Source organism: Streptomyces kanamyceticus, from assembly GCF_008704495.1.
GTDB lineage: Bacteria > Actinomycetota > Actinomycetes > Streptomycetales > Streptomycetaceae > Streptomyces > Streptomyces kanamyceticus.
The window spans coordinates 4,126,792-4,238,133 of sequence record NZ_CP023699.1 but is presented as its reverse complement, the minus strand read 5'-3'; the positions used below and the strand labels follow the sequence as shown (position 1 = coordinate 4,238,133).

Genomic DNA, 111,342 nt, shown 5'->3' with positions numbered 1-111,342 from the left:
CGAGCAGCTCGGTCGCGTACTGCTCCTCGACGTACTGCGAGAGGACCAGGACACCGAGGCCGGGGTGCTGGGCGCGCAGGTACACCGCGGCGCGCACCCCCTCGTCGGTGTGCGTCGGCGGCATCCGCACGTCGGCGACGACCACGTCCGGCAGGGCGTTCTCCGCCGCCAGCTCGGTGATTGTCTTGATCAGTGCGTCGGCGTCACCCACACCAGCGACCACGTCATGCCCGCGGTCGGTCAGCAACCGGGTCAGCCCCTCCCTGAGCAGCACTGAATCCTCGGCGATGACCACCCGCACTTTGTCCTCCACGTCCACGGCCCCCCGCGTATGAAATTCCGGCCCCCAACCCCTTCAGTATCGCGCGGACGAGGGGCCTTATGGCGTTCGCGGGCAGATCGCTTTGCCGTGTTCGGTCTTGGCGGGTACGAAAGTGGCGTCTTCGAGCCGCATGCCGAGCGCCCGCTCCGCCTTCGGATCCCACAGTGAGACGCGATCGCCCTTGGGACCGAAGGTGAGCAGCGGCCGCCCTGTGGGCAGGCGGCCGCCGTAGATCGGGGGTTCCTTGCCCTTCGGGAGCACGCAGACGAACTCCGGCTCCAGGCCGTAGTAGGAGCCGGGCGTGCGGTACGCGGCCGCGGTGGCGCGGGCGTCGTCGCCGGAGTCGCCCGCGCGCTCCATCACCGTGTTGGCCAGGACCAGACCGGCGGCGAGCCCCGCGTAGACGCCGATGAACAGCGTGAGGCCGAAGGGGGTGCCCGAGCGGGCGGTGGTCCGGTACACCCAGCCGCCCGCGCCGAGCCCGATGAGCAGTCCGTACAGCGCCGCCCCCGTCAGGAGCAGCCCGGCCCTGAGCGCGTCGCTCCAGCCGCCGCCCTCGACCTCGCCCGACAGGTCGAACGCCGAGAGGTACGACGTGTGGAGCAGCTGCCCCACCTGCGGAACCGCGGCGAACGCGGCGGGCAGCGCGACCGGCAGCGCCCAGGGCAGGACGTGCCGCAGCGCGCTCGACTGGCGCAGGGCGAACCAGGCGCCCGCGCCGAAGACGGAGGTGAGCAGGCCCATCGCCGAGATGCCGACGGAGAACAGGACGGAGTAGCCGACGGGCGCGGGTTCGTCGGGGAGGTGCAGATGGCGGATGGCCAGCAGCGCGGCGGCGACGGTGACCAGGGCCAGGAACGCCTGGCCCCACCACGCGGGGGAGAGCCGGTTGATCCGCGCGGGACGCACCGCGTGCTCCGCGGCGTCGAACGGCGGCCAGGCAGGTGAGTGCGAGGCCGCCGCCGCGAGCGCGTCCGACTCAGGGGCCTGCTCCGGGATCCGGATCACCCGCAGGGGCCGCGGGGCGGCGTCGTCCGTGCCGTCGTCGGCCCAGAACCGCCGGAACCGTTCGCGCGGCCCCGGCACCCGTCTCGGATGGATCTCCCAGGTGATGTGCGGATCGGGCCGGTGCTGGATGAGCGCCGCGTCCCGTACGTGCAGGGCCAGTTCCATGGCCTTCGACAGGTCCATCACCATGTGCAGCGCCTGCTGGGCCGCGCCGTCGCGGGCGCCGAGCAGCCGGACCTCCACGATCCGGGGCACGTACCCCTCGGTCACCTCGTCCGGCGCGTACTCGCCGGGCTTCGGTGCCCGCACCGGCCAGCCGCGGCCTGCCAACACCTCTTCCGCGAGGGCCAGTTCGTCCGGATCCCGGTGGATCTCCACGAGGACCCGGACCCGGTAGTCGAACGGCTGGCCGTTCGTGGCCGCGGGCCCGCCGCCCGCGTCCTGCGGCGGCGCGGGGGCGGTGCCGCTCAGCCGCTGCGCGAGCCGCTCGCGCAGCCGTGGCCTGACCCTCTGCATGATGCCGCCTCCCCCGGGACGTCCTGCGCCGCTGGGGGCGAAGGTATCCAATCCGGGGGAGGCGGCGGGTCGGTTCGGGTGGCTCACGTACCAGTGGCTCAAGTGCTAGGCGCGCCAGGGCAGTTCCGCGGTGATCGTGGTCGGTCCGCCGTGCGGTGAGACGACCACCAGGATCCCGTCGACCGCGTCGAGCCGCTCCGCGAGCCCGGCGAGACCGGAACCCGCCGAGGTGTCGGCGCCGCCCACGCCGTTGTCGGTGATCTGGAGCATCAGCCGGTCCTCCGTACGCCAGACGTCGACCGTGCCCTGGCTCGCCCGGCTGTGCTTGCTGATGTTCTGGAGCAGCTCGGAGACCGTGAAGTACGCGATGCCCTCGATGGCGGCGACCGGGCGGCTCGACAGGTCCACCTCCACCTGGACCGGCACGGTGCAGCGGGCGGCGAGCGCGGAGAGCGCCGCGTCCAGGCCGCGGTCGGTGAGGACGGCGGGGTGGATGCCGCGGGCGAGGTCGCGGAGTTCTTGCAGGGCGACCTTCACTTCGCCGTGGGCTTCGTCGACCATGCGTGCGGCGGCTTCGGGGTCCTCGGTGAGCTTCTCCTTGGCCAGGCCCAGATCCATGGCGAGGGCGACGAGGCGGGCCTGCGCTCCGTCGTGCAGGTCGCGTTCGATGCGGCGAAGGTCGGCGGCGGCGGTGTCCACGACGACGCCGCGGTCCGACTCCAGTTCGACGACACGGGTCGCGAGCTGCGAGGGGCCGAGCAGGCCGTGGACCATCAGGCGGTCCACGGTGGTCAGGGCCCGCAGGATCCAGGGCGTCGCCAGCGTGATCAGCAGGCCGGTCGCCGCGGTGAGCGTGATCTCGAAGGGGTTGTCGAGGTAGATGCGGTGGCCGTCGTCGCCGTAGAGCTGGATGCCGTCCTGGCCGCCGTACATCGGGAAGAGCCAGAACCACAGCGGGTACGTCAGCATCAGCCAGCCGTACGACCAGAAGACGATCGCCACGATGAACGAGAACAGCGACCACGGCATGAGCAGCAGCGAGTAGAGCAGGTTCCGCCAGGAAGTGCCGCTCTTGAGGACGGCCCCGATGTGCGCCATCAGGCCGCCTGAGCGCGGCCGCAGCGGCTCGGGCGAGGCGATGTCCATGCCGAGCAGCGCCCGGGCCCTGGTCCGCTCCAGGGCGCCGATGCCGCGGCAGGCGGCCAGCGCACCCGCGAGCACCGGGACGCCGATGAAGGTGATCAGGAGCCCGGCGCCGAGCGAGACCATCGTGACGGCGAAGACGAACGCGGTGATGCCGATCGGCAGGCTCAGCACGGTGTAGAGAAGCTCCCGCCAGGTGCGGGCCTCGATCGGGGCGCGCAGCCCGGCGGGGATGCGGTGGCGCCGCCGTTCCTCGACGTCGGCTGCCCGGAAGTCCGGCCGGTCCATCTGTGCGTACCCCTGTCCGTATTCCGTGGCCATCGGTGTCGTCCGTTTCTGCTCGGTTGTCGTACCTCCAGAATCGCCGCCCGCGCCGCTGCGGACCATGGAGTGCGTCGGCGTCTTCGACCGGGGGTTTTCCCTACCTCCGGCCGGCGCCGGGCTGCGGTGCGGGGTCACTGGCACGGTCGCGCCAGGGCAGTTCCGCCGTGATCGTGGTCGGTCCGCCCTCCGGGGAGTCGATCACGAAGAGCCCGTCGACGGCGCCGAGCCGGTCCGCGAGGCCCGCCATGCCCGTGCCCCCGTCGAGCCGCGCGCCGCCGCGCCCGTCGTCCGACACCTGGATCAGGAGCCGGTCCTCCGAGCGCCACACCTCGACGCTCGCGGACCGCGCGCCGCTGTGCTTGCTGACGTTCTGGAGCAGCTCGGAGACCGTGAAGTACGCGCTGCCCTCGATGGCGGCGGCGGGGCGCGCGGGGAGGTCGGCGGTCACCTTCACCGGCACGGTGCAGCGGGCGGCGAGGGAGGAGAGCGCGGCGTTCAGGCCGCGGTCGGTGAGGACGGCGGGGTGGATGCCGCGGGCGAGGTCGCGGAGTTCTTGCAGGGCGACCTTCACTTCGCCGTGGGCTTCGTCGACCATGCGGGCGGCGGCTTCGGGGTCCTCGGTGAGCTTCTCCTTGGCCAGGCCCAGGCCCATGGCGAGGGCGACGAGGCGGGCCTGCGCTCCGTCGTGCAGGTCGCGTTCGATGCGGCGCAGGTCGGCGGCGGCGGTGTCCACGACGACGCCGCGGTCCGACTCCAGTTCGGCGATGCGCCGCTCCAGCTCGTCGGAGGGGGAGAGCAGCCCGCGCACCATCGCCCGGTCCGCGTTGGCCAGGCCGCGCGCGATGAACGGCAGCACCGGCCAGGCCACGAAGAGCCCGGTCGCCATGACGCCGAAGGTGAGCACGCCCCAGGGCAGCCGGATGAACGAGTACAGCATGGTGCGCCAGCCCACCGGGTCCTTCAGGCTCGACCACAGCCGCCCGAAGAAGCCGGACGTACCGATCATCGGCATCGGGCTCGGCTCGTCGATCCGTACGCCGAGCAGCTTCCTGGCGCGCGCCCGTTCCGCCCTGCCGATCAGGCGGGCGCCGAGCAGCCCCACCGCGAGCAGCGGAAGGCCGACGACCGTCACCGTCAGGGGGACGCCGATGGCCAGCACGGACACCGCGTAGAGGAAACCGAGCATGCCCACGGGCAGATTCACCAGGAGGTGCGCGATCTCCTTCCAGGTGTGCGTGTCGTACGCGAAGCGCGCGGGCGGCGGCCGGTCGTCGTGAAGTGGCGTGGAGCTAGCGGTCATACGCGCCAGAGTGCCCGGTCGGCCGCCGCAAAGCCATGAGGGCCGCCGCCCGGAAGCGCGGGGGATAACCCCACCTCGCCCTGACCGAAGCGTGACGCTCTGCTTACCGAGGCTTTAGCAGGCCCTAGACTCCCGTGCGTACAGATCGTCGAACAGGGTCAGGGTCAAGGGCGGTCAGGGAGTGAGGGACTGACGTGCACGTGACGAACGTCGCGGCGAGCTACTACCAGTCGTACTCCGTCGTCGGGCTGCTCGCCGTCGTGGGCGTGCTGTTCGTCGCCGTCGCCTTCGGCGCGGGACGACTGCTCCGCCCGGTGGTGCCGACGCCCGAGAAACTCCTGACGTACGAGTGCGGCGTCGACCCGGTCGGCGAGGGCTGGGCCCACACCCAGGTCCGCTACTACGTCTACGCGTTCCTCTACGTGATCTTCGCCGTCGACTCGATCTTCCTCTTCCCCTGGGCGACGGTCTTCGCCGCGCCCGGCTACGGCGCGACGACCCTCGTGGAGATGTTCATCTTCCTCGGCTTCCTCGCCGTCGGCCTGCTGTACGCATACAAGAAGGGCGTCCTGACGTGGACGTGACTCCCTCGGAGCCGGTGCTCCTGCCGGAGCCCAAGCGCCTCGGCGCGCTCGCGCGCCTCGCCCCCGAGCCGATGAAGGTGGTCCTCAACTGGGGCCGCCGGTACTCGCTCTGGGTCTTCAACTTCGGCCTCGCCTGCTGCGCCATCGAATTCATCGCCGCGTCCATGGCGCGGCACGACTTCATCAGGCTCGGCGTCATCCCCTTCGCGCCGGGCCCGCGCCAGGCCGACCTGATGGTCGTCTCCGGCACGGTCACGGACAAGATGGCGCCCGCGGTGAAACGTCTCTACGAGCAGATGCCCGAACCGAAGTACGTCATCTCGTTCGGTGCCTGCTCGAACTGCGGCGGCCCGTACTGGGATTCGTACTCGGTCACGAAGGGCGTCGACCAGATCATCCCCGTCGACGTGTACGTCCCCGGGTGCCCGCCCCGCCCCGAAGCCCTCCTCCAGGGGATCCTCAAGCTCCAGGAGAAGATCGCGCGCGAGTCGCTCGGCGAGCGGTACGGCAACGGTTCCGGCGCCCGCCCCTCGACGGCCGCCCTGCGGAGCGGCCTCGTGAAACCGCCCGCCCCGGGGGAGGCCACGACATGACCGGCTGGCTGCCGAGCCCCGTCGAGGAGCTCTTCGGCCCGGAGGCGACGGCCGAGGAGTCGTACGACGTCCTGACCGTCGACGTGCCCGCGGCCTCCTGGACCACCGCCCTCGAGACCGCCCGCACCACCCTCACCTGCACCTACTTCGACTGGCTGAGCGCGGTCGACGAACCGGGCACCGGCTTCCTGGTCTCGGCGCACGTCGTGGCCCTCGCGCCGGTCCGCCGACTCCTCGTCCGTACGACGGTGCCGCACGACGCCCCCGTCCTGGCCTCCGCGGTCGACGTCTACGCGGGCGCCGCGTGGCACGAGCGCGAGACGCACGAAATGTTCGGCGTGACCTTCGAAGGACACCCCGGCCTCGTCCCGCTGCTGCTGCCCGAGAACTTCGAGGGCCATCCGCTTCGCAAGGACTTCGTCCTCGCCGCCCGCGTCGCGAAGGCGTGGCCGGGCGCCAAGGAACCGGGCGAGTCCGAGCACGGCGGCCCCAAGCGCCGCCAGATGCTGCCGCCCGGCGTACCCGACCCGAACGAGTGGGGCCCGCTGAAGGGCCAGCTCCCACCGGCCCCGGCCCGCCCGGCGCGCGGCGCGGGCCGCGCGGCAGCGGGCGGCGCGGCGGGCGGCGAACGCCCGGCGCGCAGGACGCGTACGGCGGGGGAGGGGTCGGCGAGCCAGGCCGCGGACGCCGCGGGGGCGGCGGAAGCGGGAGCCGGGGCTTCGGCTGGTCCGGGGGCTCCTGCCGCGTCGACCGAGACCACGGCGCCCGCTCGTCCCGCGAGGCGCTCGCGCAGCGTCAGCCAGGGCTCGGCGTCCCAGCGGGCGGCAGCGGCTCCGGAGCCGACTCCCGCCCCGGAGGGCGCGGCCGAGCCCGAGGAGGCGCAGTCACCGGCCGCGAGCGGTTCGGATGCCCCGAGCGGTTCGGATGATGCCCCGTGGCACCACGCCCGCCCGGCGTTCGACGACGCGAAGCGAACGCGGCCGGAGCCCGAGCCCGAGCAGCCTGAGCCCGGACCGAAGCCCGAGCCGGAGCAGCCTGAGCCCGGACCGAAGCCCGAGCCGGAGCAGCCTGAGCCCGGACCGGAGCCGAAGCCCGAACAGCCCACCCAGCCCCCCGAAAACGGCGAACGCCCCGGAGGCACCGAGTGAACGACGCCCTCGACGTCGCCCTGCGCCTCGTCATCGTCTTCGCGGTGTTCCTGGTGTTCCCCCTCGTCATCGGCCAGACCGAGCACAAGGTGATGGCCCACATGCAGGGCCGCCTCGGCCCCATGCACGCGGGCGGCTTCCACGGCTGGGCCCAACTCGTCGCCGACGGCGTGAAGTTCGCCCAGAAGGAAGACGTCGTCCCGGCCGAGGCCGACCGCCGCATCTTCCAACTGGCGCCCGCCATCGCCCTCCTGCCCTACCTCCTCGTCCTGATCGCCATCCCGATCGGCCCCGGCGAGGGCGCGGTCGGCCAGGTCGTCGACGCGGGCATCTTCTTCGTGCTCGCGGTGATGGGCGTCGGCGTGCTCGGCTCGCTCATGGCGGGCTGGGCGAGCGCCAACAAGTTCTCCCTCCTCGGCGGCCTGCGCACCGCCGCCCAGCTCCTCGCCTACGAACTCCCGATGCTGCTCGCCGCCGCCTCGGTCGCGATGGCGGCGGGCACGGTCTCGCTGCCCGGCATCGTCGACGCCTTCGCGTGGTGGTGGCTGCCCTGGCAGATCGTCGGCGCCCTGGTCTTCTTCGTCGCGGGCCTCGCCGAGCTGCAGCGCCCGCCGTTCGACATGCCGGTCGCCGACTCGGAGATCATCTTCGGCGCGTACACCGAGTACACCGGCCTGCGCTTCGCCCTCTTCCTCCTCGCCGAGTACGCCGGAATCGTCGTCCTGTGCGGCCTGACCACCGTCCTGTTTTTGGGCGGCTGGCACGGCCCGTGGGGCGCCGAAGGGCTCGGCTGGGTCTGGACCCTGCTCAAGACGGCCGTCCTCGCCTTCGTGGTCATCTGGCTGCGCGTGTCCTACCCCCGTCTCCGCGAGGACCAGCTCCAGAAGCTCTCCTGGACCTTCCTCGTCCCGCTCGCCCTCGCGCAGATCGCGCTCACCGGAATCGTGAAGGTGGCGATCAACTAAATGCCTCCGCTCCCCGGGTCCGGCCTGGCCAAGGGCCTCGCCGTCACCCTCCGCACGATGACGAAGAAGACCGTCACCGAGCAGTACCCCGAGGCCCAGCCCGAGCTTCCGCCGCGCACCCGCGGCGTCATCGGCCTGTTCGAGGAGAACTGCACGGTCTGCATGCTGTGCGCCCGCGAGTGCCCCGACTGGTGCATCTACATCGACTCCCACAAGGAGACGGTCCCGGCCGCCGCCCCCGGCGGCCGCGAGCGCAGCCGCAACGTCCTCGACCGCTTCGCCATCGACTTCTCCCTCTGCATGTACTGCGGCATCTGCATCGAGGTCTGCCCCTTCGACGCGCTGTTCTGGTCCCCGGAGTTCGAGTACGCCGAGACCGACATCCACGAACTCACCCACGAGCGCGACAAGCTCCGCGAGTGGATGTGGACGGTTCCCGCGCCGCCCGCCCTCGACCCCGCGGCCGAGGACCCGAAGGAACTCGTCACGGCCCGCAAGGCCGCCGAGAAACTGGCCGCGGCCGAGGCGAAGGGCGAGGAGTCGTGAACATCGCCGCCGAAACCCAGAGCTTCCTGTCCCCGACCGGCGTCGAGATCGCCTTCCTCCTCGTCGGCCTCGTCACCCTCGGCGCGGCCGTCATCACGGTCACGACCAAGCAGCTGGTGCACGCCGCGCTGTGGCTGGTGGTCGCGCTCGGCGGACTCGCCGTCGAGTACCTCCTGCTCACCGCGGAGTTCATCGCCTGGGTGCAGGTCCTCATCTACGTCGGATCCGTCGTGGTCCTCCTCCTCTTCGGTCTGATGCTGACCAGGGCCCCCATCGGCCGCTCGCCGGACGCCGATTCGGGCAACCGCCCGGTCGCGCTCGCGGTGGCGCTCGCCGCCGCTGCCGCCCTGGTCTGGGTCGTCGTGGACGCGTTCCGCACCACGGTGATCGACCTGGACGGCGCCGCCCAGGGCTCCACCGACGTGACCGGATCGATCCTCTTCCGGCACTGGGTACTGCCTTTCGAGGCGCTCTCCGTCCTCCTCCTCGCCGCCCTCGTCGGCGCGATCGTCCTGTCCCGCAAGAAGGCCGCCGAAGACGGAAGCGCCGCCGAGTACCGAAGCGCCGCCAAGGACCGAAGCGCCGCCAAGGACCAGACTCGGGAGGAGAACAGCTGATGCACCTCCACCTCGCCTATCCCGCCGTCCTCGCCGTCCTCCTCTTCTGCGTCGGCCTGTACGGCGTACTGGCCCGCCGCAACGCGATCCTGGTCCTGATGTCCGTCGAGCTGATGCTCAACGCCGTCAACCTCAACCTCGTCGCCTTCGACGTCTGGCTCCGCGACGCCCTGCACGCTGGCCAGGCCCTGACGCTGTTCACCATCGCCATCGCCGCCGCCGAGATCGGCATCGGCCTCGCGATCGTCCTCGCCGTCTACCGCAACCGCGGCAGCTCCGCCGTCGACGACCTCCGCGACACCGCCGAGGGCCCGGACGGCGACCCCGACGACCCCGGCGAAGCCGACGCCCTCGACGACACCGACGACACCGGCGAAGAGGCCGCACCGGCGCAGAAGGCTGAGGCCACCGCGTGACCACGACCACCCTCGCCGTCCTCGTCCCCCTCCTTCCGTTCCTGGGCGCGGCCGCGGGCCTGCTGCTCGGCCGCAAGGTCCCCGGTCTCGTACGTCCCCTCGCCGTCCTGCCCACGCTGACGGCCCTGCTCCTCGCCGTGCTCGTGGCCGTCCGGCAGGGCGGCGGCACCGGTGGCGGCACGGCCGCCCTGGACGCCGCCACCGAGCTCACCCCGACCGGCTCGGTCCCCATCGAACTCGCCCTGCACGTCGACGGCTTCGCCGCCCTCGTCGCCGTCCTGGTCGGCGTCGTCGCCTCCTGCGTGCAGATCTACTCGACGGGCTACCTCCGCGACGACCCGCGCTACCCCTCGTACGCCGCTCTCGTCTCCCTCTTCACCTCCGCGATGCTGCTCGTCGTCTACTCCGGCGACCTGATGGTGCTCCTGGTCGGCTGGGAGATCATGGGCATCTGCTCGTACTTCCTGGTCGGCCACTACTGGGAGACCCCCGAGGCGCGCGCCGCCTCCCTGAAGGCCTTCCTGGTCACCAAGCTCGGCGACGTCCCCTTCCTGATCGGCCTGTTCGCGCTCGCCGCGGACACCGGCTCCTTCCGCGTCACGACGATCCTCGCGAAGGTCGCGGACGGCGGCCTGGACCACCCGACGCTGATCGCCCTGCTGCTGCTCGCGGGCGTGGCGGGCAAGTCCGCGCAGTTCCCGCTGCACACCTGGCTGCCCGACGCGATGGCGGGCCCCACGCCCGTCTCCGCGCTGATCCACGCCGCGACGATGGTCGCCGCCGGTGTCTACTTCGTGGCCCGGCTCCTCCCCGTCTTCGCCGCCTCCGCGGCGGCCCTGGTCGTCCTCGCCGTCATGGCCGCCGTGACGATGGCCGGATCGGCTCTCGCCGCGCTCGCCCAGGACGACATCAAGCGCGTCCTCGCGTACTCGACGATCGGCCAGCTCGGCTACATGACCGGCGCCCTCGCCGTCGGCGACCGCGGTGCCGCCGTCTTCCACCTCCTGTCGCACGGCGCCTTCAAGGCGCTCCTGTTCCTCGGGGCGGGCGTGATCATCCACGCCGCCGGTACCAACTCGCTCGCCGCCATGTCCCGCATGAACGGCCTGCGCGACCGCATTCCCGACGCCTACTGGACGATGACCGTGGCGCTCCTCGCGCTCGCCGCGATCCCGCCGTTCAGCGGCTTCTTCTCCAAGGAGGCGGTGCTCGGCGCCGCCGAGCACACGGCCACGGGCCACGCCGATTCCGTGCCCGCCGCGGCGGGCTGGATCGTCCTCCTCGCCGGTCTGCTCACCGCCCTCCTCACCGCCGCCTACGCGACGCGTCTGTGGCTCCTGGCCTTCCACGGGAAGGGCGCCGAGGCCCCCGACCACGGAAAGCAGCCCGTCACCATGACGGCCGTGCTCTGGGTGCTCGCCGTCCCCTCCCTCGCCTTCGGTCTCGCCGTCGGTGTCCTGCCGGACTGGTTCGACGGCCACTCACTCGCCCCGACACTCACGACCTCCGTTCTTGGCACGGGTGTCGCGCTGGTCGGCGCCCTGGTCACCTACGGCGCGTGGCGGCACACCACGACGCTCGCCGCCCATGTCCCCATGGGCGCGGTCGCCGCGAACCCGGACGGTGACGGGGGCTTGGTCGAGGCGGAGGCCATCGCCACCCACGCCCCCGCGTACGGAGACGTGGCATCGGCACCCGACCCGGCTGACCCCGGCCGTCTGCTGCTCGGCCCCCTGCACCGCCACGCGGCCGTCGGCTTCCACCTCGACGCCGTCTACGCCGCCCTGTTCGTACGCCCCGTCCAGGCCGCCGCGCGGCTCGTCCGCTTCCTCGACCGCGAGGTCGTCGAGACGTACGTGCGCGGCGCGGGCGCGGCACCCCGCTGGCTGGGCGCGGCCGTCCGCCGGGCGCAGACCGGCAACGTGCAGACCTATCTGAGCGCGCTGCTCGCAGGCGCGGTCGTCCTGGCCGTCGCCGCCGTCCTCGTCGCCACCGCCGGAGCGTGAGCAGCCGTGATCGGTATCAGTGAGTCCGTGATGCAGTTTCTTCTGGCGTTGATCGTCGTCGGCCCGCTCATCGGCGCCGTGGCCGCTCTCCTGCCCGCCCCGCCCGGACTGAAGGGGAAGTCGCCCGACCAGGCCGTGCTCCGCCACGGCGTGGTCGTGACCGGCGCGATCCTCATCGCCGCGATCGTCCTCGCGCTCGGCTTCGACCACGACCAGCCGTCGAAGATGCAGGCCACGACCGATATCAGCTGGATCCCCGCACTCGACGTGCGCATCCATCTCGGCATCGACGGCATCTCGCTCCCCCTTCTGGTCCTGACCGCGCTGCTGACCTTCCTCTGCGCGCTCTACAGCTACTTCAAAATGCCGTCGGGCCCGTCTCCCAAGGCATTCGTCGCACTGATCCTCGTGCTCGAGTCCGGCACCCTCGCGACCTTCGCCGTCCTCGATCTGCTGCTGTTCTTCCTGGCGTTCGAGATGGTGCTCATCCCGATGTACTTCCTCATCGCCCGCTGGGGCGGTGAGCAACGGACCCGGGCCGCTTGGAAGTTCATCCTCTTCACGCTGCTCGGCTCCGTCGTGATGCTGCTGGGCCTGCTCCTCATCGGGCTCAAGTCCGGCACATTCGACATGGTGGCACTCGCCACTGACAACGGCCGGGGCCTGAGTACATCCGTGCAGGTCATCGCCGTTCTGGCGATCGGGATCGGGCTCGCGGTCAAGACGCCGATGTGGCCGCTGCACAGCTGGCTGCCGGACGCCCACACCGCCGCGCCGACCGTCGGCTCGGTCCTGCTGGCCGGTGTGATGCTGAAGATGGGTACGTACGGGTTCGTCCGCATCCTGCTGCCCGTCGCGCCGGACGGGATGCGGGAGTTCGCGCCGTACCTCGCCGCCTTCGCGGTCGTCGGGATCATCTACGGATCCCTGGCCTGCCTCGCGCTCGCCAGGCAGGGCGCGAAGGGCGACCTCAAGCGCCTCATCGCGTACTCGTCCGTCGGCCACATGGGCTTCGTGCTGCTCGGCATCGCGACGATGAGCCCGACCGGCGTGAACGGCGCGCTGTTCGCCAACATCGCCCACGGCCTCATCACCGGCCTGCTGTTCTTCCTCGTCGGCGCGCTCAAGGACCGCACCGGCACGACCGACCTCGACTCCCTCGCGCAGGAGTCCGGCGCCGCGCTCTACGGCAAGGCACCCCGCCTCGGCGGCCTGCTCGCCTTCGGCGCCGTCGCCTCGCTCGGGCTGCCCGGGCTCGCCGGGTTCTGGGGCGAAATGCTCGCGCTGTTCGGCGCGTTCAAGCCCGCCGACGACCTGAGCCGTCCCGCCTTCCTCACCTTCATGGCCATCGCGGCCTTCGGCACCCTGCTCACCGCCGCGTACATGCTCATCGTCGTACGCCGCGTCTGCATGGGCCCCATGCCGAAGCCCGCGGCCGAGCCCGCGCCGAAGGCACTGGCCGACGTCCACGGCTACGAGTTCGCCGCCTGGACCCCCCTCGTCGCCCTCACCGTCCTCGCCGGACTCTGGCCCGCGGCTCTCCTCGGCCTGACCGACCCGGCCGTGCAGAAGCTCCTCACAGGAGGCAAGTCGTGACCGTGGCCGCCGAAAGCGCCGCAAGCCTCGTCCAGTCCGTCGACTGGGTCGCGATCGCACCGCCGACCATCACGGCGCTCGTCGGCCTCGTCGTGCTCGTCGCCGACCTCTTCGTCGGCCCCGGCAAGAAGGCGGTCCTCGGCTGGATCTCCGTGGCGGGCCTGGCCGCGGCCGCGCTCTCGCTGCTGCCCCTCCTGGACGACGACCGCTCGACCTTCTGCCTGGCCGGCGGCGGCACGCACGCGTGCAGCTACACCGCCGACCGCTTCACCCTCGTCATCCAGCTCCTGGTCCTAGGCGGCGCCCTGCTCGCCGCCCTGCTCTCCATGAGCACCCTCAAGGACTCCCAGGACGAACTGCCCGCGGGGGAGTACTGGTTCCTGCTGCTGTCCTCCGCCGCGGGCGCCGCCCTGCTGCCCGCATCGCGCGACCTCGCGACGCTCGTCGTCGCCCTCGAAGTCGCCTCCCTGCCCGCCTTCGCGCTCGTCGGCCTCAAGCGCGGCGACAAGCGCTCCTCCGAAGCGGCCCTGAAGTTCTTCCTCTCCTCGGTCACCGCGACCGCGGTGACCCTCCTCGGCGTCAGCTTCGTGTACGCCGCGACCGGCACCCTGCACCTCACGGAGATCGCCACCGAGCTCCAGGACGTCGACGGGCAGCTGCACACGCTCGCCCAGACCGGCGTCGCCCTCACCCTCGTCGGCTTCGCCTTCAAGGTGGCGGCCGTGCCCTTCCACTTCTGGGTGCCCGACACCTACGTAGGCGCGCCCCTGCCCGTCGCCGCGTACCTCTCCGTCGTAGGAAAGGCGGTCGGCTTCACCGGGCTCATCCTCGTCACCGTCGTCGCCTTCCCCTCGTACGCGGACGTCTGGGGCCCGGCGATCGCGGTCCTCGCCGCCCTCACCATGACCGCGGGCAACGTCGCGGCGCTGCGACAGCGGGCCACGCGCGCGTACAGCGCGGTCCGCCTGCTCGCCTGGTCCTCGGTCGGCCAGGCCGGCTACCTCCTGGTGCCGATCGCCGCCGCCGGATACGCCGACGACGACGCGGGCGCGCAGAAGGCCATCGGCTCCACCGTCGCGTACGCCCTGATGTACGCGGCCGTGAACCTCGGAGCCTTCGCCGTGGCGGCCCTCGTCGGCCGCACACAGCGCCTGAACCGCGTCAGCGACTACCGCGGCCTGTACGCGCGAAGCCCGCTCGCCGCCCTCGTCCTCGGCTTCTTCCTGCTCTGCCTCGCGGGCCTGCCGCCCGGCATCATCGGCCTCTTCGCTAAGGTCACGGTCTTCTCCGCGGTGGTCGACGCGGGCCTCGGCTGGCTCGCCGTGGTGATGGCCGTGAACGTCGTGATCGCGCTCTTCTACTACCTCCAGTGGACCGCGCTGCTCTTCCGCGCCCCCCAGGGAGAGCCCGTCAAGCACCGCGCCCCCGCCCCGCTCACCGTGGCCATCGCCCTGACCGCGATCCTCGGCGTCGCGCTCTCCGGAGCGCCCCAGCTCGTGCTGCGGTTCGCCGACACGGGACTCTTCTGAGGGCCCGCCCCCGACGACCGCGCGGGCCATCACCCGCGCGGCCTACACCGCTCCTGCGCGCACAAGGGAACTAGTGCCCTCCGCCTGGCGTTGACCAGTACGGGAGGGTCCACTGAACAGTGGAAGCACCAGTCAGCAGAGGGTTCCCCCACGCACCACCAGGAGGGCGTACCGTGCACCGCCGGCACAACGGATTGAAGACCGCCGTACTCCTCGGGGGACTGTCCGCGCTCATCCTCGTCATCGGCAGTTTCTTCGGGCGTACGGGCCTGGTCGTCGCGCTCTTCGTGGCGCTCGGTACCAACGCGTACGCGTACTGGAACAGCGACAAGCTCGCCCTGCGCGCCATGCGCGCCCGCCCGGTGAGCGAGTTCGAGGCCCCCGAGCTGTACCGCATGGTCCGCGAGCTCTCCACCCAGGCCCGTCAGCCCATGCCGCGTCTCTACATCTCACCGACCGAGGCGCCCAACGCGTTCGCCACGGGCCGCAACCCGCGCAACGCGGCGGTGTGCTGCACGGACGGCATCCTGCGGATCCTGGACGAGCGCGAACTGCGCGGCGTCATCGGCCACGAGCTCAGTCACGTCTACAACCGCGACATCCTGATCTCGTCGGTCGCGGGCGCGCTGGCCTCCGTGATCATGTTTCTGGTCAACTTCGCCTGGCTGATCCCGATCGGCCGGTCGAACGACAACGACGGACCCGGCATCTTCGGCATGCTCCTGATCATGCTGCTCGGCCCGCTCGCGGCCTCCATCATCCAGCTGGCCATCAGCCGCTCCAGAGAGTACGAGGCGGACGCGTCCGGCGCCCAACTCACCGGAGACCCGCTCGCCCTGGCGAGTGCACTGCGTAAACTCGACGCCGGGACGAAGCAGTTGCCGCTGCCGCCCGAGCCCCGTCTCGAGACGGCGAGTCACATGATGATTGCGAACCCTTTCCGCCCGGGGCAGGGCATGTCCAAGATGTTCTCCACGCATCCGCCGATGGCGGAGCGCATTGCCCGACTCGAGCAGATGGCAGGTCGCCACCAGTGAAGACAATCCTGAACGTCATATGGCTCGTCCTCTGCGGCTTCTGGATGTTCCTGGCCTACTTGGTCGCAGGTGCGCTGCTCTGCATCACGATCATCGGTATCCCCTTCGGCCTGGCCAGCTTCCGCATCGGCCGCTATGCCCTGTGGCCCTTCGGCTACACGACGGTCGAGCGCCGCGACGCGGGCGCCCCGTCCTGCATCGGCAACGTCCTGTGGCTGGTCCTCGCGGGCTGGTGGCTCACCATCGGCCACATCGTCACCGGCTTCCTGCTGTGCGTCACGATCATCGGCATCCCCCTGGGCATCGCCAACTTCAAGCTGATCCCGGTCTCGCTGCTGCCGCTGGGCCGCGAGATCGTCCGTACCGACCAGCCGTTCGCCGCGCGCTACTAGAGCGGGCGCACTCCGGTGCAACTGCCGAGGTACGCACTGGCGGCGTACGACCCCGACCGGTCCCCGTACGACGAGATCTGGGCGCTCTGCGCCGACGCGGAGCAGCTCTTCGCCGACCAACTGCCGGACGAACCGGCCACGTCGGACGAGCTCGTGGAGCCGCCCGTACGACTCATCGGCTGCTCCCCGCGCGGCGCCCTGCGGGACGCCCTGGAGGCGGGCGGCAGCGACCTCGGGCACGGCAGGGTGCTGCGCCTCGGCAGCATGGGGCAGACCCTGCAGCACGCCGTGGAGGGCGAGGTCGTCGCCTGGATCCCGTCCGCGCGCGGACAGGGCCTCGTCGACCTCGCCCTCGACCCGTGGACCGTACGCCCGCCGCGCGCCGCCCGAGAGGTCTGGGACACCTGGTGGTGCGGCCGCCCCGAGGAGCGCAACGGCTGGGCGCGGCACGGGACGGACGGCCGCGCGCACTGGCTCGGCGTCGCCCGGGTCAACGGCAGGCGGCGCAGCCCTGACGCGGGAGCCGGCGTCTCGTACCACCTGGACGGCCGCCACATCACCGACGAGCCCGCCTTCTACTGCGCGCTCGGCGAGGCGCTGAACGGCCCCGCGGGCTACTTCGGACGCGACCTGGACACCCTGTCCGAGTGCCTGCGCGGCGGCTTCGGCGCGCTGGCGCCCTTCACGCTCGTCTGGCACGACGCGCACATCGCGAGGACCTGCCTGGGCGTGACACCCCGCACGGACGACCGCCCGCCGTCCTTCGAGGAGTTGCTCGCCTTCGTCGTACACGAGGGCATCGGGGTCGTCCTGGCCTGAGGCCGAACGGGCGGGCCGCCGGTCGCTGTGGTGTGCGCCGCACCTTGCGGATCACCGCAACCGCGCCACTCCGTAGAGACGTCCTTCAGGACAGAACGCACAAAAGCTCACCGCGCGAGAAGGGTTCGCGAGAGAGGTCAGGTCGCCGCATGGGCGTCATCAGCTGGATCATCCTGGGACTGCTCGCCGGAGCCGCCGCCAAACTGCTGCTGCCCGGCCGCGACCCGGGCGGATTCATCGGCACGACCGTCATCGGCATCGCGGGCGCCTTCATCGGCGGCTGGCTCTCCGCCCGCTACCTCGACCGCCCCATCGTCAACGACTTCTACGACGGGGCCACCTGGGCGGCGGCCATCGGCGGCTCACTCGTCCTGCTGATCGCCTACCGCATCCTCTTCGGCCACTCGCGCCGCTGAGCACCGTTCCCCCGAACTGCGGCCAGCAGCAAGGGCGGGCACCCGGCCTGGGCGCCCGCCCTTCGGCGTCGTACGACCGCGGGAACTACGGGAACTACCGGCAGTTCACGAACTTCCCGGGTGATCGTCTGACCTGCACGGACTTCATAGAATCTTCCCTGACCTGCGGAAACCACTGCCGGTGGTTGTCGCGGTTTTCCATGATCTTCTGGGGGCGTGTGCCCTCGTTGTGCCCTGGGAGGCGCGACCCGTGGCCGTGCAAGTCACGGGCGATGGTGAGCGGACCTTGCCACGTGCGCTCTGAGTTCGTCGATGCCCGGATAGGGTGCCCCGGATGCCAACTGTTTACTTTCATACGTCGGGCTGAAGTGCTCAAATCGGAGCTGCTCGTTTGGGCCGCGAGTGATTACAACTTTTCCGGCGTCGAATCGGTAATTTGCGTCGAGTTCCTCCCGAACCCTGGAACACAGGAGATTCGCTGAAGCCGTCAGGTGGAAGATGAGTTCGTGAATCAGGTCGCAGTTGAAGTCGTACTCGTCTCCGTATCTCTTGTACAGGTCCTCGTCCCACTCAATTTCTTTATGCTTCTCGCGCAGGCAAAAACGCTCTCGCAGGATTCTGTGATCCGAAAATTCGCGATCAATCACCCCTACGAGGTCTCGCCAGATCTCGGTAAAGAGTTTCCCGCTCTGGCGAATCTTTGGGAAGTGGGAGGTGGGCCATTCTCTGGAGCCGAGCCAGATAGCCGCCTGCGAGAATCGGTCGAACCGGTCCCGCTCCATGGTGGGAGAAGGGGTCAGGAGCCATGACGTCCAGGAGTCCCAGTGCTCCAGATCAATGCGCTGCTCCCAATCGGCTACGAACCTCGCGGCGCGCTCGGCTGCCTCCTCGGCATCCTTCGACGGCTTGTCCATGCTCCGGGATACGGCTGACTCGTGCTCCCGTTTCATCTCCATTAGGACTTCGACCGAAAAGAAGCGTCCGTTTGAAGTGTCGATTACCTTATGGTGCTCTTCGCAGAGGAGAATGCGATTCTCGTAGGCGTCCCTCTGCTGCTGTGGAATTTTGGGATTCGCTCGCGGCCCGTTACCTGACTCTGCAATTATGTGTGCTTCTTCGCCGAGAGTTACACCTTGGTCCGCCTCGGCATCATTGACGTACTCCTGCATATCGGATGTTAGTCGCCGGTCGCACTCGGGAAACGCGCACCTGTTCCCTGAACGCCCCCAGAGTCGCTTGCGGTCTGAGATTGACATCCCCATGCTGCTCCCCAGGTTTAGCGGCCTGTCGCTTCCATCATGCTGAACTGTCTCGGCGCCGCCGCGCAGTTGAACCCCGAAGGCGGTCAGTCTGTAGCGGCGATCGGCTCTGTGTACGTCGAGCTCGGTAGCGGCGTACCGCCTTTAGTTTGAGGTCTCCGAGAACGGCGTGCCCGGTGCGCCGGTCGGGCCTAGGGTGGTCGCCGATCCGGTCGGATGCACCTGCCTTTCGGCCCGTACAGTCCGCCCCGGAGGGCACATTGAACTACCTGCGCTTGCTGCGGCAGCGGCCCGTACTGGTGCTGTGGCTCGCGCAGAGTCTGTCCGTCCTCGGGGATCGGCTGTACGCGCTCGCGGTCATGTGGGTGGTGTTCACCTCGACCGGGTCGGCGTCGCTCATGGGGCTCGTCGCGGTCGTCGAATCGTTGCCCTACATCGTGCTCGGGACGGCGGGGCGTCACGTCGTGGCGCGGTTCTCGACGTTCGGGCGGCTGGCCCGGGTCGACGCCGCGCGGGCGCTGGTCGCGGTCTCACTGCCCTTCCTGTGGTCGCCGGACCCGTGGGGCGTGGCCCTGTTGCTCTTCGGCGTGCTGCTGCTCGGGAGCCTCGGGGCGCTGTTCGATCCGAACCTCGGCGCCCTGGTGCCCGACCTCGTCGAACCCGAGCGGGTGCAGGAAGTCACGGGCCTGTTCGACCTCACAGGTCGTATCGCCCGGATCGCGGGTCCGGCGAGTATCGGTCTACTGCTGCTCGCTGTCTCCGAGGTGCAGCTCTTCGCGCTGAACGGAGTGACCTTCGCGGTGTCGGCGGTGGCTCTCGGGTGGCTGGCCCGCCGGTACGCCATGGCGGCTGGTGGAGGAGCGTTTGAGCGCCCCGGCAAGGCGCGGTCCGCGGTTCGCGCGTGGCCGGTGGTACGGGCGCACCCTCGCGTCGGCTTGGCAGTCGGACTGCACGGCGTCGCCCTGTTCTGCTCGGCCGTGACGGCGGTCGGCATGCCCGCGCTGCTCGCCACCCGGTACGGCACCGGGGCGGCCGTCTACGGCCTCGTGACAGCGGCCGTGGGGGTTGGGGCGCTGCTCGGCAACCCGCTCGCCAGTAGCCGCTGTTCGGGCAGCTGGATGGCCGTGTACTGCGGGGCATGGGCGATGCAGGGCGTTGCGACGGCGTGCATGGGGCTCGTGCTCGACCTACCCGCTCTGCTGCTCCTCGCCCTCGTGAGCGGTCTGGTCACCCCGGCGACGAGCGTCACTCTGCGGGCGCACCTCGGCGCGTTCGCGCCCGCCGAGCGGCTGCGGCTGATGTCCGTCGACCAGACAGTGATTCGTACCGGCGGCACGGCCGGAATGCTGCTGCTGCCGTTCCTGGTCGATGCTTCGCCGCGAGGTGCGTTCGTCGTGGGCGGGGGCATGGTGGCGGGGGCGGCACTGGCCTCGCTGCTCGTCGCCTCGCGACTGCTGCGCCCCGACGCTGCTCTGCCCGCACCTGCGGCTGCCCAGGGGCACGCGGTGGCCGCGGAGTAGGGGCGGGGCGTGGCGTACCACGGCCCCCGCCACGTGGTGCAGACGCGACGGGGGCCGAGGGGCTTGCGGGGAGGCTGGCCGCATGAGTGACCGGTGCGGAGCGGTTACGCGGGCTGCGGTCCGGGCTTCCACTGCGCCGCTTCGAGGGCGAGCCAGTGCTGCACGGTGATGTTCTCGAAGGGGACTCCGATCTCGCCGTAGATGCGGTTATGCATGGCGCCGAACCAGGCTCCGCGGCGGTCGTCGAAGAACGGGCGGTCGTACCAGGCGACGCCGAGGATGATCGTCCCGCCGCCGTTCCGGTTGTCCGGGTCGGCCTCGAAGTACGTGCATTCCCAGTCCCAGAGCATCTGTTCTTCGGGGCGGGAGCGCAGGCGGTCATCGCTGTCGCGCAGGTGCGCGATGCAGCGCTCGACGGTGGCGGCGTCGGGGCAGTAGTAACGGCAGTCGCTGAACGCGATGACCGTCTTACTGCCCCGGCGGGCGGGGTCGGCGTCCTCTCCGGTGAGAACGCGGACGCGGGTGATCGGTGGGGCACTGGTGTCGAGGATGGTCACGGGTGGTGCTCCTCTCGATTTCGGATGGTGCCTTGTGGGTCACCAGTCCGACCCGGTGAGCGGGTACAGGCCGGGGCTGTGGGAGCCGCTCGGGTGGATCGCGCCGGGAGCGACGTAGCGGATGTTCAGGCCGATGCGTGCGCCGACGGTCATGTTGCTGTCCGAGCGGTGAATCAGTCGGACGTCCATCAGGCAGGCTTGTCCGGCGTCGAGCGACAGCCACACACCCCGTTCGTGCGGGGTGTTGGGCATGCCTTCTACGCCGAGCGCCTTGCCGCGCCGTGCGTCGCTCTCCTCGCGGCCGTAGTCGAGGTATCCGGCGGCGTGCGAGCCGGGGACCACTTGCAAGCAGCCGTTGACGGTGGTCGCGTCGGTCACGGCCAGCCATGCGGAGACGGAGAGTTCGGGGTCGAGCTGCATGCGCGGGTTGGTCCCGTCCTGGTGCCACGGCACCGGGAAGTCCCGACCGGGCCACTTGATCATCAGGAACGTGTTCTCGACGGCGACTGAGTCGCCGATGGTTTCCTGTACGACCCTGAGCAGGTCTGGAGAGCGCACGGCGTGTGCGGCCCAGTCGGAACGCAGGTGTGCGTCGCGTACGACCTCGGTCTGCGCTGCCCTGTGCTCGGCGATGATCTCGGCGGCACGGGCGCGGGCGAGACCGTTGATGTTCCACTCCAGACCGGTGCGGTAGCCGCTCTCTCCGAGCGGGCTCGGCCCGGCGTAGTGGACCTTGGCGGCTTGGCTCACCGTTCCGTGTCCTCTCCCGTGGCGACGGCGGCGACCAGGGCGGCGGCAAGGTCGTCCGTGCCGGTGTGAGCGGGCCCGTCCGTCGGGTCGTTCACCCACTTCAAGAGGCCATCCCAGCCGGGCGGGGCGAGCACGACCCATGAACCTGAGCCAAGGGCCTGCGTACCGTCCTGCTGCCAGTTCTGAGCGGTGCCAGGAGCGGTGAGGAAGTACGCCTGCCCGTTGCACCGGTCGTGCAGGACGGGCCCGACCGGGACGCCGCGGGCTTCCAAGTCGCGCACCGCGCGCACTCCGACGTCGGCCGAGACGCGCACCGCGTCCCAATCCTCCCCAGCCGCACATAGCTTCGGCTTGCTGAGGTAACGGATCCATGCGGGTCTGCGCTGCATCACTGCTGCTCTCTTCTCGGGTATGTACGCGAGGAGATGAGGGAACCGCGCAGGGCAGAGAGTGAACCAGCAACGATGCGCAGGGCTCATGCGCGTATGCGTCGGACGCATTTCCGCGCTCGCAAACCCGGTGCGCGGTACCTACCGTTGAGGGGCAGGCACGCATGGACTGGTCGGACACCGCCGCGAGAGAGGCGTAGCGGGCTGGCGACTACGGGCGGGTGCTCGAACTCGCCCGGCGTGCCGTGCGTATGACACAGAGGCAGCTCGGCGACGTCATCGGCTTATCGCAATCCGCGGTATCCCGGATGGAGAAGCGGGGCGTAGCCACCTACGACATGAACACCCTTGCGAGGGCCGCTCATCACCTTGGCATTGCGCCCGGACTGGTCGGCCTCGCCGACGACGGCGCGGCCCTGGTCACGCCTATGGAAGGGCTCGACCCAGTGGAACGGCGCAGATTCATGGCCGGGGCACTCGTCACGGCAGCGGCCCCCGTGCTCGGCGCAGCGGCACCCGCGCCCCTCGACTGGGGTGCGAGCCCGGCCGACGTGCTGCGCGTCGCAACCACCGCGTACCGGCGGATGGACGCGACCGTGCCCGCGCGGCAACTTGCGGACACTGTGCAAGGACACATGCGCCTCGTGCAGACCGTCGCGGCGCAGGTGGCTGACCAGGCGATGCGTGCTCACCTTGCGGCGGCGGGTAGCGAAGTCGCCAGCCTTGCCGGGTGGTTGGCCTGGGACATGGCCGACGCTGGCTCGGCGCGCACGTGGTACGGCGCATCGATCAAGGCGGCACGACGCTCGGGTGACCGGTTGCTCATCGCGTATCAGCAGGGCAGTCTCGCGCAATTCGAGGTCGAGGCGGGCAACGTCGCGCAGGGCCTGAGCTTGATCCGCACGGCGCGGCAACAGATCGGCGGCGAGCGTCCGGCCATTGCGGCAGCGTGGTTGTCATCTCTAGAGGCGATCGCGCACGCCACGGGTGGGGACGAGAGGGCCGCCGAGAGGGCGCTGCTCACCAGTGCTGCCGAGGCCGAGCAGATGCCCGGCGAGGAACCTCCGCCGTGGCCATGGGTGTTCGCGTTCGACCTGCGCAAGGTGGCAGCGGCGCGGGTGACCTGTGGCGCGCGCCTCGCACGTCCCCGATGGGTGCTCACTTCGCTCGACGATGCCACCGCCGCACTGTCCTCGAACCATGAGAAGCAGAGGGCGTTGCTGGGCCTCGATGTGGCGAGCGGACACGTGGCATCGGGGCACCTCGACGCCGCGTTCGCGCTCGCTACCCGCTCGCTCGACGTAGGGCTGCGGCTGCGGTCGGGGCGCGTCGTCGAGCGCGCCCGGACGTTCCGGCGCAGCTACTCGTCGGCGACCCCGCCCACGGTTGTCCGCGATTTCGACACGCGACTGCACGACGCCTACCTATGACCGGGAGATGAAGACATGAGAGTCGGGATCACGGGACACCGTGGGCTGTCCGCGGAGGTCGAGCGGCAGGTTCGCCAGGCGCTGGCCGATGCGGTCGAGGCTTACGACGTGGCCGAGTTGGTCGGTGTGAGCTGCATCGCGGACGGGCCTGACGCCTGGTTCGCAGAGGCCGTACTCGACCATGGTGGCCGGGTCGAGGTGGTGATTCCCGCCGAGCAGTACCGCGGTGGTCTCCCCGACTGGCATCACCCCACGTACGACACGCTGCTGAGCCGAGCATCGACCGTGCACCGAACCGGCCTCGACGGCTCCGACTCGGACGCGCACATGAGGGGTAGCGAACTGCTCGTCGACCAGGTCGACGAACTGCTCGCGGTCTGGGACGGCCGACCCGCGCGCGGCTACGGCGGCACTGCCGATGTCGTCACCTACGCAGAGGCCAAGGGTGTGCCCGTGCGGGTGCTCTGGCCCGAGGGGGCTACGCGCGACTGATGCCTGCGGCGCGCTTCTACTTGCCCGGCGCCGGCTCTTCCGGGCGAGAGAGCCCGTACTCGTCGGCGAGGGTGTTCTCACCGGGGATGGCGCGGTTGGGCTTCCAGCCGTCACGAGGAGGACACAACGGGGGTCGCCTTTGAGGCTGTCCTCGGCGATGTGCCCCCGTTGTGCCCCGCTCGCTCAGCCTGACAACGTCCGTGCAGGTCAGACCAGTTGATTACCGGTAGTTCACGAACTGCAGCGCGAATTCGAAGTCCTGGCCCTTGAGCAGCGCCTGCACGGTCTGCAGGTCGTCCCGGCTCTTCGAGCTGACGCGCAGCTCGTCGCCCTGGACCTGCGCCTTGACGCCCTTGGGGCCCTCGTCACGAATGATCTTGGCGACCTTCTTCGCGTTCTCCTGGGAGATGCCCTCCTCGATCGAGGCGAAGATCTTGTACTCCTTGCCGGACAGCTGCGGCTCGCCCGCGTCCAGCGACTTCAGCGAGATGCCGCGCTTGACCAGCTTGGACTGGAAGACATCGAGGATCGCCTTGACCCGCTCCTCGCCGCTCGCCTCCATCAGGATCTTCTCGCCGGACCACGAGATCGAGGCACCCGTGCCCTTGAAGTCGTAGCGCTGCGAGATCTCCTTGGCGGTCTGGTTGAGGGCGTTGTCGACCTCCTGCCGCTCGACCTTCGAGACGATGTCGAAACTGGAGTCGGCCATGTCCTGTGGCTCCTTGTATCGGGGTGTCGGGGTATGCGTACTCAGCGGATACGCGGCCCAATGGCGCCGGCCGCATCCGCAAAGCCTAGCCACCGACCCCGCGTGGGGTGCCGATCAATCGGGTGGCGAAGCACCCCTGTCCATCAGGTATCGTTTACGTCGTTGCCACGGAGCGCCGCGCAAGCGGAACCAGGCAGCGACCCCGGCGGTGTGCCCGAGCGGCCAAAGGGAGCAGACTGTAAATCTGCCGGCTCAGCCTTCCCAGGTTCGAATCCTGGCGCCGCCACATGAAGGTAAACCCCCTCCGATCTGCGGAAACGTAGAGCGGAGGGGGTTTCTTCGTGTGTGGGTGATCCTGGCCTCCGGCCTGGCCCTCGATCGCCGTTCCGACCGGTCGCCGTTCAGACCGATTGCCGTTCAGACCGGGCCGAGACCCCCTCGTACGATCGCCGTGGACTCCGGAAGCAGGTCCGAGCCGACGAGGGCGACCTCTTCGGGGACACGGAGAGTGAGCAGGCTGCGAACCCCCTCCAGGGTGCTGAGGTCGATGCTCGGGTGGCGCGTCTCGATGGTGAGTTCGCACAGCTTGGGGAAGAGGCGAAGCCAGTCCCACGTGGGGCCCGTGTCGGCCTCGATCCACAGGTGGGTGAGGCGCTGGCCCGGGCACGTGGCGACGAACTCGGCCACGGTGAACTCGCCCGTGATCTTGATGTGGGAGCGCCCGCCGAAGCTGCGGAGCGCGCGCAGCTCGGACAGGTTCGACACGGGGAAGTAGAGGCCGTTCTCGGCGAGGTGCGCGACCACTTCCTGGCCGTACAGGTCCGTCTCGTACCTGCCCCACGCGCGCGCGAGTTCGTTGCGGATCCGCAGGTCCGGGTGGTTGCGGTACTTGGCGAGCAGTTCGATCGCGGCGTCCGTCGCGATCGGTGTGGCCGTGAGCACGGTGAAGTACGCCTCGTCGGCCACCGCCCAGTAGGCCGCTTCCTCCGCCACGGCCTTCGCCTTCTGTTCCTCCGTGGCGAGCGGGTCCGGGGCGGTCGGGCGCTGCGGCAGCTCTCGCGGTCCTGGCAGCAGTTCGAGTACGAAGGGCCCGATCGCCGCCAGCGCGCGCGCCTGGTCCGGCGAGCGCGGGGGGATGAGGGCGGACGCCCGTTCCTGAACCTCCGCGCGCACCGAGGGGGCGAGCTCGGTCGCGTGCTCCAAGCAGGCGGCCGCGAGGAGGTGGAGCCGGTCCCTGCCCTGGCACGAGGTGTCCTCGCGCCTGATCAGGCCGGTGAGGAGGTACGTGCGTTCGGTGGGCCGGGCGTGGGCCACGGCCATCCTGATGACGTCCTCCCACTGGTCCAGGTGCGCGTTGGCGATCAGGAAGTCGAAGTCGAGCCCCTCGACGGCCGCCTTCGCCCCGAGGTAGTCCTGGAAAGTGCGGTGGACGAAATCCATGGAGTCCGCGCTCGGCTCCCTGAGCAGGCCGCTGCGGACGAGCAGATGCCGGTAGACCTCCTCCGGAGTGCCCTGCTCGGCCACCTTGGGCATGGCGGGCAGGACCTGGCCCAGCAGCTCCACCGCGTCGCTGCGGGTCATCTCGGAGCGGCCGTTGCGGATCATCCAGTAGGCCAGTTTCTGGATCAGCTGGATGTGCTCGGCCTCGCTGACGTGGATGGGCCCCGTCTTGTAGACACCACGCTCGCGGTCACGCCGGAAGAGCAGCATCGACAGGGCCGCGTCGTAGATCTCCTTGCGGCCGTCGGGGAGATAGCCGCGGCGGTCCTGGTGCAGTGCGCAGATCAGCCCGCACATCAGGGGGTTGATCGCGAGCCTGCTCAGGTCCTGCTGGGCCCGCACCGTACGCAGCAGCTCGCTGGCGTACTGGTCGCTGATGCCGGCCGCCTTGTGCCACCGGTGGATGAACTCGGCGATGTCGTCGCGCTTCATGGGCGCGAGGTCCAGCTCGGCGAAGTCGTCGTCGTTCAACCAGCGTTCCCGCACGGCCGAAGGACGTGAGGTGACGAGCCAGCGGTTGTCGGGGTAGGCGCTGAGCAGTTCCCGGAGCCAGCGGCGGGCGTCGTTGCGGTCGCCCTCGGGGATCTCGTCGATCCCGTCGATCAGGATCAGTCCGCGCCCCGCCTGCAGCACCCTGTCGATCCACCCGTGCGGCTGGCTGCCCGCGATCGGGCAGTCCACGGCCGACAGGAACCCGTCGGGGGGAGGGAGCGGGGCGCCGCTGCGCGTCAGCGTGCGCAGCGGGAGCACGAACGGCACGAGACCGTAGAGATGGAGCAGTTGATCGTCGAACGACCTCGTCGCCGTGGAGACCGCGAGCCACTGGATGAGGGTGGTCTTCCCGGAGCCCGCGAGCCCGCGGAGGAGCACGCGGTTGCGGCCCGCGAGGACGTGATCGGCCGGTACGACGGAGGGGGCGGCGCTCAACACGTCGGCGGCCGCGTTCAGTCGGAGATAGGCCACGTCGAGCCGCCAGCTCTCCGGCGCACCCGACAGGTCGAGGCCGAAGATGCTCAACTTGCCGTGCTTGGTCGCGATGTAGTGCGCGTACCGCTCCTCGAAGGGACCGTCCGCCGGGGACGGCGACCGGGTGATCAGCGAGTCGATCTTCCGGGTCAGCTCCTCGATGCCGCGGCTCTGTTCGAGCAGGGTGCGCGGTACGAACGTGGACCGCTGGCTGAAGAAGTTCAGGATGTGCAGGCAGGCGGTGTCCAGGACCCCGGCGTGCAGAGTGACCGCGTCGCGGGACAGGCCCAGCGTCGCCGTCCTGTTCTGGGCGCGCAGGTGCTGGGAGAGCGCGAGATGCCCCAGGCGCACGGCCTGCACGTCGTCCATCTCCAGTGTCCCGAGGGACCGCAGCGAGTCGGTGACGGCGTGGATGACGGCCTGCTTCTCGAAGGACGGAAGCAGTTCCTCCACTCCGGTCGAGTGAGCGGCACGCTGGACCAGCTCTTCCGAGATCTTCCGCAGGTCCTTGTCGGAGAGCGTGCGCTTCTCGCCCCGGAAGGAGACGAGACGGGACACCCGGACGGGCTTGTCGACGAGGTCCGCCCCCGCGCCTTCGGGCTGGAACAGCCTTCTGACCAGCGGGCCCACGACGCTCGACGCGAGTCGGGCTCCGATCACGGCGGGTTCCATCTGCCCTCCGGGGCATCCATGCGGCGTGACCTGCCAGCCGTCCTGGGGGCCAGGATAGGGCCGCGCCCACGGTGCCAAAGCCCAACTGCGCTATTCCGTCGCGCAGTTGGGGCGCACGTCGTTTACCTGGGGGAACGCGGGCCGGAGCCTTTTCGTACGTGCATCCGGGGCGTTCCGCAGGGGCAACGAGCCTCGCGCGCTCCGGGTGGGCACACTGATCACATGTCATCCCGCCGCAGGAACTGCCCCGAGTGCCGCCGCGAGATCGCCGTCGTCGGTGGCCGGTTCGCTCGCCACGACCCGCCGGGGCCGCGCGCCGGCGAAGAGCTGGTCTCCTGTCCAGGATCGCGCAGCCATGCCCAGCTCGGCGCCGTACAGGCCGCCCTGGACGGCTATGTGGTCCCGACGGTCCCGGGGCAGCTCCCGCTGTTCTGAGCCCTCAGCGCCGCCGTGAGGGGCCGCGGTGCCGTCACGAGGGGCGAGGTGCCTCCGCGAGGGCCCGCGCTCCGGTTCCGCTCCGGTTCCGCTCCGGTTCGCCTTCGCCGGGACTCAGTTCCCCGCGACGGACTTGACCGCGACAGGCACCGGCACGGAGCCGCTGATCAGCTCCAGCGTCAGCCCGGCCGTCGCCGACGTCTCCACGAGCTCGGCGAGCACCGCGGCCACGTCGTCGCGCGGAACCGGCCCGCGGCCGGTCGCCGCCTCCAGGCGTACGAGACCGGTGCCCGCGTCGTTCGTGAGCATCCCGGGCCGCAGGATCGTCCAGTCCAGGGCGTCACGCGAACGCACGTACGCGTCGGCCTCGCCCTTGGCCCGCAGATAGGCGTCGAAGATCTCGTCGCCCTGGTGCGCCGGATCGGCGCCCATCGAGGACACGACGACATAGCGCCGCACCCCGGCCCGCTCCGCCGCGTCCGCGAACAGCACGGCGGCGCCGCGGTCCACGCTGCTCTTGCGGTCGGCGCCGCTGCCGGGACCCGCGCCCGCCGCGAACACGGCGGCGTCGGCGCCCCGCAGATGCCCTGCGACCTCGTCGACGGACGCCGACTCCAGGTCGCACAGCAGCGGTTCGGCACCGGCCGCGCGCAGCTCGGCTTCCTGCCCGGCGGCGCGGATCAGCCCGGCGACCTCGTCACCGCGCGCGGCGAGCAGACGCTCGAGCCGCAGCGCGATCTGACCATGACCCCCAGCGATGACAATGCGCATGTTTCCGACCGTACGGCAGGGCGGGCAGGTTCGCCCCACGCGGATGAGACGCCTTCAGGGGCCGTGTGCCCGGTTCAGGGGCCGTGTGCCCGGTTCAGGGGCCGTGTGCCCGGAACTTCAAGGGCCGTGTGCCCCAAACGGCCCCCGCACTCCCCGAACAGGCCCCGACACGCCCGCGTCCGGCCCCTCAGGAGGCCCATCAGGAGGCCCCTCAGGAAGCCGTCCCGCCGCCCTTGGGCCGTCCCGGCTCGTTCCCCTTGGCGCGTCCCTGCCGCGGCAGGTCGAGGGCCACCGCGGCGGCCGAGTCGCAGTACTCGCGCACCGCGCTGGTGCGTGCCACCACGCGCCCCCGGTGCACCACGACGCGGCTGTAGGCGAGCGACAGCGCCCCCGCGAGCCGGTCGCCGCGCACGGCGAGCAGTTCCGCGGGGAAGCCCGCCTCGACGCGCACCTCGGGCAGCCCCATGGCCGCCCGCGCGGACCCGCTGACCGCTCCGTAGGCGTCGTCGGGCCGCAGCCCGCACTGCGAAGCCAGCAGGTAGGCGGCCTCCAGGGGGTCCCCGCGCCCGACCGGGTTCGACGCGTCCCGCATCGCGCCGCTGCCCGCGGCGACCCGCACCCCGGCCGCCCGCAGCAGCCGCACGGGAGCCGCACCGCGCCGCTCGGCACCGCCGCAGCCGCCCTGCGGCAGACAGACGACCGTCACGCCCGCCGCCGCGAGCTGGTCGGCCGTGCGCGAAATCACTTCCACGGGCAGCCGCCCGAGCCCGCCGCACGGACCGATCGCCACCCCGGGACGCAGACCGCCCGCCATCGCCGCGAGCCGCCCGAGCCTGGCCGGGTCGGCGCCGTCCGTGTGCAGGTCGACGGGGCAGCCGTGCTCGGCGGCGAGTTCGAGCACGGCCTCCGCGTACCCCGTCGGATCGGGGTCGAGATCTGGACAACCGCCCACTACGGAGGCGCCCATCTTCATCGCGTCCCGCAGCATCGCGAGCCCGTCGGCCCCGGCGATACCCGTCAGCAGCCGGGGCACGGCGACCACCGTCAGATCGACCAGACCCCGCAGCGAACGCCGCGCCTGAAGCACCGCCTCCATCGGGCCGAGCCCCTGGACGTCGCCGATCCGCACATGGGACCGCACCGCGGTGGCCCCGTGCCCGAGTTGCAGCAGAGCCGACTCCGTGGCCCTGCGCTGCACGTCCGGGACGTCGTACGAGACGGGGCCCTCGACCTCGGCCGAGAGCGCCGTGTCACCGTGCGCGTGCGGTTCGGCGGCGGCCGGAAGCAGGAGGTGGCCGCCGAGGTCCACGCGCGTGGCGTGCGCGGTCAGGCTGCCGGCCGTGCCGACCGCCTCGATGCGCCCGCCACCGAGCCGGACGTCCACGGTCCTGCCGTCGGTGAGCCGCGCCCCGCAGAGCAGCAGCGCGCCGGACTCGGCCGGGTCGGGGCCCGAGGAGCCCGAGGAGTGGGGCTGCTGCGGCTGGCTGTCGGGCATCGCGCTCCTGGGGCTCGGGGGCGGCTGCAGTCGGTCGAGGCGTCGAGATCGCGCGAGGCGTCAAGATCACGCAGCGTGAGTCGAGCCTAGGGCGGCGAAAGGCCCGCTTCGAGGAGGAGCGCAATAGTCGTACCGGTGTGGTGCGACGGCACTGATGAGGCGCTCAGAGACGGTTGAGGCGGCCTTCGCGATGCCCCCGGAGAGCCCTGACGAAACGGATTTGGGCGATCGGCGGCCGACCGTGTAATGTCTTCATCGCTCGCCCCAATAGCTCAGTCGGTAGAGCGTCTCCATGGTAAGGAGAAGGTCTGCGGTTCGATTCCGCATTGGGGCTCTGATGTCAGGTGATCCTCGCCTTCGGGCGAGGGGATCCGGCATCGCAGCGGTGTAGCTCAGTCGGTAGAGCAAGCGGCTCATAATCGCTGTGTCACCGGTTCAAGTCCGGTCACCGCTACTAACAGTAGCCGATTGTGGGGTCGGTCCTTCGATCGGCTACTCTTTTATGCGTTCATCCGTCCATCCGTCCGTCAAGGAGCACTCACGTGGCTGCCACAGACGTCCGCCCGAAGATCACGCTGGCCTGCGTGGAGTGCAAGGAGCGGAACTACATCACCAAGAAGAACCGGCGTAACGACCCGGACCGTCTTGAGATGAAGAAGCACTGCCCGCGCTGCAACGCGCACACTGCGCACCGCGAAACGCGCTAAACACAGGCTCGTACACGAGGCCGTCCCCAGATTTTTGGGGGCGGCCTCGCGTCGTTGATGAAACCAATCGCAGGAGGTGCCGAGTCCATGGCGCTCGACCAGTCCTTCGTGGGGCGGTCCTATCCGCCCACCGATCCCTATGAGGTCGGCCGGGAGAAGATCCGCGAGTTCGCCGAGGCCGTGGGCGACGCCAATCCCGTGTACACCGACACGGAGGCTGCCAAGGCTCTCGGTCATTCCAATGTGATCGCCCCGCCGACTTTCGTGTTCGCGATCACGTTCAAGGCGTCGGGCCAGGTCATCGAGGACCCGCAGCTGGGGCTCGACTACAGCCGGGTCGTCCATGGGGACCAGCGGTTCGTCTACACGCGCCCGGTGCGTGCGGGGGACCGGCTGACGGTCACCTCGTCCATCGAGACCATCAAGTCGCTCGCGGGCAACGACATCCTGGACATCCGCGGCGAGGTCCACGACGAGGCCGGTGAGCACGTCGTGACCGCCTGGACCAAGCTCGTGGCGCGTGCGGCGGAAGGGGCCTGAGGCGATGACGGCGAAGATTTCCTACGACGACGTCGAGGTCGGCACCGAGCTGCCGGCCCAGAGCTTCCCGGTGACGCGCGCCACTCTCGTGCGGTACGCGGGCGCGTCCGGTGACTTCAACCCGATCCACTGGAACGAGAAGTTCGCGGTCGAGGTCGGCCTTCCCGACGTCATCGCGCACGGCATGTTCACCATGGCCGAGGCGATCCGCGTGGTGACCGACTGGGCGGGCGACCCGGGAGCCGTCGTCGAGTACGGCGTGCGCTTCACCCGGCCCGTCGTCGTCCCGAACGACGACAAGGGCGCGGTCATCGAGGTCGCGGCCAAGGTCGGGGCCAAGCTCGACGACGGCCGTGTCCGGGTGGACCTCGTCGCGACGAGCGAGGGGCAGAAGGTCCTGGGCATGTCCCGGGCCGTCGTCCAGCTCGCCTGACCGAGGCAGTACGAAGCAGTAGCAGTAGAAGCAGTAGCAGTAAGGGGCGCCCGCAATTGCGGGCGCCCCTTACTGCTTGACGTAGGTAGTGATTGACCACTAACTTAGCCGCATGGTCAGGATGAGCGCAGAGGAGCGGCGCGAGAGCGTCATCCGCGCGGCGATGAAGGAGTTCGCCCAGGGCGGGTACTACGGGACCTCCACCGAGGCGATCGCCAAGCGCGTGGGTGTCTCGCAGCCGTATCTCTTCCGGCTCTTCCCCGGCAAGAAGGCGATGTTCCTCGCGGCGTCGGCCCGTTGCATGGAGGACGTCCGCAAGGTCTTCGAAGCCGCGGCCGAGGGGCTGCACGGCGAAGAGGCGCTGCACGCCATGGCGGAGGCGTACACCGAGCTGATCGCCAAGGAGCCGGACAAGCTACAGATGCAGCTGCAGACGTACGTCACCGTGGCCGCGGCGGAGGCCTCCGGTGACCACGAGTTCGGCGAGATGGTCCGCACGGCCTGGATGGATCTGTGGGACACGGTGCACGTGCCGCTCGGTGCGGACGTGGACGAGACCACGACCTTCCTGGCCTACGGAATGCTCGTCAACACCCTTGCCGCGATGGGCTTTCCGGCTGAGCACAGGGTCTGGGAAGGGCTCTATCTCTCGGCCCGGGTCAAGGATCACCCCGCGAAGAAGTAGTTCCGCGCCACCGTTCTCGCCATTGCTCCGCGTCGCCGTTCCGCGCATCACCGTCCCGCAGGGCGGGCTCCTCGTCGTCCGTCGGCGTGGTTCCGTCTGCCCAGCAAAGTTAGTCATCAATAACTAACCAAAACCCGCAAGCTTCGCTATCCAGGGGGAGTCATGGAACAGCACACACCGAGTCGGGGGACCGCCGTCTGGGCCCTCGTCGTCACCAGCGTCGCCGGGTTCATGGCGGCTCTCGACAACCTCGTCGTCACCACCGCCCTGCCCTCCATCCGCGAGGACTTCGGAGGAGCGCTGCACGACCTCGAATGGACCGTGAGCGCCTACACCCTCACCTTCGCCGTCCTGCTGATGTTCGGCGCCGCCCTGGGGGACAGGTTCGGGCGGCGCAAGCTCTTCATGGTGGGTCTCACGGTCTTCACCGGAGCCTCGGCCGCCGCGGCCCTCGCGCCAGGGCTCGAGGCCCTGGTCGCCGCCCGTGCGGTGCAGGGAGCCGGTGCCGCGATCATGATGCCGCTGACGCTGACCCTGCTGACGGCGGCCGTGCCGGTGGCCAAGCGCGGTATGGCGTACGGGATCTGGGGCGCCGTCAACGGTCTCGCGGTCGCCAGTGGGCCGCTCATCGGCGGCAGCCTCACCGAACACGTGTCCTGGCAGTGGATCTTCTGGCTGAACGTCCCGCTCGGCCTGGCCCTGCTGCCGCTCGCCCGCCTCCGTCTCGCCGAGTCGTACGCCTCCGGAGCGCGCCTCGACATCGCGGGCACCCTGCTGGCCAGCGGCGGACTCTTCGGAATCGTCTACGCCCTGGTGCGCGGTCCTCTCGACGGCTGGGCCAGTGCCACCGTCCTCACCAGCCTGATCGCGGGCGCCGCGCTGCTCGGCGGCTTCGTCCACCACGGCATCCGCAACAAGGCGCCGATGCTGCCGATGCGCCTCTTCCGTAGTCGTGCGTTTTCCGGGATCAACGCCGCGAGCCTGCTGATGTTCCTCGGCATGTTCGGCTCGATCTTCCTGCTCAGCCAGTACATGCAGATCGTCCTCGGCTACTCGCCCACCGAGGCCGGACTGCGGATGCTGCCCTGGACCGGCATGCCGATGCTCGTCTCGCCCCTCGCCGGGTACCTCTCCGACCGGATCGGCGGCCGCCCGGTCGTCGCCGCGGGCCTCTTCCTGCAAGCTCTGGGCCTGGCCTGGTACGCCGTCGTGGTGGCCCCCGACGCGGCGTACGGCGTGCAGCTCCCCGCCCTGATCATCAGCGGCATCGGGATGGCCCTCTACTTCGCCCCGGCCGCCAACCTGGTCATGTCCAGCGTGCGGCCGCAGGAGCAGGGCATCGCGTCCGGCGCCAACAACGCGCTGCGCGAGGTCGGCGGCGCACTCGGCATCGCCGTGATGTCCTCGATCTTCTCGGCGCAGGGCGGCTACGCGTCCGGGCGGGACTTCGTGAACGGGCTGGAGCCCGCACTGTGGGTGGGCGCCGCGGTGGTGGCGCTCGGGGCCGTGGCGGCGCTGTTCATCCCCTCCCGCGGGGCGACGCCCACGGGGCCCTCGGAGGCCACGTCGAAGCAGCGGGACGAACTGGTCGCCGCCTGAGCGGCCGGACGAGAACGGCCCCGCCCCGACCGGCGGGGCCGTTCTCGTACTCTTGAGCACGTGCAGGAACTCCACGATGCCCCCCTCGCCCCGCTGACCACCTTCCGCCTCGGGGGCCCCGCGACCCGACTGATCACCGCGGCCACCGATGCCGAGGTGGTTGCCGCCGTCCGCGAGGCCGATGACACCGGGACTCCGCTGCTGCTCATCGGCGGTGGATCGAACCTGGTCATCGGCGACAAGGGCTTCGAAGGCACCGCCCTGCGCATCGCCACGCGGGGCTTCGAACTCGACGGCACCGAGCTGGAGCTCGCGGCCGGAGAGGTCTGGACCGACGCGGTCGCCCGCACCGTCGAGGCCGGTCTCGCGGGCATCGAGTGCCTCGCCGGAATCCCCGGCTCCGCGGGTGCGACGCCGATCCAGAACGTGGGGGCGTACGGCCAGGAGGTCTCGTCCACGATCACCGAAGTGGTCGCTTACGACAGGAAGACCCACGAGACGGTCACCATCGCGAACGCCGAGTGCGACTTCTCGTACCGGCACAGCCGCTTCAAGGCCGATCCCGATCGCTTCGTGGTCCTGCGCGTGCGCTTCGAGCTGGAGGACGCGCAGGGGATGAGCGCCCCGCTCAAGTACCCGGAGACGGCGCGCGCGCTCGGCGTGGAGGCGGGGGACCGGGTCCCGGCGGCGATCGCCAGGGAGACCGTCCTGAAGCTCCGCGCCGGTAAGGGCATGGTGCTCGACCCCGAGGACCACGACAGCTGGTCGGCGGGGTCCTTCTTCACCAACCCGATCCTCACCGACGAGGAGTTCGCGGCCTTCCACGCGCGCGTGGCGGACCGTCTCGGCCCGGACGTCACCCCGCCCGGCTTCCCCGCGGGCGACGGCCGGGTGAAGACCTCGGCGGCCTGGCTCATCGACAAGGCGGGCTTCACCAAGGGCTACGGAGAGGGCAGGGCCCGCATCTCCACCAAGCACACCCTCGCGCTCACCAACCGCGGCGGCGCGACCACCGAGGACCTCCTCGACCTCGCCCGCGAGGTCGTCGCCGGTGTGCGCGAGGCCTTCGGGATCACCCTCGTCAACGAGCCGGTGACGGTGGGCGTCAGCCTGTAGGGGCCGGTCAGTAGGCCACGCCCACGCCCTGTTTCACGCTGGCGCGGTCGTCGGCCATGGCCAGCATCGCGTGCGCCACGTCCGCGCGCGCGATCGTGCGCCCCGCGCGCGGGAAGCCGCCCACGACCGTGCGGTAGGTGCCGGTCAAGGGCTTGTCCAGCAGCCTCGGGGGACGGACCGACGTCCAGTCCGTCGCGCTTGCCGCGAGCTCGGCCTCCATGGCCGTCAGGTCGACGTACACGTCCTTCAGGACCCGGTTGATCACCGCCAGCACGGCCCGGTCGACGAGCGGGCTGTCCGCGGGCTCGGGGCCCACCGGGCCCGCGCTCACCACCAGCAGGCGCCGCACCCCCTCCGCGTCCATCGCCCGCAGCACCGAACGCGTCAGCTCCGTCGTGATGCCCGCGTCGGCGCGCTTGCGGGGGCCGAGCCCGGAGAGGACCGCGTCCCGGCCCGCGACCGCGGGCCGCAGCGCCTCCGGGTCGCGCACGTCGGCCCGGAAGACCTCCAGGCGCTCGCCGGTCACCTCCAGGCGCGCGGGGTCGCGTACGACGGCCGTCACCTCGTGTCCCGCCGTCAGCGCCTGCCGGACGATCTCCTTGCCGATGCCGCCCGTCGCACCGAACACCGTGAGCTTCATCGTGCGCCTCCCAAGGTGGGTAAGTGTTCACTCTCCTCTAGGGTGAGTAAGTACTCACCCATTCGTCAAGCCTGGTTGGACGACACATGCAGCAGAAGCCCACCCGGGCCCGCATCCTCGACGCGGCCCATGAACTCATGCTCACCCTCGGCCTCTCCCGCGCCACCACCAAGGAGATCGCCAAGACGGCGGGCTGCTCCGAAGCCGCGCTCTACAAGCACTTCGCGAGCAAAGAGGAGCTGTTCGTGAGCGTCCTCCAGGAGCGATTGCCGCGGCTCAACCCCCGCCTGCGCCAGCTCATCGAGGAGCCGGGGGAGCGCTCCGTGGAGGAGAACCTCGTCGAGATCGCCCGCCTGGCCACCCACTTCTACGCGGAGAGCTTCCCGATCGGCGCCTCCTTGTACGCGGACCCCAAACTCAAGCGCCGCCACGAGGACTCCATGCGGGCGCTGGGCACCGGCCCCCACATGCCCATCGAGGCCCTGGACGCCTATCTGCGGACCGAGCGCGACGCGGGACGCATCGCCCCCGACGCCGACACCTTCGCCGCCGCCTCGCTGCTCATGGGCGCCTGCGCGCAGCGTTCCTTCGCCTACGACGCCACGGTCGCCGAGCAGCCCCCGCAGCCCGTCGAGGAGTTCGCCGCGGCCCTCGCCCGCACCCTCCTGAAGGGCATCAGCTCCTGACGGACGTCAGCTCCTGAAGGGCGTCAACTGACCAGCCACTCGTCCACTCCGGACAGGAGCTTGTCCTGTACGGCGACGGGGGCGGCCGAGCCGCGCACCGACTGCCGTGCCAGTTCGGCCAGTTCGGCATCCGTGAAACCGTGGTGCACGCGCGCGATGTCGTACTGCGCGGCAAGGCGGGAGCCGAAGAGCAGCGGGTCGTCGGCGCCGAGCGCCATGGGCACCCCGGCGTCGAAGAGCGTCCGCAGGGGCACGTCCTCCGGCTTCTCGTAGACGCCGAGGGCGACGTTGGACGCAGGGCACACCTCGCACGTCACGCCCCGGTCCGCGAGTCGCTTCAGGAGCCGGGGATCCTCGGCCGCCCGCACGCCGTGCCCGATCCGGGAGGCGTCCAGGTCGTCCAGGCAGTCCCGCACCGAGGCGGGCCCGGTCAGCTCGCCGCCGTGCGGCGCCGCGAGCAGCCCGCCCTCGCGCGCGATCGCGAAGGCGCGGTCGAAGTCCCGCGCCATGCCGCGCCGTTCGTCGTTGGAGAGCCCGAAGCCGACGATGCCCCGGTCCGCGTAGCGCACCGCGAGCCGGGCCAGCGTGCGAGCGTCCAGCGGGTGCTTCATGCGGTTCGCGGCGACGAGCACGCGCATTCCGAGGCCGGTCTCCCGCGAGGCGCTCTCGACGGCGTCCAGGATGACTTCCAGGGCCGGGATGAGCCCGCCGAGGCGCGGCGCGTACGACGTCGGGTCGACCTGGATCTCCAGCCACCCCGACCCGTCCCGCAGATCCTCCTCGGCGGCCTCGCGCACCAGGCGCTGGATGTCCTCGGGTTCGCGCAGACAGGAGCGCGCCGCGTCGTAGAGACGCTGGAAGCGGAACCAGCCGCGCTCGTCGGTCGCACGCAGCTTCGGCGGCTCGGCGCCGGTCAGTGCCTCGGGGAGCCGTACGCCGTACTTGTCGGCGAGCTCGAGCAGGGTGGCGGGCCGCATCGACCCGGTGAAGTGCAGGTGCAGATGGGCCTTGGGCAGCTCTCTTACGTCTCGTACACGCTCCATTGGAGGATCTTGCCGTACGCACCCGGCGTCCCGGTAGCGGCTTTCCCCCTTCGTGGCCTCCTCCGAACGAAGAAACGGGCCGCCCTCCCCAAGGGGAGGACGGCCCGCACGCACGCGTGGAGTGCTGTTTTCCGCCGGGAACGGCAGCCGGGAACGTCAGTCGCGGGCCTCGGCGAGCAGCTTCTGGAGCCGCGAGATGCCCTCGACGAGATCCTCGTCACCGAGCGCGTAGGACAGGCGCAGGTAGCCGGCCGTCCCGAAGGCCTCGCCGGGCACCACCGCGACCTCGGCCTCCTCCAGGATCAGCGCGGCGAGCTCGACGCTGTTCCGCGGGCGCTTGCCGCGGATCTCCTTGCCGATGAGGGCCTTCACCGAGGGGTACACGTAGAAGGCGCCCTCGGGCTCGGGGCAGAGCACGCCGTCGATCTCGTTGAGCATCCGCACGATGGTCTTGCGGCGCCGGTCGAAGGCCTCGCGCATCTTGGCGACGGCGACCAGGTCACCGGAGACGGCCGCGAGCGCGGCGGCCTGCGCGACGTTGGAGACGTTGGACGTGGCGTGCGACTGCAGGTTCGTCGCGGCCTTCACGACGTCCTTCGGGCCGACGATCCAGCCGACCCGCCAGCCGGTCATCGCGTACGTCTTGGCGACGCCGTTGACCACGATGCACTTGTCGCGCAGCTCGGGCAGGATCGCGGGGAGCGAGGTGAACTTCGCGTCTCCGTAGACGAGGTGCTCGTAGATCTCGTCCGTGAGGACCCACAGGCCGTGCTCCAGGGCCCAGCGGCCGATGGCCTCCGCGTCGGCCTCGCTGTAGACGGCGCCCGTGGGGTTGGACGGGGAGACGAAGAGCACGACCTTCGTACGCTCCGTGCGCGCGGCCTCGAGCTGCTCCACGGAGACGCGGTAGCCGGTGGTCTCGTCGGCGACGACCTCGACCGGGACGCCGCCCGCGAGGCGGATCGACTCCGGGTAGGTCGTCCAGTACGGAGCGGGGACGATGACCTCGTCACCCGGGTCGAGGATCGCGGCGAACGCCTCGTAGATGGCCTGCTTGCCGCCGTTGGTCACCAGGACCTGCGAGGCGTCGACCTCGTAGCCCGAGTCGCGCAGCGTCTTCGCGGCGATCGCGGCCTTGAGCTCGGGGAGCCCGCCGGCCGGGGTGTAGCGGTGGAACTTCGGGTTCTTGCAGGCCTCGACGGCCGCTTCGACGATGTAGTCCGGGGTCGGGAAGTCGGGCTCACCCGCGCCGAACCCGATCACCGGACGACCGGCGGCCTTGAGTGCCTTGGCCTTGGCGTCGACGGCGAGGGTCGCGGACTCGGAGATCGCACCGATGCGGGCGGAAACCCGGCGCTCGGTCGGAGAAGTTGCAGCGCTCATCACCCCATCGTTCCAGACCCCGAAGACCCCCGGCACACGGGTTTCCCGGAGCATCGGATCCGAAGCTGTTCGACGGAGGGCCGCGGACCACGTACACTCACTGCTCGTTGGCCCTCACCGGCCGCTCCTCTCAACGCACTCCGTGCACATGGGCGGATGCGGTAGGTTGGGGAAAACAAAGGGTCGTAGCTCAATTGGTAGAGCACTGGTCTCCAAAACCAGCGGTTGGGGGTTCAAGTCCCTCCGGCCCTGCTACACACTCCTTCGCCAGGATGTGTGCGCATGTACGTACTGCATTGCACCGCCGTGCGGCTCATACCGGGCGCGGCACGGCCACGACCCGGAATCAGGTGAGGACGAGTGACGGACGCCGTGGGCTCCATCGACATGCCTGATGCCCAGGACGAGGCGCAGGAGTCGAAGAAGAAGGCCCGCAAGGGCGGCAAGCGCGGCAAGAAGGGCCCCTTCGGTCGTCTCGCGCTCTTCTACCGCCAGATCATCGCGGAACTCCGTAAGGTTGTCTGGCCGACTCGCAGTCAGCTGACGACCTACACCACAGTGGTGATCGTCTTCGTCGTCATCATGATCGGTCTTGTGACCGTGATTGACTATGGCTTCAGCCACGCTGTCAAGTACATCTTCGGCTGAGCCGAGAGCGAAGGGCGCCGTTCCCGGCGCCCATTTCGCGCGTTCCACCCCTCTGTATCCAGGAAGAAGCAGCCACCGTGTCTGACCCGAACCTGAACGACGCCATCGAGTCGGCGGAGTCCGTGGAGGACCAGCTCGACATCGTCGAGGCGGCGGACGCCGCGGCGCCGGATCAGGCCGAGGCCGCCGACGCTGCCGCGGGCGAGCCCGCCGAAGAGGCTGCCATGCACCTGGAGGGCGACGCCGAGGCCGTCGCCGAGTCCGAAGAGGACGAGGCCGCTGCCGCCGAGGTCGCCGACGAGGAGTCCGCCGAGGACGAGCCCGTCGAGGAGGCCGAGCCGGTCGACCCGATCGTCGCCCTGCGCGAAGAGCTCCGCACCCTCCCCGGTGAGTGGTACGTCATCCACACGTACGCGGGTTACGAGAACCGCGTGAAGACCAACCTCGAGCAGCGCGCCGTCTCGCTCAACGTCGAGGACTTCATCTTCCAGGCCGAGGTGCCGCAGGAAGAGGTCGCCCAGATCAAGAACGGCGAGCGCAAGACGATCCGTCAGAACAAGCTCCCCGGCTACGTGCTGGTGCGCATGGACCTGACGAACGAGTCCTGGGGCGTCGTCCGCAACACCCCCGGCGTCACCGGCTTCGTGGGCAACGCCTACGACCCGTACCCGCTGACCCTGGACGAGATCGTCAAGATGCTCGCCCCTGAGGCCGAGGAGAAGGCCGCCCGCGAGGCCGCGGAGGCCGAGGGCAAGCCCGCTCCGCAGCGCAAGGTCGAGGTCCAGGTCCTGGACTTCGAGGTCGGCGACTCGGTCACCGTCACCGACGGCCCGTTCGCGACGCTGCAGGCGACGATCAACGAGATCAACGCCGACTCGAAGAAGGTCAAGGGCCTCGTCGAGATCTTCGGCCGAGAGACCCCGGTCGAGCTCAGCTTCGACCAGATCCAGAAGAACTAGCCTTCCCGGCGTCCTCTGGAACACCCGCTTCCGACCAGGTCAGACAGGCTGCGAAAGCCGGTCTGACCTGCTCGGTTTTTAGCTGCACGACTATACCCGTTATCGTTGTGCGGTATGCCTCCATCCGGATGACCGGATGGTTGGCTGAAAACTCTCACTAGGACCCGGAGAGAGCAATGCCTCCCAAGAAGAAGAAGGTCACGGGGCTTATCAAGCTCCAGATCCAGGCTGGTGCCGCCAACCCGGCCCCGCCGGTCGGTCCCGCGCTGGGCCAGCACGGCGTCAACATCATGGAGTTCTGCAAGGCGTACAACGCCGCGACCGAGTCGCAGCGTGGCTGGGTGATCCCGGTGGAGATCACGGTCTACGAAGACCGCTCCTTCACCTTCATCACCAAGACGCCGCCGGCCGCCAAGATGATCCTGAAGGCCGCTGGTGTCGAGAAGGGCTCTGGCGAGCCCCACAAGACCAAGGTCGCCAAGGTCACCGAGGCGCAGATCCGTGAGATCGCGACGACCAAGATGGAAGACCTCAACGCCAACGACCTGGACGCCGCGTCGAAGATCATCGCCGGCACCGCCCGTTCCATGGGCATCACGGTCGAGGGCTGAGACTCCCCTCCGTCTGACCTTTCTCAGTGGTAGGGCCACGCGCTGGCCCGCACCACGACTCCATACCTGAACCCACAGGAGCAGAAGTGAAGCGCAGCAAGACTCTCCGCGCTGCGGACGCCAAGATCGACCGGGAGAAGCTGTACGCCCCGCTCGAGGCCGTCCGTCTCGCCAAGGAGACCTCCTCGACCAAGTTCGACGGCACCGTCGAGGTCGCCATGCGTCTGGGCGTCGACCCGCGCAAGGCCGACCAGATGGTCCGCGGCACCGTGAACCTCCCGCACGGCACCGGCAAGACCGCCCGGGTCCTGGTCTTCGCGACCGGTGACCGTGCTGCGGCCGCGGAAGCCGCTGGGGCCGACATCGTCGGCGCCGACGAGCTCATCGACGAGGTCGCCAAGGGTCGCCTGGACTTCGACGCCGTCGTCGCCACCCCGGACCTCATGGGCAAGGTCGGCCGCCTCGGCCGCGTGCTCGGTCCGCGTGGTCTGATGCCGAACCCGAAGACCGGCACCGTGACCCCCGATGTCGTCAAGGCTGTCAACGACATCAAGGGCGGCAAGATCGAGTTCCGCGTCGACAAGCACTCGAACCTGCACTTCATCATCGGCAAGGTGTCCTTCGACGACACCAAGCTGGTGGAGAACTACGCCGCGGCCCTGGAGGAGATCCTCCGTCTGAAGCCGTCGGCCGCCAAGGGTCGCTACATCAAGAAGGCCGCCATCGCCACCACGATGGGCCCCGGCATTCCGCTGGACTCGAACCGCACGCGCAACCTCCTCGTCGAGGAGGACCCGGCCGCCGTCTGACATTGACGGCAGCCGCGTCGCGCACGCGTTCTGTTGGACGGGCCCCGCAACCTTTCGAGGTGCGGGGCCCGTCCTCGTTCCCGTGAGCCTTCGCAGTAACGCCTGTCAGAGGCCTGCGCTAGCGTGCAGGTTCACCACGATTGCCAAGGGGTGGGACTAGATGAACAGCACGACCATGCGACGCGCCGGTCTCTCGATAGCGGTGGCCGCCGCACTGACCGGGCTCGCCGCCTGTGGTTCGGGCGATTCCAAGAGCTCCGACAAGGCGGACGGCGGCGCGAAGGAGGGCGGCATCAAGGTCAGCCCGATAGCCGCCCTGAAGACCATCGAGACGTCCACGGACAAGGCCGACACCGCCAAGGTCGACGGCACGACCACCATGGGCACCCAGTCGACCATGGACATGGACGGCGTCATGGGCTGGTCCGACGGCATCACGGGTGACGTCACGGTGAGCTTCACCGGCGGTACGCAGGCCCAGCAGATGGAGCAGCTCGGCCAGTCGAAGATCAACTACCGCTATCTGAAGAACGGCTTCTACGCGAACATGGGGCCCAAGTTCGCGGCCCAGGCGGGTGGCGGCAAGCACTGGGTGGAGTACGACTACGACACCCTCGCCGAGATGAGCGGCGCGGCCGGTGAGGTCTTCAAGGACCAGATGCAGAACGCGACGCCCAACCAGTCGGTGAAGATGCTGCTGGCCTCGGGCGACGTGAAGCGCGTGGGCGAGGAGAAGGTCCGCGGGGTGAAGGCGACCCACTACTCGGGGACGGTCGACGTCACGGACCTCACGAAGAAGAGCGCGAACCTCGACGACGCGAAGTCGGCGGAGCTGAAGAAGCAGTTCGAGCAGGCCGGGATGAGCACCGAGCAGATCGACATCTGGGTCAACGACGACGATCTGCTGGTCAAGAAGATCGAGAAGGCCGACACGAAGAACGGCCCCTTCCAGCAGACCGCCTACTACACCGACTACGGCACGCCGCTGTCGGTCGCGAAGCCCGCGGCCTCGGACACCGTGAGCTTCAAGGACCTGATGAAGCAGCAGCAGCCCGCGGCGTAGTACGCGCCGGCTGTCGGCCTAGGACCCCACCACCGGACAACCCGGAGGAATCACGGCTTTCCTTCGGGTAATCTCCACCGAAGCAAATTGGATCAAATGTTCCTAGGGGTGGGGTCATGAGTTTTTCTGTACGCGGGGGACGCAAGAGAACCGCTGGCGCGGCGCTGGCGGCCGTGCTGCTGGCCGGCGGCGCGGTCAGCTGCGGGTCGGAGAAGTCCGACAAGGCGGGGGCGGACATGGCGCCCGCGGCGGCCGTGAAGAAGGCCGCGGCCAAGACCGAGGACCTCACGTCGTTCACGTTCCGGATGAAGGGCAGCGTCCCGGGGGACGGGCGGGTCCAGGCCGACGCGGCGATGAGCACCAAGCCGCTCGCCATGCGGATGAAGATGTCCGCGCCCGACCAGGGCCCGGACAAGGTCGAGATGCGGTTCGTCGGTGGCGCGCTCTACCTCGGCGGTGGCGCGGCGGCCGCCAAGGAGATGGACGGCAAGAGCTGGATCAAGTTCGACGCCAAGAGCCTGGGCGAGAAGGGCGGGAAGTCCCCCGCCAGCTCGCTCTCCGGGCAGGCCGACAACAACCCGGCCGACCAGTCCACGCTCCTGACCGGCTCCAAGGACCTCAAGAAGGTCGGCAGCGAGTCCGTCGGCGGCGTCGAGACCACGCGCTACACGGGCACGGTCAGCCTCGACCAGCTGCACAAGCTCGCCAAGGACGGGGACGCGGCGACCCAGAAGCGCCGCGAGAAGAGCATCAAGCAGTACGAGGACATGGGCATCAAGAAGCTCACGATGGACCTGTGGGTCGACGGCGAGGACCACACCAAGCAGTTCCGCGCCCGCGGCAAGGCCGACAAGGGTGCGCTCGACATGACCGTCACCTTCCTCGACTACAACAAGCCGGTGCACGTCGAGGCCCCGCCGAAGAAGCTGGTCATGGACCTCGGCGAGGAGATGAAGGGCCTCCAGGGCTGACCGGATTTGCCTGTCGCGGACCCGTTCGCGTACGCTTCCACAGAAGCCAAAGACCGCTGGTCGTTGCCGTGTGCTCGCAAGAGTGTGCGGTGGCCGAAGGATCCGCTGATGACTGCGGACGACCCGCGTAGGTGACTGTGGAAGTGCTCCCGGATTCTGTTCGGTCGAGCTCATGCCCCGGCGCCCGCGCCGGGGCGTTCTGTTTTTCCCAGCCCCTTCTGAGCGGTCCTCATCACCCGGAAGGAGGCCGACGCTCTATGCCGACGCCCGACAAGGCTGCCGCGGTAGCCGAGCTCACGGACAAGTTCCGCAGCTCGAACGCCGCCGTGCTGACCGAGTACCGGGGTCTCACCGTGGCCCAGCTCAAGCAGCTGCGCCGTTCGCTCGGTGAGAACTCCGAGTACGCCGTGGTGAAGAACACGCTGACCAAGATCGCGGCCAACGAGGCCGGGATCAACACGCTGGACGACCTGTTCACGGGTCCGACGGCGGTCGCCTTCGTCACCGGTGACCCGGTGGAGTCGGCGAAGGGTCTTCGTGACTTCGCCAAGGAGAACCCCAACCTCGTCATCAAGGGCGGTGTCCTTGACGGCAAGGCGCTGTCCGCCGACGAGTTCAAGAAGCTCGCGGACCTCGAGTCCCGCGAGGTTCTGCTCAGCAAGCTGGCCGGCGCGTTCAAGGGCAAGCAGTCGCAGGCTGCTCAGCTCTTCCAGGCGCTGCCGTCGAAGTTCGTCCGCACCGCGGAGGCGCTTCGTGCCAAGCAGGCCGAGCAGGGCGGTGCCGAGTAATTCGGCTCGCACATTGACCGCCGCCTGAGGCGACGGTCACAGCGGGCCCAACGTACGCCCGCCTTCATGTACACCCGGCACCAGCCGAATTAGTGGAAGGACGCCACCATGGCGAAGCTGTCCCAGGACGACCTGCTCGCGCAGTTCGAAGAGATGACCCTCATCGAGCTCTCCGAGTTCGTGAAGGCCTTCGAGGAGAAGTTCGACGTCACCGCCGCCGCGGCCACCGTCGCCGTCGCCGCCGGTGCCCCGGGCGCCCCGGCCGAGGCTGCCGAGGAGCAGGACGAGTTCGACGTCATCCTCACCGGCGCCGGCGAGAAGAAGATCCAGGTCATCAAGGTCGTGCGCGAGCTCACCTCCCTGGGCCTCAAGGAGGCCAAGGACCTCGTCGACGGCACCCCGAAGCCGGTCCTCGAGAAGGTCACCAAGGAGGCCGCCGAGAAGGCTGCCGAGTCCCTCAAGGGCGCCGGTGCCTCCGTCGAGGTCAAGTGACTTCGAGAGTCGTCTGACTCTTCCGGGCCGTAAGGCTCTCGCGCTGTAACGCGTGCGTACCGAAGGGCGATCACCCAAGTGGGTGGTCGCCTTTCGGCGTTCTCGGGCACTCCCGCCACGGGTGCCTTGCGATGTCGGTCCCGACGAGTATGGTGATCTTCGTTGTGCCTCGGGACGCCCCGTGACGGTGACGATCCCAGAGCCAAGTCCGGGCAAGGGGGGCCTTGACGAACCGCACGCAGCGCGCAATTCTCAGGACGCGTCGTCACAACGATCCGGATCCGAGGCATGGATCGGCGGCGAAGAGGGCAGTATCGATGTGCATCGAGGGCGTGGCTTGCAGCAGGGGTTGAGAACAACGAGGGTCTTCAAAAACCCGCACTGGACATCAGTGGGCCTAGTGGCTACACTGACCCTTTGCGCTGCCTGTTAGCTGCCTCCTGCCCGTCACCAGGGGCATGCCCATGCTTGAGCACTGTGGACCGATCCTTCCCTGACCTGGGAAGTCTGTCTCTGTGTCCCGCTTGGGACCGGTACGCGCGTAGTGAGTCCGAGCCCTCGGAAGGACCCCCTCTTGGCCGCCTCGCGCACTGCCTCGACCGCGAATACGAACAACGGCGCCAGCACCGCCCCGCTGCGCATCTCCTTTGCAAAGATCAAGGAGCCCCTCGAGGTTCCGAACCTTCTTGCGCTGCAGACCGAGAGCTTTGACTGGCTGCTCGGCAATGACGCGTGGAAGGCTCGTGTCGAGGCGGCTCTGGACAGCGGACAGGACGTCCCCACCAAGTCCGGTCTGGAGGAGATCTTCGAGGAGATCTCCCCGATCGAGGACTTCTCCGGGTCGATGTCCCTGACGTTCCGCGACCACCGTTTCGAGCCCCCGAAGAACTCGATCGACGAGTGCAAGGAGCGCGACTTCACGTTCGCCGCCCCGCTCTTCGTCACCGCTGAGTTCACCAACAACGAGACCGGCGAGATCAAGTCCCAGACGGTCTTCATGGGCGATTTCCCGCTCATGACGAACAAGGGCACCTTCGTCATCAACGGCACCGAGCGTGTCGTCGTGTCGCAGCTGGTCCGTTCGCCCGGCGTCTACTTCGATTCCTCGATCGACAAGACGTCCGACAAGGACATCTTCTCCGCCAAGATCATCCCGTCCCGGGGTGCCTGGCTGGAGATGGAGATCGACAAGCGCGACATGGTCGGTGTCCGCATCGACCGCAAGCGCAAGCAGTCGGTCACCGTTCTGCTCAAGGCTCTCGGTTGGACGACCGAGCAGATCCTCGAGGAGTTCGGCGAGTACGAGTCCATGCGCGCCACCCTGGAGAAGGACCACACCCAGGGCCAGGACGACGCGCTGCTCGACATCTACCGCAAGCTCCGTCCGGGCGAGCCGCCGACCCGTGAGGCCGCTCAGACGCTGCTTGAGAACCTCTACTTCAACCCGAAGCGCTACGACCTCGCGAAGGTCGGCCGCTACAAGGTCAACAAGAAGCTGGGTGCGGACGCTCCGCTCGACGCGGGCATCCTCACGGTCGAGGACATCATCGCCTCGATCAAGTACCTGGTGAAGCTGCACGCCGGTGAGGTCGAGACCGTTGGCGACAGCGGCACGTCGATCGTCGTCGAGACCGACGACATCGACCACTTCGGCAACCGTCGTCTGCGCAACGTCGGCGAGCTCATCCAGAACCAGGTCCGTACGGGTCTGGCTCGTATGGAGCGCGTCGTGCGTGAGCGCATGACGACCCAGGACGTCGAGGCGATCACTCCGCAGACCCTGATCAACATTCGCCCGGTCGTGGCGTCGATCAAGGAATTCTTCGGCACCTCGCAGCTGTCGCAGTTCATGGACCAGAACAACCCGCTGTCGGGTCTCACCCACAAGCGCCGTCTGTCGGCGCTTGGCCCGGGTGGTCTCTCCCGTGAGCGGGCGGGCTTCGAGGTCCGTGACGTGCACCCGTCCCACTACGGCCGCATGTGCCCGATCGAGACGCCCGAAGGCCCGAACATCGGTCTGATCGGTTCGCTGGCTTCGTACGGCCGCGTCAACGCGTTCGGCTTCGTCGAGACGCCGTACCGCAAGGTCGTCGACGGCCAGGTCACCGACGACGTCGACTACCTGACGGCCGACGAGGAGGACCGCTTCGTCATCGCGCAGGCCAACGCGCCGCTGACGGACGACCTCCACTACGCCGAGCCGCGCGTCCTGATCCGCCGTCGTGGCGGAGAGATCGACTACGTGCCCGGCACGGACGTCGACTACATGGACGTCTCGCCGCGCCAGATGGTGTCGGTCGCGACCGCGATGATCCCGTTCCTCGAGCACGACGACGCCAACCGCGCGCTCATGGGCGCGAACATGATGCGTCAGGCCGTGCCGCTGATCACCGCCGAGGCCCCCCTCGTCGGCACCGGCATGGAGTACCGCTGTGCGGTCGACGCCGGTGACGTGATCAAGGCCGAGAAGGCGGGTGTGGTCCAGGAGGTCTCCGCGGACTACGTCACCGTCACGAACGACGACGGCACGTACACCACGTACCGCATCGCCAAGTTCTCCCGGTCGAACCAGGGCACCTCCGTCAACCAGAAGGTTGTCGTCGACGAGGGCGCCCGCGTGATCGAGGGCCAGGTCCTGGCCGACGGTCCCGCGACCGAAGAGGGCGAGATGGCCCTCGGCAAGAACCTGCTCGTGGCGTTCATGCCCTGGGAAGGTCACAACTACGAGGACGCGATCATCCTGTCGCAGCGCCTCGTGCAGGACGACGTCCTCTCCTCGATCCACATCGAGGAGCACGAGGTCGACGCCCGTGACACCAAGCTCGGCCCGGAGGAGATCACCCGGGACATCCCGAACGTCTCCGAAGAGGTCCTCGCCGACCTCGACGAGCGCGGCATCATCCGTATCGGTGCCGAGGTCGTCGCCGGTGACATCCTCGTCGGCAAGGTCACGCCCAAGGGTGAGACCGAGCTGACGCCGGAGGAGCGCCTGCTCCGCGCGATCTTCGGTGAGAAGGCGCGCGAGGTGCGCGACACCTCGCTGAAGGTGCCGCACGGCGAGATCGGCAAGGTCATCGGCGTCCGCGTCTTCGACCGTGAAGAGGGCGACGAGCTGCCGCCGGGCGTGAACCAGCTGGTTCGTGTCTACGTGGCGCAGAAGCGCAAGATCACGGACGGCGACAAGCTCGCCGGTCGCCACGGCAACAAGGGTGTTATCTCGAAGATCCTTCCGATCGAGGACATGCCGTTCCTCGAGGACGGAACTCCGGTCGACATCATCCTGAACCCGCTGGGTGTGCCGTCCCGAATGAACCCGGGACAGGTCCTGGAGATCCACCTCGGCTGGCTCGCCAGCCGCGGCTGGGACGTCTCCGGTCTGGCGGACGACTGGGCGCAGCGCCTGCAGGCCATCGGCGCCGACCAGGTGCCCGCGGGCACCAACGTCGCGACCCCGGTCTTCGACGGCGCCCGTGAGGACGAGATCTCCGGTCTCTTCGAGGCCACGATCCCGAACCGCGACGGTGACCGTCTGGTCCAGCCGTCCGGCAAGGCGAACCTGTTCGACGGCCGCTCCGGCGAGCCGTTCCCGGAGCCGATCTCGGTCGGCTACATGTACATCCTCAAGCTGCACCACCTGGTCGACGACAAGCTGCACGCGCGTTCGACCGGTCCGTACTCCATGATCACCCAGCAGCCGCTGGGTGGTAAGGCTCAGTTCGGTGGTCAGCGCTTCGGTGAGATGGAGGTGTGGGCGCTTGAGGCTTATGGCGCCGCGTACGCCCTCCAGGAGCTGCTGACGATCAAGTCCGACGACGTGACCGGCCGCGTGAAGGTCTACGAGGCCATCGTCAAGGGCGAGAACATCCCCGAGCCCGGCATCCCTGAGTCCTTCAAGGTGCTCATCAAGGAAATGCAGTCGCTCTGCCTCAACGTGGAGGTGCTGTCCTCGGACGGCATGTCCATCGAGATGCGTGACACCGACGAGGACGTCTTCCGCGCGGCGGAGGAGCTCGGTATCGACCTGTCCCGGCGCGAGCCGAGCAGCGTCGAAGAGGTCTGACGGGTTGGCCGGCCGGATCTCGTATCCGGCCGGCTCTCCCCGGACCCGTTCAGACCATGATTGAGACACGACCCCGAAAGAGGGATTGACGACAAGTGCTCGACGTCAACTTCTTCGACGAGCTGCGGATCGGCCTTGCCACCGCGGACGACATCCGACAGTGGTCGCACGGCGAGGTCAAGAAGCCGGAGACCATCAACTACCGCACGCTCAAGCCCGAGAAGGACGGACTCTTCTGCGAGAAGATCTTCGGTCCGACCCGGGACTGGGAGTGCTACTGCGGCAAGTACAAGCGTGTCCGCTTCAAGGGCATCATCTGTGAGCGCTGTGGCGTCGAGGTCACTCGCGCCAAGGTGCGCCGTGAGCGGATGGGCCACATTGAGCTGGCCGCGCCCGTCACGCACATCTGGTACTTCAAGGGCGTCCCGTCGCGCCTGGGCTACCTCCTCGACCTCGCCCCGAAGGACCTCGAGAAGGTCATCTACTTCGCGGCGTACATGATCACTTTCGTGGACGAGGAGCGCCGCACCCGCGACCTGCCCTCCCTGGAGGCGCACGTCTCCGTGGAGCGCCAGCAGGTCGAGAACCGTCGCGACTCCGACCTGGAGGCCCGCGCCAAGAAGCTCGAGACCGACCTGGCCGAGCTCGAGGCCGAGGGCGCCAAGGCCGACGTGCGCCGCAAGGTGCGCGAAGGTGCCGAGCGCGAGATGAAGCAGCTGCGCGACCGTGCGCAGCGCGAGATCGACCGTCTCGACGAGGTGTGGAACCGCTTCAAGAACCTCAAGGTCCAGGACCTCGAGGGCGACGAGCTGCTCTACCGCGAGCTGCGTGACCGCTTCGGCACGTACTTCGACGGCTCGATGGGTGCCGCGGCGCTGCAGAAGCGCCTGGAGTCCTTCGACCTCGACGAGGAGGCCGAGCGCCTCCGCGAGATCATCCGTACCGGCAAGGGCCAGAAGAAGACCCGTGCGCTCAAGCGCCTCAAGGTCGTCTCCGCGTTCCTGCAGACGAGCAACAGCCCCAAGGGCATGGTGCTCGACTGCGTGCCGGTCATCCCGCCGGACCTGCGTCCGATGGTGCAGCTGGACGGTGGCCGCTTCGCGACCTCCGACCTGAACGACCTGTACCGCCGCGTGATCAACCGCAACAACCGCCTGAAGCGACTCCTTGACCTCGGTGCCCCCGAGATCATCGTGAACAACGAGAAGCGCATGCTTCAGGAGGCCGTCGACGCGCTCTTCGACAACGGCCGTCGTGGTCGCCCGGTCACGGGCCCCGGCAACCGTCCGCTGAAGTCGCTGTCCGACATGCTCAAGGGCAAGCAGGGCCGCTTCCGTCAGAACCTTCTCGGTAAGCGTGTGGACTACTCCGCGCGTTCCGTGATCGTCGTCGGCCCGCAGCTGAAGCTGCACCAGTGTGGTCTGCCGAAGGCCATGGCGCTGGAGCTCTTCAAGCCGTTCGTGATGAAGCGCCTGGTCGACCTGAACCACGCGCAGAACATCAAGTCGGCGAAGCGCATGGTCGAGCGCGGCCGCACGGTCGTGTACGACGTGCTGGAAGAGGTCATCGCCGAGCACCCGGTTCTCCTGAACCGTGCGCCGACGCTGCACCGCCTCGGCATCCAGGCCTTCGAGCCGCAGCTGGTCGAGGGCAAGGCCATCCAGATCCACCCGCTCGTCTGCACCGCGTTCAACGCGGACTTCGACGGTGACCAGATGGCCGTGCACCTGCCGCTCTCCGCGGAGGCGCAGGCCGAGGCCCGCATCCTGATGCTGTCCTCGAACAACATCCTCAAGCCCGCCGACGGCCGTCCGGTCACGATGCCGACCCAGGACATGGTCCTCGGTCTGTTCTTCCTGACCACCGACGGTGAGCTCCGTGACACCAAGGGCGAGGGCCGTGCGTTCGGCTCCGTCGCCGAGGCGATCATGGCGTTCGACGCCGGCGAGCTGGCGCTCCAGTCGACGGTCGACATCCGCTTCCCGGTGGGCACCATCCCGCCGCGTGGCTGGGTGCCGCCGGTCGCCGAGGAGGGCGAGCAGGAGTACCAGCAGGGCGACAGCTTCCGGCTGCGTACGTCCCTGGGCCGCGCGCTCTTCAACGAGCTGCTGCCCGAGGACTACCCGTTCGTCGACTACTCGGTCGGCAAGAAGCAGCTCTCCGAGATCGTCAACGACCTCGCCGAGCGCTACCCCAAGGTCATCGTGGCGGCGACGCTCGACAACCTGAAGGCGGCGGGCTTCTTCTGGGCGACCCGCTCCGGTGTCACCGTGGCCATCTCCGACGTCGTGGTCCCCGAGGCCAAGAAGGCGATCGTCAAGGGCTACGAGGCGCAGGACGAGAAGGTCCAGAAGCAGTACGAGCGCGGTCTGATCACCAAGGACGAGCGCACACAGGAGCTCATCGCGATCTGGACCAAGGCGACCAACGAGGTTGCCGAGGCGATGAACGCGAACTTCCCCAAGACGAACCCCATCTTCATGATGGTTGACTCGGGTGCCCGAGGAAACATGATGCAGATGCGTCAGATCGCCGGTATGCGTGGTCTGGTGTCGAACGCGAAGAACGAGACGATCCCGCGTCCGATCAAGGCCTCGTTCCGCGAGGGCCTCTCGGTCCTTGAGTACTTCATCTCCACGCACGGTGCCCGTAAGGGTCTGGCGGACACGGCTCTCCGTACCGCCGACTCCGGTTACCTCACCCGTCGTCTGGTCGACGTCTCTCAGGACGTCATCATTCGCGAGGAGGACTGTGGCACCGAGCGCGGTCTGAAGCTCAAGATCGCGGTCAAGGGCGAGGACGGTGTGCTCCGCAAGACGGAGAACGTCGAGACCTCGGTGTACGCCCGCATGCTGGCCGAGGACGTCGTCATCGACGGCAAGGTCATCGCGCCGGCCAACGTCGACCTCGGTGACGTCCTCATCGACGCCCTGGTCGCCAACGGCGTCGAGGAGGTCAAGACCCGCTCGGTCCTGACCTGTGAGTCCGCGGTCGGCACCTGTGCCTTCTGCTACGGCCGTTCGCTCGCCACCGGCAAGCTGGTCGACATCGGTGAGGCGGTCGGCATCATCGCCGCCCAGTCCATCGGTGAGCCCGGCACGCAGCTGACGATGCGTACCTTCCACACCGGTGGTGTGGCCGGTGACGACATCACCCAGGGTCTGCCCCGTGTCGTCGAGCTCTTCGAGGCTCGTACGCCCAAGGGTGTCGCCCCGATCTCGGAGGCGGCTGGCCGCATCCGTATCGAGGAGACCGAGAAGACCAAGAAGATCGTCGTCACGCCGGACGACGGCAGCGACGAGACTCCCTTCCCGATCTCGAAGCGCGCCAAGGTCCTCGTGCGTGAGGGTGACCACGTCGAGGTGGGCCAGAAGCTCACCTTCGGTGCCACCAACCCGCACGACGTGCTGCGGATCCTCGGTCAGCGCGCGGTCCAGGTCCACCTGGTCGGCGAAGTCCAGAAGGTCTACAACAGCCAGGGCGTGTCGATCCACGACAAGCACATCGAGATCATCATCCGGCAGATGCTGCGCCGCGTGACGATCATCGAGTCCGGCGACGCGGAGCTGCTGCCGGGCGAGCTCGTCGAGCGCTCGAAGTTCGAGACCGAGAACCGTCGTGTGGTGACGGAAGGCGGCCACCCGGCCTCCGGCCGTCCGCAGCTGATGGGTATCACCAAGGCCTCGCTGGCGACGGAGTCGTGGCTGTCCGCGGCTTCCTTCCAGGAGACGACCAGGGTCCTGACGGACGCGGCGATCAACGCCAAGTCCGACTCCCTGATCGGCCTCAAGGAGAACGTCATCATCGGTAAGCTCATCCCGGCCGGTACGGGTCTTTCCCGCTACCGCAACATCCGGGTCGAGCCGACCGAAGAGGCCAAGGCCGCGATGTACTCGGCCGTCGGCTACGACGACATCGACTACTCGCCGTTCGGCACGGGCTCCGGCCAGGCCGTTCCGCTGGAGGACTACGACTACGGTCCGTACAACCAGTAAGCGGAGTAAGCGAGTCGCTTGAGTTGAAGGGCGGTCACCCCGTTGTGGACGGGGTGACCGCCCTTCGGCGTTGTCAGGCCCGCGGCCGCAGGTAGGGCTGCAGGTGGTGCAGGCGGGTGTGGTGGTCGGGGTGCGAGGCGAGGAGCCGGGCCCGCGAATCCTGCTGGTGTCCCGCGTGGGTGCCGAGGGGGAGTGCCGAGTGCTCGGCGCGTTCCATCTGGTCGAGGACCTCGACGAGCATCGGCGCGAAGCCGAGTGCCGCCGCCTGCTGGTCGGCGCGGAGCTCCGCGCGGCGGCCCGTCGCGGCGATGGCGTACGGCATGACGAGGAGCAGCAACGGAAGGCCGTAGAGCGTCTGGACGGTGGCGGCGACCAGGCCGCCGAACACCATGATGATGAGCCCCGCCCCGAAGCAGGACAGGCAGCCGGAGAAGCGGCGGACCCCGGCGGCGGCGCCGCGCACCACGCGCCAGGCGAGGCGTCCCGGCAGCGCGTACCAGTAGCCGAGCAGGGTCGACCAGGAGTGGCCGCCGATGTGATGGCCGAGCTCGTGCGCGAGGACGGCGGCGAGCTGGCCCGAGGGCAGCCGGTCCACGGCGAAGCGGGTGACGCCGACGATGTGGCCCGCGGCGGCCACCGCGTTCAGGTCGTCGCTGTCCTCGATCCACAGCTGGTACGTACGTCCTTCGACGCCCGCGCGTGCGGTGACCTCGTGCCAGACCGGCTGGAGGCGGGCGAGCTCCTGCTGGGTCGGGTAGCGCAGCCGCAGCAGGTGGCGGGCGATGACGCCCTCGGCGGCGCGATTGAAGATCAGCAGTCCGCTCAGCAGCCACAGCAGGACGAGGATCAGGCCGATCCCGCCCAGGAACAGCGCGACCATGCCGACGATCACCAGGCTGCAGAGGAAGTTCGGCACGTGGAGGAACAGCCCGCCGATGGCGGCGGCGTCGGCGCCGCGCTGGCGCTCGGCGAGGTGGACTCGGCGCTGGTCGAGGGTGAGTTCGTGGGGGTGGGGCTGGGGCGGCTGGGGTGGGGAGTAGGGCTCCTGGGGGTACTGAGGCTCCTGCGGATACGAGGGAGCGGCTGGGGCTGCCGGGGTGCCCGGGTACTGCGGCTCCTGGGGATAGGCCGGTGGCGGCGTCGGGTCGGCGGGGCCCTGTGGGTCCGGCTGGGGCGTCGGCGGTGGTGTCATGGGGATCCTCGGTCGGGTGGTGAGAGGTCAGCCGATGAGCAGAGAGGCGGGGATCAGGGCCGTGCCCGTGCAGTAGGCGATCAGGCCGGTGCGGATCCACTGGTGCTTGCGGGCGGCGATCCCGCTGGTCTCGTCGAGCGCGGTGAGCAGCGCGGCGGCCGGGTCGCGCGCGGTCTCGGTCAGCGCGTCCGCCAGCGTGCCGGTGCGGGCGGCGAGCCGGATGTCGCCGAAGTACGTGAGGGGCCTGCCCGGTGTCCACGGTGAGTCCCGGTAGCGCGGCAGCACGGTCATCAGCAGGGAGAACAGCGAGAGGACCAGGCTGAGGACGCCGCACCACCACACGAACTGGCCCGGCAGGCCGAGCCGGCCCGGTGTCCACTCGCTGCCCGCGAGCCGCCCGCTGAAGATGCCGCCGGTCAGGCCGAGCGCGGCCACCAGGACGGCGGCCTTGGCGTCGGCCCTGGCGATCTCGGTGCGGAGCTCGGCGAGCAGCCGCTCGCCGACCTCTGTGCGGGTGTACGTGGGTGACGGGTCGGTGGAGGACGTCACCGGGGCCGGTCCCCGGGGTCCGGCGGCTGCTCCAGGTATCCGCCCTCGGGCGCGGGAGAGACCGGGGGAGAAGTCGGGGGAGCGGCCGGTGCCGGTGGCTCCTTGCCCGCTCCGGGAAGCCGCTGGTTGAGGATGTCGTTGGCCACCTGCATGGCGAGGCGGCGTGGCTGCTCCTTCTGGTAGTCCTCCAGTTCGTCGCCGTTGAGCAGCTGACCGGCAAGGTCGGACTGGACCTGGATCAGCTGGCGCTGGTCGCTGAGCACGTGTTCGGCGACGAGCTGGGTGTCCTCGGGGTGCTGGGACAGATGCAGCGCGAGGGCCGCGGTGCCGCCCCGCTGCAGGTGGTACTGGTAGAAGTCGATCTTCTGGGTCTGGATCTCCCGGAGCTGCTGGTCCCGCAGCAGCTCCAGCTCGTGGTCCTGGTGCTGCGCCCGCATCCGCAGGGCGTGCTGCGGGTCCAGGAGCTCACCGGCGTACCGGATGTCCCGCAGCTGCCTGCGGTGCGTGATCGCCGCCTCGTCGAGCCGCAGCCGCACCGCGCAGCCGACGCGCAGCCCGATGGCGGAGGCGAAGCCGCCGGGCACGGAGTCGACGGCCCGCCGCACCGCGGACTCGGCCGCCGGGCTCTCCTCGATGGAGTGGCCCCGGGTGATCGGCCGCGCCAGCTGTTCCAGCTCGCCGCGGAGCCTGCTGGGGACGTTGCGCTCGCCGCTGGTCACGTACCGCGTGGGATCGCCGACCTGCCAGCTCATGTCGATGCTCGCGGCGAAGGTGAAGGCGTCGTCGTCGCTGGGCAGTTCCAGGTCGAGATGGACGGTGTGCAGTCCCATGTCGACCTCGTACACCGCCGTGTAGCGCTGGGACGCGGCGTCCCCGCGCGTGGGTCGGTGCGGCGGGACGAACGCGGCGTACGTCCCGCCCGCCGTGGCGAAGACCAGGGCGTGGTCGATCCCGGTGGCGGGGCGCCGGGCGAACTCGAAGCGGGAGATCGGCCGCACGGTGAGGACCGGGTCCACCAACTGCGTGTGGCGGTCGGCGTGTTGCTGCCACTCGGGCGGGCGGCGGAAGTCCGCCATGTGCTCAACTCCTCGATGGGTGGGCGGTCAGTACGGTCGTCAGGCGTCCGGCGACTTCGGGCGGCGGCCCGCCGCGGCTGCCCGGCACGGTGCGCAGCAGATGGCTGAGCCGGGCCAGGTCCTCGCCGCTGACGACGAGCCGGGGCAGCAGCGCGGCGAGCGCGTGCTCGGTACCGGGGCGCCGTTCGGCCTCGTACACCCAGGAGCGCAGCGCGGCGAGGGCGGCCCGGGTGTGCGTGCGGTCGTTCAGGGCGAGGCGCCAGAGCGTGGCCAGGTCGCGGATGCCGTCCGGGTCGTCGACGCCCTCCTCCGTGAACCAGGCGAGCACCCCGTCCTCGTCGGTGTGCGCGCAGGCCGTGACGAACGCGGCGAGCACGAAGGAGCGGACGGCGGGTGACTCCTGGTGGCCGAGGGCGGCCAGCGAGCCGAGCATCTCGGTGCGGTCACCCGCGGCGAGGAGCAGTGCGGCGGACTGGGCGAGCTGGACCTGTTCGTAGTCGCTGCTGGCGTCGGTGCGGGCGCGGCCCGCGAGCGCGTCGAGGGCGGCGGGCGCCTGGTCGGGGCTGAGCGGCGCGAGCAGGGCGTGGCCGCGGATCGCGGTCCAGCGGCGGGCGTAGTGCCGGTCGGTGCACCACTGGGTGAGGATCCGGGGGACCGCGGGGACACCGATGAGGTGCGCCAGGGTCAGCGCGTTGGCGGCGATGAGGCGGGGCGCGAAGGCGCGGGCGGTGGCCCAGCCGTCGATGAGCTGCGCCATGGCGGACGGCAGGTCGGCGGCGGCGAGCATCGCGGTGCAGGCGGCGGCCCGGGTGCGGACGACGGGACGGCCGTCGGCGGCGAGCTGCTTGATCCAGCGGATCAGTGCGGGGCGCGCGGACGGGTGCCCGGTCCACACCTCGTCGAGCAGGACGCGGGCGGTGCGCGGGTCCTCGTACTCGGCCATCAGCTGGGGGACCGGGCCCCACTCGGTGGACTCGTTCTCCTCGTAGCCCCGGGCGCGGGCCAGGCGCAGGCGCTCGGCGGGGGACGAGCCGAAGACGGGGATCCGCGCGGGCTCCTCGGGGGTCTCGGTCAGCTGGAGCTCCGCGTAGAGCCGGTCGCCGAGTTCGGCGGCGAGCGCGTACGGCGCCTGGTCGAAGACCGCGAGGGCGATCAGGAACGCCTTGTCCCGCAGGTCGGTCGCGGAGTCGTCGAACCACTGCCGCACCCGCTGCTCGACGGTGGCCTTGCTGAACCCCGCGAGATCGTCCAGGGACGCGGTGCCACGGTGGACGTCGGCGAGCCTGGCGGCGAAGGCGGCCAGTTCCCGCGGACGGTGGTCGTGGGCGAGGAAGTCGCGCGCCACGTCGAGACCGGCGGCTTCGTCGGCGCCGCTGTCGCCGAGCAGGTGGCCGAGGTGGTTGTGGAGGATGTCGGCGGCCCGCGGTGGCTCCCACCGCTCGGTTCCGACACCGTGCAGGGCGGCGGACCGCTCGGCGGTCACGACCAGGTAGCCGTCGTGTTCGCGCAGGCGTTCCCGTACGGCGAGTACGTGGTGCTCGCGCAGCGGACGCCCCCGGCTGAGGGCGAGCTCGCACAGCACGTGCCCCTGCGCCCCGGTGAGCTGGTCAGGGAGCGCGGCGGGGGACACCTCGGGGTCCAGGGCCCGCACGGCTCGCACGCCGACCCGGTGCAGCAGCATCAGGGCGGCGGCCCTGCGGCCGGTGGAGTGTGCCCCGGTGAGGATCACCACCCGCTCACTGGACAGCCGTTCGAGGGCGGGGCCGAAGGAGTCGCTCTCCGCGAAGACCGCGGCAAGCCCGTCGAGTTCGGCGCGCGGTATCTCACCGGAGGCGTGCCGCGGCCCGGCGGGACCGTGGTGGTGGTGCTCGGTCTTGCCGCCCATGAAGACGTCGCCCGTGACCTGGCCGCCGGACACCCCGTGCTGGTCGGCGCCGACCAGGGAGCCGCCGAACACGGTCGAGGCGCCGAGGATGAACTCCGGTGCGTGCTCGATGAGTTCACGCCGCGCGGCATGGGCCTCCTGCGGCTCGTCGGGCTGCTCCTGCGCCCCGTTCGCGGTGTCCTGCGGCACTTGTGTCGGTGCCTGCGCCGGTGTCTCGCCGCCGTCGGCGGCCGGGGCGGCGGGGCTCTCGCGGTCCGCCCGCTCATCGGCGTACGCGGTCATGAGTCCGTACCGCTCGGTGCGGGTGCGGGTGCGCCGCTGCCGCCGAGGTGGACGTCGCCGTGCACCGTCCCGCCGGACACCCCGTGCTGGTCGCCGCCGACCAGGGAGCCGCCGAAGGCGGGCGCGCCGCCGTTGAAGGTGAAGGTGGCACCGCCTGCTGGAGCACCGCTCGCCGGAGCGCCGCCTGCCGGAGCGGCTGCTTCCCGCCCCGGCGCCGGACGCTCCCCCGAGCTGACATCCGGCGCCGGGGCTCCCCCCTCCCCCCTCTCGCAGTGGTCATCCGCCCCGGCGGGCACAGGCCCGTGCAGCCACGCGCGCAGCGGCCCGTTCTTGCTGGCCACGGTCACGGCGTGGAACTCGTCGGCAGGAACGCCAGGGCTGTCGTGCCGCACGATCCCCGCGTGCACGCTCTCCGAGACGACGAGTGCGAAATCGTTCGTACGTTCCCGCAGCGCTCTGCGCAGTACGTCGCCGTCGAGCAGTCGGCAGGCGTGGTTGAGGTCGGACCCCACCCAGCCGTCGAGCTCGTCGACCGCGACGTACCCGGTGGCGAGCACGGCGCGCAGCCGGATCTGCGCGGAGCTCGACGCCATCCGGTTCACCGCCCGCAGCTGGGCGGGCACCTCGTCGAGCAGGGCGCGCAGCAGGGCGCGCACCGAGGCGTTGGCGTCGATCAGTTCCATCACGGAGTCGCCGCGGTCGGCGCGGAGCCGCAGGGTCTCGTCGACGTCGGCGCTTTCGAGGGCGCGGTCGGTGATGTCGTACAACATGCGCCGCAGATACGCCTGTTCGACGTCGTCGCGGTCGCTGTACTTCTCGATGTCGAGCAGCAGGATCGTGCGGCTCACGGGGTCGGTCATGGTCGCCCTTCGCTCGGGGAGCGGCATGACCTGAAGCGTGCCGAGGACCGGCTCCCCGTGGTGAGGGCGGATGACGCACTCGAAGTGTGACCGTGTGCACAGAGTCGCTCTCGGGGGAGAAGGGGTCGCTCTCGGTCACCAGGGTCCCGGCCGCTCGGCGCGTGCGATGCGCCGCAGCACGTCCGGCCGCATGATCACCAGGGCGCGCCGCCCGGTGGTCACCACGCCGCGGTCCCGCAACTCCTTGAGCAGCCGCTGCACCATCTCCCGGGACGCCCCGACGGACCCGGCGAGCTCCTGTTTGCTCAGCGGTACGGCGAGCTCGACGCCCTCGTCCGTACGGCGCCCGTGCGTACGGGCGAGGTCGAGGAGCAGCGCGGCGAACCGCTCCCGCACGCTCATGGACGCGAATTCCAGGCGGCGCCTGTCGGCCGCCCTGGTGCGGTCGGACGTCAGCCCGAGCAGGGCGAACGAGGCGGCGGGGGAGCGGCCGAGGAACACCGTGAACCGCTCGTGCTCGACGGCGATCGCGCGTACGGCCTCCAGCGAGGTCACCGTCGCCGAGCGCGGCCGCCCGGTCAGCGCGGCGGATTCACCGATGATGTCGCCGGGGCCGCGCAGGGCGAGCAGCGCCTCGTAGCCGTTGGCGGCCGCCGCGGTGACCTTGGTCCAGCCGTGCAGGATGAGCAGGACGTGCGAGGACGGTTCGTTCTGGTGCAGGAGCTGGGTGCGCGGTCCGAAGTTCAGCTCGTGACCGAGCGTGAGGAGAGCGGACCGTTCGTCGCTCTCCAGGCGGGCGAGGAAGGGGACGCGGTCGTCCAGACCGTCGTCCCCGGGTAAGTGGGCCGCCGTCATGGGTCCCCCGATCGTCCAGCGGACCGATCAAGCTACTGACCCCGGGTCCACCATGAATATGGAACGCGCAGAATCGAGCGGATCGGGGCCTGGGAGGGGTACGCGGCGATGGGCGAGAAGTCCGGCGTGTCGCGGTGGCCTGCATTTGTTTTGACCAACCCCGATGAGGTAGGTACGCTCAGACCTTGTGCCTGGGGTGTGCCTGGGCTCGCGCGCGTGTCCTCAACCGCATCGTGAGTCCGAGAACGGCCACCGTAATCTGCGCCTCTTTCCGCCTTGCGGCGGGAGTCTGCAGCATTCGACACACCCGACCGCGTGGGTCGGCAACGTTCCAGGTTAGCTTTACTATTCGGCACACAGAAACCGGAGAAGTAGTGCCTACGATCCAGCAGCTGGTCCGGAAGGGCCGGCAGGACAAGGTCGAGAAGAACAAGACGCCCGCACTCGAGGGTTCGCCCCAGCGCCGCGGCGTCTGCACGCGTGTGTTCACGACCACCCCGAAGAAGCCGAACTCGGCCCTCCGTAAGGTCGCGCGTGTGCGTCTGACCTCCGGGATCGAGGTCACGGCCTACATTCCGGGTGAGGGACACAACCTGCAGGAGCACTCCATCGTGCTCGTGCGTGGTGGCCGTGTGAAGGACCTGCCGGGTGTTCGTTACAAGATCATCCGCGGCTCCCTTGACACCCAGGGTGTCAAGAACCGCAAGCAGGCCCGCAGCCGCTACGGCGCCAAGAAGGAGAAGTAAGAATGCCTCGTAAGGGCCCCGCCCCGAAGCGCCCGGTCATCATCGACCCGGTCTACGGTTCTCCTCTGGTGACCTCCCTCATCAACAAGGTGCTGCTGAACGGCAAGCGCTCCACCGCCGAGCGCATCGTGTACGGCGCCATGGAGGGCCTGAAGGAGAAGACCGGCAACGACCCGGTCATCACCCTCAAGCGCGCGCTCGAGAACATCAAGCCGACCCTCGAGGTCAAGTCCCGCCGTGTCGGTGGCGCGACCTACCAGGTCCCGATCGAGGTCAAGCCGGGCCGTGCGAACACGCTCGCCCTGCGCTGGCTCGTCGGTTACTCCCGCGCCCGTCGCGAGAAGACCATGACCGAGCGTCTGCTCAACGAGCTCCTCGACGCCTCCAACGGCCTCGGTGCCGCTGTGAAGAAGCGCGAGGACACCCACAAGATGGCCGAGTCCAACAAGGCCTTCGCGCACTACCGCTGGTAGTCGCTACCCACATCGAGACCGAGAGAAGACTGAGCCGATATGGCTACCACTTCACTTGACCTGGCCAAGGTGCGCAACATCGGCATCATGGCTCACATCGACGCGGGCAAGACGACGACCACCGAGCGGATCCTGTTCTACACCGGTGTCTCGTACAAGATCGGTGAGGTTCACGACGGCGCCGCCACCATGGACTGGATGGAGCAGGAGCAGGAGCGTGGCATCACGATCACCTCTGCTGCCACCACCTGTCACTGGCCGCTGAACGACGTCGACCACACCATCAACATCATCGACACCCCGGGCCACGTCGACTTCACCGTCGAGGTGGAGCGTTCGCTCCGCGTGCTCGACGGTGCCGTGACGGTGTTCGACGGCGTCGCCGGTGTTGAGCCGCAGTCCGAGACCGTGTGGCGTCAGGCGGACCGCTACGGCGTCCCGCGCATTTGCTTCGTCAACAAGCTCGACCGCACCGGTGCCGAGTTCCACCGTTGCGTCGACATGATCGTCGACCGCCTCGGCGCGACCCCGATCGTCATGCAGCTGCCCATCGGCGCGGAGGCTGACTTCAAGGGCGTCGTCGACCTCGTCACGATGAAGGCCTTCGTCTGGTCCGCAGAGACCAAGATGGGCGAGGCCTACGACATCGTCGACATCCCGGACACGCACACCGAGGCTGCCGACGAGTACCGCGGCAAGCTCCTCGAGGCCGTGGCCGAGAACGACGAGCAGATGATGGAGCTGTACCTCGAGGGCCAGGAGCCCACCGAGGAGCAGCTGTACGCGGCGATCCGTCGCATCACCATCGCCTCGGGCAAGGGCGGCGACACCACCGTCACCCCCGTGTTCTGCGGCACCGCGTTCAAGAACAAGGGCGTCCAGCCCCTGCTCGACGCGGTCGTGCGCTACCTGCCGTCCCCCCTGGACGTCGAGGCCATCGAAGGCCACGACGTGAAGGACCCGGAGACGGTCGTCAAGCGTCGGCCGTCCGACGACGAGCCGCTGTCGGCCCTCGCGTTCAAGATCGCGAGCGACCCGCACCTCGGCAAGCTCACCTTCGTCCGGATCTACTCCGGTCGCCTCGAGGCCGGCACCGCGGTGCTGAACTCGGTCAAGGGCAAGAAGGAGCGCATCGGCAAGATCTACCGCATGCACGCGAACAAGCGTGAGGAGATCGCGTCGGTGGGCGCCGGTGACATCGTCGCCGTCATGGGTCTCAAGCAGACCACCACGGGCGAGACGCTCTGTGACGACAAGCAGCCGGTGATCCTGGAGTCCATGGACTTCCCGGCGCCGGTCATCCAGGTCGCCATCGAGCCGAAGTCCAAGGGCGACCAGGAGAAGCTGGGTGTCGCCATCCAGCGCCTCTCGGAGGAGGACCCCTCCTTCCAGGTCCACTCGGACGAGGAGACCGGCCAGACCATCATCGGTGGTATGGGCGAGCTTCACCTCGAGGTGCTCGTCGACCGCATGAAGCGCGAATTCCGCGTCGAGGCGAACGTCGGCAAGCCGCAGGTCGCGTACCGCGAGACGATCCGCAAGACCGTCGAGCGCGTGGACTACACCCACAAGAAGCAGACCGGTGGTACCGGTCAGTTCGCCAAGGTGCAGATCGCGATCGAGCCGATCACGGACGGCGACGCGTCGTACGAGTTCGTGAACAAGGTCACCGGTGGCCGCATCCCGCGGGAGTACATCCCGTCGGTGGACGCCGGTGCGCAGGAGGCCATGCAGTTCGGCATCCTGGCGGGCTACGAGATGACTGGTGTGCGCATCACGCTTCTCGACGGCGCCTACCACGAGGTCGACTCCTCCGAGCTCGCCTTCAAGATCGCCGGTTCGCAGGCCTTCAAGGAGGCCGCGCGCAAGGCCAGCCCCGTGCTGCTCGAGCCGATGATGGCCGTCGAGGTCACCACGCCCGAGGACTACATGGGCGACGTCATCGGCGACATCAACTCCCGCCGTGGCCAGATCCAGGCCATGGAGGAGCGCAGTGGCGCTCGCGTCGTGAAGGGCCTCGTGCCCCTCTCGGAGATGTTCGGCTACGTCGGAGACCTCCGCAGCAAGACGTCGGGTCGCGCAAGCTACTCAATGCAGTTCGACTCCTACGCCGAGGTTCCGCGGAACGTCGCCGAGGAGATCATCGCGAAGGCCAAGGGCGAGTAACTCACCCGAGTTCACGCTTTAGGCTTGACACCATCCGCCGGGGTCCGACCCCACGAGGCAAGAACCCCGGCGGCTGGCTTCCCAGCAAAGATCACCTGGCGCCGATGAAGCAAGGCGTACAGAACCACTCCACAGGAGGACCCAGTGGCGAAGGCGAAGTTCGAGCGGACTAAGCCGCACGTCAACATCGGCACCATCGGTCACATTGACCACGGTAAGACGACCCTCACGGCCGCCATTACCAAGGTGCTGCACGACGCGTACCCCGACCTGAACGAGGCCTCGGCCTTCGACCAGATCGACAAGGCTCCCGAGGAGCGCCAGCGCGGTATCACGATCTCGATCGCGCACGTCGAGTACCAGACCGAGGACCGTCACTACGCGCACGTCGACTGCCCCGGTCACGCGGACTACATCAAGAACATGATCACGGGTGCCGCGCAGATGGACGGCGCCATCCTCGTGGTCGCCGCCACCGACGGCCCGATGCCGCAGACCAAGGAGCACGTGCTCCTGGCCCGCCAGGTCGGCGTTCCGTACATCGTCGTCGCCCTGAACAAGGCCGACATGGTGGACGACGAGGAGATCCTGGAGCTCGTCGAGCTCGAGGTCCGTGAGCTCCTCTCCGAGTACGAGTTCCCGGGCGACGACCTGCCGGTCGTCAAGGTCTCGGCGCTCAAGGCGCTCGAGGGCGACAAGGAGTGGGGTGAGTCCGTCCTCAACCTGATGAAGGCCGTCGACGAGTCCATCCCGCAGCCCGAGCGTGACGTCGACAAGCCGTTCCTGATGCCGATCGAGGACGTCTTCACGATCACCGGTCGTGGCACCGTCGTCACCGGTCGTATCGAGCGAGGCATCCTCAAGGTCAACGAGACCGTTGACATCGTGGGCATCAAGCAGGAGAAGACCACCACCACGGTCACCGGCATCGAGATGTTCCGCAAGCTGCTCGACGAGGGCCAGGCCGGTGAGAACGTCGGTCTGCTCCTCCGTGGCATCAAGCGCGAGGACGTCGAGCGCGGCCAGGTCATCATCAAGCCCGGTTCGGTCACGCCGCACACCGAGTTCGAGGCCCAGGCCTACATCCTGTCGAAGGACGAGGGTGGCCGTCACACCCCCTTCTTCAACAACTACCGCCCGCAGTTCTACTTCCGCACCACGGACGTGACCGGCGTCGTGACCCTCCCCGAGGGCACCGAGATGGTCATGCCGGGCGACAACACTGAGATGACCGTTGAGCTCATCCAGCCCGTCGCGATGGAAGAGGGCCTGAAGTTCGCCATCCGTGAGGGTGGCCGGACCGTCGGCGCCGGCCAGGTCATCAAGATCAACAAGTAAGCTTCCCGCTTGCTTGAAGATCGGGGAGACCCGGTCGCTCTGAACTGAGCGCAGCGAAGAGCCCCGTTCACCTCTGGGTGAGCGGGGCTCCTTGTGTACGCGATGTGCACGCGATCTTGGCCGTGGCAGCTTGACAGTTCGCCCCGATTGGCCTTCGGCATCCCACGTATGGCACACTGTTCAGGTTGCTCGGTTGAGTGCCGATGCTGTGCGCCTCCCGCCGGGAGGACTGAAAGCGAGTCCCACAGTACTCGTCGCCCCATCTGCCGTAAGGCAGCGCTGTGGCGGACGTACGGGAATCTTTCGGGAAGTGCGGTGCGGTGGCTCTGCCAGGCACCCGGTGGGTTTCTTCCCCCGGACCCGCGGTCATCAAGGGCCGCAGCCCCTAGCAGGGAAATCCTTCGGGAGATCTGTGTGAGCGGGACTGCGACACGCCCGACCGCGTGGGTCGGAGGAAGTAGAAAAAAGGGCCTCCCGGGAGCCAGAGCTTTCGAGACGAAGGACTACTAAGTAGCCATGGCGGGACAGAAGATCCGCATCCGGCTCAAGGCCTACGACCACGAGGTCATCGACTCTTCGGCGAAGAAGATCGTCGAGACGGTGACTCGCACTGGTGCGTCGGTCGCGGGCCCGGTGCCGCTGCCCACTGAGAAGAACGTGTACTGCGTCATCAAGTCGCCGCACAAGTACAAGGACTCGCGCGAGCACTTCGAGATGCGCACGCACAAGCGCCTGATCGACATCCTCGACCCGACGCCCAAGACCGTTGACTCGCTGATGCGCCTGGACCTTCCGGCCGGCGTTGACATCGAGATCAAGCTCTGAAGGGCGCGGAGAAGATGACCAAGCAGATCAAGGGCATCCTGGGCGAGAAGCTCGGCATGACCCAGGTCTGGGACGAGAACAACCGAATCGTCCCGGTGACCGTGGTCAAGGCCGGACCCTGCGTCGTTACCCAGGTCCGCACGAATGACAGCGACGGCTACGAGTCGGTCCAGATCGCCTTCGGCGAGATCGACCCGCGCAAGGTGAACAAGCCCCTCAAGGGCCACTTCGCCAAGGCCGACGTGACCCCCCGTCGCCACCTCGTCGAGATCCGTACCGCTGGTGCCAGCGAGTACACCCTCGGCCAGGAGCTGACTGCCGAGACGTTCGAGGCCGGTATCAAGGTCGACGTCACCGGTAAGAGCAAGGGCAAGGGCTTCGCCGGTGTGATGAAGCGTCACAACTTCGCCGGTGGCAAGGCCTCCCACGGTGCCCACCGCGTGCACCGCAAGCCCGGTTCCATCGGTGGCTGCGCCACGCCCGGCCGTGTCTTCAAGGGCCAGCGCATGGCTGGTCGCATGGGCAACGAGCGGGTCACCACCCAGAACCTGACCGTCCACGCCGTTGACGCGGAGAAGGGCCTGCTGCTCATCAAGGGCGCGGTTCCTGGTCCGAACGGCGGCCTCGTCCTGGTCCGTACTGCGGCCAAGGGGGCCTGAGGTAACCCATGAGCACCATTGACATCCTTTCGCCGGCAGGCGACAAGACCGGGACGGTCGAGCTCCCCGCGGAGATCTTCGACGTCGAGAAGATCAGCATCCCGCTGCTTCACCAGGTCGTCGTCGCACAGCTGGCCGCGGCCCGTCAGGGCACGCACAAGACCAAGCGTCGCGGCGAAGTCCGTGGTGGCGGTAGGAAGCCCTACCGTCAGAAGGGCACCGGCCGCGCGCGCCAGGGTTCGACCCGTGCGCCGCAGTTCGCCGGCGGTGGCGTCGTCCACGGCCCGCAGCCGCGTGACTACTCGCAGCGGACCCCGAAGAAGATGAAGGCCGCGGCCCTGCGCCACGCCCTCACCGACCGGGCCCGCAACGCTCGTATCCACGTTGTCACCAACGTGGTCGAGGGCGACATCTCCACGAAGGCCGCGAAGACGCTGCTCGGCAAGGTCAGTGAGCGCAAGAACGTGCTCCTGGTCATCGACCGCGCGGACGAGACTTCGCTGCTCTCCGCCCGCAACCTGCCCCAGGTGCACATCCTGGAGCCGGGCCAGCTGAACACGTACGACGTGCTCGTCTCGGACGACGTGGTCTTCACCAAGGCCGCCTTCGAGTCCTTCGTGTCTGGCCCCAAGGCCAATGAGACCGAAGGGAGCGAAGCCTGATGGCTATTCGTCACCAGAGCATCGCGTCCAAGGCTGCGAAGGCCGCCAAGGCCGCGCGTGTCGCCAAGGCGAAGCGCATCGCGACCGAGGGCAAGATCGCTGTTGAGCCCACCCCGCTGAGCAAGTCCTTCTCGGACCCGCGCGACGTCCTCGTCAAGCCGGTCGTCTCCGAGAAGTCGTACGCGCTGCTCGACGAGGGCAAGTACACGTTCATCGTGGCCCCCGGCTCCAACAAGACCCAGATCAAGCAGGCCGTCGAGGCGGTCTTCTCGGTCAAGGTCACCGGGGTCAACACGATCAACCGTCAGGGCAAGCGGAAGCGCACGCGCACCGGGTTCGGCAAGCGTGCCGACACCAAGCGCGCCATCGTGACCCTTGCTGAGGGCGACCGTATCGACATCTTCGGCCAGGCCTCCTAACGGAGCGCCCTGGTCCGAATATCGGACGAGGACTGAGAAATGGGAATCCGCAAGTACAAGCCGACTACGCCGGGCCGTCGTGGCTCCAGCGTCGCCGACTTCGTCGAGGTAACGCGGTCCACGCCGGAGAAGTCGCTGGTTCGCCCGCTGCACAGCAAGGGCGGCCGTAACAACGCCGGTCGGATCACCGTTCGTCACCAGGGTGGCGGACACAAGCGCGCTTTCCGCGTGATCGACTTCCGTCGTCACGACAAGGACGGCGTGCCGGCGAAGGTCGCGCACATCGAGTACGACCCCAACCGCACCGCGCGCATCGCGCTGCTGCACTACGCGGACGGCGAGAAGCGCTACATCCTCGCCCCGCGCGGCACGCAGCAGGGTGACCGGATTGAGAGCGGCCCTGGCGCCGACATCAAGCCCGGCAACAACATGGCGCTGCGCAACATCCCGGTGGGTACGACGCTCCACGCCATCGAGCTGCGGCCCGGCGGCGGCGCGAAGTTCGCCCGTTCCGCGGGTGCCTCCGTGCAGCTGCTCGCGAAGGAAGGCGCCATGGCGCACCTTCGCATGCCGTCCGGCGAGATCCGTCTTGTCGACGTGCGCTGCCGCGCCACCATCGGCGAGGTCGGCAATGCCGAGCAGTCGAACATCAACTGGGGCAAGGCCGGCCGCATGCGCTGGAAGGGCGTCCGCCCGACCGTGCGTGGTGTCGTGATGAACCCGGTCGACCACCCGCACGGTGGTGGTGAAGGCAAGACCTCCGGTGGTCGCCACCCGGTCTCGCCGTGGGGCAAGAAGGAGGGTCGTACTCGTGATCGCAACAAGGCGAGTAACAAGTACATCGTCCGCCGCCGCAAGTCGAACAAGAAGCGCTAGGAGCGGGTTTAGATGCCGCGCAGTCTCAAGAAGGGACCCTTCGTTGACGGCCACCTCGTAAAGAAGGTGGACGCTCAGAACGAAGCCGGTTCCAAGAACGTCATCAAGACCTGGTCCCGTCGCTCGATGATCATCCCCAGCATGCTGGGTCACACCATCGCGGTGCACAACGGCAAGACCCACATCCCGGTGTTCGTCACCGAGTCGATGGTCGGCCACAAGCTCGGCGAGTTCTCGCCGACGCGCACCTTCCGGGGTCACGTCAAGGACGACCGGAAGTCGAAGCGCCGCTAAGGCGGGGTGGAATCGACTATGACTAACACCGAAGGGACAACCATGGAAGCCAGGGCCCAGGCGCGGTACATCCGCGTCACGCCCATGAAGGCCCGCCGCGTGGTGGACCTCATCCGTGGCATGGATGCCACGGAGGCTCAGGCGGTCCTGCGTTTCGCCCCGCAGGCCGCGAGCGTGCCGGTAGGCAAGGTGCTTGACAGCGCCATTGCCAACGCCGCGCACAACTACGACCACTCTGACGCCTCTTCGCTGGTCATCAGCGAGGCGTACGTGGATGAGGGCCCGACCCTGAAGCGGTTCCGTCCGCGTGCTCAGGGCCGTGCCTACCGGATCCGTAAGCGGACCAGCCACATCACCGTGGTCGTCAGCAGCAAGGAAGGAACCCGGTAATGGGCCAGAAGGTAAACCCGCACGGGTTCCGGCTCGGTGTCACGACCGACTTCAAGTCGCGTTGGTACGCCGACAAGCTGTACAAGGACTACGTCAAGGAAGACGTCGCCATCCGTCGGATGATGACGTCCGGCATGGAGCGCGCCGGCATCTCGAAGGTGGAGATCGAGCGCACCCGTGACCGCGTGCGTGTGGACATCCACACCGCTCGGCCCGGCATCGTCATCGGCCGTCGTGGCGCCGAGGCCGACCGCATCCGCGGTGACCTCGAGAAGCTCACGGGCAAGCAGGTCCAGCTGAACATCCTCGAGGTCAAGAACCCCGAGGTCGACGCTCAGCTCGTGGCCCAGGCCGTCGCGGAGCAGCTGTCCTCCCGCGTCTCCTTCCGTCGCGCCATGCGTAAGAGCATGCAGTCGTCGATGAAGGCCGGCGCCAAGGGCATCAAGATCCAGTGTGGTGGCCGCCTCGGTGGCGCCGAGATGTCGCGCTCGGAGTTCTACCGCGAGGGCCGTGTGCCCCTGCACACGCTCCGCGCGAACGTCGACTACGGCTTCTTCGAGGCCAAGACGACCTTCGGCCGCATCGGCGTGAAGGTCTGGATCTACAAGGGCGACGTCAAGAACATCGCCGAGGTTCGCGCCGAGAACGCCGCTGCCCGTGCGGGTAACCGCCCGGCCCGTGGCGGCGGCAACGACCGTCCGGCCCGTGGTGGCCGTGGTGGCGAGCGTGGCGGCCGCGGCCGCAAGCCGCAGCAGCAGTCCGCGCCGGCTGCCGAGGCCCCCAAGGCCGACGCTCCCGCCGCTGCCGCTCCGGCTGCTGAGAGCACCGGAACGGAGGCCTGACCGAAATGCTGATCCCCCGTAGGGTCAAGCACCGCAAGCAGCACCACCCGAAGCGCAGCGGTATGTCCAAGGGTGGCACGCAGGTTGCGTTCGGTGAGTACGGCATTCAGGCCCTCACCCCGGCGTACGTGACGAACCGTCAGATCGAGGCAGCTCGTATCGCGATGACGCGTCACATCAAGCGTGGCGGCAAGGTCTGGATCAACATCTACCCGGACCGCCCCCTCACCAAGAAGCCTGCCGAGACCCGCATGGGTTCCGGTAAGGGTTCGCCTGAGTGGTGGATCGCCAACGTCAAGCCCGGACGCGTGATGTTCGAGCTGTCGTACCCCAACGAGAAGATCGCGCGTGAAGCTCTGACTCGTGCAGCCCACAAGCTGCCGATGAAGTGCAAGATCGTTAAGCGCGAGGCAGGTGAAGCGTGATGTCGGCGGGAACCAAGGCGTCCGAGCTGCGCGAACTGGGTGACGAGGAGCTTCTCAACAAGCTTCGCGAAGCCAAGGAAGAGCTGTTCAACCTCCGCTTCCAGGCGGCGACCGGTCAGCTCGAGAACCACGGTCGGCTCAAGGCCGTCCGCAAGGACATCGCGCGGATCTACACCCTGATGCGTGAGCGCGAGCTGGGCATCGAAACGGTGGAGAGCGCCTGATGAGCGAGAGCAACGTGACTGAGACGAAGACCGACCGCGGCTTCCGCAAGACCCGTCAGGGTCTGGTCGTCAGCGACAAGATGGACAAGACCGTCGTCGTCGCTGTCGAGGACCGCGTGACGCACGCGCTGTACGGCAAGGTCATCCGCCGTACGAACAAGCTCAAGGCGCACGACGAGCAGAACGCTGCCGGCGTCGGCGACCGCGTCCTCCTGATGGAGACGCGTCCGCTGTCGGCGACCAAGCGCTGGCGCATCGTCGAGATCCTCGAGAAGGCCAAGTAATTCTCTGAGGGGTTTCCCTCAGGGTTCGTTCCGCCAGGCTCGGCAGGGTGCCCGTCCCGCAAGGGATGAGGCCCCTGCCGGGAACCGGCAGACAAACAGGAGATAGACGTGATCCAGCAGGAGTCGCGACTTCGCGTCGCCGACAACACGGGTGCGAAGGAAATTCTCACCATTCGTGTTCTCGGTGGCTCGGGTCGCCGCTACGCGGGCATCGGTGACGTCATCGTCGCCACCGTCAAGGACGCGATCCCCGGTGGCAACGTGAAGAAGGGTGACGTCGTCAAGGCGGTCATCGTTCGCACCGTCAAGGAGCGCCGCCGTCCGGACGGCTCGTACATCCGCTTCGACGAGAACGCCGCCGTCATTCTGAAGAACGACGGCGACCCTCGCGGCACCCGTATCTTCGGCCCCGTCGGCCGTGAGCTGCGCGAGAAGAAGTTCATGAAGATCATCTCGCTCGCGCCGGAGGTGCTGTAAGCATGAAGATCAAGAAGGGCGACCTGGTCCAGGTCATCACCGGTAAGGACAAGGGCAAGCAGGGCAAGGTCATTGCCGCTTACCCGCGCGACGAGCGCGTCCTGGTCGAGGGTGTCAACCGGGTCAAGAAGCACACGAAGGCCGGCCCGACCGCCAGCGGTTCGCAGGCCGGCGGCATCGTGACCACCGAGGCTCCCGTCCACGTCTCCAACGTCCAGCTGGTCGTGGAGAAGGACGGCAACAAGGTTGTCACGCGTGTCGGTTTCCGCTTCGACGAAGACGGCAACAAGATCCGCGTTGCCAAGCGGACGGGTGAGGACATCTGATGACGACCACCACCACTCCGCGTCTGAAGACGAAGTACCGCGAGGAGATCGCGGGCAAGCTGCAGGAAGAGTTCTCGTACGAGAACGTCATGCAGACCCCCGGCCTGGTCAAGATCGTGGTCAACATGGGTGTCGGCGACGCCGCCCGTGACTCGAAGCTGATCGACGGCGCCATCCGCGACCTCACCACGATCACCGGTCAGAAGCCGGCCGTGACGAAGGCCCGGAAGTCCATCGCGCAGTTCAAGCTGCGCGAGGGTCAGCCGATCGGCTGCCACGTCACGCTCCGTGGCGACCGCATGTGGGAGTTCCTGGACCGCACCCTGTCGCTCGCGCTGCCGCGCATCCGCGACTTCCGTGGTCTGTCCCCCAAGCAGTTCGACGGCCGTGGCAACTACACCTTCGGTCTCACGGAGCAGGTCATGTTCCACGAGATCGACCAGGACAAGATCGACCGCGTCCGGGGTATGGACATCACCGTGGTGACCACGGCGACCAACGACGCTGAGGGCCGTGCCCTTCTCCGTCACCTCGGCTTCCCCTTCAAGGAGGCGTAAGCGAGATGGCGAAGAAGGCTCTGATTGCCAAGGCTGCTCGTAAGCCCAAGTTCGGTGTGCGCGGCTACACCCGCTGCCAGCGCTGCGGCCGCCCGCACTCCGTGTACCGCAAGTTCGGCCTGTGCCGCGTGTGCCTTCGTGAGATGGCTCACCGTGGCGAGCTGCCGGGCGTGACCAAGAGCTCCTGGTAGTCCCACTGCCCCTTGGGCATACGGGATTGTCTGGATCTCTCGGTAAGTAAAGGGTTGGCAGATGCCGTCCTCCACATGGCTTAGGCTAGGAGGGTTGGGCGTCTGCCGCCCTGACCGACTTACTACGCCGTAGGTCCCCGCGCCGCACCCGTCCCGCCTCTGAGTGGGGAGAGGGATGGCGCAGATAGGAAACCACGGCGAGAGAGGCCGAAGGCCAATTCATGACCATGACTGATCCGATCGCGGACATGCTGACTCGTCTGCGTAACGCGAACTCGGCGTACCACGACTCCGTGGCTATGCCGCACAGCAAGATCAAGTCTCACATCGCGGAGATCCTCCAGCAGGAGGGCTTCATCACGGGCTGGAAGGTCGAGGACGCCGAGGTTGGCAAGAACCTCGTTCTCGAGCTGAAGTTCGGCCCGAACCGTGAGCGCTCCATTGCGGGCATCAAGCGGATCTCCAAGCCCGGTCTCCGGGTTTACGCGAAGTCCACCAACCTGCCGAAGGTCCTCGGCGGCCTCGGCGTGGCGATCATCTCCACGTCGCACGGTCTCCTGACCGGCCAGCAGGCAGGCAAGAAGGGCGTAGGTGGGGAAGTCCTCGCCTACGTCTGGTAGTCGGGAACGGAGGAATAGCTAATGTCGCGTATTGGCAAGCTCCCCATCACGGTTCCCGCCGGCGTGGACGTCACCATCGACGGCCAGACGGTCGCGGTCAAGGGCCCCAAGGGCGCCCTGAGCCACACCATCGTCGCGCCGATCGAGATCGCTAAGGGTGAGGACGGCGTTCTGAACGTCACCCGCCCGAACGACGAGCGTCAGAACAAGGCCCTGCACGGCCTGTCCCGCACGCTGGTGGCGAACATGATCACCGGCGTGACCCAGGGTTACGTGAAGAAGCTCGAAATCAGCGGTGTCGGTTACCGCGTCCTGGCGAAGGGCTCCAACCTGGAGTTCTCGCTCGGCTACAGCCACCCGATCCTGATCGAGGCGCCCGAGGGCATCTCCTTCAAGGTCGAATCGGCGACCAAGTTCTCGGTCGAGGGCATCGACAAGCAGAAGGTCGGCGAGGTTGCGGCCAACATCCGCAAGCTGCGCAAGCCCGACCCGTACAAGGCCAAGGGCGTCAAGTACGAAGGCGAAGTCATCCGCCGCAAGGTCGGAAAGGCGGGTAAGTAAGCCATGGCATACGGTGTCAAGATTGCTAAGGGCGACGCTTACAAGCGTGCTGCCATCAAGCGTCGTCACATCCGCATCCGTAAGCACATCTCGGGTACGGCTGAGCGTCCGCGCCTGGTCGTGACGCGCTCCAACCGCCACATCGTGGCCCAGGTCATCGACGACATCAAGGGTCACACCCTTGCGTCGGCTTCGACCCTGGACACCACGATCCGCGGGGCCGAGGGCGACAAGTCCGCGCAGGCCAAGTCGGTCGGCGCCCTGGTCGCCGAGCGCGCCAAGGCCGCTGGCGTCGAGGCTGTCGTGTTCGACCGTGGTGGTAACCAGTACGCCGGGCGCATCGCCGCCCTGGCGGACGCCGCCCGCGAAGCCGGACTCAAGTTCTGAGTCGTCCGTCGCGCAGCGACCTGTGTCACTGCGTAGCTAGCGGAAACAGAGAGAGGTAATTCCAATGGCTGGACCCCAGCGCCGCGGTGGCGGTGCCGGTGGCGGCGAGCGGCGGGACCGGAAGGGTCGCGACGGTGGCGCTGCCGCCGAGAAGACCGCATACGTTGAGCGCGTTGTCGCGATCAACCGTGTCGCCAAGGTTGTGAAGGGTGGTCGTCGCTTCAGCTTCACTGCGCTCGTCGTAGTGGGCGATGGTGACGGCACCGTGGGTGTCGGTTACGGCAAGGCCAAGGAGGTGCCGGCCGCCATCGCCAAGGGTGTTGAGGAGGCCAAGAAGCACTTCTTCAAGGTCCCCCGTATCCAGGGCACCATCCCGCACCCGATCCAGGGCGAGAAGGCCGCGGGCGTCGTCCTGCTCAAGCCTGCTTCCCCCGGTACCGGTGTTATCGCCGGTGGCCCGGTGCGTGCCGTGCTCGAGTGCGCCGGCGTGCACGACATCCTGTCGAAGTCCCTGGGCTCCGACAACGCGATCAACATCGTGCACGCGACCGTGGCGGCCCTCAAGGGCCTGCAGCGTCCCGAGGAGATCGCGGCTCGCCGTGGTCTGCCCCTCGAGGACGTCGCCCCCGCGGCTCTCCTTCGTGCACGTGCCGGGGCGGGTGCGTAATGGCTCGCCTCAAGGTCACGCAGACGAAGTCGTACATCGGCAGCAAGCAGAACCACCGCGACACCCTGCGCTCCCTTGGTCTCAAGGGCATCAACACGCAGGTCGTCAAGGAGGACCGCCCCGAGTTCCGCGGAATGGTGCACACCGTCCGCCACCTCGTGACGGTTGAGGAGGTCGACTGACATGGCGGAGCAGAACCCGCTGAAGGTCCACAACCTCCGGCCCGCCCCGGGCGCCAAGACCGCCAAGACCCGTGTGGGTCGTGGTGAGGCGTCCAAGGGTAAGACCGCTGGTCGTGGTACCAAGGGCACCAAGGCCCGTTACCAGGTTCCGGAGCGCTTCGAGGGTGGCCAGATGCCCCTCCACATGCGTCTCCCGAAGCTCAAGGGCTTCCGGAACCCGTTCAAGACCGAGTTCCAGGTCGTGAACCTCGACAAGCTGAGCGCGCTGTTCCCCGAGGGTGGCGAGGTCACCGTCGAGGCCCTCGTGGCCAAGGGTGCGGTTCGCAAGAACAGCCTCGTCAAGGTCCTCGGCCAGGGTGAGGTCACCGTGGCGCTGCAGGTGACGGTTGACGCCGTCTCCGGCTCCGCCAAGGAGAAGATCACCGCCGCCGGCGGTACCGTCACCGAGCTCGTCTGATATTCCCTCAGACGTGTCGATGACATGAGCGATTCCCAACCGGGGATGCCCCACAAAAGGGGCATCCCCGGTTGGTCGTTCCAAGGGGGGCACGGTCGCCGGTAAGGTGGCGTGCACTGTCTAAGCTCCGTGCGGTCTGCCCGCACGGTTTTCTTGACTGATACGTATTCGTCGAACCTCAGACCACCACCTCTGGCGCACGCGCGCGGGGGTCGCAGGAGGCACCGTGCTCACCGCGTTCGCCCGGGCGTTCAAGACGCCCGACCTGCGCAAGAAGCTGCTCTTCACGCTCGGGATCATCGTGATCTACCGAATCGGTACGCACGTACCGATTCCGGGAGTTGACTACACCAACGTCCAGCAGTGCATCGACCAGGCCAACTCGAACCAGGGTCTGTTCGGTCTCGTCAACATGTTCAGTGGTGGCGCGCTGCTGCAGATCACGATCTTCGCCCTCGGCATCATGCCGTACATCACGGCGAGCATCATTCTGCAGCTGCTGACCGTGGTGATCCCCCGACTCGAGGCCCTCAAGAAGGAGGGCCAGGCCGGCACGGCGAAGATCACGCAGTACACGCGCTACCTGACCATCGCGCTCGCGATCCTTCAGGGCACGGGCCTGGTCGCCACCGCCCGCACCGGCACCCTGTTCCAGGGCTGTTCGGTCGCCAGCGAGATCGTGCCTGACCAGTCGATCTTCGTCACCGTCACGATGGTCATCACGATGACCGCAGGAACTGCCTGTGTCATGTGGCTCGGTGAGCTCATCACCGACCGCGGCATCGGCAACGGCATGTCCATCCTGATGTTCATCTCGATCGCCGCCACCTTCCCGAGCGCCCTGTGGGCCATCAAGCAGCAGGGTGACCTGGCGGGCGGCTGGATCGAGTTCGGCACCGTCATCGCGGTCGGTCTCGTCATGGTCGGTCTGGTGGTCTTCGTCGAGCAGGCGCAGCGCCGCATTCCCGTCCAGTACGCGAAGCGAATGATCGGCCGCCGGTCCTACGGCGGAACGTCGACGTACATTCCGCTGAAGGTCAATCAGGCGGGCATCATCCCTGTGATCTTCGCCTCGTCACTGCTCTACATTCCCGCGCTGGTCGCCCAGTTCGCGGGTGGGCAGTCGGGATGGAAGACGTGGATCGAGGCGAACCTGACCAAGGGTGACCACCCGATTTACATCGCCACGTACTTCGTTCTGATCGTCTTCTTCGCCTTCTTCTACGTCGCGATCTCCTTCAACCCCGAGGAAGTCGCCGACAACATGAAGAAGTATGGTGGCTTCATCCCGGGCATCCGGGCTGGCCGTCCGACCGCTGAGTATCTGAGCTACGTACTCAACCGGATCACATGGCCGGGTTCGCTGTATCTGGGCCTGATCGCTCTTGTGCCGACGATGGCGTTGGTGGGCTTCGGGGCTAACCAGAACTTCCCGTTCGGCGGGACGAGCATCCTCATCATCGTGGGTGTGGGTCTGGAAACCGTGAAGCAGATCGAGAGCCAGCTCCAGCAGCGCAATTACGAAGGGTTCCTCCGCTGATGCGAATCGTCCTCGTCGGGCCGCCCGGTGCGGGCAAGGGAACGCAAGCCGCGTTCCTGGCCAAGAACTTGTCGATCCCGCACATCTCCACCGGCGACCTCTTCCGTGCCAACATCAGCCAGGGCACGGAGCTCGGCAAGCAGGCGAAGGCGTTCATGGACGCCGGGAACCTCGTGCCGGACGAGGTGACGATCGGCATGGCGAAGGACCGCATGGCGCAGTCGGACGCCGAGAACGGCTTCCTGCTCGACGGGTTCCCGCGCAACGTGTCGCAGGCCGAGGCGCTCGACGTGGCCCTCAAGGCCGACGACGTGAAGCTCGACGCCGTCCTGGACCTGGAGGTCCCCGAGGACGAGGTCGTCAAGCGGATCGCGGGGCGGCGCATCTGCCGCAAGGACTCGAGCCACGTCTTCCACGTGACGTACTCCAAGCCGAAGACCGAGGGCGTCTGTGACGTCTGCGGCGGCGAGCTGTACCAGCGCGAGGACGACAGCGAGGACACCGTCCGCAAGCGCCTCGAGGTCTACCACACGCAGACCGAGCCGATCATCGACTACTACCGGACCCAGGGTCTGGTCGTGACGATCTCCGCGCTCGGCAAGGTGGACGAGGTCACCAAGCGGGCGATGGACGCCCTCAAGGGCGACAAGTAGTCAGTACGCTGTACGCTGTTTCGGCCGCGGTGCCCTCTGGGGGACCGCGGCCGTACTGTTGTGTACGTAGCCGGTTTGTTGACGGATGACGGAGAGCGGAAGCCCCATGGTGCAGATCAAGACCCCCGAGCAGATCGCGAAGATGCGTGAGGCGGGCCTTGTCGTCGCCGCCGTCCACGCCGCGACGCGTGAGGCCGCGGTGCCCGGCGCCACCACGAAGGACCTGGACGACGTCGCGCGCAAGGTGATCGCCGAGCACGGCGCGAAGTCCAACTTCCTTGGCTACGGCGGCTTCCCGGCCACGATCTGCACCTCGGTCAACGAGGTCGTCGTGCACGGCATCCCCGACGAGAAGACCGTCCTCAAGGACGGCGACATCATCTCCATCGACGCGGGCGCCATCATCGACGGCTGGCACGGCGACGCCGCCTACACCGCGTTCGTGGGCACCGGTCACGCTCCGGAGCTGGTCGAGCTCTCCCGGGTGACCGAGGAGTCGATGTGGGCCGGGCTCGCGGCCATGAAGCAGGGCAACCGCCTCGTCGACATCTCCCGTGCCATCGAGACGTACATCCGCCGCCAGCCGAAGCCCGGCGGCGGCAAGTACGGGATCGTCGAGGACTACGGCGGCCACGGCATCGGCACCGAGATGCACATGGACCCGCACCTCCTGAACTACGTGGAACGCCGCCGCGGCAAGGGCCCCAAGCTGGTCCCCGGCTTCTGCCTCGCCATCGAGCCGATGGTCTCCCTGGGCACGCCCCGCACGGAGGTCCTGGAGGACGACTGGACGGTCATCACGACGGACGGCACCTGGTCCTCGCACTGGGAGCACTCGGTGGCGTTGACGGAGGAGGGGCCGATCGTGCTGACGTCCCCGGACTGCGGCAGGGCGAAGCTGGCGGAGTACGGGGTTACGGTGGCGCCCGACCCGCTGGGCTGAGGCTGAGCCGCCCGGCGGACGGAGTCCGGCGCAGCCGCTCGAAGCTTGTGAGGCGCCCTGGCGCCGAGCCCGCGAGAGGGGCGTGGAGAATTGGTCCGGCTGGACGGTCATCACGACGGACGGCACCTGGTCCTCGCACTGGGAGCACTCGGTGGCGTTGACGGAGGAGGGTCCGATCGTGCTGACGTCCCCGGACTGCGGCAGGGCGAAGCTGGCGGAGTACGGGGTTACGGTGGCGCCCGACCCGCTGGGCTGAGGCTGAGCCGCCCGGCGGACGGAGTCCGGCGCAGCCGCTCGAAGCTTGTGAGGCGCCCTGGCGCCGAGCCCGCGAGAGGGGCGTGGAGAATTGGTCCGACTGGACCGTCATCACGACGGACGGCACCTGGTCCTCGCACTGGGAGCACTCGGTGGCGTTGACGGAGGAGGGTCCGATCGTGCTGACGTCCCCCGACTGCGGCAGGGCGAAGCTGGCGGAGTATGGGGTTACCGTCGCGCCGGATCCGTTGGGCTGACAGGCATGCGGTACCGGCGTGGCTGCTTGCTTAAGGATCTTGCCGATGGGGCACAATTCCTCGATTCGTCTTTCCGAGTGCACTGACGTAGACTGACGCGTCGGCTCTCGTGCATCCGTGTGTCTGCATACGGGAAACGGAGTCGATCAAGGTAGTCGATTCGAAGGGCGAAGCGTGGCCAAGAAGCAAGGTGCCATCGAGATCGAAGGCACTGTCGTCGAGTCTCTCCCGAACGCCATGTTCAAGGTGGAGCTCCAGAACGGCCACCAGGTCCTGGCACACATCAGCGGCAAGATGCGTATGCACTACATCCGCATCCTCCCTGACGACCGGGTCGTGGTGGAGCTGTCTCCGTACGACCTGACGCGTGGCCGGATCGTCTACCGGTACAAGTAGATCTTGCCCGCATCCCGCTCGCGCGGGGTGGTGGCACTGACCCGGAGAACCTCACCAATGAAGGTCAAGCCGAGCGTCAAGAAGATCTGCGACAAGTGCAGGGTGATCCGCCGTCACGGCCGGGTCATGGTTATCTGCGACAACCCGCGCCACAAGCAGCGCCAGGGCTGACGCACGACTGCAGTTCGCAGATTTTCGCGCGACGCACGTAAGTAGATACGCAGGGCCCGTCCCTCTTCAGTTCCGCCGGTGTTCCACCGGTCATGGAGGGCGACACCCTCGGCTCGGAGGCCGAGGACCCGGTACGTACCGACTCTCTTCTCGTAAGAGGGGACGGCGACCGGGAGTGGTTCTGCTGAAGACCTCCGAAGAATCAACAGGAGCCATGAATGGCACGCGTTGAAGGTGTTGACCTCCCGCGCGAGAAGCGCATCGAGGTCGCCCTCACCTACGTGTTCGGCATCGGCCGCACGCTGGCCCAGCAGACGCTGGACGCCACCGAGGTCGACCGCAACACCCGCGTTCGCGATCTGACCGAGGAAGACCTCGTCAAGATCCGCGAGTACGTGGACGCCAACATCAAGACCGAGGGTGACCTCCGTCGCGAGATCCAGGCCGACATCCGCCGCAAGGTCGAGATCGGTTGCTACCAGGGTCTCCGTCACCGTCGTGGTCTGCCGGTCCGCGGTCAGCGCACCAGCACGAACGCCCGCACCCGCAAGGGCCCGCGTCGCGCCATCGCCGGTAAGAAGAAGCCGGGCAAGAAGTAGTCCTCGCTCAGCGGTCTATCGACAGCTGACGCTGCAGGACCGACCACCTCCCGTAGGAGATATAGATGCCCCCCAAGGGTCGTCAGGGCGCTGCCAAGAAGGTGCGCCGCAAGGAAAAGAAGAACGTCGCTCACGGCCACGCGCACATCAAGAGCACGTTCAACAACACGATCGTGTCCATCACGGACCCGACCGGCAACGTGATCTCCTGGGCCTCCGCCGGCCACGTCGGCTTCAAGGGCTCGCGCAAGTCCACGCCGTTCGCCGCGCAGATGGCCGCCGAGTCGGCTGCCCGTCGCGCGCAGGAGCACGGCATGCGCAAGGTCGACGTCTTCGTCAAGGGCCCGGGTTCCGGTCGTGAGACCGCCATCCGTTCGCTCCAGGCGACCGGCCTTGAGGTCGGCTCGATCCAGGACGTGACGCCCACGCCGCACAACGGCTGCCGTCCGCCCAAGCGCCGTCGCGTCTGACGCACGACGACCGGTAACGGTTGTTTGAGGGTTTTCGGGCGGTACGGCTCTCCGGAGCCGTATCGCCCGTACCCTTGTCAGTACTCAAGGGCATCAAATAGTGGGTGCCCATGACTGAAGGATTCACTTCATGCTGATCGCTCAGCGTCCCTCGTTGACCGAAGAGGTCGTCGACGAATTCCGCTCCCGGTTCGTGATCGAGCCGCTGGAGCCGGGCTTCGGTTACACCCTCGGCAACTCCCTGCGTCGGACCCTTCTCTCCTCGATCCCGGGTGCGGCCGTCACGTCCATCCGCATCGACGGTGTCCTGCACGAGTTCACCACCGTGCCGGGCGTCAAGGAAGACGTCACCGACCTCATCCTCAACATCAAGCAGCTGGTCGTTTCCAGCGAGCACGATGAGCCCGTCGTGATGTACCTGCGCAAGCAGGGTCCCGGTCTCGTCACCGCCGCTGACATCGCCCCGCCGGCCGGTGTCGAGGTGCACAACCCCGACCTGGTCCTCGCCACGCTGAACGGCAAGGGCAAGCTGGAGATGGAGCTGACCGTCGAGCGCGGTCGCGGCTACGTCTCCGCCGTGCAGAACAAGCAGGTCGGTCAGGAGATCGGGCGCATCCCGGTCGACTCGATCTACTCGCCGGTCCTCAAGGTCACGTACAAGGTCGAGGCCACGCGTGTCGAGCAGCGCACCGACTTCGACAAGCTGATCGTCGACGTCGAGACCAAGCAGGCCATGCGCCCGCGTGACGCCATGGCGTCCGCCGGTAAGACCCTGGTCGAGCTGTTCGGTCTGGCCCGTGAGCTCAACATCGACGCCGAGGGCATCGACATGGGCCCGTCCCCGACGGACGCCGCCCTTGCCGCTGATCTCGCCCTGCCGATCGAGGAGCTCGAGCTCACCGTTCGGTCGTACAACTGCCTCAAGCGCGAGGGCATCCACTCCGTGGGTGAGCTCGTGGCCCGCTCCGAGGCGGACCTGCTCGACATTCGCAACTTCGGTGCGAAGTCGATCGACGAGGTCAAGATGAAGCTGAACGGCATGGGTCTCGCGCTGAAGGACTCGCCTCCCGGCTTCGACCCGACCGCCGCCGCGGACGCCTTCGGCGCCGACGACGACGCGGACGCGGGCTTCGTCGAGACCGAGCAGTACTGATTTTTCTGCGGACCGGCTTTTGGCTGGTCGCGCAGTTCCCCGCGCCCCTTACGGGGCGCGGGTGCCACTGACCCCGGTACCTGATACGGCCGGGGCAGACATCAAGGAGAAACACCATGCCGAAGCCTGCCAAGGGTGCCCGTCTGGGCGGCAGCGCCGCGCACGAGAAGCTTCTGCTGGCGAACCTCGCCAAGCAGCTCTTCGAGTACGGCCGCATCACCACCACCGAGGCGAAGGCCCGTCGCCTGCGCCCGTACGCGGAGCGTCTGGTCACCAAGGCGAAGAAGGGTGACCTTCACAACCGCCGCCAGGTGCTGTCCGTCATCACCGACAAGAGCATCGTGCACACGCTCTTCACGGAGATCGGTCCGCGCTACGTGAACCGCCCGGGTGGCTACACCCGCATCACCAAGATCGGTAACCGTCGTGGCGACAACGCGCCCATGGCGATCATCGAGCTGGTGGAGGCCCTGACCGTGGCCCAGGAGGCCACCGGTGAGGCCGAGGCCGCCACGAAGCGTGCCGTCAAGGAAGACGCCCTCAAGAAGGACGACGCGCCCGTCGAGGACGCGAAGCCGGTTGAGGCCGCCGAGGAGTCCAAGGACGCCTGAGGCTCTGCCTTGAAGTGAAGCGGGTCCGCCCTTCGGGGCGGGCCCGCTTTCGCATGTCGGTCCTGCTGAGAGGATGGTTGGTGTGAGTGATGAAGTAGAGCCCGGGTTCGTGCGGGTGCGTCTCGACCTTTCGTACGACGGCAGGGACTTCTCCGGCTGGGCCAAGCAGAAGCAGGGCCAGCGGACCGTCCAGGGCGAGATCGAGAGCGCGCTGCGGACCGTGACCCGGTCGCAGGAGACGTACGAGCTGACCGTCGCGGGGCGCACCGACAGCGGGGTGCACGCCCGGGGGCAGGTCGCCCACGTCGATCTGCCGGAGAGCGTGTGGGCCGAGCACAGCGACAAGCTGCTGCGCAGGCTCGCGGGACGGCTTCCGCACGATGTGCGGGTGTGGAAGGTGGCCGAGGCCCCCGCCGGGTTCAACGCGCGGTTCGCGGCCGTGTGGCGGCGCTACGCCTATCGCGTGACCGACCACCCGGGCGGTGTCGACCCGCTGTTGCGCGGTCATGTCCTGTGGCACGACTGGGAGTTGGACCTCGACGCCATGAACGCCGCGGCCGAGGGGCTCGTCGGGGAGCATGACTTCGCGGCGTACTGCAAGAAGCGCGAGGGCGCCACGACCATTCGTACGCTGCAGCAACTGCACTGGGTGCGGCGGGACGACGGGATCCTCGAAGCGACCGTGCGGGCCGACGCGTTCTGCCACAACATGGTGCGCTCGCTGGTCGGCGCCATGCTGTTCGTGGGGGACGGGCACCGGCCCGTGGAGTGGCCCGCGAAGGTGCTCGCGGCCGGGGTGCGGGACTCCGCGGTGCACGTCGTGCGGCCGCACGGGCTCACTCTTGAGGAAGTCGGCTATCCCGCCGACGAGTTGCTCGCCGCGCGCAGCAAGGAGGCGCGCAACAAGCGGACGCTGCCCGGGGCCGGGTGCTGCTGAGCCCCGCCCGGGCTCGCGACTGCGCTACTGCTGCGGGGCGTTGGCGGCGGCCGATGCCTGGGCCTCGCCCCGCTGGGTGATCCGCTGGAAGGCGAGTCTGGCCAGGTCGTCGCCGACGGGGTAGGCCTTGGGGTCCTTGTCCGTGACGTCCTTGCCGCTGGTGTAGCCGGTGGTGGTGAAGTACGCGTAGCGGCCGTAGGCGTTATAGGTGCCGCGGCACACGCCGGTGCGGCAGAAGTTGGGGATGCCCTTGCCCGGCAGCGAGTGGACCAGGCCCTTGCTCGCCTGCTCCTTGACCTTGGCGGCGTCGGCCGCGGTGTCGAAGACGGCGACGCCGACCGTGACCGCGATGCCGTTCCTCATGTAGCTGGCGCGGATCAGGCGGGTGCAGTCGTTCTTGGCGAGGACCGAGCCCAGCGCGTTCTGCGTGATGGCCGAGCACTTCGTGGTGCTGTCGGTCGCGCCCTTCTTGTAGACCTTCTCGCCCGACGTGAACGTCTTGCCGGGGAAGAGGCCCTCGGGGGTGAGCGGCGCCTTGTCCTTCTTGGCGCTGGAGATGAAGTCCTTGGGGTCCGGCGGGGGCGGCGGAGTGGTCTCCTTGAAGGACGGCTCGGGGTCCGTGCTCGCACCGGGGATGTCCGCGGTCGCGGGCAGCTCGCTGGCCGGTTTGTTCGACGCGGAGCTGTCGTCGCTGTTCGCGGAGACGACGGTGATGGCGACGGCCGCGGCGATGCCGATCGTGGCGAACGCGCCGCCGCCGATCAGCAGCCACTTGCGGCGCCGGGTGCGCGCCTCGGAGGCTTCGGCGAGTGCCGCCCAGTCGGGCGTGGGTCCGCCGCCGGGCCCGCCCGTTCCCCCCGGACCCCACTGAGGTCCCCCTTGCCCAAAGCTCATGGGCCGCATCTTAGACGGGGAGTTGGGGATGTTGAGCGGGGGTCGAGGCGGGTGCTCGACCTAGCCTGAGGCGTATGGATACGGGCAAAACGGAGGTTAATGGGGCAGTAGAGGTGGGCGCGGTGCGGAGGTGGCTCCTGTGTCCTGCCTCCTGGCAGGCCTGGGCCGTGCTCGGCGTGGTGCTGCTCGCCGGGAGCGTCCGCGTGGGGCTCGCGGTGCCGGACGGCGGGATGGACAACGCCATCGTGGTGCGGGCCGCCGAGTCCTGGCTCCACGGGCGTTCGCCCTACGCCGACCGGCACTTCCTCTATCTGCCGGGGGCCGTGCTCGCCGCGGTCCCGGGGGCCCTGCTGCCGACCGCGGTGGTGCGCTTCCTGGTGCCCGTCGCGGTCACCGCGGGCCTCGTCGTCGGGTGGGTGTGCGCGCTGCGGATCCACGGGATCGCCCTGGGGAGCAGGTTCGCCGCGTACGGACTGCTCGGTCTCGCGCTCGGCTTCGCGCCCTTCGGGCACCTGGTCGCGCTCGGCAACTGGACCGTGGCGTCGGCGGCCGTGCTGCCGCTCGCGCTGCTCCTTCTCTGCCGGGGCAGGTGGGTCGCGGCGGGCCTCGCCATCGGCGCCGCCGTCGCGGTGAAGCCCCTGCTCGCCCCCGTCGTGCTGCTCTTCCTCTTCGGGCGGCGGTGGCGGGCCCTGGCGGTCGCGGTGGGGGTGCCCGTGGCGGTCTCGGTGGCGGTGGCGCTCCTGCTGCCGGATCCGGGGGGCTTCTTCACGCGGACGCTGCCGTTCCTGCTGCGTGGCCAGGACAGTTTCGTACGTCTCTATGAGGCGTCGCCCGGAGCGGTGCTCGCGCGGCTCGGGGTGCCGCAGTCGCTCGCGACGCTGCTTGCCGCGGGTGCGGCGGCGGCCGGGGTGTGGTGTGCGTGGCGACGGTGGGGGCGGGGTGACGAGGGGGCGGCGCGGGTCGTGGAGTGCGCCGTGATGCTGATGCTCGCGGCCTTCCTGGTCTCGCGGCCTTCGTACGACCACTACCTGATGGTCGTCCTTCCGCTGCTGCTCGCCGGGGTGCTGACGCCGGGGGCCGTGGGGCGGAGCCCGTGGTTCTGGGTGGCGCTCGTGCCGCAGGTGCCGGGGTTCACCTGGCCGTGGCTGGAGGAGGGGACGCGGCGGGCCTTCAAGGACGCGGTGACGCTGTGTGCGCTCGCGGTGGTCGTGGGGTGGCGGTGCGCGGCGCCCCGCCTGGTGTGGGGCGGGCTCGGGCCTCGGGCGGTTGGCCTGGAGGGGCAGGGCCGCCTGGTGCGGTGGAGCCGGGTCGCCGGTCTCCGGGTGCGCGTTTTGACCCGTACGGGGCAGCGCGGGTAGTCTCGGGGACTGATACGTATTGGCTTCCCTCGTTCTCACGCGAAAGGGCCCTTACGTAGGTTCCCTGGAGCAGTTACCAGTGGCTCGCATACGGGCAGTGTCCCGGCATTGTGGGCCCCAGCTGCATGATCGCTTCCTGGGTGCCGTGTGTCTGGACCCCATCCACTGAAGAAGCGAAGGCTACGAAGTGCGTACGTACAGCCCCAAGCCCGGCGATGTGACCCGCCAGTGGCACGTCATCGACGCCCGGGACATCGTCCTGGGTCGTCTGGCGACCACCGCTGCGACCCTTCTGCGCGGCAAGCACAAGCCGATCTACGCGCCCCACGTTGACACCGGTGACTTCGTCATCATCATCAACGCCGAGAAGGTGCACCTCTCCGGCAACAAGAAGACCCAGAAGATGGCGTACCGCCACTCCGGTTACCCGGGTGGTCTGCGTTCCGTCCGTTACGACGAGCTGCTCGAGAAGAGCCCCGAGAAGGCCGTTGAGAAGGCCGTCAAGGGCATGCTCCCCAAGAACACCCTGGGCCGTCAGATGCTCTCGAAGCTGAAGGTCTACGCGGGCGACCAGCACCCGCACGGCGCTCAGCAGCCGGTCCCGTTCGAGATCACCCAGGTCGCGCAGTAGTTCCGGCCACCCCCAAAGACGTAAAGAATTCTGAGGAGAATCGTGGCCGAGACCACCGTTGAGCAGCCGGTCGAAGAGACCGAGGTTGTTGACGTCGAGCAGTACACCACCGAGTCCGAGGCGCCCGTCGAGGGCGAGTACACCTCGGAGTCGAACGCGGCCCGCTTCGGCGACCCGCAGCCGGCCGCCGGCCTTGGCCGTCGCAAGAACGCCATCGCGCGCGTTCGCATCGTGCCCGGCACCGGCAAGTGGAAGGTCAACGGGCGTACGCTCGAGGACTACTTCCCGAACAAGGTCCACCAGCAGGAAGTCAACGAGCCCTTCAAGGTGCTCGAGCTCGACGACCGCTACGACGTCATCGCCCGCATCTCGGGTGGCGGCGTCTCCGGTCAGGCCGGTGCGCTCCGTCTCGGTGTCGCCCGTGCGCTGAACGAGGCCGACGTCGACAACAACCGCGCCGCCCTCAAGAAGGCCGGTTACCTCAAGCGTGACGACCGTGCGGTCGAGCGCAAGAAGGCCGGTCTCAAGAAGGCCCGCAAGGCCCCGCAGTACAGCAAGCGTTAATCGCTGCCTGCTTGTACTTTCGTTCGCCCCGGCGGCACGTACCGTGCTGCCGGGGCGTTCGTCTATCAGGAACCCCTGGGGCTCCGGGAACCACCGGGACAGGGGTATTGGGTTTTCTGGAACGTTCGGAGGACAGCAGTGGGACGACTCTTCGGCACGGACGGCGTGCGTGGTGTCGCCAACGCGGATCTGACGGCCGAGCTCGCGCTCGGACTCTCCGTGGCGGCGGCGCACGTACTGGCCGAGGTGGGCACCTTCGAAGGCCATCGCCCAGTAGCGGTGGTCGGCCGTGACCCACGTGCGTCCGGGGAGTTCCTGGAGGCCGCGGTGGTCGCGGGCCTGGCGAGCGCGGGCGTGGACGTCCAGCGCGTCGGTGTGCTGCCCACCCCCGCGGTGGCGCATCTCACCGGTGCGCTGGGCGCCGACCTCGGCGTGATGCTCTCCGCCAGCCACAACGCCATGCCGGACAACGGCATCAAGTTCTTCGCCCGCGGCGGCCACAAGCTCGCCGACGACCTCGAGGACCGCATCGAGTCCGTGTACGAGGAGCACCGCACCGGCGCTCCCTGGCAGCGGCCCACCGGGTCCGGCGTCGGCCGCGTGAAGTCGTACGACCAGGGGCTCGATCAGTACGTCGCGCACCTCATCGGCGTCCTGCCGAACCGCCTCGACGGACTGAAGATCGTCCTCGACGAGGCGCACGGCGCGGCCGCCCGCGTCTCGCCCGAGGCGTTCACGCGCGCCGGTGCCGAGGTCATCACGATCGGCGCCCAGCCCGACGGCCTGAACATCAACGACGGGTGCGGGTCCACGCACCTGGAGCTGCTCAAGGCCGCCGTCGTCGAGCACAAGGCCGACTTCGGCGTCGCGCACGACGGGGACGCGGACCGGTGCCTGGCCGTGGACCACACCGGTGCCGAGGTCGACGGCGACCAGATCCTCGCCGTGCTCGCCCTCGCCATGCGGGAGCACGGCTCGCTGCGGCACGACACCGTCGTCGGCACCGTCATGTCCAACCTCGGCTTCAAGCTGGCCATGGAGGCGCAGGGGCTCTCGCTCGTGCAGACCGCCGTCGGCGACCGCTACGTCCTTGAGTCGATGAAGGAGCACGGCTTCGCCCTCGGCGGCGAGCAGTCCGGGCACGTCATCATCCTCGACCACGCGACGACCGGTGACGGCACGCTGACCGGGCTGCTGCTCGCGGCGCGGGTCGCCGAGACCGGGCGTACGCTCGCGGACCTCGCCGGCGTCATGGAGCGCCTCCCGCAGGTCCTCATCAACGTGCCCGACGTCGACAAGTCGCGGGTGACGACCTCCGCCGAGCTGACCGCCGCCGTCGCCGACGCCGAGCGCGAGCTGGGCTCCACGGGGCGCGTGCTGCTGCGCTCCTCCGGGACCGAGCCGCTGGTGCGGGTCATGGTCGAGGCGGCCGACATCGAGCAGGCGCGGTCGGTGGCCGGGCGGCTCGCCGATGTGGTCAAGTCCGCGCTGGGCTAGACGTGTCGTGACCTGGCGGCGCGCTTGCGCTGGAGGGCCCAGAAGTACTTCTGGGCGAGCAGCGTGAGCGTGCCCGCCAGGACGATGCCGAGCAGGTTCAGGAGCAACTGCTCGGTGGAGCCCCAGGTCTGGCCCGGCTCTCCGTAGCTGAGGGCGACCGCCGCGTTGGCCGCGGCGGGGACCGTCGTCACCGAGATCGCGACGCCGACGAGCGCGCCCGACTTCGCCGAGGTCAGGGAGAGCATGCCCGCGATTCCCGCGAGGACCGCGACGACGAACGAGAACCAGTCGGGCGCGTAGACGAACGCCGTGTTGGGCCGCGCCCTCTCCAGCATGTCCTGGCTGAACAGGCCGACGCCGTCCATGAAGTAGCTGAATCCCACCGTCACCAGCATCGCCACCGCGAAGCCCGCGACGATCGCGATCAGCGAGCGCAGCGCGAGGCGGGGCGCGCGCTGGACCAGGGCCGTGCAGAAGCCCGCCAGCGGGCCGAACTCCGGGCCCACCGCCATCGCGCCCACGATCAGGATCGCGTTGTCCAGGACCACGCCGCAGGCCGCGATCATCGTGGCGAGCGTGATGAACGCGACGTACGTGACGGAGAGCGTCGACTCCTCGTGGGTCGCGTCGGCGAGCTGCTCCCACAGGACCGCGTCCGCGCCCTCGCCGGGTGCCTCGTCCGCCGCCTTGTCGGCCCGGTAGGAGAGCGAGAGGTCGATGTTCTCCACCGCGATCGAACCGGACTTGTCGATGTCGAGCGCGCGCAGGCCGCCGATCAGTTCGTCGCCCGCCTCGCGTGCGACGTCGCACATGACGACGTCGCCGACGGGGTCGCGGGCGGCGCCCGGCACCACCGCGAGGTGGGTGGTGCCGACCGTCTTCTCGATCAGGCGGACCACGGCGTCGGTCTTGTCCGAGGGGGTGATGAGGCGCAGGTGCAGCATGCGCGCAGCGTAGTCGGCGTGGTCAGAGCCGTGATCAGAGCTTGCGCAGGCTCAGGCGCTGGACCTTGTGGTCCGGGCCCTTGCGGACGACCAGGGCGGCGCGGCCCCGGGTGGGGGCCACGTTCTCCACGAGGTTCACCTTGTTGATCGTGCGCCAGGTGGTGCGGGCGTAGTCCAGGGCTTCCTCCTCGGAGACCTGTGTGTACTTGCGGAAGTACGAGGACGGGTTCTGGAACGCCGTGTTCCGCAGCTTCTTGAAGCGGTTCAGGTACCAGCGCTCGATGTCCTCCGTGCGGGCGTCCACGTACACGCTGAAGTCGAAGTAGTCCGCGAGGCCCACGCGGGTGCGGCCGTCCTTGCCGGGGAGTGCGGGCTGCAGGACGTTCAGGCCCTCGACGATGAGGATGTCGGGGCGGCGGACCGTGAGGCGCTGGCCGGGCACGATGTCGTAGATCAGATGGGAGTAGACGGGCGCGGTCACCTCGTCCTTGCCCGCCTTGATGTCCGCCACGAAGCGGGTCAGGGCGCGGCGGTCGTACGACTCGGGGAAGCCCTTGCGCGACATCAGGCCGCGGGCTTCGAGTTCCTTGGTGGGGAGCAGGAAGCCGTCCGTGGTGACGAGTTCCACGCGGGGGTGTTCCGGCCAGCGGGAGAGCAGGGCCTGGAGGAGGCGGGCGACGGTTGATTTGCCGACTGCCACGGAGCCCGCGACTCCTATGACGAAGGGCGTGCCCGACTGGGAGCCCTTCTCACCGAGGAACGTGTTGAGGGCGCCGCGGAGGCCGTCCGTCGCGCCGACGTAGAGGTTCAGGAGGCGGGAGAGCGGGAGGTAGATGTCCCGCACTTCGTCCAGGTCGATGACGTCGCCGAGGCCGCGGAGCTTCTCCAGCTCCTCGGCGGTCAGGGGGAGGGGAGTCTTGGCGCGCAGGGCGCTCCACTCCGTGCGGGTGAGATCGACGTAGGGAGTCGCCTCCGGCTTGTGCCGGTGGGCGCTCCGCGGAGCCTTCGTTGGCTCGGAGACCGAAGAGATCACAGTCCATTGTTACGGCTGTTTGAACGGGCGCGAGGGTGGGGTGTGTCACGCTGCGCAGATGATTATTGGGGTTGGCATCGACGTCGCGGAGATCGAGCGGTTCGGGGCCGCGCTGGAACGGACGCCGGGGATGGCGGAGCGGCTGTTCGTGGAGGGTGAGTTGCTGCTGCCGAGCGGGGAGCGGCGGGGCGTCGCTTCGCTGGCGGCGCGGTTCGCGGCGAAGGAGGCGTTGGCCAAGGCGTTGGGGGCGCCGGGTGGGCTTCGGTGGACGGATGCCGAGGTGTGGGTCGAGGAGAGCGGGCAGCCGCGGCTGCGGGTGCGGGGGAGTGTGGCGGAGAGGGCGGCCGTGTTGGGGGTTCGGGGGTGGCACGTTTCGCTCAGCCATGATGCGGGGGTCGCTTCCGCTGTGGTGATCGCTGAGGGGTAGCTCTCCCCACTCGGCGCCGTTTCCCCCGGGCGTGCCCGCTGTGCGGGGCAGACTGGGCGTATGCGTACTGCTTATGGCGTGGAGAGTGTTCGGGCCGGGGAGCGGGAGCTCATGGGGCGGCTGGCCGAGGGGGCGTTGATGCAGCGGGCCGCGGCGGGGCTTGCCGTGGAGTGTGCGCGGGTGCTCGGCCGGGTTTACGGGGCGCGGGTCACCTTGTTGGTGGGGAGTGGGGACAACGGCGGGGATGCGCTGTACGCGGGGGCCCGGCTTGCTCGGCGGGGTGCCGGGGTGAGTGCCGTGTTGCTCTCGCCGGAGCGGGTTCATGGGGGTGGGCTCGATGCTCTGCGTGCCGCGGGGGGTGTTGTCGTGGACGCGGAGGATGCGCGGGCCGAGGGGCTTGTGCGGGGGGCTCGGCTCGTTGTCGACGGGATTGTGGGGATCGGGGGGCGTGGGGGGCTCAGGGACCGTGCCGCTCGGCTCGCTGTTGTGGCGTGGGAGTCCGACGGGGCCGTTGTCGCTGTTGATCTGCCCAGTGGTGTCGACGCGGATACCGGTGAGGTGCGCGGCGATGCGGTGCGGGCGGATGTGACCGTGACCTTCGGGGCGTACAAGCCGGGGTTGCTCGTTGATCCCGCTCGCGAGTACGCGGGTGTGGTGCGCCTTGTCGGGATCGGGCTCGAGATGGCCGGGCGTGAGCCTGTGGTGGAGGCCCCGCAGTACGCCGATGTGGCGGGGCTGCTGCCGGTGCCGACCGGGGAGAGCGACAAGTACCGCAGGGGCGTGGTCGGGATCGTCGCCGGTTCCGCGCGGTACCCGGGGGCCGCCGTGCTCGCCGTCGCGGGCGCGTTGCGCGGGGGCGCGGGCGCCGTGCGGTACGTGGGGCCCGCGGCGGACGCCGTCATCGCGCGGTTCCCCGAGGCGCTGGTGTCCGAGGGGCCGCCGTCCAAGGCAGGGCGCGTGCAGGCCTGGGTGGCGGGTCCGGGGCTCGGGGACGACGCGGAGCGGCTGCGGGACGTGGTCGACGCCGAGGTGCCCGTGCTGATCGATGCCGACGGGCTGCGGCTCGCGGGGGAGCGGGCCGTGCGCGAGCGGCGCGCGCCCACGCTGCTCACGCCGCACGCGGGCGAAGCCGCCGCGCTCCTCGGGGTCTCCCGTGCCGAGGTCGAGGCGGGACGGCTCGCCGCCGTGCGGGAGCTGGCGGGGCGCTACGGGGCGACCGTGCTCCTGAAGGGCTCCACCACGCTGGTCGGCGCGGCCGAAGGCGTCGTGCGCGTCAATCCCACCGGGACGCCCTGGCTCGCCACCGCGGGCAGCGGCGACGTGCTGTCCGGGCTCGCGGGGTCGCTGCTCGCGGCGGGTCTCGGCGCGCTGGACGCCGGGTCCGTCGGCGCGTACCTGCACGGCCTCGCGGCCCGGCTCGCCGCGGACGGGGCGCCGGTGGGGGCGCACGACGTGGCCGACGCGATTCCGGCCGCCTGGCGAGACGTACGGCGGTAGGGCGTGGGTGCGCGGCGGTAGGGCGTGGGCGTACGGCGGTAAGGCGTGGGCGTACGTCCCGCCAGGCGGCCGGGCGTGGGTGTGCTGCTCTTCGGGTGACACCCGCGCGCGGCTGACGGCGGCACGGCACCGGTCCGGGGTTCGCTCATCACATGATCAGTAAGACAGCCCAGCGCGGCTTCGCCGTGCTGCTCGCCCTGGCCGCCGCGCTGCCCGCCGCCCCCGCGGCCGCGGACCCCGCGCCGCCGCGGCCCGCCCCCGCGCCCGCCGCACTGGTTCCCGGCGTCCCGCTCGCCCCGCCCGACCCGTGGCAGCTGGACACCCCCGACCAGGCCCTGCTGCCGTACGTGTACCGGCCGAGCGCCGCCGAGGACGCGATCGAGCCCGCGGACGGGCCCCCGGGGGCCGACGCCCTCATCGAGTACGTGCCGCCGAGCGAGGTCACCGGCAAGGCCGCGGCCGCCGTGTGCACCAAGCGCGCCGGGCCCTACCAGCGCCAGGTCGAGCGCTACCTCGGGCGCACGGTGGACGGCAGGCAGTCGGTGGCGGACTGCCGGGCCGTCAGGGCGTTCCAGCGCAAGCAGGGGATCCGGCCCGCCATCGGGTTCGCGGGCCCGGTGACCTGGGCCAGGATGCGGTTGCTCGACGCCCGCGAGAACCCCGCGGCGACGAAGAAGTGCCCCACGCGCGCGTACCGCCTCGCCTGCGTCGATCTGTCCCGGCAGCTGATGTGGGTGAAGAAGGGCGAGAAGGTGCTGCTCGGGCCCGTGCCGATCCGCACCGGGCGGGCCGGATACCGGACCCGCACCGGCTGGCACAAGGTCTACTGGAAGCACAAGAACCACTGGTCCTCGCTGTACAACACCCCCATGCCGTACAGCCAGTTCTTCGAGGGCGGGCAGGCGTTCCACGCCATCTACGGCAATGTCTACAGCCCGCCGGGCTCGCGCGGCTGTGTGAACATGCGGCTTGCCGACGCGAAGGCCCTGTGGAAGACGCTCCTCAAGGGCGACCGGGTCTACGTGTGGGGCCGCAAGCCCGGCACCTGAGCCGAGACGGGGCTGCCGGTGGCCTCTGAGACACTTGTCCGCGATGAACGAGACAGCCCCTTTCCGTGTCCGCGCCGAGATCGACCTCGCCGCCCTCCGCGCCAATGTGCGTGCCCTGCGCGCCCGCGCGCGGGGCGCCGCGTTCATGGCCGTGGTGAAGGCCGACGCGTACGGGCACGGGATGGTGCCCTGCGCCAGGGCCGCGGTCGACGCGGGCGCGGACTGGCTGGGCACCGCGACGCCGCAGGAGGCGCTCGCCCTGCGGGCCGCGGGTCTGCCCGGGCGGATCATGTGCTGGCTGTGGACGCCGGGCGACCCCTGGCGCGAGGGCGTCGAGGCCGACCTGGACATGTCGGTGAGCGCCCTGTGGGCGCTGCGCGAGGTGACCGCGGCCGCCCGGCAGGCGGGCCGCACCGCCCGCGTCCAGCTCAAGGCCGACACGGGCCTCGGGCGCAACGGCTGCATGCCCGAGGACTGGCCCGAGCTGATCGCCGAGGCCCTGCGCGCCGAGGCCGAGGGGACCATCGAGGTCACCGGGCTCTGGTCGCACTTCGCGTGCGCGGACGAGCCGGGCCACCCCTCGATCGCCGCCCAGCTCACGGTCTTCCGCGAGATGGTGGCGTACGCCGAAGGGCAGGGCGTCCGCCCCGAGGTGCGGCACATCGCCAACTCCCCGGCGACGCTGACCCTCCCGGAGACCCACTTCGATCTCGTACGCCCCGGCATCGCGATGTACGGCGTCTCGCCGAGCCCCGAGATCGGCACCCCGCAGGACTTCGGCCTCCGCCCCGTCATGACGGTCGCCGCCTCGCTCGCCCACGTGAAGCAGGCCCCCGGGGGTCACGGCGTCAGTTACGGGCATCACTACACCACCCCCGGGGACACCACCCTCGGCCTCGTCCCCGCCGGGTACGGGGACGGCATTCCGCGGCACGCGTCCGGCTCGGGTCCCGTCCTGGTCGGCGGCAAGTGGCGGACGGCGGCCGGTCGTATCGCGATGGACCAGTTTGTGGTCGACCTCGGCGGGGACGAGCCCGAAGTGGGCTCCGAGGCGCTGCTCTTCGGGCCCGGCGACCGCGGCGAGCCGACCGCGGAGGACTGGGCGCAGGCCGCGGGCACCATCGCGTACGAGATCGTCACCCGCATCGGATCGCGCGTCCCGCGCGTCTATGTGAACGAGCGGACCGGAGCGGACGAGCAGCACGACGACTGACGGAACGGACTGAGGAGCGGCACGTGAGCGAGAGCAGCACGGGGGCGGCCGCGGTGGAAGCGGTGACGGAGGCCGCCACCGCGGCCGGGAACTGGCGCAGGGCCGGTGTGGCCGGTGCCGCGATAGGGGTCATCGCCGCGGGTGCCGCGGCGGGTGTCGCCATCGAGCGGCTCACCGTCGGCCGCGGCATGCGCAAGAAGGCGCGGCTCGCGCTCGACGCGTCGGGTCCGTACGGCTCGCTGCGCGGCATGCCGGGCACGGCGTACGCCGAGGACGGCACGGAGCTCTTCTACGAGGTCGACGAGGTCGAGCCGGACGGCGGCCGGGCGGCGCGGGCGCGCGGGCGCTTCGGGCGCCGGGCGGCCGCGCCCGTCACCGTCGTCTTCAGCCACGGCTACTGCCTGAGCCAGGACTCCTGGCACTTCCAGCGGGCCGCGCTGCGCGGCGTCGTGCGCGCGGTCTACTGGGACCAGCGCAGCCACGCCCGTTCGGGGCGCGGCGTCGACCAGCTGGAGAGCGGCGTGCCCGTCTCCATCGACGATCTGGGGCGCGACCTGAAGGCCGTCATCGACGCGGCGGCGCCCGAGGGGCCGCTCGTCCTGGTCGGGCACTCCATGGGTGGCATGACGACGATGGCCCTCGCCGACCAGTTCCCCGAGCTGATCCGCGAGCGGGTCGTCGGCGTCGCCCTGGTCGGTACGTCGTCGGGGCAGCTCGGACAGGTGAACTTCGGGCTCCCGGTGGCCGGGATGAACGCGGTGCGGCGGGTGCTGCCCGGGGTGCTGCGGGCGCTCGGCTCGCAGGCGGAGCTGGTGGAGCGCGGGCGGCGGGCCACGGCCGACCTCTTCGCGGGCGTCATCAAGCGCTATTCGTTCTCGTCCAAGGACGTGGACCCGGCGATCGCGCGGTTCGCCGAGCGCATGATCGAGTCGACGCCGATCGACGTGGTGGCCGAGTTCTACCCGGCGTTCACCGAGCACGACAAGGCGGAGGCGCTCACGCACTTCGCGGACCTGCCCGTCCTGGTCCTCGCCGGGGAGCACGACATGGTGACGCCGAGCGGGCACAGCGAGGCCATCGCGGAGCGGCTGCCGGACGCCGAGCTCGTCCTGGTCCCCGACGCGGGGCACATGGTCATGCTGGAGCACCCCGAGGTGGTCACCGACCGGCTCGTGGAGCTGCTCGCGCGGGCGGGCGGGGTGCCGGTGGCGGACGGTGCGGCGGCGTCCAGGGGCTAACGTGGACGGTATGGAAGCACCGCACCACCAGGCCCCTGCCGCCACCCTCAAGATCACGGTCAACTCCCCGGAGCAGATGGGCGAGTTGGGCCGCCGCCTGGCCAAGATCCTGCGCCCCGGCGACCTCGTCATGCTCACCGGCGAGCTCGGCGCCGGGAAGACGACGCTGACCAGAGGGCTCGGCGAGGGCCTCGACGTGCGCGGCGCGGTCACGTCGCCGACGTTCGTCATCGCCCGCGTCCACCCTCCGCTCGGCGCGGGCCCCGCGCTCGTGCACGTCGACGCGTACCGCCTGGGCGGCGGGCTCGACGAGATGGAGGACCTGGACCTCGACGTCTCGCTCCCCGACTCGGTGATCGTCGTCGAGTGGGGCGACGGCAAGGTCGAGGAGCTCTCGGACGACCGCCTGAGGGTGGTCATCGACCGTGCCGTCGGCGACACCACGGACGAGGTCCGCGAGGTCACGCTGACGGGGCTCGGCACGCGCTGGGCGGACGAGGACCTGACACTGCTGGCGGCGTAGGCCTCGGGCCGCATGGGCGTGTGCTCGCCCGGGCTCTGGGCGGCGTGGGCTTTCGCCGAACGTTCCGACAAGCCGTCGGCAAAATGTTGCGCGGCGCGTGTCGGGCGTGGTCACATGGATACCGGTGCTGGTTAGGTCTGCCTAACCACGTCTGCCCCCGGAGCCCAGGAGGCATCCATGTCGGCTTCAGAACGTGACGTACAGCCGCCGCAGCCGCACGGGCTGCCGCTGCCAGGGCCCGCGCGCGTGCCGGAGCCCGCGCGGTTCTCCATGAGCGATCTGCTGGCGTCCTGCGCCGCGGCCAGCGCGGTGTCCACGCCGCCCAGTGACCCCGCCCCCAGGAGCGACGGGGCTAGGGAACGACGACGACCTTCTGGCTGATCCCCGCGAACTGCCACATCGCGTCACCGTTGTCGCGGGACTCGCGGATGCCGCCCGTCTTCTTCGCGGGGTCGGGCTTGGGCGTCGAGCCGTCGAGGGCCGCGCTGAAGCCGATCGCGACCCCGTCGCTGGTCGTGAAGATCACGACGTGCTCGATCGGGGTGCCGTCCGTACCGGTGACCGAGCCCGTCCGGGAGGTCACGGCGTACTTGCCGGGGGTCGGATCCACCGTGCCGGGGGTGACCTCGAACGTGCGCTTGACCTTGCCCGCCGCCGTGACCAGCCAGACGCGGTCGTCGCCCAGGGAGTAGACCACCCGCTCGCCGGTGCCGGACTGCGCGGGCAGCGCCGTGGGGTTCTTCTTGTCCTTGGGGGAGCGCGACGCGGAGGCGGACGGCGACTTGTCGGGCTTGCCCAGGGTGTCGGGCGCGCTGGCCGACGCCTGGTAGGCGAGGAAGCCGACCACGGCGAGCGCAGCGGCGGTGAGCCCGGCCACGAATCCCGAGCTGCTCCTTGACACCTTGCGCCACCCACCTCTTCGTACTGCGTACGGCTACGGGGTGACGGTAGCAGCCGTCGCCCCCCTCCCCGGGGCAGCCGCGCCCCCGTCCCCCGGGCAGCGGCCCCCCTGCCGGTGCGGCCGTGCGACGGGCGTCGGAGCCGTAGGCTGTTCGCGTGCTCTTGCTCGCTCTGGATACCGCAACGCCCGCCGTCACCGTCGCCCTCCACGACGGCTCATCCGTCATCGCGGAGTCGAGCCAGGTGGACGCCCGCCGCCACGGGGAACTGCTGCTTCCGGCCGTCGACCGCGTGCTGGCCGACGCCGGGCTCAGACTCGACGCCGTGACCGGCATCGTCGTCGGCGTGGGCCCCGGCCCCTACACCGGTCTGCGCGTCGGCCTGATGACCGCCGACACGTTCGGCCTCGCCCTCGGCGTCCCGGTGCACGGGGTGTGCACCCTGGACGGCCTCGCGTACGCCTCCGGCATCGAGTCGGGCCCCTTCGTGGTGGCCACCGACGCCCGGCGCAAAGAGGTCTACTGGGCGCGCTACGACGACGTACGCACTCGTGTGAGTGATCCCGCCGTCGACCGGCCCGCGGACATCGCCGCCGAGGTCGACGGGCTGCCCGCCGTCGGCGCGGGCGCGCTGCTCTACCCCGACACGTTCCCCGACGCCCGCGCCCCCGAGCACGTGTCGGCGGCCGCACTCGCCTCGCTGGCCGCCGAGAGGCTGGCCGCGGGCGAGGAGCTCCTGGAGCCCCGGCCGCTGTACCTGCGCCGTCCCGACGCGCAGGTGCCCAAGAACTACAAGGTGGTCACCCCCAAGTGACCGAGGCGACCCAGGCGGCCCGGAAGACCGACGGCGCCGTGCTGCGCGAGATGCGCTGGTGGGACATCGATCCCGTGTTCCTCCTGGAGAAGGAGCTCTTCCCGGACGACGCCTGGTCGCGCGGGATGTTCTGGTCCGAGCTCGCCCACGCGCGCGGGCCGCTCGCCACCCGCCGCTACGTGGTGGCCATGGACGGCGACCGCCTCGTCGGGTACGCGGGACTCGCCGCCGCCGGAGACCTCGCCGACGTCCAGACCATCGCCGTGGCCCGCGACCACTGGGGCACCGGCCTCGGCGCCCGGCTCCTCACCGACCTGCTCCAGGCCGCGACCGCCTTCGAGTGCGCCGAGGTGATGCTGGAAGTGCGGGTCGACAACACCCGGGCGCAGAAGCTGTACGAGCGCTTCGGCTTCGAGCCCATCGGCTTCCGGCGCGGCTACTACCAGCCCGGCAACGTGGACGCGCTGGTCATGCGCCGCACCGATCCCTCCACCTCCGCAACCGGCGTACAAGGAACCGAGATTCATGGCTGACTCGCGCGACGAACCCCTCGTCCTCGGCATCGAGACCTCCTGCGACGAGACCGGCGTCGGCATCGTCCGCGGCACCACCCTGCTCGCCGACGCCATCGCCTCCAGCGTCGACGAGCACGCCCGCTTCGGCGGCGTCGTGCCCGAGGTCGCATCGCGCGCCCACCTGGAGGCGATGGTGCCGACCATCGACCGCGCCCTGAAGGAAGCGGGGGTGAGCGCGAAGGACCTCGACGGCATCTCGGTGACCGCGGGGCCCGGGCTCGCGGGCGCGCTGCTCGTCGGCGTCTCGGCCGCCAAGGCGTACGCGTACGCGCTTGGCAAGCCGCTGTACGGCGTCAACCACCTCGCCTCGCACATCTGCGTGGACCAGCTGGAGCACGGGCCGCTGCCCGAGCCGACCATGGCGCTGCTCGTGTCGGGCGGGCACTCCTCGCTGCTGCTCTCCACCGACATCACCTCGGACGTACGTCCGCTCGGCGCGACCATCGACGACGCGGCGGGCGAGGCGTTCGACAAGATCGCGCGGGTGCTCAACCTCGGCTTCCCCGGCGGGCCCGTCATCGACCGCTACGCGCGCGAGGGCGACCCGAACGCCATCACCTTCCCGCGCGGGCTCACCGGGCCCCGCGACCCCGCCTACGACTTCTCCTTCTCCGGACTGAAGACGTCCGTCGCCCGCTGGATCGAGGCGAAGCGGGCCGCGGGCGAGGAGGTGCCGGTGCGGGACGTGTCGGCGTCCTTCCAGGAGGCGGTCGTCGACGTGCTGACCCGCAAGGCCGTGCGGGCCTGCAAGGACGAGGGCGTCGACCACCTGATGATCGGCGGCGGCGTGGCCGCCAACTCGCGGCTGCGCGCGCTCGCGCAGGAGCGGTGCGAGAAGGCCGGGATCCGGCTTCGGGTGCCGCGGCCCAAGCTGTGCACCGACAACGGCGCGATGGTCGCGGCCCTCGGCGCCGAGATGGTGGCGCGGAACAGGGCGGCGTCGGACTGGGACCTGTCGGCGGACTCGTCGCTGCCGGTGACGGAGCCGCACGTGCCGGGGCACGCACACGCGCACGGGCATGACCACGTGCACGAGGTCAGCAAGGAGAACCTGTACTCGTGAGCATCGCTCTGATGTGGGAGGCCCGTGCCGTCGAGGGGCGCGGGGACGACCTGCTCGCCTGGGCGCGGGCGCAGGAGCTGTCCGGCGAGCCGCTGCGGCGTGAGACCTTCCGTGCGCCGCAGGACCGGGTCCTCGTCATCACGTGGTGGGACGCGCCGCTCGACGCGGATCTGCCCGAACTGGCCGAGCCCTCGCCGGAGTTGGTGACGCGGCTCGTGCACCGGTGGCGGTTCGAGTCGGTCGAGTCCGTCGAGTCGCGCTAGCGCCGTCAGCTCCCGGCGGGTCGGTGGTACGTCAACAGGTAGCGCCAGAAGAGCAGTTGGCGCACGCGGCTGCCGGGCAGGAGGCGGGCCGCTTCGGCGCGGATCCGCGGGAGCCGCATGTCCGGTGGTGCCACGGGCGGCTTGAGCGGGGGTGTGTGCGTGCCGCGCAGGCGCTCGGTCGCGTACACCGCCACTCTGGCCGCCGCGTTGGCCGGAGACGCCACGACGTCCCACGAGGTCATTCCGGCGTAGCAGCCGAGCACGAGCAGGGTGCCACCGGGCGCGAGGGCGGCGCGCAGGCGCGTGACCGTGTCGAACGGCATGTGGTGCAGGCTCGCCAGGCAGCTGATGACGTCGTAGTGGCCTTCGGGGAGGTCCAGCGCCGTCACGTCGGCCTGCCGGTACCGGGGCCCGCCGCCGACCGCTTCCGCCTCGGCGATGACCTCCGCCGACGGGTCGAGCGCGTCGACCTCGTAGCCGCGTTCCGCGAGGCGTCGGGCGAAGCGGCCGGTTCCGCAGCCGATGTCGAGGGCGGTGCGGCCGTGCGGCGGCAGCTTGCGCAGGAGCAGCCGGTGGTAGTGGTCGTTGTGGTCGAAGGGCATGAGGGGAGCCTGGCACACGTCCTGTGCTATCCGGGACTGGTGGGGGCGCGTTCCGCCCGGCCCAGCAACCCGTCGACGACCGCGCCCAGTTGGTGTGCCACGTCGTAGTCCTCCGTCAGCTCGTCCCAGCGTCCCGCGAGCGCCGCGAGGTGGGGGAGTTCGTCGGCGTCGGCCTCCGTGAGCATGTCGGGGAAGTACCGCTTGCGGTCCGGGTCCTCGGCGCGGCGCCGCATCGCCTGGCGGAAGACCAGGTCTCCGTAGACGCAGTGCCAGATGGTCCGGTAGGCGCGGACGGCGTCGGCGGGGGTGAGCCCGCAGTCGATCCCCGCGCCGACGATCTCCTCGACCATCCACAGCGCGCCCTTGTCGGTGAGATCGCCGAGGCCGAGCACCTCGACCACCCAGGGCAGCCGCGCGAGCGTGTCGTGCATGTGCAGGGAGACGGCGAGGAGGCGCTCGCGCGGTTCGGCGGGCAGCTCGGGGCGCGGGGTCGTCGCGGCGGTGCCGGAGAGCGTGAGCATCAGGAGGTCGTCCTTGTCGCGCACGTGGTGGTAGAGCGCCATCGGCGTCGTACCGACCTCTTTGGCGACCCGTCGCATGCTCAGCGCCGCGACGCCCTCCTCGGTCAGGATCCGGCGGGCCGTCGCGACGATCGTCTCCGTGTCGACGCGGCGGGGGCGGCCGACGCCGCGCTTCTTCTTCACGGGTTCTTCCGCGCCTTCTGCTTCTTCTGCCACCGGCTCATTGTCGTGCCTGCCTCGACGTTGCCGCGCCTGCCTCCGCAAGCAGGGCTTGCGGAGTTTCTATACGCGTATAGTAATGTGCGTCGCATGGTGAATCCGAACGCTCCGCAAGGGCGTTGGCTGCTGCCGGTGCTGCTCACCGTGCAGTTCCTCGTCTCCCTCGACATGTCCGTCGTCAACATCGCCCTGCCCGACATGGGCGCCGACCTCGGTTTCGCCGCCGACTCGCTGCTCTGGGTCGTCAACGCCTACGCGCTCGCCTTCGGCGGCCTGCTGATGCTCGGCGGACGGCTCGCCGACCTGATCGGGCGGCGGCGCACCCTCGTCTGGGGCTTCGCCGTCTTCGGCGCGGCGAGCCTCGCGGGCGGGCTCGCGCTCACACCGGGGCAGCTCATCGCGGCCCGCGCCGTCCAAGGCGCGGGCGCGGCGGCACTCGCCCCCGTCGCGCTCGCCCTGATCACCGTCAACTACGCGGCGGGGCCCGCCCGTTCGCGCGCCCTCGGTCTGTGGGGCATCGCCGGGGCGCTCGGCGGCGCGGTCGGCATCATGGCGGGCGGCCTGCTCACCGACTGGGCGGGCTGGCGCTCCGTGATGCTGGTCAACGTGCCCGTGGTCGTCGCCGCGCTCCTGCTCGCGCGGCGCGGGGTGCCCGCCGACCGCCGCACGGGGCCCGCGCCCCGCCTCGACCTCGCGGGCGCCCTGCTCGTCACGTCGGGCATGACCGTGCTCGTGCTCGGCCTGGTGCGCACGGAGACGTACGGCTGGGGATCGGCCACCACCCTCGCCACCCTCGGCGCGGCGGCCGCGCTGCTCGTGGCCTTCGCCGTCGTCGAGACGCGCGTACGGGAGCCGCTGCTCCGGCTCCGCCTGCTCAGCACGGCGCACCGGCCCGTGCTCTCCGCGAACGTCTTCGCGCTCCTGATGTCCTCGGGGCAGTTCGCCGCCTTCTACTTCACCTCGCTCTACCTCCAGCAGGTGATGGGGTACGGCCCGACGGCGGCCGGTGCCGCGTTCCTGCCGTTCTGCGCGGGCATCGTGGCCGGGTCGACGGTCGCGACCCGTACGGTCGGCCGGGTCGGCGCGCGGACGCTCCTTGTGGCGGGCGGGCTGCTCGGCGCCGCCGGATTCGGCTGGTTCGCGCTGACCGTCGAGGCGGGCGGCACCTTCCTGAGCTCCATCCTCGGACCCTCACTGGTGGCGAGCGTCGGCATCGGCATGTGCTTCGTACCGCTGGGCACCTCGGCGACCGGTGACGTCGCCCCCGAGGAGACCGGCATGGCCTCCGGGCTGCTCAACAGCTCGCGCCAGCTCGGCGGCTCGCTGGGGCTCGCGGTCCTGGTCACGGTCGCGGCGAGCGCCACGGGGACGGGCACCGACCGGGCGTCCCTCGCCGAGGGCCATGCGACGGCCTTCGCCGTGTCCGCCGGGCTCCTGGTGGCGGCCGCACTGGCGACGGCGGTGCTGCACGGGCGTCGCACTCCCGCCTCGACACCCCCGCGACCTGCGCAGACGTCCGCCCACGAAGAAACTTCCAAGAATCTCGGCGACGATGTCGAAACGGGCGTCTCCCGTTCGACGCAGGGGTGAGAGGCGAGGAGAAGCCCCCGCCACCACCCGATGGGAGACCACCATGCCGCGCTTTCTGACGATGATCCGCATCGACGAGAAGAACGTGCCCGAGGGCGGCCCGAGCCCCGAGCTCCAGGAGCGCATGGGCGCGCTGCTCGAAGAGATCACCAAGGCCGGGGTGATGCTCGACACCGCGGGCCTCAGGCCGACCTCCGAGGGCGCCCGCGTCACCTGGGACAAGGGCGAACTGTCCACCACCGACGGCCCGTTCACCGAGACCAAGGAGGTCGTCGGGGGCTACTCGATCTGTCAGGCCAAGGACATGGCGGAGGCGGTCGAGTGGGCCAAGCGGTTCCTCTCGACCCACGAGGACTACTGGACGATCACCGCGGAGGTCCGGGAGATCGAGGGCTGAGCAGGCGCTGAGCCGTCGAGCGAGGGCTGAGCCGCTGAGTAGGCGCTGAGCCTTTGCGGCCGCCGCGTCGGGGTGCTCTGATGGATCGCCGTGAGCCATCCCCCGGAGCACCCCCGCCCCATGTCGTCGGACGAGCAGCCCCGCCAGGCCATCGAGACCGTCTTCCGCATGGAGTCGCCGCGCGTCATCGCGGGCGTCGCACGGATCGTGCGGGACGTCGGCATCGCCGAGGAACTGGCCCAGGACGCCCTGGTGGCCGCCCTCGAACAGTGGCCCGAACAGGGCGTGCCCGACAACCCGGGCGCCTGGCTGATGACCGCCGCCAAGCACCGCGCCATCGACCTCGTACGCCGCCGCGAGCGCTACGCCCGCAAGCTCGCCGAGGTCGGCCGCGACCTGGAGAGCGCGCCGCCGCATACCGACGAACCCGCCGACCCCGACGACATCGACGACGACCTCCTGCGCCTCGTCTTCACCGCCTGCCACCCGGTGCTCTCCGCCGAGGCCCGGGTGGCGCTGACCCTGCGGCTGCTCGGCGGCCTGACCACCGCGGAGATCGCGCGCGCGATGCTCGCGCCGGAGCCGACGGTGGCGCAGCGGATCGTGCGGGCCAAGCGCACCCTCGCCACGAAGGGCGTCGCCTTCGAAGTCCCGTACGGGCCCGACAGGGAGGACCGGCTCGGCTCCGTCCTCGAAGTCATCTACCTCATCTTCAACGAGGGGTACGCAGCCACGGCGGGCGACGACTGGCTGCGCCCCGCCCTGTGCGAGGACGCGCTGCGGCTCGCCAGGGTGCTCGCGGGCCTGATGCCCAAGGAGTCCGAAGTCCACGGCCTCGCGGCCCTGTTGGAGCTCCAGGCGTCCCGCTCGGCGGCGCGGACGGGCCCCGCGGGCGAGCCGGTGCTGCTCGCGGACCAGAGCAGGGGCCGCTGGAACCGGATGCTGATCCGGCGCGGATACGCTGCGCTGGCTCAGGCACAGGCCGCTGCTGCGGGCGCGGGGGCCTTGGGGCCGTACGCCCTGCAAGCCGCGATCGCCGCGTGTCACGCCCACGCGCATACGTACGAGGAGACGGACTGGCAGCAGATCGCCGCGCTCTATGGCCTGCTTGCCGCCCGCACCCCGTCCCCGGTGGTCGAGTTGAACCGGGCGGTGGCGGTCTCTCGGGCCGAGGGGCCTGAGGCGGGGTTGGCGCTGGTAGACGCCCTCGGCGCCGAACCAGCGCTGGAGGGGTATCACCTGCTGCCCAGTGTGCGGGGTGACTTGCTTGCCCGGCTCGGTCGGTCGGCCGAGGCTCGCGCGGAGTTCGAGCGGGCGGCGTCGTTGGCCCGCAATGCGCGGGAGCGGGAAATGCTTCTGGCTCGGGCCGCCGACTGTTGAGACCTTCGCTGCGGGCTCGCTGTGGCTGGGCGCGCAGTTCCCCGCGCCCCTGAAGGCCCCTGCGGGGCCCCTCACGGGGCTCACCCCACCGGATGGCCGATCAGCATCGTCGGGGCGCCTGCCACCCGGGTCATGAAGACCGTCGCCGAGTTCTTTCCCTGCGGCTTCACCTTGCGGCGCAGTTCCTCCGGTTCGACCGCCGAGCCGCGCTTCTTCACGGTCAGGATGCCGACCTCGCGCTCCCGCAGCAGGGCCTTCAACTTCTTTACGCCGAAGGGGAGTTGGTCGGTGATCTCGTACGCCACCGCGTACGGGGTCGGGTGCAGCGCGTCGGACGTGACGTACGCGATGGTCTCGTCGATCAGGCCGCCCTCCACCCGCGCGGCCACCTCCGCGACCAGGTGCGCGCGGATGACCGCGCCGTCCGGCTCGTACAGATAGCGCCCGACGGGGCGGACGGGCGGGTCGGGCAGCATCGCGTCGAGCGAGGACCACAGGCTCGCGCCGCCCGGCAGCAGCGTCGCGCGGTGCGAGGCGGGGGCGTCCGTGCCGAACCACAGCACCGCCTCCTTCACGTCGCCGCCGTCCGAGATCCACTCCGCCGCGGCCTCGGCGGGTACCGCCTCGTGCGGGATGCCGGGCGCGATCTTCAGCGCGGCGCGCGGCGCGTCGAGCGCGGCGGCGACCGCCCAGGACAGCGGCGGTGAGTACGCCTCGGGGTCGAAGATCCGGCCACGTCCGCCCCTGCGCGCCGGGTCCACGAACACCGCGTCGTACGCGGACGTGTCCACCTCGGTGACATCCGCCTCGCGGACCTCGATCAGCTCGGCGAGCCCCAGTGCCTCGGCGTTGGCGCGGGCGACGGCGCAGGTCAGCGGGTCCCGGTCGACGGCGAGCACGGAGATGCCCGCCCGCGCGAGGGCGATCGCGTCGCCGCCGATGCCGCAGCAGAGGTCGGCGAGGGACCGTACGCCGAGCGTCTTGAAGCTCTCGGCGCGGTGCGCGGCGACGGAGGCGCGCGTGGACTGCTCGACGCCGTTGGGCGTGAAGAACATCCGGGCCGCGTCCCGCGCGCCGAACTTCGCCGCGGCCCGCTGCCGCAGGCGCGCCTGCGCGAGGGCCGCGGAGACCAGCGGGGCCGGGTGTTCGCGGCGCAGCCGGGTCGCGGCGGCGAGCTCCTGCGCGGGCTGCACGTCCCGCACCTCGTCGAGCAGGGCCAGGCCCGCGTCGGTGCGCAGGGCGGCGAAGGCGGCGAGGGGGTTGCCGAGAGGGTCGCCGGGGTCGGTCTCGTGGCCGCTCGGCGTGTTCGGGTCGTTCACCTGCCCCATTGTGGGCCAGTCGGTGGATGGTGCGCGGCCGGTGGCGGTGTCGGCCCTTCGGCAGGTCCTTGAGCTGCGAGGATCCGGCGCCATGCAACTAGTACGACAAACGGAAGAATCCGCCAGAAGGCGGAAGAATCAGACGAGGGCCGCCGTCGCGGTGATCACGGTCGTCGCGATCGCGTCGGGCTGCGCCGTCGGGGGCGAATCCGACACCGTCGAACCGGCCCACGGCCAGCAGCCGCTCCAGGCCCCGCCCGCCCGCGCCCTCGACTCCTACGCCAAGCGGCTCGGCGCGGCCCAGGCCGCGCGGGTCGCTGCGGCCAAGCGCTGGGGCCTGGCGAAGACCCCGCTCGCGGCGCCCCCCGCCCCCGCGGCCAAGCCGCACATCACCACCCGCAAGGGCTTCGAGGTCAAGGGCCAGTCGAGCCTGCCGCCCGTCTTCACGACGATCCCGACCACGGAGAAGGTCGTCTTCCTGACCATCGACGACGGCGCCGAGAAGGACCCGGCGCTGCTGCGGATGATGAGCGACCTGAAGCTCCCGTACACCGCGTTCCTCAGTGACTACCTGGTCAAGGAGGACTACGCGTACTTCAAGAAGATGCAGTCCCGCGGCATCACCCTGAACAACCACACCCTCAACCACCGCTACCTGCCCGGACTCTCCTACGAGGCGCAGCGCCGCGAGATCTGCGGCATGCAGGACGTCATCGCGAAGCGCTACGGCAAACGGCCCGAACTCTTCCGCCCGCCGTACGGCAACTACAACCAGGACTCCCTGCGCGCCGCCAAGTCCTGTGGCATCAAGGCGGTGCCGCTGTGGGCGTCGGAGGCGTTCGCCGACCACATGGAGTGGCGCGAGTGGGACCGGGACCTGCATCCCGGAGACATCATCCTCACGCACTTCCGGGGCCGCGCGGACTGGAAGGGCACGATGCCCGACATGGTCCGCAAGGTCATGAAGACGGTCACGGACAAGGGGTACGCGGTGGCCAGGCTGGAGGACTACCTGTGACCCCCCGGGCGCGAGCGCGCCGCCGCCTCCTGGCCGGGGCCCTGCTGTGCGGCGTACTCGCGCCCACGCTCCTCACGGGCTGCGCGGAATCGGTGGACCCGATCGAGAGGCTCGGGCGGAAGGCGGCCCAGAAGGTACCGCGTAAACCGGGCACGAAGGGGGAGCCCGGCGCTCCCCGCTGTGGGCAGGCGTTCCGCAGGGCGGAACGGGTGGGCACAGCCCCACCTGCCGACCCGGCGAAAACGGGGCGCCCACGAATCGCCGACAAGGAACCCCCGGCCCACAAGAAGCGTTGCGACAACAGGGAGCACCACTCCAAGCCCCGCTAAAGCCAGACGCAGTCGATTGGCACTCCGCTTGACCGAGTGCTAATCCCCGTCCTAGTCTCGCTTCTGGCACTCCCCGCTGGAGAGTGCCAACAGCGACGGGCAGGTCCGGCACCCGCGACGACGGATCCACCTGGTCGCCACCCCAGACTGTTAACCCCGTAGATCTCCGAAGGGGGAGACCGGATCGTGACGACCGCAAGCTCCAAGGTTGCCATCAAGCCGCTCGAGGACCGCATCGTGGTCCAGCCGCTCGACGCCGAGCAGACCACGGCCTCCGGCCTGGTCATTCCGGACACCGCGAAGGAGAAGCCCCAGGAGGGTGCTGTCCTCGCCGTGGGCCCGGGCCGCTTCGAGAACGGCGAGCGCCTGCCGCTCGACGTCAAGGTCGGCGACGTCGTGCTGTACAGCAAGTACGGCGGCACCGAGGTGAAGTACAACGGCGACGAGTACCTCGTCCTCTCGGCTCGCGACGTGCTCGCGATCGTCGAGAAGTAGTTCACCCCGAAGCAGAAGCATTGCTTTGAGCTGCGCCCCTGGTCACCCCGCTGAAGCCGGGCGGCGAGGGGCGCAGTTCGTTCACCCGAGTTTTCGAGAGGGCTGAATCGCTCCCATGGCGAAGATCCTTAAGTTCGACGAGGACGCCCGTCGCGCCCTTGAGCGCGGCGTCAACAAGCTTGCCGACACGGTCAAGGTGACGATCGGCCCCCGTGGCCGCAACGTCGTCATCGACAAGAAGTTCGGCGCCCCGACCATCACCAACGACGGCGTCACCATCGCCCGTGAGGTCGAGGTCGAGGACCCGTACGAGAACCTCGGCGCGCAGCTGGTGAAGGAGGTGGCGACCAAGACCAACGACATCGCGGGTGACGGCACCACCACCGCCACCGTGCTCGCCCAGGCCCTGGTCAAGGAGGGTCTGCGCAACGTCGCCGCGGGCGCCTCCCCGGCCGCCCTGAAGAAGGGCATCGACGCCGCCGTCGCGGCCGTCTCCGAGGAGCTCCTCGCCACCGCCCGTCCGATCGACGACAAGGCCGACATCGCGGCCGTCGCCGGTCTGTCGGCCCAGGACCCGCAGGTCGGCGAGCTCATCGCCGAGGCGATGGACAAGGTCGGCAAGGACGGTGTCATCACCGTCGAGGAGTCCAACACCTTCGGCCTGGAGCTCGACTTCACCGAGGGCATGGCCTTCGACAAGGGCTACCTGTCGCCGTACATGGTGTCCGACCAGGAGCGTATGGAGGCCGTCCTCGACGACCCGTACATCCTGATCCACCAGGGCAAGATCTCCTCCATCCAGGACCTCCTGCCGCTGCTCGAGAAGGTCATCCAGGCCAACGCCTCGAAGCCGCTCCTGATCATCGCCGAGGACGTCGAGGGCGAGGCCCTCTCGACCCTGGTCGTGAACAAGATCCGCGGCACCTTCAACGCCGTCGCGGTGAAGGCTCCCGGCTTCGGCGACCGCCGCAAGGCCATGCTCGGTGACATCGCCACCCTCACCGGCGGCACCGTCATCGCCGAAGAGGTCGGCCTCAAGATCGACCAGGTCGGTCTCGACGTGCTGGGCACCGCCCGCCGCGTCACGATCACCAAGGACGACACGACGATCGTCGACGGCGGCGGCAACAAGGCCGACGTCGAGGGCCGCGTCTCGCAGATCAAGGCCGAGATCGACGCCACGGACTCCGACTGGGACCGCGAGAAGCTCCAGGAGCGCCTCGCGAAGCTGGCCGGCGGCGTGTGCGTGATCAAGGTCGGCGCCGCCACCGAGGTGGAGCTCAAGGAGAAGAAGCACCGTCTGGAGGACGCCATCTCCGCGACCCGCGCCGCGGTCGAGGAGGGCATCGTCTCCGGTGGTGGCTCCGCTCTGGTGCACGCCGTCAAGGTCCTCGAGGGCAACCTCGGCAAGGAGGGCGACGAGGCCACCGGTGTCGCCGTCGTCCGCCGCGCCGCCGTCGAGCCGCTGCGCTGGATCGCCGAGAACGCGGGCCTCGAGGGCTACGTCATCACCTCGAAGGTCGCCGAGCTCGACAAGGGCTTCGGCTTCAACGCCGCGACCGGTGAGTACGGCGACCTGGTCAAGGCCGGTCTCCTCGACCCGGTCAAGGTCACCCGCTCCGCCCTGGAGAACGCCGCGTCCATCGCGTCGCTGCTCCTGACGACCGAGACCCTGGTCGTCGAGAAGCCGGCCGAGGAAGAGGGCGACGCTGGCGCTGGGCACGGGCACGGTCACTCTCACTGACCGCTGCGCTCGGCTTGAACGGTGACTGAGGCCCGGCTCCCTTTACGGGGGCCGGGCCTCAGTCCGTTTTCGGGGGCGCGTCTGCCGGGTTGCGGCTCGTCGCCGACTGCGGGTTTCGTCGTGGCTGATCGCGCAGTTCCCCGCGCCCCTGACGGGGCGCCCCGTCAGGGGCGCGTTTAGGGGCGCGGGGAACTGCGCGAGGACGGACCACGACCCGCAGTCGGCGACGATCAGCAACCCGGCAGACGCCCCCGCCCAAGCCCTCGCAGAGTTACCGCGGTCCGTACTTACGCCCAGTGCGCGACGTCACCCCACCGAGCAGCGACCTAGGCGTCACCTTCGCCACGCCCATCAGTGCCTTGTAGCGCGGGTCCGGGATGGACAGGGACTTGCCCCGGGCCAGGTCGGCCAGTGCCGTCGCGACCAGTTTGTCCGCGTCGAGCCACATCCACTTGGGGATGTTGGACGTGCCCATTCCGGCGCGCTCGTGGAACTCGGTCCGCACCAGGCCCGGGCAGAGCGCCATCAGTCGTACGCCCGAGCCCGCCAGGTCCTTCGCCGCGCCCTGGGTGAACTGCGCGACCCACGCCTTGGACGCGCCGTACGTCCCGCGCGGTACGAACGCCGCCACCGACGCGACGTTCACCACCCCGCCCCTGCCGCGCCCCCGCATCGACTCCACCGCCGCCGACGTCAGCCGGAGCACCGCCTCGCAGTGCACCTTGAGCATGATGAGCTCGTCGCTCATCGGGACGTCCAAGTACTTGCCCTTGTTGCCGAAGCCGGCGTTGTTGATCAGCAGGTCGACGGGTTCCCTGGGGCGCGAGAGACGCTCCTCGACGGACTCGATGCCCTTGTCCGTGGAGAGGTCCGCGGTCAGCACCTCCGCCTCGATGCCGTGCCGGTCGTGCAGCTCGGTCGCCTGCTCCCGCAGCCGCTTCGTGTCGCGCGCCACCAGGACGAGGTTGTGCCCGTCAGCCGCGAGCCGCCGCGCGAAGGCGGCGCCGATGCCGGCGGTCGATCCCGTAATCAGAGCCGTAGTCATGGCCCCAGGCTAGTGATCCCGAGGGCCCCGGCGTCACGCGTCCGGTGCGCCGTACTTCTCGACGTACTCGCGTGCGTTCGCCACCGTCTCCGGGTGCAGCGCGTCAGCGGCGTCCAGCATCCGCGGCAGCAGCGACCGCTCCGTCGTGACGGCCCGGAAGTGCAGGGCGACGGTGACCTCGTGAGCCGGCCGGTGCACGATCTCGACCGGGTCGCCCGCCCGGATCTCGCCCGGCTCGATCACTCGCAGATACGCTCCGGGGACACCGTGCCGGGTGAACCGCTTGACCCACCCCTTCTCGTCCAGGTGCCCCTGGAACGTACGGCAGGGGATGCGGCTGCTCGTCACTTCGAGGAGCGGACCGGAGCCGATCCGCCAGCGCTCGCCGATCCGCGCGCCGCTCACGTCGATCCCGGACGTCGTGACGTTCTCGCCGAAGCCGCCGTTGGCCAGCGGCCGCCCGAGGAGGTCCTGCCAGACGTCGAGGTCCTCGCGCGCGAAGGCGTACACCGCCTGGTCGTGTCCGCCGTGGTGGCGCAGGTTGCCGATCTCGTCGCCGACGAGTCCGCTCCCGCCGACGCCCTTCACCCCCGGCGCCGTCACCAGGACGGATTCGTCCGTCGGCTTCTTGTCGATCCCGGTGAGGCCGTGCGAGGCGTCGGTGTACTCGACGGCCGTGCGGCGGCCCAGATTTACGGAGAGCAGCTTCATGACAGGAAGGTTAGGCGAGCCCGTCCCAAAGCCGCGATGCAATATTTCGCGACATGTCCAAGCGTCGCTTATGCTCGAAGCATGATCGAGGCCCGTCATCTCCGTGTCCTGCGAGCCGTTGCCGCCACCGGCTCCTTCTCGGCGGCGGCGCGCGAGCTCGGCTGCACCCAGCCCGCCGTGAGCCAGCAGATGAAGGCACTCGAATCCTCGGCGGGCACCCCGCTGCTGATCCGCACCGGCCGCGAGATGCGTCTGACGCAGGCCGGAGACGCCCTGGTCAGGCATGCCGCGGGCATCCTCGCCGGGCT

Annotated in this window: 121 protein-coding genes, 4 tRNA genes and 2 pseudogenes (2 of these 127 cut by a window edge); 97 read left to right on the top strand and 30 right to left on the bottom strand. The window is 69.4% G+C overall.

What is annotated here, in order from left to right; genetic code table 11:
- The 4 genes from CP970_RS17570 to CP970_RS17555 all read right to left on the bottom strand — a co-directional run.
- Positions 1-301 carry the 5' portion of a response regulator transcription factor gene (locus CP970_RS17570; protein WP_276204652.1) on the bottom strand. It extends 359 nt beyond the left edge of the window, so the window shows 301 of its 660 coding nt (coding positions 1-301); its start codon is at positions 299-301; the stop codon falls past the left edge of the window.
- A gap of 78 nt (positions 302-379) precedes the next feature.
- Positions 380-1,846 carry a hypothetical protein gene (locus CP970_RS17565; protein ID WP_055547893.1) on the bottom strand — a complete coding sequence of 489 codons (1,467 nt, stop codon included), beginning with the start codon at positions 1,844-1,846 and terminating at the stop codon, positions 380-382.
- Positions 1,847-1,951: 105 nt separating this feature from the next.
- The gene (locus CP970_RS17560; protein WP_055547891.1) at positions 1,952-3,310 is read right to left on the bottom strand and encodes a sensor histidine kinase; all 1,359 of its coding nucleotides are present in this window, start codon (positions 3,308-3,310) and stop codon (positions 1,952-1,954) included.
- 100 nt (positions 3,311-3,410) lie between these two features.
- Positions 3,411-4,613 carry a sensor histidine kinase gene (locus CP970_RS17555; protein ID WP_055547889.1) on the bottom strand — a complete coding sequence of 401 codons (1,203 nt, stop codon included), beginning with the start codon at positions 4,611-4,613 and terminating at the stop codon, positions 3,411-3,413.
- 194 nt (positions 4,614-4,807) lie between these two features.
- Here CP970_RS17555 and CP970_RS17550 point away from each other — a divergent pair, with 194 nt between their 5' ends.
- The 14 genes from CP970_RS17550 (at position 4,808) to CP970_RS17485 (ending at position 17,277) form a co-directional block, all read left to right on the top strand.
- Entirely contained in the window at positions 4,808-5,197 is a 390-nt protein-coding gene (locus tag CP970_RS17550; protein WP_055547887.1) for an NADH-quinone oxidoreductase subunit A, read from the top strand.
- Complete coding sequence (locus tag CP970_RS17545) at positions 5,188-5,790, top strand: NADH-quinone oxidoreductase subunit B (RefSeq protein WP_079043532.1); 603 nt, start codon at positions 5,188-5,190, stop codon at positions 5,788-5,790. Before CP970_RS17550 ends, CP970_RS17545 begins: the two co-directional genes overlap by 10 nt.
- Positions 5,787-6,938, top strand: a complete 1,152-nt coding sequence (locus CP970_RS17540) for an NADH-quinone oxidoreductase subunit C (RefSeq protein WP_055547885.1) — start codon at positions 5,787-5,789, stop codon at positions 6,936-6,938. The genes CP970_RS17545 and CP970_RS17540 overlap by 4 nt, the downstream gene beginning before the upstream one ends.
- A complete protein-coding gene (locus CP970_RS17535; RefSeq protein ID WP_055547883.1) occupies positions 6,935-7,903 on the top strand; it encodes a complex I subunit 1/NuoH family protein in 969 nt (322 codons plus the stop codon). The genes CP970_RS17540 and CP970_RS17535 overlap by 4 nt, the downstream gene beginning before the upstream one ends.
- Entirely contained in the window at positions 7,904-8,449 is a 546-nt protein-coding gene (locus CP970_RS17530) for a NuoI/complex I 23 kDa subunit family protein (RefSeq protein ID WP_055547881.1), read from the top strand. It abuts the gene before it with no gap.
- Positions 8,446-9,066: an NADH-quinone oxidoreductase subunit J family protein gene (locus CP970_RS17525; RefSeq protein ID WP_055547879.1), complete on the top strand. Its 621-nt coding sequence runs from the start codon at positions 8,446-8,448 to the stop codon at positions 9,064-9,066. Before CP970_RS17530 ends, CP970_RS17525 begins: the two co-directional genes overlap by 4 nt.
- Positions 9,066-9,482, top strand: coding sequence for an NADH-quinone oxidoreductase subunit NuoK (gene nuoK, locus CP970_RS17520; RefSeq protein WP_055547877.1), 417 nt, complete (start codon positions 9,066-9,068; stop codon positions 9,480-9,482). The genes CP970_RS17525 and nuoK overlap by 1 nt, the downstream gene beginning before the upstream one ends.
- Positions 9,479-11,488 carry an NADH-quinone oxidoreductase subunit 5 family protein gene (locus tag CP970_RS17515; protein WP_055547875.1) on the top strand — a complete coding sequence of 670 codons (2,010 nt, stop codon included), beginning with the start codon at positions 9,479-9,481 and terminating at the stop codon, positions 11,486-11,488. The genes nuoK and CP970_RS17515 overlap by 4 nt, the downstream gene beginning before the upstream one ends.
- A gap of 6 nt (positions 11,489-11,494) precedes the next feature.
- Entirely contained in the window at positions 11,495-13,084 is a 1,590-nt protein-coding gene (locus CP970_RS17510; RefSeq protein ID WP_055547873.1) for an NADH-quinone oxidoreductase subunit M, read from the top strand.
- Entirely contained in the window at positions 13,081-14,613 is a 1,533-nt protein-coding gene (locus CP970_RS17505; protein WP_224058488.1) for an NADH-quinone oxidoreductase subunit N, read from the top strand. Before CP970_RS17510 ends, CP970_RS17505 begins: the two co-directional genes overlap by 4 nt.
- A gap of 173 nt (positions 14,614-14,786) precedes the next feature.
- The gene (gene htpX / locus CP970_RS17500) at positions 14,787-15,650 is read left to right on the top strand and encodes a zinc metalloprotease HtpX (protein WP_055547871.1); all 864 of its coding nucleotides are present in this window, start codon (positions 14,787-14,789) and stop codon (positions 15,648-15,650) included.
- Positions 15,647-16,042: a YccF domain-containing protein gene (locus CP970_RS17495; protein WP_055547869.1), complete on the top strand. Its 396-nt coding sequence runs from the start codon at positions 15,647-15,649 to the stop codon at positions 16,040-16,042. The genes htpX and CP970_RS17495 overlap by 4 nt, the downstream gene beginning before the upstream one ends.
- A gap of 15 nt (positions 16,043-16,057) precedes the next feature.
- The gene (locus CP970_RS17490) at positions 16,058-16,861 is read left to right on the top strand and encodes a barstar family protein (protein WP_055547867.1); all 804 of its coding nucleotides are present in this window, start codon (positions 16,058-16,060) and stop codon (positions 16,859-16,861) included.
- 149 nt (positions 16,862-17,010) lie between these two features.
- Complete coding sequence (locus CP970_RS17485; protein WP_055547864.1) at positions 17,011-17,277, top strand: GlsB/YeaQ/YmgE family stress response membrane protein; 267 nt, start codon at positions 17,011-17,013, stop codon at positions 17,275-17,277.
- A 263-nt stretch (positions 17,278-17,540) separates the two neighbouring features.
- Here the strand turns inward: CP970_RS17485 and CP970_RS17480 are convergent, their stop codons facing one another.
- Positions 17,541-18,446, bottom strand: a complete 906-nt coding sequence (locus CP970_RS17480; protein ID WP_150493525.1) for a hypothetical protein — start codon at positions 18,444-18,446, stop codon at positions 17,541-17,543.
- A 350-nt stretch (positions 18,447-18,796) separates the two neighbouring features.
- Here CP970_RS17480 and CP970_RS17475 point away from each other — a divergent pair, with 350 nt between their 5' ends.
- Positions 18,797-20,056 (top strand): MFS transporter, encoded by a 1,260-nt coding sequence (locus tag CP970_RS17475; protein ID WP_055547861.1) that lies wholly within the window; start codon positions 18,797-18,799, stop codon positions 20,054-20,056.
- Between the two features lie 104 nt (positions 20,057-20,160).
- On the opposite strand, the gene CP970_RS17470 is transcribed toward CP970_RS17475, so the two are convergent.
- Genes CP970_RS17470 through CP970_RS44205 form a run of 3 tightly spaced genes read right to left on the bottom strand, consistent with a single transcriptional unit; the run spans position 20,161 to position 21,677 of the window.
- Positions 20,161-20,613 carry a hypothetical protein gene (locus tag CP970_RS17470; protein ID WP_224058486.1) on the bottom strand — a complete coding sequence of 151 codons (453 nt, stop codon included), beginning with the start codon at positions 20,611-20,613 and terminating at the stop codon, positions 20,161-20,163.
- A gap of 39 nt (positions 20,614-20,652) precedes the next feature.
- Positions 20,653-21,363, bottom strand: a complete 711-nt coding sequence (locus CP970_RS17465; RefSeq protein WP_055547859.1) for a phytanoyl-CoA dioxygenase family protein — start codon at positions 21,361-21,363, stop codon at positions 20,653-20,655.
- Positions 21,360-21,677, bottom strand: a complete 318-nt coding sequence (locus CP970_RS44205) for a hypothetical protein (protein WP_055547857.1) — start codon at positions 21,675-21,677, stop codon at positions 21,360-21,362. Before CP970_RS44205 ends, CP970_RS17465 begins: the two co-directional genes overlap by 4 nt.
- Positions 21,678-21,973: 296 nt before the next feature.
- On the opposite strand from CP970_RS44205, the gene CP970_RS17460 reads away from it, so the two are divergent.
- Positions 21,974-23,182 carry a helix-turn-helix domain-containing protein gene (locus CP970_RS17460; RefSeq protein WP_224058484.1) on the top strand — a complete coding sequence of 403 codons (1,209 nt, stop codon included), beginning with the start codon at positions 21,974-21,976 and terminating at the stop codon, positions 23,180-23,182.
- 15 nt (positions 23,183-23,197) lie between these two features.
- Entirely contained in the window at positions 23,198-23,674 is a 477-nt protein-coding gene (locus CP970_RS17455; RefSeq protein WP_055547855.1) for a hypothetical protein, read from the top strand.
- 220 nt (positions 23,675-23,894) lie between these two features.
- On the opposite strand, the gene CP970_RS17450 is transcribed toward CP970_RS17455, so the two are convergent.
- On the bottom strand, positions 23,895-24,383 hold the full coding sequence (locus CP970_RS17450) for a YajQ family cyclic di-GMP-binding protein (RefSeq protein ID WP_055547853.1): 489 nt from the start codon (positions 24,381-24,383) through the stop codon (positions 23,895-23,897).
- Between the two features lie 204 nt (positions 24,384-24,587).
- On the opposite strand from CP970_RS17450, the gene CP970_RS17445 reads away from it, so the two are divergent.
- Positions 24,588-24,669, top strand: a tRNA-Tyr gene (locus CP970_RS17445).
- Positions 24,670-24,800: 131 nt separating this feature from the next.
- Here the strand turns inward: CP970_RS17445 and CP970_RS17440 are convergent.
- The gene (locus tag CP970_RS17440; RefSeq protein WP_224058482.1) at positions 24,801-27,509 is read right to left on the bottom strand and encodes an NACHT domain-containing protein; all 2,709 of its coding nucleotides are present in this window, start codon (positions 27,507-27,509) and stop codon (positions 24,801-24,803) included.
- Between the two features lie 234 nt (positions 27,510-27,743).
- Here CP970_RS17440 and CP970_RS17435 point away from each other — a divergent pair, with 234 nt between their 5' ends.
- Positions 27,744-27,956 (top strand): hypothetical protein, encoded by a 213-nt coding sequence (locus CP970_RS17435; protein WP_055547851.1) that lies wholly within the window; start codon positions 27,744-27,746, stop codon positions 27,954-27,956.
- A 114-nt stretch (positions 27,957-28,070) separates the two neighbouring features.
- On the opposite strand, the gene CP970_RS17430 is transcribed toward CP970_RS17435, so the two are convergent.
- Complete coding sequence (locus CP970_RS17430) at positions 28,071-28,727, bottom strand: SDR family oxidoreductase (protein ID WP_055547849.1); 657 nt, start codon at positions 28,725-28,727, stop codon at positions 28,071-28,073.
- A 211-nt stretch (positions 28,728-28,938) separates the two neighbouring features.
- Entirely contained in the window at positions 28,939-30,222 is a 1,284-nt protein-coding gene (locus CP970_RS17425; protein ID WP_055547846.1) for an amidohydrolase family protein, read from the bottom strand.
- 261 nt (positions 30,223-30,483) lie between these two features.
- On the opposite strand from CP970_RS17425, the gene CP970_RS17420 reads away from it, so the two are divergent.
- From CP970_RS17420 to CP970_RS17385, 8 genes and pseudogenes are all read left to right on the top strand, one after another.
- Positions 30,484-30,556: transfer RNA gene (locus CP970_RS17420), tRNA-Thr, on the top strand.
- 47 nt (positions 30,557-30,603) lie between these two features.
- Positions 30,604-30,676 (top strand) — tRNA-Met (locus CP970_RS17415).
- An 88-nt stretch (positions 30,677-30,764) separates the two neighbouring features.
- A complete protein-coding gene (gene rpmG / locus CP970_RS17410) occupies positions 30,765-30,929 on the top strand; it encodes a 50S ribosomal protein L33 (protein WP_004571794.1) in 165 nt (54 codons plus the stop codon).
- 87 nt (positions 30,930-31,016) lie between these two features.
- Positions 31,017-31,469 (top strand): MaoC family dehydratase N-terminal domain-containing protein, encoded by a 453-nt coding sequence (locus CP970_RS17405; RefSeq protein ID WP_055547844.1) that lies wholly within the window; start codon positions 31,017-31,019, stop codon positions 31,467-31,469.
- 4 nt (positions 31,470-31,473) lie between these two features.
- Positions 31,474-31,902, top strand: a complete 429-nt coding sequence (locus CP970_RS17400) for a MaoC family dehydratase (protein WP_055547843.1) — start codon at positions 31,474-31,476, stop codon at positions 31,900-31,902.
- A gap of 112 nt (positions 31,903-32,014) precedes the next feature.
- A complete protein-coding gene (locus CP970_RS17395; RefSeq protein WP_055547841.1) occupies positions 32,015-32,587 on the top strand; it encodes a TetR/AcrR family transcriptional regulator in 573 nt (190 codons plus the stop codon).
- Positions 32,588-32,749: 162 nt separating this feature from the next.
- Positions 32,750-34,186 carry an MFS transporter gene (locus CP970_RS17390; RefSeq protein WP_055547839.1) on the top strand — a complete coding sequence of 479 codons (1,437 nt, stop codon included), beginning with the start codon at positions 32,750-32,752 and terminating at the stop codon, positions 34,184-34,186.
- Positions 34,187-34,231: 45 nt separating this feature from the next.
- A pseudogene (locus CP970_RS17385) lies at positions 34,232-35,302 on the top strand (UDP-N-acetylmuramate dehydrogenase); the annotation flags it as partial.
- Between the two features lie 7 nt (positions 35,303-35,309).
- Here the strand turns inward: CP970_RS17385 and CP970_RS17380 are convergent.
- On the bottom strand, positions 35,310-35,942 hold the full coding sequence (locus CP970_RS17380) for an NAD(P)-dependent oxidoreductase (RefSeq protein WP_055547835.1): 633 nt from the start codon (positions 35,940-35,942) through the stop codon (positions 35,310-35,312).
- 86 nt (positions 35,943-36,028) lie between these two features.
- Between CP970_RS17380 and CP970_RS17375 the strand changes: the two genes are divergently transcribed.
- Complete coding sequence (locus CP970_RS17375) at positions 36,029-36,628, top strand: TetR/AcrR family transcriptional regulator (protein WP_055547833.1); 600 nt, start codon at positions 36,029-36,031, stop codon at positions 36,626-36,628.
- Between the two features lie 23 nt (positions 36,629-36,651).
- Here the strand turns inward: CP970_RS17375 and CP970_RS17370 are convergent, their stop codons facing one another.
- A complete protein-coding gene (locus CP970_RS17370) occupies positions 36,652-37,671 on the bottom strand; it encodes an adenosine deaminase (RefSeq protein ID WP_079043530.1) in 1,020 nt (339 codons plus the stop codon).
- A 156-nt stretch (positions 37,672-37,827) separates the two neighbouring features.
- A complete protein-coding gene (locus CP970_RS17365; protein ID WP_055547831.1) occupies positions 37,828-39,054 on the bottom strand; it encodes a pyridoxal phosphate-dependent aminotransferase in 1,227 nt (408 codons plus the stop codon).
- 179 nt (positions 39,055-39,233) lie between these two features.
- Here CP970_RS17365 and CP970_RS17360 point away from each other — a divergent pair.
- The 11 genes from CP970_RS17360 to CP970_RS17305 all read left to right on the top strand — a co-directional run bounded on the left by CP970_RS17360 (position 39,234) and on the right by CP970_RS17305 (position 53,450).
- Positions 39,234-39,306: transfer RNA gene (locus CP970_RS17360), tRNA-Trp, on the top strand.
- 108 nt (positions 39,307-39,414) lie between these two features.
- A complete protein-coding gene (secE, locus tag CP970_RS17355) occupies positions 39,415-39,702 on the top strand; it encodes a preprotein translocase subunit SecE (RefSeq protein WP_055547829.1) in 288 nt (95 codons plus the stop codon).
- Positions 39,703-39,779: 77 nt separating this feature from the next.
- A complete protein-coding gene (gene nusG / locus CP970_RS17350) occupies positions 39,780-40,661 on the top strand; it encodes a transcription termination/antitermination protein NusG (protein WP_055547827.1) in 882 nt (293 codons plus the stop codon).
- Positions 40,662-40,837: 176 nt separating this feature from the next.
- Positions 40,838-41,272: a 50S ribosomal protein L11 gene (gene rplK, locus CP970_RS17345; protein WP_055547825.1), complete on the top strand. Its 435-nt coding sequence runs from the start codon at positions 40,838-40,840 to the stop codon at positions 41,270-41,272.
- 86 nt (positions 41,273-41,358) lie between these two features.
- Positions 41,359-42,081 (top strand): 50S ribosomal protein L1, encoded by a 723-nt coding sequence (rplA, locus tag CP970_RS17340; protein WP_055547823.1) that lies wholly within the window; start codon positions 41,359-41,361, stop codon positions 42,079-42,081.
- Between the two features lie 160 nt (positions 42,082-42,241).
- Positions 42,242-43,144, top strand: a complete 903-nt coding sequence (locus CP970_RS17335) for a hypothetical protein (protein ID WP_055547821.1) — start codon at positions 42,242-42,244, stop codon at positions 43,142-43,144.
- A 116-nt stretch (positions 43,145-43,260) separates the two neighbouring features.
- Positions 43,261-44,115, top strand: coding sequence for an LppX_LprAFG lipoprotein (locus CP970_RS17330; protein WP_055547819.1), 855 nt, complete (start codon positions 43,261-43,263; stop codon positions 44,113-44,115).
- Between the two features lie 257 nt (positions 44,116-44,372).
- Positions 44,373-44,903, top strand: a complete 531-nt coding sequence (rplJ, locus tag CP970_RS17325; protein ID WP_055547817.1) for a 50S ribosomal protein L10 — start codon at positions 44,373-44,375, stop codon at positions 44,901-44,903.
- A gap of 108 nt (positions 44,904-45,011) precedes the next feature.
- Positions 45,012-45,395, top strand: a complete 384-nt coding sequence (rplL, locus tag CP970_RS17320) for a 50S ribosomal protein L7/L12 (RefSeq protein ID WP_055547815.1) — start codon at positions 45,012-45,014, stop codon at positions 45,393-45,395.
- Between the two features lie 574 nt (positions 45,396-45,969).
- Complete coding sequence (rpoB, locus tag CP970_RS17310) at positions 45,970-49,455, top strand: DNA-directed RNA polymerase subunit beta (protein ID WP_055547813.1); 3,486 nt, start codon at positions 45,970-45,972, stop codon at positions 49,453-49,455.
- Between the two features lie 95 nt (positions 49,456-49,550).
- The gene (locus CP970_RS17305; RefSeq protein WP_055547811.1) at positions 49,551-53,450 is read left to right on the top strand and encodes a DNA-directed RNA polymerase subunit beta'; all 3,900 of its coding nucleotides are present in this window, start codon (positions 49,551-49,553) and stop codon (positions 53,448-53,450) included.
- A 73-nt stretch (positions 53,451-53,523) separates the two neighbouring features.
- Here the strand turns inward: CP970_RS17305 and CP970_RS17300 are convergent, their stop codons facing one another.
- From CP970_RS17300 to CP970_RS17275, 6 genes are all read right to left on the bottom strand, one after another.
- Complete coding sequence (locus tag CP970_RS17300) at positions 53,524-54,642, bottom strand: M48 family metalloprotease (RefSeq protein ID WP_150493521.1); 1,119 nt, start codon at positions 54,640-54,642, stop codon at positions 53,524-53,526.
- 27 nt (positions 54,643-54,669) lie between these two features.
- Complete coding sequence (locus CP970_RS17295; RefSeq protein WP_150493519.1) at positions 54,670-55,191, bottom strand: Pycsar system effector family protein; 522 nt, start codon at positions 55,189-55,191, stop codon at positions 54,670-54,672.
- Positions 55,188-56,267 (bottom strand): hypothetical protein, encoded by a 1,080-nt coding sequence (locus tag CP970_RS17290; RefSeq protein WP_055552783.1) that lies wholly within the window; start codon positions 56,265-56,267, stop codon positions 55,188-55,190. Before CP970_RS17290 ends, CP970_RS17295 begins: the two co-directional genes overlap by 4 nt.
- Positions 56,268-56,271: 4 nt before the next feature.
- Entirely contained in the window at positions 56,272-58,434 is a 2,163-nt protein-coding gene (locus tag CP970_RS17285; RefSeq protein ID WP_055552785.1) for a hypothetical protein, read from the bottom strand.
- Entirely contained in the window at positions 58,431-59,294 is an 864-nt protein-coding gene (locus CP970_RS17280) for a hypothetical protein (RefSeq protein WP_150493517.1), read from the bottom strand. Before CP970_RS17280 ends, CP970_RS17285 begins: the two co-directional genes overlap by 4 nt.
- A gap of 135 nt (positions 59,295-59,429) precedes the next feature.
- Entirely contained in the window at positions 59,430-60,149 is a 720-nt protein-coding gene (locus CP970_RS17275) for a Crp/Fnr family transcriptional regulator (protein WP_055553481.1), read from the bottom strand.
- A gap of 374 nt (positions 60,150-60,523) precedes the next feature.
- Between CP970_RS17275 and rpsL the strand changes: the two genes are divergently transcribed.
- The 37 genes and pseudogenes from rpsL to truA all read left to right on the top strand — a co-directional run bounded on the left by rpsL (position 60,524) and on the right by truA (position 83,182).
- A complete protein-coding gene (gene rpsL / locus CP970_RS17270) occupies positions 60,524-60,895 on the top strand; it encodes a 30S ribosomal protein S12 (RefSeq protein WP_003948652.1) in 372 nt (123 codons plus the stop codon).
- A gap of 2 nt (positions 60,896-60,897) precedes the next feature.
- Positions 60,898-61,368, top strand: a complete 471-nt coding sequence (gene rpsG, locus CP970_RS17265) for a 30S ribosomal protein S7 (RefSeq protein WP_055553483.1) — start codon at positions 60,898-60,900, stop codon at positions 61,366-61,368.
- A 39-nt stretch (positions 61,369-61,407) separates the two neighbouring features.
- A complete protein-coding gene (gene fusA, locus CP970_RS17260) occupies positions 61,408-63,534 on the top strand; it encodes an elongation factor G (protein ID WP_055553485.1) in 2,127 nt (708 codons plus the stop codon).
- Between the two features lie 144 nt (positions 63,535-63,678).
- Positions 63,679-64,872 (top strand): elongation factor Tu, encoded by a 1,194-nt coding sequence (tuf, locus tag CP970_RS17255; protein WP_055553487.1) that lies wholly within the window; start codon positions 63,679-63,681, stop codon positions 64,870-64,872.
- A gap of 516 nt (positions 64,873-65,388) precedes the next feature.
- A complete protein-coding gene (rpsJ, locus tag CP970_RS17250; RefSeq protein ID WP_003948644.1) occupies positions 65,389-65,697 on the top strand; it encodes a 30S ribosomal protein S10 in 309 nt (102 codons plus the stop codon).
- Positions 65,698-65,711: 14 nt separating this feature from the next.
- Positions 65,712-66,356: a 50S ribosomal protein L3 gene (gene rplC / locus CP970_RS17245; RefSeq protein ID WP_055553489.1), complete on the top strand. Its 645-nt coding sequence runs from the start codon at positions 65,712-65,714 to the stop codon at positions 66,354-66,356.
- 8 nt (positions 66,357-66,364) lie between these two features.
- Entirely contained in the window at positions 66,365-67,018 is a 654-nt protein-coding gene (gene rplD, locus CP970_RS17240; protein WP_055553491.1) for a 50S ribosomal protein L4, read from the top strand.
- Complete coding sequence (rplW, locus tag CP970_RS17235; protein WP_055553493.1) at positions 67,018-67,437, top strand: 50S ribosomal protein L23; 420 nt, start codon at positions 67,018-67,020, stop codon at positions 67,435-67,437. Before rplD ends, rplW begins: the two co-directional genes overlap by 1 nt.
- A 39-nt stretch (positions 67,438-67,476) precedes the next feature.
- Complete coding sequence (rplB, locus tag CP970_RS17230; RefSeq protein WP_055553495.1) at positions 67,477-68,313, top strand: 50S ribosomal protein L2; 837 nt, start codon at positions 67,477-67,479, stop codon at positions 68,311-68,313.
- 12 nt (positions 68,314-68,325) lie between these two features.
- Positions 68,326-68,607 (top strand): 30S ribosomal protein S19, encoded by a 282-nt coding sequence (rpsS, locus tag CP970_RS17225; RefSeq protein ID WP_018528354.1) that lies wholly within the window; start codon positions 68,326-68,328, stop codon positions 68,605-68,607.
- Positions 68,608-68,649: 42 nt separating this feature from the next.
- A complete protein-coding gene (rplV, locus tag CP970_RS17220) occupies positions 68,650-68,997 on the top strand; it encodes a 50S ribosomal protein L22 (protein WP_016645177.1) in 348 nt (115 codons plus the stop codon).
- Positions 68,997-69,839, top strand: a complete 843-nt coding sequence (rpsC, locus tag CP970_RS17215; RefSeq protein ID WP_055553498.1) for a 30S ribosomal protein S3 — start codon at positions 68,997-68,999, stop codon at positions 69,837-69,839. Before rplV ends, rpsC begins: the two co-directional genes overlap by 1 nt.
- Positions 69,840-69,844: 5 nt before the next feature.
- Positions 69,845-70,264: a 50S ribosomal protein L16 gene (rplP, locus tag CP970_RS17210; protein ID WP_055553500.1), complete on the top strand. Its 420-nt coding sequence runs from the start codon at positions 69,845-69,847 to the stop codon at positions 70,262-70,264.
- Positions 70,264-70,488: a 50S ribosomal protein L29 gene (rpmC, locus tag CP970_RS17205; RefSeq protein WP_005481220.1), complete on the top strand. Its 225-nt coding sequence runs from the start codon at positions 70,264-70,266 to the stop codon at positions 70,486-70,488. The genes rplP and rpmC overlap by 1 nt, the downstream gene beginning before the upstream one ends.
- Positions 70,488-70,772 carry a 30S ribosomal protein S17 gene (gene rpsQ / locus CP970_RS17200; RefSeq protein ID WP_055553502.1) on the top strand — a complete coding sequence of 95 codons (285 nt, stop codon included), beginning with the start codon at positions 70,488-70,490 and terminating at the stop codon, positions 70,770-70,772. Before rpmC ends, rpsQ begins: the two co-directional genes overlap by 1 nt.
- A 108-nt stretch (positions 70,773-70,880) precedes the next feature.
- Complete coding sequence (gene rplN / locus CP970_RS17195; RefSeq protein WP_003974257.1) at positions 70,881-71,249, top strand: 50S ribosomal protein L14; 369 nt, start codon at positions 70,881-70,883, stop codon at positions 71,247-71,249.
- Between the two features lie 2 nt (positions 71,250-71,251).
- Positions 71,252-71,575 carry a 50S ribosomal protein L24 gene (rplX, locus tag CP970_RS17190; RefSeq protein ID WP_055553504.1) on the top strand — a complete coding sequence of 108 codons (324 nt, stop codon included), beginning with the start codon at positions 71,252-71,254 and terminating at the stop codon, positions 71,573-71,575.
- Positions 71,575-72,132, top strand: coding sequence for a 50S ribosomal protein L5 (gene rplE / locus CP970_RS17185; protein WP_055553506.1), 558 nt, complete (start codon positions 71,575-71,577; stop codon positions 72,130-72,132). The genes rplX and rplE overlap by 1 nt, the downstream gene beginning before the upstream one ends.
- A gap of 5 nt (positions 72,133-72,137) precedes the next feature.
- On the top strand, positions 72,138-72,323 hold the full coding sequence (locus tag CP970_RS17180) for a type Z 30S ribosomal protein S14 (RefSeq protein WP_003948630.1): 186 nt from the start codon (positions 72,138-72,140) through the stop codon (positions 72,321-72,323).
- A gap of 221 nt (positions 72,324-72,544) precedes the next feature.
- Complete coding sequence (gene rpsH, locus CP970_RS17170; protein ID WP_030359017.1) at positions 72,545-72,943, top strand: 30S ribosomal protein S8; 399 nt, start codon at positions 72,545-72,547, stop codon at positions 72,941-72,943.
- Positions 72,944-72,964: 21 nt separating this feature from the next.
- Positions 72,965-73,504 (top strand): 50S ribosomal protein L6, encoded by a 540-nt coding sequence (gene rplF, locus CP970_RS17165; protein WP_055553508.1) that lies wholly within the window; start codon positions 72,965-72,967, stop codon positions 73,502-73,504.
- Positions 73,505-73,507: 3 nt separating this feature from the next.
- Positions 73,508-73,891, top strand: coding sequence for a 50S ribosomal protein L18 (gene rplR / locus CP970_RS17160; RefSeq protein ID WP_055553510.1), 384 nt, complete (start codon positions 73,508-73,510; stop codon positions 73,889-73,891).
- Positions 73,892-73,955: 64 nt separating this feature from the next.
- A complete protein-coding gene (rpsE, locus tag CP970_RS17155; protein ID WP_055553512.1) occupies positions 73,956-74,558 on the top strand; it encodes a 30S ribosomal protein S5 in 603 nt (200 codons plus the stop codon).
- Positions 74,558-74,740 (top strand): 50S ribosomal protein L30, encoded by a 183-nt coding sequence (rpmD, locus tag CP970_RS17150; RefSeq protein ID WP_055553514.1) that lies wholly within the window; start codon positions 74,558-74,560, stop codon positions 74,738-74,740. The genes rpsE and rpmD overlap by 1 nt, the downstream gene beginning before the upstream one ends.
- 1 nt (position 74,741) lies before the next feature.
- Entirely contained in the window at positions 74,742-75,197 is a 456-nt protein-coding gene (rplO, locus tag CP970_RS17145) for a 50S ribosomal protein L15 (RefSeq protein ID WP_055553516.1), read from the top strand.
- 226 nt (positions 75,198-75,423) lie between these two features.
- Positions 75,424-76,737: a preprotein translocase subunit SecY gene (gene secY / locus CP970_RS17140; protein WP_055553518.1), complete on the top strand. Its 1,314-nt coding sequence runs from the start codon at positions 75,424-75,426 to the stop codon at positions 76,735-76,737.
- Complete coding sequence (locus CP970_RS17135) at positions 76,737-77,390, top strand: adenylate kinase (RefSeq protein ID WP_055553520.1); 654 nt, start codon at positions 76,737-76,739, stop codon at positions 77,388-77,390. Before secY ends, CP970_RS17135 begins: the two co-directional genes overlap by 1 nt.
- Before the next feature lie 106 nt (positions 77,391-77,496).
- Positions 77,497-78,333 (top strand): type I methionyl aminopeptidase, encoded by an 837-nt coding sequence (map, locus tag CP970_RS17130; RefSeq protein WP_055553522.1) that lies wholly within the window; start codon positions 77,497-77,499, stop codon positions 78,331-78,333.
- Positions 78,334-78,415: 82 nt separating this feature from the next.
- Positions 78,416-78,589 (top strand): hypothetical protein, encoded by a 174-nt coding sequence (locus CP970_RS17125; protein WP_398655258.1) that lies wholly within the window; start codon positions 78,416-78,418, stop codon positions 78,587-78,589.
- Positions 78,590-78,686: 97 nt separating this feature from the next.
- Positions 78,687-78,845: pseudogene (locus CP970_RS17120) on the top strand (type I methionyl aminopeptidase); the annotation flags it as partial.
- Between the two features lie 174 nt (positions 78,846-79,019).
- Positions 79,020-79,241, top strand: coding sequence for a translation initiation factor IF-1 (gene infA, locus CP970_RS17115; RefSeq protein WP_003948620.1), 222 nt, complete (start codon positions 79,020-79,022; stop codon positions 79,239-79,241).
- Positions 79,242-79,298: 57 nt separating this feature from the next.
- The gene (gene rpmJ / locus CP970_RS17110; protein WP_003974245.1) at positions 79,299-79,412 is read left to right on the top strand and encodes a 50S ribosomal protein L36; all 114 of its coding nucleotides are present in this window, start codon (positions 79,299-79,301) and stop codon (positions 79,410-79,412) included.
- A 218-nt stretch (positions 79,413-79,630) separates the two neighbouring features.
- On the top strand, positions 79,631-80,011 hold the full coding sequence (rpsM, locus tag CP970_RS17105) for a 30S ribosomal protein S13 (protein WP_030782528.1): 381 nt from the start codon (positions 79,631-79,633) through the stop codon (positions 80,009-80,011).
- A 65-nt stretch (positions 80,012-80,076) separates the two neighbouring features.
- A complete protein-coding gene (gene rpsK / locus CP970_RS17100) occupies positions 80,077-80,481 on the top strand; it encodes a 30S ribosomal protein S11 (protein ID WP_003948617.1) in 405 nt (134 codons plus the stop codon).
- A gap of 130 nt (positions 80,482-80,611) precedes the next feature.
- On the top strand, positions 80,612-81,634 hold the full coding sequence (locus CP970_RS17095; RefSeq protein ID WP_016645160.1) for a DNA-directed RNA polymerase subunit alpha: 1,023 nt from the start codon (positions 80,612-80,614) through the stop codon (positions 81,632-81,634).
- Positions 81,635-81,750: 116 nt separating this feature from the next.
- Positions 81,751-82,245: a 50S ribosomal protein L17 gene (gene rplQ, locus CP970_RS17090; RefSeq protein WP_055553524.1), complete on the top strand. Its 495-nt coding sequence runs from the start codon at positions 81,751-81,753 to the stop codon at positions 82,243-82,245.
- 82 nt (positions 82,246-82,327) lie between these two features.
- The gene (gene truA / locus CP970_RS17085) at positions 82,328-83,182 is read left to right on the top strand and encodes a tRNA pseudouridine(38-40) synthase TruA (protein WP_055553526.1); all 855 of its coding nucleotides are present in this window, start codon (positions 82,328-82,330) and stop codon (positions 83,180-83,182) included.
- 24 nt (positions 83,183-83,206) lie between these two features.
- On the opposite strand, the gene CP970_RS17080 is transcribed toward truA, so the two are convergent.
- Positions 83,207-84,076 carry a hypothetical protein gene (locus CP970_RS17080; RefSeq protein WP_055553528.1) on the bottom strand — a complete coding sequence of 290 codons (870 nt, stop codon included), beginning with the start codon at positions 84,074-84,076 and terminating at the stop codon, positions 83,207-83,209.
- A gap of 122 nt (positions 84,077-84,198) precedes the next feature.
- On the opposite strand from CP970_RS17080, the gene CP970_RS17075 reads away from it, so the two are divergent.
- The 4 genes from CP970_RS17075 (at position 84,199) to glmM (ending at position 88,126) form a co-directional block, all read left to right on the top strand.
- Positions 84,199-85,434 carry a glycosyltransferase family 87 protein gene (locus CP970_RS17075; protein WP_224058480.1) on the top strand — a complete coding sequence of 412 codons (1,236 nt, stop codon included), beginning with the start codon at positions 84,199-84,201 and terminating at the stop codon, positions 85,432-85,434.
- Between the two features lie 187 nt (positions 85,435-85,621).
- Positions 85,622-86,065, top strand: coding sequence for a 50S ribosomal protein L13 (gene rplM, locus CP970_RS17070; RefSeq protein ID WP_030782512.1), 444 nt, complete (start codon positions 85,622-85,624; stop codon positions 86,063-86,065).
- Between the two features lie 42 nt (positions 86,066-86,107).
- The gene (gene rpsI, locus CP970_RS17065; protein ID WP_055548454.1) at positions 86,108-86,629 is read left to right on the top strand and encodes a 30S ribosomal protein S9; all 522 of its coding nucleotides are present in this window, start codon (positions 86,108-86,110) and stop codon (positions 86,627-86,629) included.
- Positions 86,630-86,767: 138 nt separating this feature from the next.
- Positions 86,768-88,126, top strand: coding sequence for a phosphoglucosamine mutase (gene glmM, locus CP970_RS17060; protein ID WP_055548456.1), 1,359 nt, complete (start codon positions 86,768-86,770; stop codon positions 88,124-88,126).
- Here glmM and CP970_RS17055 read toward each other — a convergent pair.
- Positions 88,123-89,070, bottom strand: a complete 948-nt coding sequence (locus tag CP970_RS17055) for a DUF389 domain-containing protein (protein WP_055548458.1) — start codon at positions 89,068-89,070, stop codon at positions 88,123-88,125. The genes glmM and CP970_RS17055 overlap by 4 nt on opposite strands.
- Before the next feature lie 34 nt (positions 89,071-89,104).
- The gene (gene coaA / locus CP970_RS17050; protein ID WP_398655252.1) at positions 89,105-90,103 is read right to left on the bottom strand and encodes a type I pantothenate kinase; all 999 of its coding nucleotides are present in this window, start codon (positions 90,101-90,103) and stop codon (positions 89,105-89,107) included.
- Positions 90,104-90,161: 58 nt separating this feature from the next.
- Here coaA and CP970_RS17045 point away from each other — a divergent pair, with 58 nt between their 5' ends.
- The 6 genes from CP970_RS17045 to tsaE all read left to right on the top strand — a co-directional run bounded on the left by CP970_RS17045 (position 90,162) and on the right by tsaE (position 96,050).
- Entirely contained in the window at positions 90,162-90,530 is a 369-nt protein-coding gene (locus CP970_RS17045; RefSeq protein WP_055548460.1) for a holo-ACP synthase, read from the top strand.
- A gap of 60 nt (positions 90,531-90,590) precedes the next feature.
- Positions 90,591-92,027 (top strand): NAD(P)H-hydrate dehydratase, encoded by a 1,437-nt coding sequence (locus CP970_RS17040; protein ID WP_150493513.1) that lies wholly within the window; start codon positions 90,591-90,593, stop codon positions 92,025-92,027.
- A gap of 152 nt (positions 92,028-92,179) precedes the next feature.
- Positions 92,180-93,076: a L,D-transpeptidase family protein gene (locus tag CP970_RS17035; protein WP_150493511.1), complete on the top strand. Its 897-nt coding sequence runs from the start codon at positions 92,180-92,182 to the stop codon at positions 93,074-93,076.
- Positions 93,077-93,119: 43 nt separating this feature from the next.
- Entirely contained in the window at positions 93,120-94,289 is a 1,170-nt protein-coding gene (alr, locus tag CP970_RS17030) for an alanine racemase (RefSeq protein WP_055556692.1), read from the top strand.
- Positions 94,290-94,312: 23 nt separating this feature from the next.
- Positions 94,313-95,527 carry an alpha/beta fold hydrolase gene (locus CP970_RS17025; protein ID WP_055556689.1) on the top strand — a complete coding sequence of 405 codons (1,215 nt, stop codon included), beginning with the start codon at positions 94,313-94,315 and terminating at the stop codon, positions 95,525-95,527.
- A 10-nt stretch (positions 95,528-95,537) separates the two neighbouring features.
- Positions 95,538-96,050: a tRNA (adenosine(37)-N6)-threonylcarbamoyltransferase complex ATPase subunit type 1 TsaE gene (gene tsaE / locus CP970_RS17020; protein WP_055556686.1), complete on the top strand. Its 513-nt coding sequence runs from the start codon at positions 95,538-95,540 to the stop codon at positions 96,048-96,050.
- A 352-nt stretch (positions 96,051-96,402) separates the two neighbouring features.
- On the opposite strand, the gene CP970_RS17010 is transcribed toward tsaE, so the two are convergent.
- Positions 96,403-96,951, bottom strand: coding sequence for a hypothetical protein (locus tag CP970_RS17010; protein ID WP_079044069.1), 549 nt, complete (start codon positions 96,949-96,951; stop codon positions 96,403-96,405).
- A 155-nt stretch (positions 96,952-97,106) separates the two neighbouring features.
- On the opposite strand from CP970_RS17010, the gene tsaB reads away from it, so the two are divergent.
- The 4 genes from tsaB to CP970_RS16990 are packed head-to-tail and all read left to right on the top strand — an operon-like array spanning position 97,107 to position 99,664.
- Positions 97,107-97,763: a tRNA (adenosine(37)-N6)-threonylcarbamoyltransferase complex dimerization subunit type 1 TsaB gene (tsaB, locus tag CP970_RS17005; RefSeq protein ID WP_150493509.1), complete on the top strand. Its 657-nt coding sequence runs from the start codon at positions 97,107-97,109 to the stop codon at positions 97,761-97,763.
- A 50-nt stretch (positions 97,764-97,813) separates the two neighbouring features.
- On the top strand, positions 97,814-98,296 hold the full coding sequence (rimI, locus tag CP970_RS17000; protein ID WP_055555635.1) for a ribosomal protein S18-alanine N-acetyltransferase: 483 nt from the start codon (positions 97,814-97,816) through the stop codon (positions 98,294-98,296).
- On the top strand, positions 98,289-99,401 hold the full coding sequence (gene tsaD / locus CP970_RS16995) for a tRNA (adenosine(37)-N6)-threonylcarbamoyltransferase complex transferase subunit TsaD (RefSeq protein WP_055555616.1): 1,113 nt from the start codon (positions 98,289-98,291) through the stop codon (positions 99,399-99,401). Before rimI ends, tsaD begins: the two co-directional genes overlap by 8 nt.
- Positions 99,398-99,664: a hypothetical protein gene (locus CP970_RS16990; RefSeq protein ID WP_055555619.1), complete on the top strand. Its 267-nt coding sequence runs from the start codon at positions 99,398-99,400 to the stop codon at positions 99,662-99,664. The genes tsaD and CP970_RS16990 overlap by 4 nt, the downstream gene beginning before the upstream one ends.
- Before the next feature lie 5 nt (positions 99,665-99,669).
- Here the strand turns inward: CP970_RS16990 and CP970_RS16985 are convergent, their stop codons facing one another.
- Both CP970_RS16985 and CP970_RS16980 read right to left on the bottom strand, forming a co-directional pair.
- Complete coding sequence (locus CP970_RS16985; protein WP_055555621.1) at positions 99,670-100,266, bottom strand: class I SAM-dependent methyltransferase; 597 nt, start codon at positions 100,264-100,266, stop codon at positions 99,670-99,672.
- A 26-nt stretch (positions 100,267-100,292) separates the two neighbouring features.
- Positions 100,293-101,003 carry a TetR/AcrR family transcriptional regulator gene (locus tag CP970_RS16980; protein WP_055555623.1) on the bottom strand — a complete coding sequence of 237 codons (711 nt, stop codon included), beginning with the start codon at positions 101,001-101,003 and terminating at the stop codon, positions 100,293-100,295.
- A gap of 93 nt (positions 101,004-101,096) precedes the next feature.
- Between CP970_RS16980 and CP970_RS16975 the strand changes: the two genes are divergently transcribed.
- The 3 genes from CP970_RS16975 to CP970_RS16965 all read left to right on the top strand — a co-directional run bounded on the left by CP970_RS16975 (position 101,097) and on the right by CP970_RS16965 (position 104,373).
- Entirely contained in the window at positions 101,097-102,596 is a 1,500-nt protein-coding gene (locus CP970_RS16975) for an MFS transporter (RefSeq protein ID WP_055555625.1), read from the top strand.
- A gap of 43 nt (positions 102,597-102,639) precedes the next feature.
- Positions 102,640-102,993 (top strand): YciI family protein, encoded by a 354-nt coding sequence (locus CP970_RS16970; protein WP_055555628.1) that lies wholly within the window; start codon positions 102,640-102,642, stop codon positions 102,991-102,993.
- 120 nt (positions 102,994-103,113) lie between these two features.
- On the top strand, positions 103,114-104,373 hold the full coding sequence (locus CP970_RS16965) for an RNA polymerase sigma factor (protein ID WP_055555630.1): 1,260 nt from the start codon (positions 103,114-103,116) through the stop codon (positions 104,371-104,373).
- Between the two features lie 80 nt (positions 104,374-104,453).
- Here the strand turns inward: CP970_RS16965 and CP970_RS16960 are convergent, their stop codons facing one another.
- Positions 104,454-105,701, bottom strand: a complete 1,248-nt coding sequence (locus CP970_RS16960) for a THUMP-like domain-containing protein (RefSeq protein ID WP_150493507.1) — start codon at positions 105,699-105,701, stop codon at positions 104,454-104,456.
- Positions 105,702-105,783: 82 nt separating this feature from the next.
- On the opposite strand from CP970_RS16960, the gene CP970_RS16955 reads away from it, so the two are divergent.
- The 3 genes from CP970_RS16955 to groL all read left to right on the top strand — a co-directional run bounded on the left by CP970_RS16955 (position 105,784) and on the right by groL (position 109,278).
- Entirely contained in the window at positions 105,784-106,710 is a 927-nt protein-coding gene (locus CP970_RS16955; RefSeq protein ID WP_150493505.1) for a polysaccharide deacetylase family protein, read from the top strand.
- A gap of 515 nt (positions 106,711-107,225) precedes the next feature.
- A complete protein-coding gene (groES, locus tag CP970_RS16945) occupies positions 107,226-107,534 on the top strand; it encodes a co-chaperone GroES (RefSeq protein WP_006347174.1) in 309 nt (102 codons plus the stop codon).
- A 115-nt stretch (positions 107,535-107,649) separates the two neighbouring features.
- Positions 107,650-109,278, top strand: a complete 1,629-nt coding sequence (groL, locus tag CP970_RS16940) for a chaperonin GroEL (RefSeq protein WP_055549847.1) — start codon at positions 107,650-107,652, stop codon at positions 109,276-109,278.
- Between the two features lie 271 nt (positions 109,279-109,549).
- Here groL and CP970_RS16935 read toward each other — a convergent pair whose 3' ends face one another.
- Together CP970_RS16935 and CP970_RS16930 are read right to left on the bottom strand one after the other, a co-directional pair.
- A complete protein-coding gene (locus CP970_RS16935) occupies positions 109,550-110,323 on the bottom strand; it encodes an SDR family NAD(P)-dependent oxidoreductase (RefSeq protein ID WP_055549850.1) in 774 nt (257 codons plus the stop codon).
- A gap of 33 nt (positions 110,324-110,356) precedes the next feature.
- A complete protein-coding gene (locus CP970_RS16930; RefSeq protein ID WP_055549851.1) occupies positions 110,357-111,034 on the bottom strand; it encodes an MOSC domain-containing protein in 678 nt (225 codons plus the stop codon).
- 81 nt (positions 111,035-111,115) lie between these two features.
- Between CP970_RS16930 and CP970_RS16925 the strand changes: the two genes are divergently transcribed.
- On the top strand, positions 111,116-111,342 hold the start of the coding sequence (locus CP970_RS16925; RefSeq protein ID WP_055549853.1) for a LysR family transcriptional regulator. 670 nt of this gene lie beyond the right edge of the window; only the first 227 of its 897 coding nucleotides appear in the window; its start codon is at positions 111,116-111,118; its stop codon lies off the right edge, out of view.

Bases quoted from the DNA above. Each gene is read 5' to 3' on its own strand.
- CP970_RS17565 (WP_055547893.1), bottom strand. From the start codon at position 1,846: ATGCAGAGGGTCAGGCCACGGCTGCGCGAGCGGCTCGCGCAGCGGCTG.
- CP970_RS17560 (WP_055547891.1), bottom strand. From the start codon at position 3,310: ATGGCCACGGAATACGGACAGGGGTACGCACAGATGGACCGGCCGGAC.
- CP970_RS17555 (WP_055547889.1), bottom strand. From the start codon at position 4,613: ATGACCGCTAGCTCCACGCCACTTCACGACGACCGGCCGCCGCCCGCG.
- CP970_RS17540 (WP_055547885.1), top strand. From the start codon at position 5,787: ATGACCGGCTGGCTGCCGAGCCCCGTCGAGGAGCTCTTCGGCCCGGAG.
- CP970_RS17530 (WP_055547881.1), top strand. From the start codon at position 7,904: ATGCCTCCGCTCCCCGGGTCCGGCCTGGCCAAGGGCCTCGCCGTCACC.
- nuoK (WP_055547877.1), top strand. From the start codon at position 9,066: ATGCACCTCCACCTCGCCTATCCCGCCGTCCTCGCCGTCCTCCTCTTC.
- CP970_RS17485 (WP_055547864.1), top strand. From the start codon at position 17,011: ATGGGCGTCATCAGCTGGATCATCCTGGGACTGCTCGCCGGAGCCGCC.
- CP970_RS17480 (WP_150493525.1), bottom strand. From the start codon at position 18,446: ATGCAGGAGTACGTCAATGATGCCGAGGCGGACCAAGGTGTAACTCTC.
- CP970_RS17455 (WP_055547855.1), top strand. From the start codon at position 23,198: ATGAGAGTCGGGATCACGGGACACCGTGGGCTGTCCGCGGAGGTCGAG.
- CP970_RS17450 (WP_055547853.1), bottom strand. From the start codon at position 24,383: ATGGCCGACTCCAGTTTCGACATCGTCTCGAAGGTCGAGCGGCAGGAG.
- CP970_RS17435 (WP_055547851.1), top strand. From the start codon at position 27,744: ATGTCATCCCGCCGCAGGAACTGCCCCGAGTGCCGCCGCGAGATCGCC.
- CP970_RS17430 (WP_055547849.1), bottom strand. From the start codon at position 28,727: ATGCGCATTGTCATCGCTGGGGGTCATGGTCAGATCGCGCTGCGGCTC.
- CP970_RS17425 (WP_055547846.1), bottom strand. From the start codon at position 30,222: ATGCCCGACAGCCAGCCGCAGCAGCCCCACTCCTCGGGCTCCTCGGGC.
- CP970_RS17405 (WP_055547844.1), top strand. From the start codon at position 31,017: ATGGCGCTCGACCAGTCCTTCGTGGGGCGGTCCTATCCGCCCACCGAT.
- CP970_RS17400 (WP_055547843.1), top strand. From the start codon at position 31,474: ATGACGGCGAAGATTTCCTACGACGACGTCGAGGTCGGCACCGAGCTG.
- CP970_RS17395 (WP_055547841.1), top strand. From the start codon at position 32,015: ATGGTCAGGATGAGCGCAGAGGAGCGGCGCGAGAGCGTCATCCGCGCG.
- CP970_RS17390 (WP_055547839.1), top strand. From the start codon at position 32,750: ATGGAACAGCACACACCGAGTCGGGGGACCGCCGTCTGGGCCCTCGTC.
- CP970_RS17380 (WP_055547835.1), bottom strand. From the start codon at position 35,942: ATGAAGCTCACGGTGTTCGGTGCGACGGGCGGCATCGGCAAGGAGATC.
- CP970_RS17375 (WP_055547833.1), top strand. From the start codon at position 36,029: ATGCAGCAGAAGCCCACCCGGGCCCGCATCCTCGACGCGGCCCATGAA.
- CP970_RS17370 (WP_079043530.1), bottom strand. From the start codon at position 37,671: ATGGAGCGTGTACGAGACGTAAGAGAGCTGCCCAAGGCCCATCTGCAC.
- CP970_RS17365 (WP_055547831.1), bottom strand. From the start codon at position 39,054: ATGAGCGCTGCAACTTCTCCGACCGAGCGCCGGGTTTCCGCCCGCATC.
- rplK (WP_055547825.1), top strand. From the start codon at position 40,838: ATGCCTCCCAAGAAGAAGAAGGTCACGGGGCTTATCAAGCTCCAGATC.
- CP970_RS17335 (WP_055547821.1), top strand. From the start codon at position 42,242: ATGAACAGCACGACCATGCGACGCGCCGGTCTCTCGATAGCGGTGGCC.
- CP970_RS17330 (WP_055547819.1), top strand. From the start codon at position 43,261: ATGAGTTTTTCTGTACGCGGGGGACGCAAGAGAACCGCTGGCGCGGCG.
- rplJ (WP_055547817.1), top strand. From the start codon at position 44,373: ATGCCGACGCCCGACAAGGCTGCCGCGGTAGCCGAGCTCACGGACAAG.
- rplL (WP_055547815.1), top strand. From the start codon at position 45,012: ATGGCGAAGCTGTCCCAGGACGACCTGCTCGCGCAGTTCGAAGAGATG.
- CP970_RS17300 (WP_150493521.1), bottom strand. From the start codon at position 54,642: ATGACACCACCGCCGACGCCCCAGCCGGACCCACAGGGCCCCGCCGAC.
- CP970_RS17290 (WP_055552783.1), bottom strand. From the start codon at position 56,267: ATGGCGGACTTCCGCCGCCCGCCCGAGTGGCAGCAACACGCCGACCGC.
- CP970_RS17285 (WP_055552785.1), bottom strand. From the start codon at position 58,434: ATGACCGCGTACGCCGATGAGCGGGCGGACCGCGAGAGCCCCGCCGCC.
- CP970_RS17280 (WP_150493517.1), bottom strand. From the start codon at position 59,294: ATGACCGACCCCGTGAGCCGCACGATCCTGCTGCTCGACATCGAGAAG.
- CP970_RS17275 (WP_055553481.1), bottom strand. From the start codon at position 60,149: ATGACGGCGGCCCACTTACCCGGGGACGACGGTCTGGACGACCGCGTC.
- rpsG (WP_055553483.1), top strand. From the start codon at position 60,898: ATGCCTCGTAAGGGCCCCGCCCCGAAGCGCCCGGTCATCATCGACCCG.
- fusA (WP_055553485.1), top strand. From the start codon at position 61,408: ATGGCTACCACTTCACTTGACCTGGCCAAGGTGCGCAACATCGGCATC.
- rpsJ (WP_003948644.1), top strand. From the start codon at position 65,389: ATGGCGGGACAGAAGATCCGCATCCGGCTCAAGGCCTACGACCACGAG.
- rplC (WP_055553489.1), top strand. From the start codon at position 65,712: ATGACCAAGCAGATCAAGGGCATCCTGGGCGAGAAGCTCGGCATGACC.
- rplD (WP_055553491.1), top strand. From the start codon at position 66,365: ATGAGCACCATTGACATCCTTTCGCCGGCAGGCGACAAGACCGGGACG.
- rplW (WP_055553493.1), top strand. From the start codon at position 67,018: ATGGCTATTCGTCACCAGAGCATCGCGTCCAAGGCTGCGAAGGCCGCC.
- rplB (WP_055553495.1), top strand. From the start codon at position 67,477: ATGGGAATCCGCAAGTACAAGCCGACTACGCCGGGCCGTCGTGGCTCC.
- rpsS (WP_018528354.1), top strand. From the start codon at position 68,326: ATGCCGCGCAGTCTCAAGAAGGGACCCTTCGTTGACGGCCACCTCGTA.
- rplV (WP_016645177.1), top strand. From the start codon at position 68,650: ATGGAAGCCAGGGCCCAGGCGCGGTACATCCGCGTCACGCCCATGAAG.
- rpsC (WP_055553498.1), top strand. From the start codon at position 68,997: ATGGGCCAGAAGGTAAACCCGCACGGGTTCCGGCTCGGTGTCACGACC.
- rplP (WP_055553500.1), top strand. From the start codon at position 69,845: ATGCTGATCCCCCGTAGGGTCAAGCACCGCAAGCAGCACCACCCGAAG.
- rpmC (WP_005481220.1), top strand. From the start codon at position 70,264: ATGTCGGCGGGAACCAAGGCGTCCGAGCTGCGCGAACTGGGTGACGAG.
- rpsQ (WP_055553502.1), top strand. From the start codon at position 70,488: ATGAGCGAGAGCAACGTGACTGAGACGAAGACCGACCGCGGCTTCCGC.
- rplX (WP_055553504.1), top strand. From the start codon at position 71,252: ATGAAGATCAAGAAGGGCGACCTGGTCCAGGTCATCACCGGTAAGGAC.
- rplE (WP_055553506.1), top strand. From the start codon at position 71,575: ATGACGACCACCACCACTCCGCGTCTGAAGACGAAGTACCGCGAGGAG.
- CP970_RS17180 (WP_003948630.1), top strand. From the start codon at position 72,138: ATGGCGAAGAAGGCTCTGATTGCCAAGGCTGCTCGTAAGCCCAAGTTC.
- rpsH (WP_030359017.1), top strand. From the start codon at position 72,545: ATGACCATGACTGATCCGATCGCGGACATGCTGACTCGTCTGCGTAAC.
- rplF (WP_055553508.1), top strand. From the start codon at position 72,965: ATGTCGCGTATTGGCAAGCTCCCCATCACGGTTCCCGCCGGCGTGGAC.
- rplR (WP_055553510.1), top strand. From the start codon at position 73,508: ATGGCATACGGTGTCAAGATTGCTAAGGGCGACGCTTACAAGCGTGCT.
- rpsE (WP_055553512.1), top strand. From the start codon at position 73,956: ATGGCTGGACCCCAGCGCCGCGGTGGCGGTGCCGGTGGCGGCGAGCGG.
- rpmD (WP_055553514.1), top strand. From the start codon at position 74,558: ATGGCTCGCCTCAAGGTCACGCAGACGAAGTCGTACATCGGCAGCAAG.
- rplO (WP_055553516.1), top strand. From the start codon at position 74,742: ATGGCGGAGCAGAACCCGCTGAAGGTCCACAACCTCCGGCCCGCCCCG.
- CP970_RS17135 (WP_055553520.1), top strand. From the start codon at position 76,737: ATGCGAATCGTCCTCGTCGGGCCGCCCGGTGCGGGCAAGGGAACGCAA.
- map (WP_055553522.1), top strand. From the start codon at position 77,497: ATGGTGCAGATCAAGACCCCCGAGCAGATCGCGAAGATGCGTGAGGCG.
- rpmJ (WP_003974245.1), top strand. From the start codon at position 79,299: ATGAAGGTCAAGCCGAGCGTCAAGAAGATCTGCGACAAGTGCAGGGTG.
- rpsM (WP_030782528.1), top strand. From the start codon at position 79,631: ATGGCACGCGTTGAAGGTGTTGACCTCCCGCGCGAGAAGCGCATCGAG.
- rpsK (WP_003948617.1), top strand. From the start codon at position 80,077: ATGCCCCCCAAGGGTCGTCAGGGCGCTGCCAAGAAGGTGCGCCGCAAG.
- CP970_RS17095 (WP_016645160.1), top strand. From the start codon at position 80,612: ATGCTGATCGCTCAGCGTCCCTCGTTGACCGAAGAGGTCGTCGACGAA.
- rplQ (WP_055553524.1), top strand. From the start codon at position 81,751: ATGCCGAAGCCTGCCAAGGGTGCCCGTCTGGGCGGCAGCGCCGCGCAC.
- CP970_RS17080 (WP_055553528.1), bottom strand. From the start codon at position 84,076: ATGAGCTTTGGGCAAGGGGGACCTCAGTGGGGTCCGGGGGGAACGGGC.
- CP970_RS17055 (WP_055548458.1), bottom strand. From the start codon at position 89,070: ATGCTGCACCTGCGCCTCATCACCCCCTCGGACAAGACCGACGCCGTG.
- CP970_RS17045 (WP_055548460.1), top strand. From the start codon at position 90,162: ATGATTATTGGGGTTGGCATCGACGTCGCGGAGATCGAGCGGTTCGGG.
- CP970_RS17040 (WP_150493513.1), top strand. From the start codon at position 90,591: ATGCGTACTGCTTATGGCGTGGAGAGTGTTCGGGCCGGGGAGCGGGAG.
- CP970_RS17035 (WP_150493511.1), top strand. From the start codon at position 92,180: ATGATCAGTAAGACAGCCCAGCGCGGCTTCGCCGTGCTGCTCGCCCTG.
- alr (WP_055556692.1), top strand. From the start codon at position 93,120: ATGAACGAGACAGCCCCTTTCCGTGTCCGCGCCGAGATCGACCTCGCC.
- tsaE (WP_055556686.1), top strand. From the start codon at position 95,538: ATGGAAGCACCGCACCACCAGGCCCCTGCCGCCACCCTCAAGATCACG.
- rimI (WP_055555635.1), top strand. From the start codon at position 97,814: ATGCGCTGGTGGGACATCGATCCCGTGTTCCTCCTGGAGAAGGAGCTC.
- tsaD (WP_055555616.1), top strand. From the start codon at position 98,289: ATGGCTGACTCGCGCGACGAACCCCTCGTCCTCGGCATCGAGACCTCC.
- CP970_RS16985 (WP_055555621.1), bottom strand. From the start codon at position 100,266: ATGCCCTTCGACCACAACGACCACTACCACCGGCTGCTCCTGCGCAAG.
- CP970_RS16975 (WP_055555625.1), top strand. From the start codon at position 101,097: ATGGTGAATCCGAACGCTCCGCAAGGGCGTTGGCTGCTGCCGGTGCTG.
- CP970_RS16970 (WP_055555628.1), top strand. From the start codon at position 102,640: ATGCCGCGCTTTCTGACGATGATCCGCATCGACGAGAAGAACGTGCCC.
- CP970_RS16965 (WP_055555630.1), top strand. From the start codon at position 103,114: ATGTCGTCGGACGAGCAGCCCCGCCAGGCCATCGAGACCGTCTTCCGC.
- CP970_RS16960 (WP_150493507.1), bottom strand. From the start codon at position 105,701: ATGGGGCAGGTGAACGACCCGAACACGCCGAGCGGCCACGAGACCGAC.
- CP970_RS16955 (WP_150493505.1), top strand. From the start codon at position 105,784: ATGCAACTAGTACGACAAACGGAAGAATCCGCCAGAAGGCGGAAGAAT.
- groL (WP_055549847.1), top strand. From the start codon at position 107,650: ATGGCGAAGATCCTTAAGTTCGACGAGGACGCCCGTCGCGCCCTTGAG.
- CP970_RS16935 (WP_055549850.1), bottom strand. From the start codon at position 110,323: ATGACTACGGCTCTGATTACGGGATCGACCGCCGGCATCGGCGCCGCC.
- CP970_RS16930 (WP_055549851.1), bottom strand. From the start codon at position 111,034: ATGAAGCTGCTCTCCGTAAATCTGGGCCGCCGCACGGCCGTCGAGTAC.